Source organism: Nocardia sp. NPDC049707, from assembly GCF_040674855.1.
Lineage (GTDB): Bacteria > Actinomycetota > Actinomycetes > Mycobacteriales > Mycobacteriaceae > Nocardia.
The window spans coordinates 396,309-489,392 of record NZ_JBFANN010000001.1; the positions used below are offsets into that span (position 1 = coordinate 396,309).

83 protein-coding genes and 2 pseudogenes are annotated in these 93,084 nt (G+C 65.4%); 56 read left to right on the forward strand and 29 right to left on the reverse strand.

From position 1 onward, the window contains the following. Positions 1–322: 322 nt before the first annotated feature. Positions 323–1,753: a carboxylesterase family protein gene (locus tag AB0J29_RS02010; RefSeq protein ID WP_364777603.1), complete on the reverse strand. Its 1,431-nt coding sequence runs from the start codon at positions 1,751–1,753 to the stop codon at positions 323–325. A 115-nt stretch (positions 1,754–1,868) separates the two neighbouring features. Here AB0J29_RS02010 and AB0J29_RS02015 point away from each other — a divergent pair, with 115 nt between their 5' ends. Beyond that, a complete protein-coding gene (locus AB0J29_RS02015) occupies positions 1,869–2,837 on the forward strand; it encodes an Lrp/AsnC family transcriptional regulator (protein WP_364777606.1) in 969 nt (322 codons plus the stop codon). Between the two features lie 24 nt (positions 2,838–2,861). On the opposite strand, the gene AB0J29_RS02020 is transcribed toward AB0J29_RS02015, so the two are convergent. After that, positions 2,862–3,305, reverse strand: coding sequence for an Lrp/AsnC family transcriptional regulator (locus tag AB0J29_RS02020; protein ID WP_364777609.1), 444 nt, complete (start codon positions 3,303–3,305; stop codon positions 2,862–2,864). Between the two features lie 155 nt (positions 3,306–3,460). On the opposite strand from AB0J29_RS02020, the gene AB0J29_RS02025 reads away from it, so the two are divergent. The 5 genes from AB0J29_RS02025 (at position 3,461) to AB0J29_RS02045 (ending at position 9,614) form a co-directional block, all read left to right on the forward strand. After that, the gene (locus AB0J29_RS02025; protein WP_364777613.1) at positions 3,461–4,642 is read left to right on the forward strand and encodes a PLP-dependent aspartate aminotransferase family protein; all 1,182 of its coding nucleotides are present in this window, start codon (positions 3,461–3,463) and stop codon (positions 4,640–4,642) included. Between the two features lie 84 nt (positions 4,643–4,726). After that, positions 4,727–6,025, forward strand: coding sequence for an amidohydrolase family protein (locus tag AB0J29_RS02030; protein WP_364777616.1), 1,299 nt, complete (start codon positions 4,727–4,729; stop codon positions 6,023–6,025). 209 nt (positions 6,026–6,234) lie between these two features. Next, the gene (locus tag AB0J29_RS02035; RefSeq protein WP_364777619.1) at positions 6,235–7,203 is read left to right on the forward strand and encodes a helix-turn-helix domain-containing protein; all 969 of its coding nucleotides are present in this window, start codon (positions 6,235–6,237) and stop codon (positions 7,201–7,203) included. Positions 7,204–7,323: 120 nt separating this feature from the next. Next, complete coding sequence (locus AB0J29_RS02040) at positions 7,324–8,007, forward strand: alpha/beta hydrolase (protein ID WP_364777622.1); 684 nt, start codon at positions 7,324–7,326, stop codon at positions 8,005–8,007. A gap of 320 nt (positions 8,008–8,327) precedes the next feature. After that, on the forward strand, positions 8,328–9,614 hold the full coding sequence (locus tag AB0J29_RS02045) for an SMI1/KNR4 family protein (protein ID WP_364777625.1): 1,287 nt from the start codon (positions 8,328–8,330) through the stop codon (positions 9,612–9,614). A 403-nt stretch (positions 9,615–10,017) separates the two neighbouring features. On the opposite strand, the gene AB0J29_RS02050 is transcribed toward AB0J29_RS02045, so the two are convergent. Continuing rightward, a complete protein-coding gene (locus AB0J29_RS02050; RefSeq protein WP_364777628.1) occupies positions 10,018–10,557 on the reverse strand; it encodes a nitroreductase/quinone reductase family protein in 540 nt (179 codons plus the stop codon). Between the two features lie 86 nt (positions 10,558–10,643). On the opposite strand from AB0J29_RS02050, the gene AB0J29_RS02055 reads away from it, so the two are divergent. Further along, the gene (locus AB0J29_RS02055) at positions 10,644–11,261 is read left to right on the forward strand and encodes a helix-turn-helix domain-containing protein (RefSeq protein WP_364777631.1); all 618 of its coding nucleotides are present in this window, start codon (positions 10,644–10,646) and stop codon (positions 11,259–11,261) included. A gap of 315 nt (positions 11,262–11,576) precedes the next feature. Here the strand turns inward: AB0J29_RS02055 and AB0J29_RS02060 are convergent, their stop codons facing one another. Further along, positions 11,577–12,239, reverse strand: a complete 663-nt coding sequence (locus AB0J29_RS02060) for a helix-turn-helix domain-containing protein (RefSeq protein WP_364777634.1) — start codon at positions 12,237–12,239, stop codon at positions 11,577–11,579. A gap of 80 nt (positions 12,240–12,319) precedes the next feature. On the opposite strand from AB0J29_RS02060, the gene AB0J29_RS02065 reads away from it, so the two are divergent. Continuing rightward, positions 12,320–13,291 carry a zinc-dependent alcohol dehydrogenase family protein gene (locus AB0J29_RS02065; protein ID WP_364777637.1) on the forward strand — a complete coding sequence of 324 codons (972 nt, stop codon included), beginning with the start codon at positions 12,320–12,322 and terminating at the stop codon, positions 13,289–13,291. A 397-nt stretch (positions 13,292–13,688) separates the two neighbouring features. Here AB0J29_RS02065 and AB0J29_RS02070 read toward each other — a convergent pair whose 3' ends face one another. After that, positions 13,689–13,949, reverse strand: coding sequence for a hypothetical protein (locus AB0J29_RS02070; RefSeq protein WP_364777640.1), 261 nt, complete (start codon positions 13,947–13,949; stop codon positions 13,689–13,691). 102 nt (positions 13,950–14,051) lie between these two features. Beyond that, positions 14,052–15,167 carry a TerD family protein gene (locus tag AB0J29_RS02075; RefSeq protein WP_364777643.1) on the reverse strand — a complete coding sequence of 372 codons (1,116 nt, stop codon included), beginning with the start codon at positions 15,165–15,167 and terminating at the stop codon, positions 14,052–14,054. 186 nt (positions 15,168–15,353) lie between these two features. On the opposite strand from AB0J29_RS02075, the gene AB0J29_RS02080 reads away from it, so the two are divergent. The 3 genes from AB0J29_RS02080 to AB0J29_RS02090 all read left to right on the forward strand — a co-directional run bounded on the left by AB0J29_RS02080 (position 15,354) and on the right by AB0J29_RS02090 (position 20,298). Continuing rightward, the gene (locus tag AB0J29_RS02080; RefSeq protein ID WP_364777646.1) at positions 15,354–16,721 is read left to right on the forward strand and encodes a TerD family protein; all 1,368 of its coding nucleotides are present in this window, start codon (positions 15,354–15,356) and stop codon (positions 16,719–16,721) included. A gap of 470 nt (positions 16,722–17,191) precedes the next feature. Beyond that, complete coding sequence (locus AB0J29_RS02085) at positions 17,192–19,288, forward strand: acyltransferase family protein (protein ID WP_364777919.1); 2,097 nt, start codon at positions 17,192–17,194, stop codon at positions 19,286–19,288. 89 nt (positions 19,289–19,377) lie between these two features. Continuing rightward, positions 19,378–20,298 carry an alpha/beta fold hydrolase gene (locus AB0J29_RS02090; protein ID WP_364777649.1) on the forward strand — a complete coding sequence of 307 codons (921 nt, stop codon included), beginning with the start codon at positions 19,378–19,380 and terminating at the stop codon, positions 20,296–20,298. A gap of 138 nt (positions 20,299–20,436) precedes the next feature. Here the strand turns inward: AB0J29_RS02090 and AB0J29_RS02095 are convergent, their stop codons facing one another. Then, entirely contained in the window at positions 20,437–20,826 is a 390-nt protein-coding gene (locus AB0J29_RS02095; RefSeq protein WP_364777652.1) for a DUF6223 family protein, read from the reverse strand. A 221-nt stretch (positions 20,827–21,047) separates the two neighbouring features. Between AB0J29_RS02095 and AB0J29_RS02100 the strand changes: the two genes are divergently transcribed. Beyond that, entirely contained in the window at positions 21,048–22,289 is a 1,242-nt protein-coding gene (locus tag AB0J29_RS02100) for a sensor histidine kinase (RefSeq protein ID WP_364777655.1), read from the forward strand. Continuing rightward, complete coding sequence (locus AB0J29_RS02105; protein WP_364777659.1) at positions 22,286–22,978, forward strand: response regulator transcription factor; 693 nt, start codon at positions 22,286–22,288, stop codon at positions 22,976–22,978. The genes AB0J29_RS02100 and AB0J29_RS02105 overlap by 4 nt, the downstream gene beginning before the upstream one ends. Positions 22,979–23,009: 31 nt before the next feature. On the opposite strand, the gene AB0J29_RS02110 is transcribed toward AB0J29_RS02105, so the two are convergent. The 5 genes from AB0J29_RS02110 to AB0J29_RS02130 all read right to left on the reverse strand — a co-directional run bounded on the left by AB0J29_RS02110 (position 23,010) and on the right by AB0J29_RS02130 (position 27,880). Further along, positions 23,010–24,302 carry an ArsB/NhaD family transporter gene (locus tag AB0J29_RS02110; protein WP_364777662.1) on the reverse strand — a complete coding sequence of 431 codons (1,293 nt, stop codon included), beginning with the start codon at positions 24,300–24,302 and terminating at the stop codon, positions 23,010–23,012. 31 nt (positions 24,303–24,333) lie between these two features. Then, entirely contained in the window at positions 24,334–24,777 is a 444-nt protein-coding gene (locus AB0J29_RS02115; protein WP_364777665.1) for a CBS domain-containing protein, read from the reverse strand. A gap of 457 nt (positions 24,778–25,234) precedes the next feature. After that, on the reverse strand, positions 25,235–25,801 hold the full coding sequence (locus AB0J29_RS02120) for a TerD family protein (protein WP_364777668.1): 567 nt from the start codon (positions 25,799–25,801) through the stop codon (positions 25,235–25,237). Positions 25,802–26,174: 373 nt separating this feature from the next. Next, positions 26,175–27,125 carry a hypothetical protein gene (locus AB0J29_RS02125; protein ID WP_364777671.1) on the reverse strand — a complete coding sequence of 317 codons (951 nt, stop codon included), beginning with the start codon at positions 27,123–27,125 and terminating at the stop codon, positions 26,175–26,177. 158 nt (positions 27,126–27,283) lie between these two features. Next, positions 27,284–27,880 carry a DUF4232 domain-containing protein gene (locus AB0J29_RS02130; RefSeq protein ID WP_364777674.1) on the reverse strand — a complete coding sequence of 199 codons (597 nt, stop codon included), beginning with the start codon at positions 27,878–27,880 and terminating at the stop codon, positions 27,284–27,286. Between the two features lie 1,237 nt (positions 27,881–29,117). Between AB0J29_RS02130 and AB0J29_RS02135 the strand changes: the two genes are divergently transcribed. Continuing rightward, positions 29,118–29,849 (forward strand): peroxiredoxin, encoded by a 732-nt coding sequence (locus AB0J29_RS02135; RefSeq protein ID WP_364777677.1) that lies wholly within the window; start codon positions 29,118–29,120, stop codon positions 29,847–29,849. A gap of 285 nt (positions 29,850–30,134) precedes the next feature. Here the strand turns inward: AB0J29_RS02135 and AB0J29_RS02140 are convergent, their stop codons facing one another. From AB0J29_RS02140 to AB0J29_RS02165, 6 genes are all read right to left on the reverse strand, one after another. Then, positions 30,135–30,482 carry a zinc ribbon domain-containing protein YjdM gene (locus tag AB0J29_RS02140; RefSeq protein WP_364777680.1) on the reverse strand — a complete coding sequence of 116 codons (348 nt, stop codon included), beginning with the start codon at positions 30,480–30,482 and terminating at the stop codon, positions 30,135–30,137. A 52-nt stretch (positions 30,483–30,534) separates the two neighbouring features. Next, positions 30,535–31,350 carry an alpha/beta hydrolase gene (locus AB0J29_RS02145; RefSeq protein WP_364777683.1) on the reverse strand — a complete coding sequence of 272 codons (816 nt, stop codon included), beginning with the start codon at positions 31,348–31,350 and terminating at the stop codon, positions 30,535–30,537. A gap of 883 nt (positions 31,351–32,233) precedes the next feature. Further along, positions 32,234–32,689 (reverse strand): YbaK/EbsC family protein, encoded by a 456-nt coding sequence (locus AB0J29_RS02150; RefSeq protein ID WP_364777686.1) that lies wholly within the window; start codon positions 32,687–32,689, stop codon positions 32,234–32,236. Between the two features lie 546 nt (positions 32,690–33,235). Continuing rightward, positions 33,236–34,879, reverse strand: a complete 1,644-nt coding sequence (locus AB0J29_RS02155; RefSeq protein ID WP_364777689.1) for an amidase — start codon at positions 34,877–34,879, stop codon at positions 33,236–33,238. A 154-nt stretch (positions 34,880–35,033) separates the two neighbouring features. Beyond that, entirely contained in the window at positions 35,034–35,879 is an 846-nt protein-coding gene (locus AB0J29_RS02160) for a PaaX family transcriptional regulator C-terminal domain-containing protein (RefSeq protein ID WP_364777922.1), read from the reverse strand. 87 nt (positions 35,880–35,966) lie between these two features. Further along, positions 35,967–37,100 carry a CaiB/BaiF CoA-transferase family protein gene (locus AB0J29_RS02165; protein WP_364777692.1) on the reverse strand — a complete coding sequence of 378 codons (1,134 nt, stop codon included), beginning with the start codon at positions 37,098–37,100 and terminating at the stop codon, positions 35,967–35,969. A 136-nt stretch (positions 37,101–37,236) separates the two neighbouring features. Between AB0J29_RS02165 and AB0J29_RS02170 the strand changes: the two genes are divergently transcribed. From AB0J29_RS02170 to AB0J29_RS02215, 10 genes are all read left to right on the forward strand, one after another. Next, positions 37,237–38,409, forward strand: a complete 1,173-nt coding sequence (locus AB0J29_RS02170) for a 2-hydroxyacyl-CoA dehydratase family protein (RefSeq protein ID WP_364777695.1) — start codon at positions 37,237–37,239, stop codon at positions 38,407–38,409. Between the two features lie 28 nt (positions 38,410–38,437). After that, entirely contained in the window at positions 38,438–39,784 is a 1,347-nt protein-coding gene (locus AB0J29_RS02175; RefSeq protein ID WP_364777698.1) for a 2-hydroxyacyl-CoA dehydratase family protein, read from the forward strand. A 16-nt stretch (positions 39,785–39,800) separates the two neighbouring features. Next, positions 39,801–40,751 (forward strand): acyl-CoA dehydratase activase, encoded by a 951-nt coding sequence (locus AB0J29_RS02180; RefSeq protein ID WP_364777701.1) that lies wholly within the window; start codon positions 39,801–39,803, stop codon positions 40,749–40,751. Beyond that, positions 40,751–41,551 carry an SDR family oxidoreductase gene (locus tag AB0J29_RS02185; protein WP_364777704.1) on the forward strand — a complete coding sequence of 267 codons (801 nt, stop codon included), beginning with the start codon at positions 40,751–40,753 and terminating at the stop codon, positions 41,549–41,551. The genes AB0J29_RS02180 and AB0J29_RS02185 overlap by 1 nt, the downstream gene beginning before the upstream one ends. A gap of 235 nt (positions 41,552–41,786) precedes the next feature. After that, on the forward strand, positions 41,787–43,436 hold the full coding sequence (locus tag AB0J29_RS02190) for an AMP-binding protein (protein ID WP_364777707.1): 1,650 nt from the start codon (positions 41,787–41,789) through the stop codon (positions 43,434–43,436). A 186-nt stretch (positions 43,437–43,622) separates the two neighbouring features. After that, positions 43,623–44,075 (forward strand): MaoC family dehydratase, encoded by a 453-nt coding sequence (locus AB0J29_RS02195; protein ID WP_364777710.1) that lies wholly within the window; start codon positions 43,623–43,625, stop codon positions 44,073–44,075. Then, the gene (locus tag AB0J29_RS02200) at positions 44,072–44,962 is read left to right on the forward strand and encodes a CoA ester lyase (protein ID WP_364777713.1); all 891 of its coding nucleotides are present in this window, start codon (positions 44,072–44,074) and stop codon (positions 44,960–44,962) included. The genes AB0J29_RS02195 and AB0J29_RS02200 overlap by 4 nt, the downstream gene beginning before the upstream one ends. 589 nt (positions 44,963–45,551) lie before the next feature. Further along, the gene (locus tag AB0J29_RS02205; protein ID WP_364777716.1) at positions 45,552–47,246 is read left to right on the forward strand and encodes an AMP-binding protein; all 1,695 of its coding nucleotides are present in this window, start codon (positions 45,552–45,554) and stop codon (positions 47,244–47,246) included. Positions 47,247–47,248: 2 nt separating this feature from the next. After that, a complete protein-coding gene (locus AB0J29_RS02210) occupies positions 47,249–48,046 on the forward strand; it encodes a hotdog domain-containing protein (protein WP_364777719.1) in 798 nt (265 codons plus the stop codon). Next, the gene (locus AB0J29_RS02215; protein ID WP_364777722.1) at positions 48,043–49,020 is read left to right on the forward strand and encodes a zinc-binding dehydrogenase; all 978 of its coding nucleotides are present in this window, start codon (positions 48,043–48,045) and stop codon (positions 49,018–49,020) included. Before AB0J29_RS02210 ends, AB0J29_RS02215 begins: the two co-directional genes overlap by 4 nt. Positions 49,021–49,142: 122 nt before the next feature. Here AB0J29_RS02215 and AB0J29_RS02220 read toward each other — a convergent pair whose 3' ends face one another. Together AB0J29_RS02220 and AB0J29_RS02225 are read right to left on the reverse strand one after the other, a co-directional pair. Then, positions 49,143–49,559: a MaoC/PaaZ C-terminal domain-containing protein gene (locus AB0J29_RS02220; protein ID WP_364777925.1), complete on the reverse strand. Its 417-nt coding sequence runs from the start codon at positions 49,557–49,559 to the stop codon at positions 49,143–49,145. Further along, positions 49,559–50,020, reverse strand: coding sequence for a MaoC family dehydratase N-terminal domain-containing protein (locus tag AB0J29_RS02225; protein ID WP_364777725.1), 462 nt, complete (start codon positions 50,018–50,020; stop codon positions 49,559–49,561). The genes AB0J29_RS02220 and AB0J29_RS02225 overlap by 1 nt, the downstream gene beginning before the upstream one ends. 67 nt (positions 50,021–50,087) lie before the next feature. Here AB0J29_RS02225 and AB0J29_RS02230 point away from each other — a divergent pair, with 67 nt between their 5' ends. The 10 genes from AB0J29_RS02230 (at position 50,088) to AB0J29_RS02275 (ending at position 61,497) form a co-directional block, all read left to right on the forward strand. Then, positions 50,088–51,275, forward strand: coding sequence for an acyl-CoA dehydrogenase family protein (locus AB0J29_RS02230; protein WP_364777728.1), 1,188 nt, complete (start codon positions 50,088–50,090; stop codon positions 51,273–51,275). Positions 51,276–51,288: 13 nt separating this feature from the next. After that, positions 51,289–53,241 carry an AMP-binding protein gene (locus AB0J29_RS02235; protein WP_364777731.1) on the forward strand — a complete coding sequence of 651 codons (1,953 nt, stop codon included), beginning with the start codon at positions 51,289–51,291 and terminating at the stop codon, positions 53,239–53,241. 9 nt (positions 53,242–53,250) lie between these two features. Continuing rightward, complete coding sequence (locus AB0J29_RS02240; RefSeq protein WP_364777734.1) at positions 53,251–54,318, forward strand: acyl-CoA dehydrogenase family protein; 1,068 nt, start codon at positions 53,251–53,253, stop codon at positions 54,316–54,318. A gap of 63 nt (positions 54,319–54,381) precedes the next feature. Then, complete coding sequence (locus AB0J29_RS02245) at positions 54,382–55,548, forward strand: acyl-CoA dehydrogenase family protein (protein ID WP_364777737.1); 1,167 nt, start codon at positions 54,382–54,384, stop codon at positions 55,546–55,548. Then, entirely contained in the window at positions 55,548–56,348 is an 801-nt protein-coding gene (locus AB0J29_RS02250; protein ID WP_364777740.1) for an SDR family NAD(P)-dependent oxidoreductase, read from the forward strand. The genes AB0J29_RS02245 and AB0J29_RS02250 overlap by 1 nt, the downstream gene beginning before the upstream one ends. 1 nt (position 56,349) lies before the next feature. Next, positions 56,350–57,549 carry a thiolase family protein gene (locus AB0J29_RS02255; protein WP_364777743.1) on the forward strand — a complete coding sequence of 400 codons (1,200 nt, stop codon included), beginning with the start codon at positions 56,350–56,352 and terminating at the stop codon, positions 57,547–57,549. After that, positions 57,549–58,778 (forward strand): acetyl-CoA hydrolase/transferase C-terminal domain-containing protein, encoded by a 1,230-nt coding sequence (locus tag AB0J29_RS02260; protein WP_364777746.1) that lies wholly within the window; start codon positions 57,549–57,551, stop codon positions 58,776–58,778. The genes AB0J29_RS02255 and AB0J29_RS02260 overlap by 1 nt, the downstream gene beginning before the upstream one ends. Before the next feature lie 38 nt (positions 58,779–58,816). Continuing rightward, the gene (locus tag AB0J29_RS02265) at positions 58,817–59,575 is read left to right on the forward strand and encodes a 3-oxoacyl-ACP reductase family protein (protein ID WP_364777749.1); all 759 of its coding nucleotides are present in this window, start codon (positions 58,817–58,819) and stop codon (positions 59,573–59,575) included. Positions 59,576–59,583: 8 nt separating this feature from the next. After that, positions 59,584–60,426 (forward strand): 1,4-dihydroxy-2-naphthoyl-CoA synthase, encoded by an 843-nt coding sequence (menB, locus tag AB0J29_RS02270; RefSeq protein ID WP_364777752.1) that lies wholly within the window; start codon positions 59,584–59,586, stop codon positions 60,424–60,426. Positions 60,427–60,447: 21 nt separating this feature from the next. Then, positions 60,448–61,497: an LLM class flavin-dependent oxidoreductase gene (locus AB0J29_RS02275; protein ID WP_364777755.1), complete on the forward strand. Its 1,050-nt coding sequence runs from the start codon at positions 60,448–60,450 to the stop codon at positions 61,495–61,497. Positions 61,498–61,508: 11 nt separating this feature from the next. Here AB0J29_RS02275 and AB0J29_RS02280 read toward each other — a convergent pair whose 3' ends face one another. Next, complete coding sequence (locus AB0J29_RS02280) at positions 61,509–62,225, reverse strand: FadR/GntR family transcriptional regulator (RefSeq protein WP_364777758.1); 717 nt, start codon at positions 62,223–62,225, stop codon at positions 61,509–61,511. Between the two features lie 256 nt (positions 62,226–62,481). Here AB0J29_RS02280 and AB0J29_RS02285 point away from each other — a divergent pair, with 256 nt between their 5' ends. The 5 genes and pseudogenes from AB0J29_RS02285 to AB0J29_RS02305 all read left to right on the forward strand — a co-directional run. Beyond that, positions 62,482–63,264 carry an enoyl-CoA hydratase-related protein gene (locus AB0J29_RS02285; RefSeq protein ID WP_364777761.1) on the forward strand — a complete coding sequence of 261 codons (783 nt, stop codon included), beginning with the start codon at positions 62,482–62,484 and terminating at the stop codon, positions 63,262–63,264. 47 nt (positions 63,265–63,311) lie between these two features. Beyond that, entirely contained in the window at positions 63,312–64,121 is an 810-nt protein-coding gene (locus tag AB0J29_RS02290; RefSeq protein WP_364777764.1) for an enoyl-CoA hydratase-related protein, read from the forward strand. Positions 64,122–64,154: 33 nt separating this feature from the next. Further along, entirely contained in the window at positions 64,155–64,967 is an 813-nt protein-coding gene (locus tag AB0J29_RS02295; RefSeq protein ID WP_364777767.1) for an enoyl-CoA hydratase-related protein, read from the forward strand. A gap of 7 nt (positions 64,968–64,974) precedes the next feature. Then, positions 64,975–65,166, forward strand: a pseudogene (locus AB0J29_RS02300) (phosphotransferase family protein); the annotation flags it as partial. Further along, positions 65,166–65,369, forward strand: a pseudogene (locus AB0J29_RS02305) (hypothetical protein); the annotation flags it as partial. The pseudogenes AB0J29_RS02300 and AB0J29_RS02305, both read left to right, overlap by 1 nt. A 117-nt stretch (positions 65,370–65,486) precedes the next feature. Here the strand turns inward: AB0J29_RS02305 and AB0J29_RS02310 are convergent. Genes AB0J29_RS02310 through AB0J29_RS02320 form a run of 3 tightly spaced genes read right to left on the reverse strand, consistent with a single transcriptional unit; the run spans position 65,487 to position 68,350 of the window. Next, a complete protein-coding gene (locus AB0J29_RS02310; RefSeq protein WP_364777770.1) occupies positions 65,487–66,383 on the reverse strand; it encodes an SDR family oxidoreductase in 897 nt (298 codons plus the stop codon). Between the two features lie 34 nt (positions 66,384–66,417). Then, on the reverse strand, positions 66,418–67,554 hold the full coding sequence (locus tag AB0J29_RS02315; protein WP_364777773.1) for an acyl-CoA dehydrogenase family protein: 1,137 nt from the start codon (positions 67,552–67,554) through the stop codon (positions 66,418–66,420). A gap of 1 nt (position 67,555) precedes the next feature. Then, positions 67,556–68,350: an enoyl-CoA hydratase-related protein gene (locus tag AB0J29_RS02320; protein ID WP_364777776.1), complete on the reverse strand. Its 795-nt coding sequence runs from the start codon at positions 68,348–68,350 to the stop codon at positions 67,556–67,558. Between the two features lie 612 nt (positions 68,351–68,962). Between AB0J29_RS02320 and AB0J29_RS02325 the strand changes: the two genes are divergently transcribed. The 13 genes from AB0J29_RS02325 to AB0J29_RS02385 all read left to right on the forward strand — a co-directional run bounded on the left by AB0J29_RS02325 (position 68,963) and on the right by AB0J29_RS02385 (position 84,036). Beyond that, positions 68,963–71,197 (forward strand): SulP family inorganic anion transporter, encoded by a 2,235-nt coding sequence (locus tag AB0J29_RS02325; RefSeq protein WP_364777779.1) that lies wholly within the window; start codon positions 68,963–68,965, stop codon positions 71,195–71,197. 279 nt (positions 71,198–71,476) lie between these two features. After that, positions 71,477–73,732: a bifunctional SulP family inorganic anion transporter/carbonic anhydrase gene (locus tag AB0J29_RS02330; protein ID WP_364777782.1), complete on the forward strand. Its 2,256-nt coding sequence runs from the start codon at positions 71,477–71,479 to the stop codon at positions 73,730–73,732. 76 nt (positions 73,733–73,808) lie between these two features. Beyond that, positions 73,809–74,240, forward strand: a complete 432-nt coding sequence (locus AB0J29_RS02335; RefSeq protein WP_364777785.1) for a TIGR02611 family protein — start codon at positions 73,809–73,811, stop codon at positions 74,238–74,240. Further along, complete coding sequence (locus AB0J29_RS02340; protein WP_364777788.1) at positions 74,207–74,887, forward strand: (2Fe-2S)-binding protein; 681 nt, start codon at positions 74,207–74,209, stop codon at positions 74,885–74,887. The genes AB0J29_RS02335 and AB0J29_RS02340 overlap by 34 nt, the downstream gene beginning before the upstream one ends. A gap of 315 nt (positions 74,888–75,202) precedes the next feature. After that, on the forward strand, positions 75,203–77,254 hold the full coding sequence (gene thrS, locus AB0J29_RS02345) for a threonine--tRNA ligase (RefSeq protein ID WP_364777791.1): 2,052 nt from the start codon (positions 75,203–75,205) through the stop codon (positions 77,252–77,254). A gap of 71 nt (positions 77,255–77,325) precedes the next feature. Continuing rightward, positions 77,326–77,916, forward strand: coding sequence for an HIT domain-containing protein (locus AB0J29_RS02350; protein WP_364777794.1), 591 nt, complete (start codon positions 77,326–77,328; stop codon positions 77,914–77,916). 1 nt (position 77,917) lies between these two features. Further along, positions 77,918–78,601 carry a phosphatidylinositol phosphate synthase gene (gene pgsA / locus AB0J29_RS02355; protein ID WP_364777797.1) on the forward strand — a complete coding sequence of 228 codons (684 nt, stop codon included), beginning with the start codon at positions 77,918–77,920 and terminating at the stop codon, positions 78,599–78,601. Beyond that, the gene (locus AB0J29_RS02360) at positions 78,598–79,596 is read left to right on the forward strand and encodes a phosphatidylinositol mannoside acyltransferase (RefSeq protein WP_364777800.1); all 999 of its coding nucleotides are present in this window, start codon (positions 78,598–78,600) and stop codon (positions 79,594–79,596) included. Before pgsA ends, AB0J29_RS02360 begins: the two co-directional genes overlap by 4 nt. Next, positions 79,593–80,717 carry a glycosyltransferase family 4 protein gene (locus AB0J29_RS02365; RefSeq protein ID WP_364777803.1) on the forward strand — a complete coding sequence of 375 codons (1,125 nt, stop codon included), beginning with the start codon at positions 79,593–79,595 and terminating at the stop codon, positions 80,715–80,717. The genes AB0J29_RS02360 and AB0J29_RS02365 overlap by 4 nt, the downstream gene beginning before the upstream one ends. Positions 80,718–80,784: 67 nt before the next feature. Beyond that, on the forward strand, positions 80,785–81,828 hold the full coding sequence (locus tag AB0J29_RS02370) for an NUDIX domain-containing protein (RefSeq protein WP_364777928.1): 1,044 nt from the start codon (positions 80,785–80,787) through the stop codon (positions 81,826–81,828). Between the two features lie 218 nt (positions 81,829–82,046). Next, entirely contained in the window at positions 82,047–82,175 is a 129-nt protein-coding gene (locus AB0J29_RS02375; protein WP_364777806.1) for a hypothetical protein, read from the forward strand. A 217-nt stretch (positions 82,176–82,392) separates the two neighbouring features. Continuing rightward, positions 82,393–83,295, forward strand: coding sequence for a pyridoxal 5'-phosphate synthase lyase subunit PdxS (pdxS, locus tag AB0J29_RS02380; protein WP_364500313.1), 903 nt, complete (start codon positions 82,393–82,395; stop codon positions 83,293–83,295). A gap of 246 nt (positions 83,296–83,541) precedes the next feature. Next, positions 83,542–84,036, forward strand: coding sequence for a hypothetical protein (locus AB0J29_RS02385; RefSeq protein WP_364777809.1), 495 nt, complete (start codon positions 83,542–83,544; stop codon positions 84,034–84,036). Between the two features lie 305 nt (positions 84,037–84,341). On the opposite strand, the gene AB0J29_RS02390 is transcribed toward AB0J29_RS02385, so the two are convergent. Then, positions 84,342–84,968 (reverse strand): hypothetical protein, encoded by a 627-nt coding sequence (locus tag AB0J29_RS02390; RefSeq protein ID WP_364777812.1) that lies wholly within the window; start codon positions 84,966–84,968, stop codon positions 84,342–84,344. Between the two features lie 109 nt (positions 84,969–85,077). Here AB0J29_RS02390 and AB0J29_RS02395 point away from each other — a divergent pair, with 109 nt between their 5' ends. Beyond that, complete coding sequence (locus AB0J29_RS02395; RefSeq protein WP_364777815.1) at positions 85,078–85,899, forward strand: acyl-CoA thioesterase II; 822 nt, start codon at positions 85,078–85,080, stop codon at positions 85,897–85,899. A gap of 216 nt (positions 85,900–86,115) precedes the next feature. Here AB0J29_RS02395 and AB0J29_RS02400 read toward each other — a convergent pair whose 3' ends face one another. Continuing rightward, the gene (locus tag AB0J29_RS02400; protein ID WP_364777931.1) at positions 86,116–87,807 is read right to left on the reverse strand and encodes an APC family permease; all 1,692 of its coding nucleotides are present in this window, start codon (positions 87,805–87,807) and stop codon (positions 86,116–86,118) included. Between the two features lie 221 nt (positions 87,808–88,028). Between AB0J29_RS02400 and pdxT the strand changes: the two genes are divergently transcribed. Continuing rightward, on the forward strand, positions 88,029–88,676 hold the full coding sequence (gene pdxT / locus AB0J29_RS02405; protein WP_364777818.1) for a pyridoxal 5'-phosphate synthase glutaminase subunit PdxT: 648 nt from the start codon (positions 88,029–88,031) through the stop codon (positions 88,674–88,676). A 116-nt stretch (positions 88,677–88,792) separates the two neighbouring features. Beyond that, positions 88,793–89,548, forward strand: coding sequence for a YebC/PmpR family DNA-binding transcriptional regulator (locus AB0J29_RS02410; RefSeq protein ID WP_364777821.1), 756 nt, complete (start codon positions 88,793–88,795; stop codon positions 89,546–89,548). Between the two features lie 177 nt (positions 89,549–89,725). On the opposite strand, the gene AB0J29_RS02415 is transcribed toward AB0J29_RS02410, so the two are convergent. Then, on the reverse strand, positions 89,726–89,932 hold the full coding sequence (locus tag AB0J29_RS02415; protein WP_364500327.1) for a DUF5988 family protein: 207 nt from the start codon (positions 89,930–89,932) through the stop codon (positions 89,726–89,728). 157 nt (positions 89,933–90,089) lie between these two features. On the opposite strand from AB0J29_RS02415, the gene AB0J29_RS02420 reads away from it, so the two are divergent. Further along, positions 90,090–91,085, forward strand: a complete 996-nt coding sequence (locus AB0J29_RS02420) for a helix-turn-helix domain-containing protein (protein WP_364777826.1) — start codon at positions 90,090–90,092, stop codon at positions 91,083–91,085. A 34-nt stretch (positions 91,086–91,119) separates the two neighbouring features. Here the strand turns inward: AB0J29_RS02420 and AB0J29_RS02425 are convergent, their stop codons facing one another. Continuing rightward, positions 91,120–92,589 (reverse strand): alpha/beta hydrolase-fold protein, encoded by a 1,470-nt coding sequence (locus AB0J29_RS02425; protein ID WP_364777829.1) that lies wholly within the window; start codon positions 92,587–92,589, stop codon positions 91,120–91,122. 249 nt (positions 92,590–92,838) lie between these two features. Further along, a partial coding sequence (locus tag AB0J29_RS02430; RefSeq protein ID WP_364777832.1) for a transposase occupies positions 92,839–93,084 on the reverse strand: 246 nt, incomplete at its 5' end.

A 93,084-nucleotide genomic window follows, 5' to 3' on the forward strand; every position in this document is an offset into this window, starting at 1 on the left:
AACTCGCCGGTGTTGTCGCGGTGATGCAGAGTCCACACCATCGCCGACGGCGAAGAGGTCTTCCCTGGCGTGCGCGCCCTTGCCACCTCCGGACACAGCCTCGGCCACCTCGCCTTCGACATCACCTCGCCCGGCCACCGGTTGATCGTGTTCGGCGACGCCATGCAAACCCCGCTCCAGATCACACACCTCGAACTGAGCGCCGCCGTCGATGACAACCCTGTCGAATCCACGATGCCGGTTCTCGCCCTCGAGCCTGCGCGCGCTCTCGGGTGTGTCGCGGTGTCGAGGGTGTGGTTATCGACCTTGGACAGTGTGCGATTCAGGCGAAGTAGCGGATACGGGTGGGTGTGGCTGGAGCGTAGGGCAGCCAATCGGGGATTTGGTCCGCCGTGACGAACATAGTGATGGCGGTGGCGAAGGTTTTGCTGAGGGTGTGTTGGGTGTCGCCGACTTTGCCGAGCATCGGGCTGTCCGTGTAGGCGTCGAAGGTGCCGAAGAGGAAGGGGAGTTCGCTGCAGTGGGTGGCGCCGAGGGCGTGTTCGTCGGTGGGCGGGTGGTAGTCGAATTGGTAGACGAAGGTGGGGTTTCCGCCGGCCGAGTGATGGTCGGCGATCTGCAGTGTCCCGTTGCGGAACAGTTCGTCGGTCTCGATCTCGGTGACGATCCGAGCCGGGGTCGCGTCCGGATGCTGGGCCGCATATCGCTGGTATGTCTGCTGCGCCTGCGAGCCGGCGACGACGTCGAGTGCGCCCTCGGCCGTGATGTTCTGGATGCGGGGGTCGAATCCGAAGAAGGCGGTCGCCTCGTTCTGTGTGGTGCCGATCAGCAGGGCCTTGCCTTCGAGGTCGCCGTCCATGAGCGAGTCATGCCAAGCGCGAGGTACGCCCGGTGCGCCGAGGACCGGATACATCGGTGGAGCAACATTCCCCAGGCGGGCATGCTGTTGAGCGAGTTGTCCGTAGGCCACCAGTAGCTGTTCGACAGGCAAGGCGCGCAATGCTTTTCCACTCGCGACCCCGGCCGGGACATCGAGCAGGCACAGATACTCTTCGGCGATCGCGGCCGCCTGCTGGGGATCCTGTGGTGTCAAACCCCAGGGCCCGCTTTGCAGGAGCGCACCGGTGATCAATCCGGAGGTCTGCGGGTCGAGCGCCAGCGACAGCGCGGAGTATGCCCCGGCGGATTGCCCGCCGACGGTGACGTGGCCCGGGTCGCCGCCGAACGAGCCGATATTGTCTCGGACCCAATGCAACACGGCGGCCTGGTCCTGCGCGCCGAGGTTCTCGGCGCCGATCTCGGGCAGGTACAGGTAGCCCAGGGCTCCCAGGCGGTAGTTCGCGGTCACGACCACCATGTCCCCGAGCGCTGCCAGGTGGGTGCCGTCGTACCAGTCCCAGCCGCCGGAGCCGCTGGTGAACCCGCCGCCATGGAACCAGACCAGGACCGGGCGCGACGACTCGTCGTCGAGTGCGGTCTGCGGAGTGTAGACGTTGAGAGTCAGGCAGCCGTCCTCGTTCCAGTCGGGGGTGCGGTGGCCCATGACCAATTCCAGGCGCGAAGCCGCCTGCGGTACCGCCGGTCCGGCCTGCGTCGTTTCCCGGATCCCTTGCCATCCCGGGTGCGGGCGTGGCGGCGCGAATCGCAAGTCATCGATGGGCGATGCGGCATAAGGGATTCCGCGGAAGGCGACTACCTCACCGTCTGCGGTACCCCGCACGGTGCCTCGGCTCGTGGCTGCGGTTGTCTTCATGGTCGGTCCCTCCCTCGATGTATCGAGACCATTGCATCGGCGTTGCCGCATTCTGGCCAGAAGTACCGTTCCGAAACGCGAATGAACGACACAGACATCGGTGAGAATCGGGAATGTGCGCCATCAGCTCGACGAAACAGATCGTCGTATCGCCGCCGCCTTGTTGGCGGCCCCACGCGCCTCGTGGCGCACGGTCGGACAGGCACTCGAGATCTCCGAACGCACCGTGGTGCGCCGTGCGGGACCGCTGTTCCATGACGGCACCCTGCGCGCGACCGCGGTGCGCAACCCGGCATGCTTCCCGGACCTGATCCCGCTTGCACTACGAATCCGATGCCGTCCCAACAAAATCAAGGAAATCGCCGCCACCCTCGCGCGTCGTCCGGACACCGTCTGGGTCGACGTCCTCGGCGGCGGAGACGAGATCTGCACCGTTCTACATCTGGACGGGACGCGAGCACGAAATACGTTGCTGCTGCGCGATCTTCCCGCCACTCCCGCAGTCCTGTCCTGGACCTCGCACGTGCTGTTGCGCGTCTTTCCGGCCGGGTTCGACTGGAGTGGCGGTCTGCTGTCGGGAGAAGAGTTGGCCGGACTGCGATCAGCGGCGCGCACGCCGCCCACCGGGTCCGCCCGCCAGCTCATCGACGATCAGATCATCCATGCCCTGGTCGAGAACGGACGAGCCTCCTATGCCGAACTGGCGCATCGGGCCGATACCACCGCTCTGACCGCCAGACGCCGCCTGGATGCACTGATCGTGGGGCAAGTCCTCAGAGTCGCTACCGAAGTCGATCTGGCCCGGTTGGGTATCCGCGCGGAGGCGCTGTTGTGGATCACGACTGCTCCCGGCGGCCTCGAGGAGACCGCGCAGCAGCTGAGTCGCCATGCACAGGTCCGATTCACCGCGGCCACCACGGGCTCGTCCAACCTGCTGGTCGCCGTCGCCGCCGCCGACCTCGATGCCCTCTACGACTTCCTGAGTGACATCGTCGGTGCACTCGATCACATCTCCGCGCTCGAGGTCGCGCCCATTCTGAGCGGCGTCAAACGAACCGGTCTCGTCCGCCCCGGCAGCCTCTGAGAGCTCCCGCGCGAAGGCTCGGCCTCATTCGGTAGCGGTGGGCAGCGTCTTCATCGTGACGTAGCTGGTCACCGCAGCCACGCTGGGCAGGGTGGCCAACTGGTTGGCGTGGAAGTCCTCATAGGCGGGTAGGTCAGCCACTTCGACCTGGAGGAGGTAGTCATAGTTGCCGGTGACGTGATGGGTGTACACCACTTCCGGGAGCTGGATGATCGCGCGTTCGAACGCCACCACATCGGCCCGGGAATGGCGGGTGAGCCGAATGCCGGCGAAAACCCTCAGGCTGCGACCAACGGCGGCCGGATCGATCAGCGCCTGATAGCCGCGGATCACCCTGGTCTCCTCCAGTCGCCGCACGCGCCGCAAGCACGGTGAAGGTGACAGGCCGACCCGCTCGGCGAGTTCGGCGTTGCTGATCCGGCCGTGCTTTTCGAGTACGGCCAGTATCGACCGATCCACGTCGTCCACAGTGGCAGATTATTGCTCAGATTCAGTGGCTAGCACATCATTCAGCCCAGTTCTGGGCGCTATTTGCTGCCGAAGTTGCTGTCTGAGGTTCCTTGTCGGCATGCCGGTCGACCACGCTGGTGGGGTCCGATCAGGCGGCCCGAAGAAGGGAAATCATGTCCGGCGACAGCACGATGGCGATCCACGCCGACCGGGAGATCCATGCCAGTCGCGCGGTAGCTCCGCCGATCTACCAGACCGCGACATTCTGGGCAGAAGACGCCGAGGATTTCGCCGAGGCTGCGGTCGCTGTCCGCGGCCATGGTTTCTACACACGCTTCGGCAACCCGAACCACTCCCAGGTCTGCGCGGTCATCGCGCAGCTGGAAGGCACCGAGGCGGCGATGGTGACCGCCTCGGGGATGGCCGCGCTCACCACGTCCGTCCTGGCCCTGGCGTCTGCCGGTGACCATGTGATCGGTCAACACTCCACCTACGGCGGAACGGGCTCGGTGTTGCTGAATCTGCTACCGCGGCTGGGGATTTCGACCACGCTGGTCGACCAGACCGATCCGGAGGCGTTCGAGCGGGCGCTGACTCCGCGCACTCGCCTGATTTTGGTCGAATCGCCGAGTAATCCGCTGTTGCAGTTGACCGACCTGCGCGCGGTCGCGGATCTGGGCCGAGCGCACAACGTGCTGACCTTGGCGGACAACACCTTCGCCACTCCGGTGAATCAGCGGCCGACCGAGGTGGGCATCGATCTGGTGTGGCACAGCGCCACCAAGTATCTCAACGGCCATTCCGACGTGTCTGCCGGGGTGCTGGCCGGACCAGCGGAGATCCTGGATCGGATCCACGATGTTGCGCTGCTCACCGGCGCGGTCCTGGGGCCGTTCGATGCCTGGCTACTGCTGCGCGGCCTGCGCACGCTCCCGCTGCGGATGGCCCGTCACAACGCCAACGGTCAGGCGCTCGCCGAGGCGTTGGCGGGCCACCCGTCCGTGAGCGCAGTGCACTATCCCGGCCTTGCGACACACCCTCAGCACGCCTTGGCCCGCGCCAGTATGAGTGGTTTCGGCGGTGTGCTCGGCATCGAGTTCGCCGGCGGTTTCGAGGCCGCCGACGCGTTTCTGGGACGCCTGCGCTACGCCCGCCGATCGGCCAGTCTCGGTGGTGTCGAGTCGCTGGCCGTGCATCCGGCGTCCATGTGGCGCGGGATGCTCAGCGCCGAACAGATCGAGGCGTCCGGGGTACCAGCGGGTCTCGTCCGGCTGGCCGCAGGCACCGAGGACACGGCCGACCTGATAGCCGACGTGCACGCCGCAGCCGATGCGGTGTCGAGCCCGCACGCCTGACCACGCACCGAAACCCGTTCTCCTACATCGCGATCGCACACGCACCCGCGGTCGGGGTGCACATCATCCGAGAGGAAGCTCATCATGAAGACCTTGCTCACCGCCGGCACGGTGATCAGCTTGGACCCCACCATCGGTGATCTCGACCGCGGCGACGTTCTGATCGAGAACGGCGTGATCACCGACGTCGCGCACCGTATCGACTCGACTGACGCAGAGGTGATCGATGCGACCGGGCGGATCGTCATGCCCGGATTCGTCGACAACCACCGCCACACCTGGCAGACCGCGTTCCGCGGGCTCGGCGCGGACTGGACATTCCCGGAATGGGCTGCGGCGCTGCACCACACACTCAAACCGCACTATCAGCCCGAGGACGTCTATCTGGGCACACTGATCGGCAGGCTGGAGGCGCTGCACTCCGGCGTCACCACGATGCTGGACTGGTTCCATTGCGCGTCCGGTCCCGCGCACGCCGACGCCGCCGTCGCCGCACTGCGCGACGCGCCCGGCCGATCGATCTTCTGCTACGGCGCGGGCTGGGGGACCTCCGATCGGATCGACACCGAAGCCCGTCGCGTCCGATCCGCGCTGCCCGCAGACGAACTCGTCACCATGGCGCTGGGGCTGCGTGGGGCCGAGGACACCAGCATCGACACGGTCGCCGAGGAACTGAAGCTGGCGGCCGAACTGGGCGTGCGGACCAGCGTGCACATCGCCTCGGACGGGACCAACCGCCCGATCGCCGACCTGTATGAGCATGGGCTACTGCGGGACACCACAACATTCGTGCACGCCAACGGAATCGGTGACGACGAATTGCGAATGCTGGCCGACGCGGGCAGCTCCATCTCGATCAGCCCGGACGTCGAGCTGAAGATGGGATTCGGCTGGCCGATGACCGGGCGCGCCCTCGCGGCCGGGCTACGGCCGACGCTGTCCATCGATGACACCCCGTCGGTCGGCGGCGACATGTTCTCCACCATGCGCACCGCCTACGCGGTGCAGCGCGGCCTCGACGGCACCCTGAACTCCCACGACTTGCTGGAATTCGCCACCCTCGACGCTGCCCGGTCCTGCGGACTCGACGCTCGCACCGGCAGTATCACTCCCGGCAAAGGCGCCGACCTGATCCTGCTGCGCGCCGACGACCCGACTATGTTCCCGGTGAATCACCCGGCGGGCACGATCGTCAGTGCGGGCCATCCCGGCCTGGTCGACACGGTGCTCGTCGCTGGTCGCGTCGTCAAACGAGACGGTGTGCTCACTGGCGTGGACCTGACAGCGCTGCGCCACCGACTGCTCGAATCCCGCGACCGGATCGCGGCGGCTGCGGGCGTTCGACTCGACGGCTCTTGGCGGCCACAACCGCAACCGCACTGACGATTACGCCGCCTACATGACCTCGGGCACATGAAATCTCACGCGTGCCCGACTGTGCCGAGTGCCGGACGTCCGACAATGCGCTGGCGAATGGAGCTTCACAGCTGGTTCTATAACCGCGGTGGTGGTAGCGGGCCATAGCGGACGTCACGGATCCGTCACTTCGAATCCCCTCGGCATCGCCGCAACGGCGAGGAAGATGGGGAGCTGTGCCAGATATCGCTGCATCGACCGATGAGGTCGAACCTCCTGAGCGGGAGGACTATTGGCACCATGTGCTGGGCGACACCTTCGCGCCGGTGAACCTGGAAGGTTGGGATCGTTCCCCCCAGCCGGTGGCGCGGCTGGAAGGAACGATCCGCGGGCGATTGCTGTTCGCCGAGCTGACCGCGAGCCCGCACATCCATCGACGGACCCCGCGTTGCATCCAGCAGTCGGATGCGGCCTTCTTTCAGATCGCAGTCCTCACCGGTGGCGCGGCATCACTGGAACAAGACGGGCGGATCGCCGAACTCACACCGGGCGATTTCGTCGTCTACGAGAACTCGCGGCCGTTCACCTGGACATTCCACCAGCCATGGTCGGCATCGGTGCTCTCGGTACCCTCGGACGCGGTGCCGCTCAGCGACCGAGAACGCCGCGCCGCGAGCGGGCGCGTGCTGTCGGGACAGCACGGACTGTCCGGAGTCGTCGGCAGATTCGTAATCGACCTGATCCGTCATGGCGCGGACGTGGCGGAGCCTCAGTCCGAGGAGATACTCGCTCGCACCACCGACCTGGCAGTGTGCCTGCTCGCCGAACCCGACAGGGCCGGGTATGCCGATGCCGCGCAACGGAGCCTGATGACGCGCATCAAAACCTACATCGAACAGCACCTGCGAGATCCGGCGCTGGCTCCGACTGAAATCGCTGCGGCAGTGAATATTTCGACCCGCTATCTCCACAAGCTGTTCCAAGCGGAGAACGAGTCGGTCGCGCTCTACATCCGCCGCCGTCGTTTGGCAGGTGTCCGCGAGGGACTGCTCGATCGCCGGCTCGCCCATCTGAGCATCACAACTCTGGCTCACCGCAGCGGATTCGGAGACATCAGCGGTTTCAACCGAGCCTTCCGTGCAAGCTACGGAGTCAGCCCCGGCGAGATGCGGCGAGGCCACCCCGAGCAGCCGACAAGCCAGTGATGCGCTCCTGTCCGCATCCTGTGCACCTTCGTCCGCGCCCGCGCGATCCGTGGTCACCGACGATGTGACCGGCAGTTCCGGGTGCGCGATCCCGCCACCCTGCCAATACGGGAGGTTGCCATGAGCAAACCGACAATCGTGCTGGTCCACGGTGGATTCGTCGACGGAGCCGGATGGCACAACGTCTACGACGAACTCACCCGCGACGGCTTTACCGTGCGCGTGGTCCAGAACGCGACCAAATCCCTCGCCGACGACGCCGCGGCCACTCGCCAGATCCTCGACGGCGTCGACGGCGACGCAGTCCTGGTGGGGCACTCCTACGGCGGCGCGGTCATCACCGAGGCAGGCACTCACGACAAGGTGACCGCCCTGGTCTACATCACCGCATTCGCCCCCGACAAAGACGAATCGGTGAACAGCCTCATCGCCTCTTTCCCGCAGGACGGCCCGCAGCCGCCGATCCTGCCCCCGGTCGATGGCTACCTGTTCCTGGACCGTGCCAAGTTCCACGATTCCTTCGCCGGTGACCTCCCCGAGCAGGACGCCGCATTCCTGGCCGACTCCCAGGTCCCCTGGGGGCTCGACGCTCTCGGCGGAGCCATCAGCGAACCCGCCTGGCGCAGCAAGCCCAGCTGGTACCTGCACGTCACCGAAGACAAGATGATCCCGCCGACCGCTCAGCTCTCGATGGCCGAACGCATCGGTGCCACCGTCGCCAACACCCCCGGCAGCCACGCCATTTACGTCTCCCGGCCGGAGGTCGTCGCGAACCTCATCCGCACCGCCGCATACGCGGTCTAGCCGAACACCGCGCAGGTTGTCTGCCCACATCGGCAGAGAGCAGGCAACCTACCGATTCAGCAGAAGGGTTGCAGGTCCGCAGGTTCGGAATGCAACACCCTCAAATACCGCTTATCGCACGTCTTCTAGTGGTCACAATCGGTGTAGGCCGTGCTGGGCGTTCGAACACCCAGCGCGGCCTACACCCGGTCATGACCAGCAAAACCGCGAGATAAGCGGCATTTGCGGACATGTCGAAGCAGGGCCAGTAACTACTCTCACCACGATCTCGGCCTGCACGCATGCCGAACTTGTCGGCGGCTACTCGTAGCGTTCATGGAATGAACTGGAGACCGTGGTTGGAGCTGTGGAGCGAGGAATGGATCACCGGCAGTGATCCTGCCGAGCTGGATCCCGAGGTGGTGCGGGAGCGCTGGCTCGGGTACGCCCCGGCCGCCGAGGCCGACGTCGCGGCGGTCGAGGAGCGACTCGGTCTGAGGTTGCCGCCCTCGTATCGCGACTTCCTGCTGACCACCGATGGATGGCGGAATGCCGGGGTGTCCGTCTGGCAGATGCGTGACACCACCAACCTGGGGTGGTTGCGTGACCTCGACCCATCCTGGGAGTCGTGGGCCGACCTGGTCACCGAGGCTCCGGTCGGCGCGCCGGGTAACCCGTTCAGTCGCGGGCTACTGATCTCGCTTCACGCCGACGTCGGGGTTCTGTTCCTCGACCCGGCCGACCGTGACGAGAACGGCGAGTGGGCGGCCTACAGCGTGTTTTCCTGGGCTGAATTTCCGCGGCGATATCCGTCGTTCATCGCGCTCATGGAATCGCGGTACCAAGGCTTTCATCAGATCCGCCAGCCGGCGGGCAAGACCCGTGACGACTGGGATCTGGCGGTGGAACAGGCTCGGGGCGAGGCTCTTTCGGGAGACATCGACACAGCCATGGTGGCCCTGGAAAAAGCCCAACAGTTCGGCCGGCCACGCGCCACCGTCCTACGAGTCCAGCTCCAGATGTTCCTCGCCACCTCCTCCCCGTACGAGGCCTCCCGGCTTCTTTCGCGTCTGTTGCCTCCGGCGTCCGTCCCGGATGGATTCTTCACGGGTTCACTGTTCACCGAAGAGTTCCTGCCGTGCATGTTCCTGCAACACGCAAATAAAGAGCCCTGGTACGGCTCCGCACTAGAAATTGCCCAGCAGCGCGCGGACGGCGCGCTCGCCGGACAACGCGTAGCCCTCGAACTCGCCCAGCAACACACAAACAACGGGTCCTCCCAGTACTCCGCGCTCGAAGTCGCCAAGATCCTCGAAGTCGCCCAGAACGACACAGGGTTGGAGATTGGACCTGCTATCGACGAGCACCGAGTACGGGTGCAGCAGCCCGGCTACCGGCTCACCTACGGAAACCAGGCCTTCGACACCGCGGTGCGAAACGCGCTCGTTGAACACCACGCGGACCCAGCGGCACTGTGGCATGCGCTCGAGTCCGCGATGACGCACTGGCAGCCCCGCACTCCAGATCACATCGCCCCGATCGCGCTGCTCGCCGACCCTGTGCTGGCGTACAGCCTCACCCCGGATCGCGGCCGCGCGCTGCTGAGTAAGCCGCGGAGTGGCCGCTGACCCCCGCGAGCAACCGCCCCGACATTCCGCAGCATCGGAAACGGCAGCCGATGGTGTCGGCATCCCGAGCAGACTGAATCGGTTCTGTCACTGGTTGCGCACCACCCGGCGACAACTCAGTCGTCACCGCACACCCGCACCGGCCCCAGATCACCTGCGACCACGCTGGATAGCACGCTCATCGCCATTACCGAGCGCTCTCCGGCGCTCTCGCCAGCGTGGCATCAACCATGTGAACAGACAGATCCTGCCAAGATCTTGACGTAAGACAATCGTCGACGGCGACGCCCTGGACATCAGACCGCACCAGGCGCTCGACGACCGAGTGCCCAGCGCGGCCTTCATCGGCTGCGACCAGCGGAGAAGCGCTCGATAAGCGGCAATACCGGACATTCTGTGGTGTTCATGGTTGGGCTACGGGGGTGACGTGTCGATGGACACGCTCCAGCACGACGACCGGGATCTGTCTGCCGGCGGCCGCCTCGAACTCGGCGAACTTCGGGACGAGGGCTATCTCCTTCGCCCAGATCCGCTCGCGCTCCGCGCCTTCCGCGAGCCGAGCTACGACCGGCACCCTTTCCGCGCCCACCTCGACTGCAGCCTGTGGGTTCGCCATGAGATTGCGGTACCAGGCCGGATGGTGCGGACTGCCGCCGTGCGTAGCGAAGACGGCCCAGTTGTCGCCGACGGGTTGGTAGAACAAAGGGCTGATCCGCTCGCGCCCGGTCTTGGCCCCGGTGTGGCACACCAAGATGAGCGGCATGCCCTGCTCGTCGAATGCGGCCATCCGGGGCGGAACGGGGCGCCCTGCGGCGAACTCGTCGTCACTGCTCCACGCCGCGTACCCGGCATTCGCCCGGACCTCGGCGATGATCCGAGCGTTCCAGCTGTTGATGTCAGGGGCTTGGGCCCCGTAGGCGGTGGTGGTGGACGGGTCGGACATAACATCCCCTTGCTATCCGGAGCACGTGCTCCTCAAAGTAGCACAAGGCGGAGCAGTTGCTCCGGATGGGGCGTATGCTCGGCCACGTGGCAGTGACCGAATCGAATAGCACCACCCGGCAGCGTGCGCCGCGTGCGGACGCGATCCGCAACCGGGAAGCGATCATCGAGACCGCCGCCGAGGTATTGGCCGAACAGGGCACCGCCGTCGACGTACGCGAGATCGCCCGCCGCAGCAAGGTCGGCATGGGAACCCTCTACCGGCATTTCCCGAAGAAGGAAGATCTCGTCCACGCAGTCCTGCGCCGGGACTTCTCGAGGTGGGCGGAATCCGCGCGCCGAGCGGCGATCGACACCGAGGACCCATGGGTAGCTCTCACCGACTTCTACCAGCAGGCCCTGACCGGCTACGCACGCCACCGCGCGATCGTGGAGAACTTTGCGCTGACCTGGTCGGAACCCGACTCGGCGGGTATCGAGCAGCTTCGCATGGTCATCGAGGAACTCTGCCTCCGCGCCACCGACCTGCTTCGCCCCGGCGTGACCACCGACGACCTCCTGCTCTTGTTGGTTTCCTTGGGCCACGCCGTCCAGCTCACGGACGAATGCCGCCCGCAAATGTGGAACAGGCTGCTACGCATCTCCCTCGACGGCCTGCGCGCCGACCACCAGGAACCACTTCCTGTCGACGCGTCGCCCCAGTGAGTCCCCCAGTTGCCCGGCACCACTATGCCGAGACGACCGACTACAACATCACATAAACATGGAGCGCCTGGAGGAAACCCGCCAGAGTGTCGGCCGCGTGGGCGCCGCGGCTGATCGAGCCGTGGTCAAGCGGCTCGCCGGGGGCTGAGCGGCATGCTTTGTACAGCTTCTGGATGGGCTCGTGGCTGTCAGCTCGCTGTCGATGATGATGTCGGCACCGGTGCAGAAGGGTGCTGGTGCACCTGCGTCGTCGCGCACTGGCAATATCTGGAACGCGTGAGCGCTCATGCCGATGACAGGGTGGCTATCCCCTGGTTACCGAATGTTTGGCCGGTTGGATTTGTGTCGAGGTACCGGCGCTGCGGGGGGCATCAATCGTGGTAACGGCGGCAGCGGCGTGGGCTCGGGGGAAGCCCGGAACGCTTGGATCATGAGTGCGGCGAAGCGTCGGGCGGCCGCGAGGCGTGCTGCCGGCGTGCTCGCGTGGATGCCGTTGTTGGCCATGATCATGAGGATGAGGTCGTCGAGCGTTATGTCGGGGCGCAGGTGTCCGGTGTCCTTGGCGCGGCGGATCAGTTCGGCGGCGGCGGTCAGCGAGGATGTGCGGATCGCGGCGAAATCCAGCGCGTGTGGGTAGGTGGACATGAAGGCTTCGGTGAAGCCGTGGTCGCGCGCTTGCAGCTCGCAGAACTTCTCGATCGTGAGGCAGAAGCCGTGCCAGGGATCCGGGTCGGCGAGCCCCTCGTCCACGAGGGACCGGCAGGCCAGCATCTGATCGGTGAACGCCTCCGCGACCAGCATCTCCTTGGTCGGGAAATGGCGGTAGAGGGTCGCGGGCCCGACCCCGGCGCGCCGGGCGATCTCCCGCATCGGCACGTCCAGGCCGGCGCTGACGAATACCGTGCGAGCCGCCTCGAGGAGGCGTTCGCGATTGTCACGCGCGTCCGAACGCAGTGCGTGAGGCAAATGAGCATTCACCGCTCTCACTTTAGCTAAACGGACGGGGGCGTCCGTTACGGTCCGATGGTTGGTTCCGATCGAAGAACAGGGAGAAACCGGTGAAAGCAGTGATGGTCCAGGCATTCGGAGGTCCCGAGGTACTCGCGGTCGCCGACCTCCCCGACTTGCATCCGGGCACCGGGCAGGTGTTGATCGCGACCGAGGCGATCGGCGTCGGCGGCATCGACGTCCTGATCCGAAGCGGTGCGTTGGCCGCGTACGGTGCCGCACCGGGTCGCATCCTCGGCAGCGAGGTCGCGGGCACCGTGACCGAGGTCGGCGAGGGCGTCGACACCGCCTGGGTCGGCCGGCGCGTGTGGGCGCTCACCGGTGAGAGCGGCGGCTATGCCGAACAGGCTCTCGCACCGGCCGAGGCGCTCGTCCCCCTCCCTGCCGACCTGTCGGCCGTCGCCGCGGTGACGCTCGGCAGCTCGGCCATGGTGGCCCACTTCGCCCTGCGCCATGCCCACTTCGCGCGCGGTGAGTCGGTGCTGGTGCGCGGCGCGGCCGGCGGCATCGGGGTCATGGCGGTCCAGCTCGCGGCCCGTGGCGGTGCCGGTGTAGTGGCGGTCACGACATCCTCGGCCGAGCGTGGTGATCGCCTGCGCGAGCTGGGCGCGACGCATGTGCTGGACCGGCGCGGCCGGGGTGCACCGGATGCTCCCGCGGGCTACGACGTCATCCTCGATATCGTCGCCGGTGCGGAGCTGCCTTCCTTCTTCGCCATGCTCGAGCCGAACGGTCGCATGGTGGCCGTCGGCGCGATGGCAGGCATGCCACCGGCGGACTTCGGCATGGAGATGGTCGCGGCGTTCCGGAGGTCGATGTCGTTCGCCACCTTCAGCGCCGACACCGTCCCCGCACCCGACCGATGCGCCGCGACCGCCGAGCTGTTCACTGCCGCCAATCGTGGCGAGCTAAAAGCTGTTGTGCACGAAACACTTCCCTTGGAACGGGCGGTTTTGGCCCACCAGAAAATGGAAGCAGGCGAGGTGTTCGGCAGGATCGCGCTCACACCGTCGCGGAGCTAGACGACGAAGAGGAAATCCCGCGTATCGAATCGTGATGGTGGAGCGAGAGGCGCTGGGGGGTAGGACTTCCCAGGCACCGCACCTGAATATCCTTACGGGCCAGTACTTTCGAGTCATGGTCACACACAACGACCAGATGTTTGCGGTCGGCCAGATCGATCCCCACGATCGCGTTGGCTACTGCACCAACGCCCGCAGCCGGGTCAGCCGCGCGTTGCGGTTGCGATCACCCCGAGACACACCACTACCGTTACCCATGGAACGTCATCCTGCTCCTGCGATGGGACGCCAAGCCCGACAAGCGCATCAGGAGGACGTTCTCACGTCCAGGAAATCGGTTTGATGCGCAGCTGGGCCCCTTCGGCCGTGGGATGGTTCGGATTGATCAGCGTTGGACTCACAGGGAATCGGCAGGTGTACGTATATTTTTGCGTTGCCGGACAATGGAATTGATGCGGTCGGCTCCGATGAGTACATCGGCGGTAGCGTTGTCGCCGTCGGTAAAGTGAACGACGATCCGGCCGTTCTCATCGGTGTCGTAGCCGGTGATCGGCTTCCTGAACACGACCGCGTCCCCGATTCCGAACAGCAACATCACACCGGATGCGTTGAGTCGCGTCTGGCGTCCTACCCGATCGAACAGCAGGACCTGCGACACTGCCGACCGTGGCGGCGACCGGCGAGGGCGCGGGGGATCGACCGGAGACGCCTGCCCAGTGTGCCCGCGCCGGGATCGTGACCGGCCCGGTACCGCGGACGGTTAAAGGTAGGGGCTGATTTGGTTGATGGCCTCGAGCGGGTGGCCGGCTTGAATGGGTTGGCCGAGGGCTTGCAGCTTCCAGGTGTGGTGTTCGCGGTGGAGTTTGGCGACGAGCATGCCGGTGTGCGGGCCGCCGCTGCGGAGGTTGACGCGGGTGAGTTCAGTGTTGGTGGTGCCGTCGACAAGGCGCCAGAAGGCATTGCGAACCCGTTCGAAGGTGTGCCCGGCATAAGAGGTGATGACGAACACCACGGCGGTCACGTGGACGGGCAGCCGGGTCAGGTCGACGGCGATGGTCTCGTCGTCGCCGTCACCGTCGCCGGTCAGGTTGTCCCCGGAGTGCCGGATGGCGCCGTCGCGGGTGCTGAGCTGACCGTGGTAAGAGGCGTCGACGAGATCACGGTCCGCGAATACCAGCGCCGAAGCGTCCAGGTCGATCTCGATGGCACGGCTGCCCCATCGGCCGTGGACCCGGACCGGGTCCCACCCCAGTGCCATTTTCACGTACGTCAATTCGGTGCCGCCGTGTTTGACCAGCGCCACATCCTGACCGTCCGCCAGCGTCGGTCCCATAGGCGGTGCGGACGGACTCGGCATCGACGGTGGCGGCTGTTGTTGAGGGCTGATGCCGACGGTAACGCCGTGGGCGGATAACAGCGCGGCGAACCCGCTGCCGTAGCCGTGGCCAACGGCGCGGACTTGCCAACCTGCCACGGTGCGATCCGCGTCCAGTGCGATCACTGTCGTTTCGGTGGTCAACCCTTCGATCGTATACTCGCACAACGGGTATGCGTGGGAATCGGTGACGGTGACGTGCGGCGGTGGATACCGGTCGAAGCGGGTGGTTCGGTCGTCGAGGGTGATGACGATGCGGATGTGGACGACATCCGACGAGACCGCGCGCAGGTCGATGGCCAGTGCGGCTTGCCCGGGGATCAACCGCACGCCGGGGGCCGCGGGCTGGTTGTAGAAGACCAGGTCGGTGTCGGCGTGCACCCGGCCCTGGATGTCCAATAGCAGCGCGGCCAGATCGATGCGGGCGCTGTGATGCACCGACACGGTAATGTCGTCGGCGCCGACTACACCGGTCTGTCCCTGCATCAGCAGTGTGGCCATCCGTACCACTCTACGGTGATGATCATCACATCGTCGAAAACTCAGCCGTCGACCCGCTTTCAGAGCCCACACCTCACGCTCGCACAGCGTTGCCACTTTCCGCCTTGCCGGAATGAGCCGTCGAAGCCGATGGAGTTGTTCTCGTAGAGTGGAATTCGACAGCACCCGACAAGCGAGGGGGCGAGGTTGTCCGCGACACTGGTGAAGGGCCAGAACGGTCCCTTAGGAGTTCCCGATGTAGTGATCTGCGTGCAGGTCGCCGCGCCCGCGGATCTGTCCGCGCTGCTGGTCACTGAACGGGGCAAGGTCCGCTCCGACGCCGACTTCGTGTTCTTCAACCAGCCCACCGGCCCCGGAGTCGAGCTGCGGCCCGGCCGGCTCGGACAACCCGCCGCGCTGGCGGTAGCGCTGAATGCGGTACCCGCCGATATCGATCAGATTCGGGCGGTGATCACCCTCGACGACTCGCGCAGCACCTTCGGAGGTATACCCGCGCCGACCGCCATGGTGGCCGACACCGCGGGTAATCGGTTGTACGAGTACCGAATCGAGGGTCTGGCCACCGAGTCCGTCGTCATCGCACTGGAACTGTACCGGCGCCACAACACCTGGAAGGTGCGTGCGGTCGGGCAAGGCTACGCCGGAGGGTTCGCCGCCCTGGTCGCCGACCACGGCGTGACCGTCGACGAAGCACCACAACCAGTCGCCGCGCGAACCCCACCGCCTGCCGCACCGGCCCCGCCCACCCAACCGGTCTCGAACTATCCGCCATCCACCACCCCTGTCTACCCGGCCCAGCAATACCCGCCGGCCGCGACACCCCCGCCGGGGCCGGGCTACCCGCCGCCGGGCGGCCATCCCGCGGCTCCGGGCCACGGCTACCCGCCGCCCGGTCGAGGCTCGCTTCGCCCGCCCGGCCCGCGAGCCGCCTCGCCGCAACCGTCTGGTGAGGTCAGTCTGTCCAAGGACCGTCCGGTTAGCCTGGACAAGGGCCAGCGTGTCACGCTCCGCAAAGAGGGCGGGGTCGCACTGACCCGCATCACGATGGGGCTGGGCTGGGATCCGGTGAAGAAGAAAGGCGGTCTATTCGCAAGCCGCACAATAGAGATCGACCTCGACGCGTGGGTTGCGATGTTCGCCGACGCACAATTGGTCGATGTCGCCTACTACGGGCAACTTACCTCCAAAGACGGCTCTATCCGCCACCAAGGCGACAATCTCACTGGAGAAGGCGAAGGCGACGACGAAGTCATCCTCGTCGACCTCACTCGGGTCCCGGCGCACATCACCACCCTGCTGTTCATCGTCACCTCCTACCAGGGCCACACCTTCGAACAGGTCAGGAACGCCTTCTGCCGCCTCATCGACGCCACCACCAACGCCGAGTTGGCCCGCTACACCCTGGCCGGTGGCATGCCGTTCACCGCCATGATCATGGCCAAGGTGTACCGCGTGGGTAGGGACTGGAAACTGCAGGCACTCGGCGAAGGATTCCACGCCAGACACCCCGGCGAAGCCGTGCCCCAACTCGGACGGTTCATCACCGCACGCTGAACGAACCGGCGGCAATCTATACCGGCCGGCTGGCGTCCTCGCGGGTCGATGGACTCGGGCTCGGCACCGGATGGGTGAGCCACGGCACCACAGTTGTCATCGTCGTCCAGGTGTGGCAATCAATTTCCGCACCTGCCATGTCCAATTTCCGCGCCTGCCGGTCCGCATCAAGTCCCGAGCCCGACAGCAGCGGAAAACTGATACGAGACAACCGCGCCGACCCGACAGTCGCCGTTCGCGCCCGGTGTGCGGTACCGCGGTCGAGTCGAGATGGGGGGCTGGTAGCCGAAGCCGGGGGTGGGGCCAATATCTTGGTAGGGAGGAAGTGGACGCATTTTCGTTACCCATGGTAAGAGAATTGTTGTGTCACGGTCATCCCTCGTTTACCTCGTATCGTGTGGTCGTCGTCCGGTGACGGCGGTTCGGTTGTACCCATTTCAGTGATGATCGGAGGACAGCGCCGCATGGCAATGGGCACGAACGCGCGCAGCAGTGAGGCTGTCGCGTCCAATCGGCGCGTGGGCGCCGGGTATCGGGCGGATCTGGACGGGCTGCGGGGGCTGGCGATCGCGCTGGTGGTGGTGTTCCACGTCTGGTTCGGCCGGGTCTCCGGCGGTGTGGACGTGTTCTTGGTGCTGTCGGGGTTCTTCTTCACCGGCTTGCTGATGCGCCGCGCCGAGGCATCCGGGACGGTTGATGTGGTGTTCACGCTGCGGCGTACCGCGCGCCGATTGCTCCCGGCCATGGTGGCGGTGCTCGCGGCGGTGGTGGCCGCGACGGCCTTGTTCCGCCCGTACACCCAGTGGTCGAATATCGCCGCCCAAACGCTGGCGTCGCTGGGTTACTACCAGAATTGGCAGCTGGCGTGGACGTGGTCGGATTATCTGGCCGCGGATCCGTCGGTGAGTCCACTACAGCACCTGTGGTCGATGTCGGTGCAGGGCCAGTTCTACCTCGTTGCCCTGCTGGTGGTCGCGGTAGTGGCCCAGGTGTGTGTCCGGTTCGGACGGGCCGAGGCGCTGCGGGCGGTGTTGGCGGTGATCGTCGCAGTCGCGGCGGTGGCATCGTTTCTGTGGGCCATGCGTGGTGCGGCCACCCATCAGGGGTGGAATTACTACGACAGCTTTGCCCGGGGCTGGGAGCTGCTGGCCGGGGCCGGGTTGGCGATCGCGGCGCGATATCTGTCGCCTGCCCGAATCGTGCGGGTCGTGCTGGCTGGGCTCGGCGTGCTCGGTGTCGTGGGTTGCGGGTGGTTGATCCTCGACGGCGCCAACCGGTTTCCGGGACCTGCGGCGCTGCTGCCGGTGGCCGCCGCCGCGGCGGTGATCGTCTCCGGTAACAACCTCGATGACGCGGCCCTGCCGTGGCCGAACCGCATGCTCTCGACGCGGTTCGCACGATGGCTCGGTGATATCGCCTATCCGCTGTATCTGTGGCATTGGCCGATTCTGATCTTCTACCTCGCCGAAACCGGCCGACCCCACGCCGGTCTGGTCGCTGGCGCCGGTGTCATCGCTGTGTCGGTGGTGCTTGCGGTGGTGACGCATCGGTGGATCGAGGAACCATTGCGGCTGCGTTCCACGCCGGTGATTTCGGTAAGCGGTGTGTCGGTGCTGTACCGGCGCGCGGCCGGTGTAGTGGTGGCGGTGCTGGCCGCCGCCGTGGTCGGTGTGACCGGTGTCTGGCAGGTCGCGGTGGTGCAAGTGCATCCGCCGCAAGCGGCGGACGGACTCGACCCGTTGCTGTACCCGGGTGCTGAGGCACTGGCCTCGGGCGCACCCACCCCGCAGGCACGGATGCGGCCGACGGTGTTCGAAGCCCCTGCCGAAGTTCCGCCCCCGACCCTCGACGGTTGTATCGCCGACTGGGATACCCGTGAGGTGATCACCTGTACCTACGGTGATCAGAACGCCGACCGTACACTGGCGCTGGTCGGCAGTTCCCATGTCGAGCACTGGATCCCTGCTCTGCAGGTGCTGGCAGAGGAACACTCGTTCCGTATCCAGGTGTATCTGAAGATGGGCTGCCCGCTCACTCTGGACGACGATGTGACCTACAAGGGTGAACCGATTCCGGACTGCCGGGACTGGTCGCGCGAGGTCATCGACCGCCTCGGCACCGATCGCCCGGACTGGGTGTTCACCACCGGCACTCGCCCCCGTGACGACGGCGGCGACGAGACTCCGGACGACTATCTCAACGTTTGGTCGGCGCTGTCCGATCGCAGCCTGAACGTGATCACCATCCGCGACACGCCCTGGCTGCGGCGTGATGGCGTCCGCTACAAGGCCGCCGATTGCCTGGCCAAGGGCGGTGACCGGATCAGCTGTGGCATGCGCCGCGAGGACGCCCTCGATCCGATCGATCCGCAGCTCGAACCGGCCTCCCGATTCCCGAGCGTATTCCCGATCGATCTCACCGATGGCGTGTGCGAGGCGGACGTGTGCCCGGTTGTCGAGGGCAACATCCTCATCTACCACGACGAACATCATCTGACCGCCAGCTACTCGCGCTCACTGGCCGGAACGCTCGGTCGCCGACTGCAGCCGGTGCTGCAATGGTGGTAGCCGCCCAGGTACCGGATAGACCTGACGAACGCTGACCACAGCGGGGTACCGTCGTCGTCGAGTCGAGAAGTGACGCGGAGGATCTGAGCGTGGTAACCGATCAACGCGGCCGGTGGAGAAGTCTTGTCGTCGCGGTGGTGCTCGCGGTATCGACCATGTACGCAGTTGTGGAACGGGCCGCACCGCCCGTGATCGCCACCGACCCGGCTCCCACCGCCGCCGGCACACCGCTGCGGATCAGCTACGGTGACACCCCGGACAATGTCGGTGACCTGTATCTGCCCGCCGATGGCTCCGACGGCCCCTATCCGGTCGTGGTGCTGATCCACGGCGGTGGGTGGTCGCAGAACCGGACCATGACCCAGTTCGCGCCGATGTCGAAGTCGCTGGCCGAACACGGTGTCGCGGTATGGAATATCGAGTACCGGCGCATCAATGGAAGCGGTGGCTGGCCGGGTACCCTCACCGATGTCGGTGACGCCGTCAACGCCCTGGCCACCGTGGTCCAACAGCACTGTGGCGGGCGACTGGATCTGCGCCGCGTCCATGTGGCCGGACATTCGGCTGGCGGACAGCTCGCCGCATGGGTGGCCGGCCAACACACCCTCGTGTCGAACGTGCCCGCCGCACACCCGATGCCGCGCATTCTCAGCGCTACCCTCATGGCCGCGGTATTGGATCTGGAACTTGCCGCCACCAGCGGGCGCGACGCGTTCGTGCGGAACCTGCTCGGCGGCCTGCCCGACGAGGTACCCGACCGATACCAGATGGCTTCTCCCATTGCCCACCTCCCCGTCGGCGTGCACATCACTGCGCTCCACGGCGACAAGGACCGCGTCGTCGCCCCCGAACAGAGCCGCCGCTACATCGCCGCCGCCACCCGCGCCGGTATCCCCGCGAACCTGCGAATCCTGCCGGGAACCGGTCACGCCGAGTTCACCGACATCGCCTCACCCGCATGGGCCGCCGCCCAACAGACCATCCTCGACAATGTCGTGAACCTGCACTGAGCGATTTCTCGGCTCCCCCGGGGCACGGGCAGTCCGGCGAGTGGAATGGGAACGACTGCTCGCGCAGGCGAGCACGAGATCCAGACCCAGCCCAGCCGAGCTACGTAAGGCTTGTCGAATCAGTTCTGGCGCCGGCATTCAGGAGGCGGGCATCGACCCGGCACCACGGTCGGTCCAACGGGATCGCGCCAGCGCCAGCGCACCGAGGATCGTGCCGATCAGCCCGAGTACCACCGCGAAGACGGCGCCGGCGAGCCCGTTGCCGGTGCCGAGGCCGCCAGCGGCGTTGGCACCGTGGAGTCCACCCACGATCGCGCTGATCGGTCCGAGCACCAGGGCCCCGATGATCCGGACTCGCCCGGTGCCGGGGCGGCGGGATCGGACCAGCGCAAGCCCACCGGCGATGACGCTGATCAGCCCGAGCACGGCTGCCACGCTGGGCACGGTTCGCCCGACGCCGAGTTCGTAACCCCCGGCGACAACAGAGATGTGCGTAGCCGATGCGGCAGACAGATCGAGCACGGACATTGCGGATCCTTTCGGTCGAACGGGGGGGCCTTCCTGCGGTCTCCGTCGTTGAATGGACGCAACCGATCGTCGCGTCTCGAGGCCCGAGCGTCGTCGGTCGACAGACGGCAGCGGATACGACGTTCGACGTAGGCAGCTGGCGCGGATACGCGCTCCTCGACGTAGACGGCCGCGCAGTTGATCGAAAGTGTTCGGCCGGTCGGGAACCCTATGATCGCACCATGCAGGATCGCGTCACGTTGTTCCGCTTGCCTGCCTTGGCGCAAGACGTGCTGCTGGCGGTATTCATCACCGTGATGCAGGTCCAGGGCACCGTCGTCCGCAACAGCGGGCAGCCCGAAGCAGTGCTGCGCCCACTGTCGGACCTCGGATATCTCGGCTACATCCTGTTGATTGCCCCGGGCGCGGTCCTGGTCGTGCGCCGACCCTGGCCAGTCGCGGTGTTCACCGTGACAGCGCTCGCCAGTGCGGCCTATTACGCCCTTGATTTCCCTGACGGGCCCGGATGGCTCGGCCTGTTCGTGGCCATCTACACCCTCACCGCCCGCGGCGACGGGCATCGCTCGCTGGTGCTGGCCGGTGTGGGGATCGCCGCCCTGACCACGGTCTGGCTGATCGCCGCCACCGACATCGAACCACGCGCCGCCATCGGCTGGGTGTATTTCCGGATCGGTGCGTCGGGCATGAGTGCCGCCCTCGGTGAGAGTGTCCGCTCGCGGAAATTCATTGCGGCACAGGCGCTGGAGCGCGCCGAGTCGGCTGAACGAACTCGTGAGGAAGTAGCTCGCGCCCGGGTCGACGCCGAACGGCTCAGGATCGCGCGCGAAGTCCACGACACCGTCGCACACGCGATCGCCGTCATCAACGTCCAATCCGGCGTCACCGCGCACGTGCTCGACAAACGACCGGAACGAGCAGGCCAGACCCTGAAGGCCATCGAGCAGACCAGCTCTCGGGCACTGGCGGAGATGCGGGCCATCCTCGGCGTTCTCCGCGACGACCACGACGGTCGCGTCCCGCACCCCGGTCTCGCGCAGCTCGATGAACTCTCCGCCACGGCGCGCGAGGCCGGGCTCGACGTGGACCTCGAGACGACCGCCCCGCCCACACCGATACCCAGCGTGGTCGGCAATGCCATGTATCGAATCGTGCAGGAATCGATCACCAATGTGATTCGCCACGTCGGACCGACCCGGGTCACGGTCGCGCTGAATTATGGCACCGAAACGGTGGAAGTCCGGGTGACCGACGCGGGCCGGCAGCCGGGTTCGAAAACCGATGGGGCAGTTCACCACACGGACGAGGGCCGCACGCACCCGGGCACAGATGGCCGCGGCATCCTCGGGATGCGCGAGCGCTGTCAGCTCTTGGGCGGAGACCTCGACGCGGGTCCGCTCCCGTGCGGAGGCTTCGCGGTCACCGCCCGGCTGCCCTTGGCCCCGACCGGACCGGCGAAGGTATGAACGCAACAACACCCGCATCGAACGGCGATACTCCGATCAAGGTCCTGCTCGTCGACGACGAACAGCTGGTGCGGTCCGGTTTTCGGCTCCTGCTGGATATCGAGGACGACATCGTGGTGGTCGGAGAAGCCGCCACCGGCGCCGAAGCCGTGGACAAAGCCCGTGCGCTGCGCCCGGATGTCGTACTCATGGATATCCGCATGCCGAAGATGGACGGCATCCAGGCCACCCGGGAGATCGCCACCACGAACGGGTTGCGCACCGTTCGCATCCTCATCCTGACCACCTACGACACCGATGCCTACGTCTTCGAAGGCCTGCAAGCCGGCGCCAGTGGCTTCCTGCTCAAAGACTGCGGCCCGGCCGAACTCCTGCACGGTATCCGTGTGATCGCCGCGGGCGAATCCCTGCTCGCACCGCGCATCACGCGCCGCCTCATCGCCCAGTTCACCGCACAACGCACAGCGAACACGGCCGCCGAACATCGGCTCGCGGTCCTCACCGAACGCGAACGTGAGGTCCTGGCGCTGGTGGGTCAGGGGATGAGCAACGACGAGATCGGCGCCGAACTCTTCCTCAGCCCGGCTACCGCCCGCACCCATGTCAGCCACGCCATGGTCAAGCTCGGTGCCCGCGACCGCGCGCAACTGGTCGTCATCGCCTACCGAACCGGGCTCGTCACCCCATAGGCAAGCGTTGGTCTCGTTATCGCGTTGTGCCTCAGCTGAATGCGAAGTAGCGCAGCCAGAGATAGGGCGCGGCGACGGCGATGGTGATGGCGGTGACGATGCTGCCCTTTTTGGTGAATTCCCAGAAGGAGATCGGGTTGTCGGCGCGGCGGGCGATGCCGAGCATGACGACGTTGGCGCTGGCGCCGACGGCGGTGAGGTTTCCGCCGAAGTCGGCGCCCAGGGTCAGCGCCCACCACAGGGCGCCGGATTCGGTTGCGGGGTGGTCGATTCCGGCGGCGAGGTCGGCGACGAGCGGGCTCATGGTGGCAACATAGGGGATGTTGTCGATAACACCGGACAGCAGGGTGGACACCACGAGGATGAGCATGACGGCGGTGAGGGCATTGCCGCCGGTCGCGTCGGCGGCGAGTTCGGCCAGGCGCTCGATGACCCCGGTGTGTACCAGCGCGCCGACCATCACGAACAGCCCGGCGAAGAACAGCAGCGTCTCCCACTCCACGGCGGAGAGGTAATCGCGTTGCGACAGACCGGAAATCATCACCAGCACGCCCGCGCCGAGCAAGGCGACGATGGACGGTTCGATGTGGAAGAGCGAATGACCGACGAATGCGGTGAACACCGCCGCCAGCACCAGCCCGGATTTCAATAGCAGGCTCGGGTCGCGGATGGCTTCGCGTTCGTCGAGGGCCATGACATCGGCGACGCGTTCGGGCTCGACGTCGAATGATCCGCGAAACAGTCGCGGCAGGATCAGCGTGAAGACCAACAGTTCGATCGCGACGATGGGCGTCATATGGACGACGAAGTCGTTGAACGACAGGCCTGCTCGGCTGCCGATGATGATGTTCGGCGGGTCACCGATCAAGGTGGCCGCACCGCCGATATTGGATGCCAGCACTTCGGCGATGAGGAACGGCACCGCTTCGATGCCGAGCCGGTCGCACACCAGCAGCGTGACCGGGGCGATGAGCAGCACGGTGGTGACATTGTCCAGGAAGGCCGACGCGATCGCGGTGATCAGGACCAGCAGGATCATGACCCGGAGTGCGGATCCCTTGGCGCGCTTGGCCGCCCAGATGGCGGTGTATTCGAAGACGCCGGTCTGGCGCAGGACGCCGACGATGATCATCATGCCCAGCAACAGGAAGATGACATCCCAGTCGATGCCGGTCTCGTGGGAGTAGAACGCTTCCTCCGAGCCGAGTACGCCCAGCCCGAGCACGATGGCGCCGCCGCCGAGCGCGGCGGCGGTCTTGTGGATGCGTTCGGTGGCGATGAGGAGGTAGGCAGCCACGAACACGACGACCGCGACGACGGTCACCGGCTCCACCTGGTGACCCGCAGGGTGCGGCTCAGTTCCGCAGCGCCGCCGCGAGCAGTTGGGACGCGGTGATCACTCCGACCAGTTCGCGCGCTTTCATGACGGCGATGAGTGGGCTGCGTAGCCGCGCCATCATCGCGGCCACTTCGACGATGGTGTCGTCGGACTTCGCGGCGGGCACTTTGGCGAGGTGTTCGGGCACGACGTCGCGGACCTTCTTGCCGCGCAATTTCTCTGCGATCCGATCGGCCATCCGCTCGTCCAGCACGCCCGCCAGCGACGGATCGTCCTGCACATATTTGGGCACGATGAACCGCACCACCTGCGAGGCCGGCAGGACCGCTTCCGGGCACCCGTCGGTTCCGGTGACCAATATCCCGGGTAGGCGATGTTCGGCCAGCAGTCGGGCGGCTTCCAGCGCATCGGTGTCCATGCTGACCACTGGATATTCCTCGGCGATCTGATCCGCGCGCATAGCTGCAGGATACGACGCGGAACCGGGCTGGTGTGTCGGGTGCATCGACGATGACCGGGGAGGCGAGTGTCACGAGAAACTCCAGGGTCTAGTCCGGCACGATCCGGGGATCCGGACCGTGTGTGCCGACCAGACTTCCCGGCGCTCCACAAGTAAAGATGCCGTAAGGACCAACCCCAAGCAAGCTCAACCGATCGCCGCGGCCGAATGCCCTGGGTACCAGCGGCATGCTCGGATTGCGGGCGGCCCACGTCGAAGGTGTGGCCGGGCGCTGGAGGCGTGTGCAGGGGCTCTATTTTTACGGAATGCCTACACCCTGTCGCAGGTCTGGTCTGTAGGCGAATCGGTGCTGCCTCCGCGTATTTCGCCGCGGATGTGCCCGACCGGTGACAGATCCTGCGCCTTCGACGAGCGCAGCTGCCAGGGCCGCTGGTCACCGTGACATCGGCATCGGTGATCAGCTCCTTCCGTTGTGATGGGTATAGGCGCTCAACTGATGCACAGCTTCGACCGGATGCCGTGCCTGTATGCCATCGCCGATCGTCTCGAAGTGCCACCCGCCGTCGGTGCGGAACACTTTGCCCATCACCAACCCGGTATGCGACCTGCTGCCGGTGAGTTCGTATCGGGCGATCTCGGTGCCGGAGGCGCTGTCGACCAAGCGGCAGAACGCATTCCGGATCTCATCGAAGGTTTGACCGGTGTAGGAGGTCACAATGAAAAAGATCGTCGTGACCTGTGACGGCAGCCGTGTGAGGTCGACAACGATCACCTCGTTGTCGCCATCGCCCTCACCGGTCACACTGTCACCGAGGTGCCGCACCGAACCATCCTGGGAGGTGAGCTGTGCGTGGTAGACGACGTCTACGATGTTCGCACCGGCGAACAACAGCGCGGCCGCATTCAGATCAATGTCGGTGACCCGTGTGGAGAACCAGCGGCGCGGACGCGCCGGATCCCATCCGAGCCCCATACTCACATGCTCGAGCGCCGCCTCGGTGTCGTCGCGTAGCGAAAAGAGCACGAACTTCCCTTCGACCAGGGCGACCCCGCGGCAGCACATCCGCCGACTCGCCGAGCTATCACTGTGGCCACCCTATGTCTTGACGTTTTCCTAACGCCGCAGACGGGGCAATTCGCCGTCATGGTCAGCAGCAGCGTGGTCTCGGCTTGTGGCCTTTCCCGGTCGGCTCGGTGGGCTGTGCTAGGTGGCCTGGATGGCCACCTTTCGGAGCATGTACCGGTGGCGATCATCGCAGCGCGACAACGGAAAATCTGTGCCGTTGCTCGATACTCGTTGCGTCGCAACGATTCCGGCTCGGATGGAGGTTGCGATGAGGGAGTTTACAGAGCGGGTGGGCGTTTGCGCGGACCGCCTGCGAATCCTCCGTTGGGGGCTATCGGGTGGGTGGCTGGAAGCCGGCGATATCGAGCTTCTGTCCGATTGCTGCGATGGCGTCGACGAGGGACCAGCCGCCGAGTTGTGGCCAGCCGTTGCCTTGTTCACCCAGCAGCTGGATCCACTCGTCGCGGATGCGGCCGTCGGGGTCACGGGGCAGCGGTACCTGGGTCGGCCCTGGCGGTGGTGCGAACCCGGGCAGGCCGAGGGTCTGCCCGACGGTGGCGACACCATCGACGAGGGTATGACCGGCCAGCTGGGGCCAGCCGTTGCCGCCGATACCCATGAATTGAATCCACATATCGGTCACCGGATCCGGCGCGACGACTCCGACACCGACCTGGTTGGCGAAGTCCTCCGGCGAGAATCCGTCCGCGGAGTTCATATCGCAGTTGCCGAAGGGTGGGGCGCCCTCGGGCAGGCCACCACCGTATCCCTGGCCGTTGGTGTACTGGTGTGCGATCTGGCCGGGCAGGTTGGGGTTGCTGCCATAGCCGGCGCCGATCATGTTGAGCCCATCCGGGCGCACCGGCCACATGCTGTCGAAATCGGGTCGGTTGGCGTAGCCGATGACCCGGCGGGTGGAGCCCAGCCAGTCGGCCAGCCGCCAATAGGCGCGGTTGATACCGTCCGACTGGTCCCCGCCGGGATTGCCGCCCGATTCCACGTCGATCATGGAGATCATCTTCGGATGCGGGCCGCCCGCCCGGCCGACCATACTTCGGTGGGTGTCGACGGTATCGAGCCAGTTCGGCCGCCAATAGAAGTAGACGATGAAGCAGGATATTCTGCCGGCGTCGGCGGCTCGAGCAGCCCAGGCATAGTTCGAGTAGAAGTTGTTGTCCTGGTAGGTCCCGTCATTGGAGCGGAACGAAAAGATCTGATACGGGTAGGAGTCATCGACCGGAACTTGGAACTCGGACACATCGGCGAAAAGGGAATCAACCATAATCCCCTCCAAGAGGTCGACCGGCCCTCGAGCTGACCGGATCTCGGGTGGTGGCTCTCCAATTCTCCAGGGCCGCAGCCCGTCACGTCATCATTAGTCCACTTCTCGTGACCGCCTCGTAACCGCTGACGCCCCAACCGAACCCGTCGCCGTTCGCGCTACCCGCTACCGGCGCCGGCCACGACGGCGCGGACCCTCAGCTGGGTCGCAGTCAGCTGCCCGTTACCGCACGCTGTCGCGGCGCGCTCGAGATACAGCGATGCGGTGTTGTCGGGCGGGTAGATCCGCAGCCCCGGCACCGCCACCGGCTGACACTGCTCGGGCGGAATGTTGTGCACATTGACCGCGAACACAAGCGCCGACGCCTGGTCGCCGGGAGCCAACTGGACCGGACCGGACGAGGTGCCCTCGCGGGCGGCGGGCGCACCGACGGGCGCGCTGTCGGGTCCGGTGGCATAGGAGATACCCGGGAAACCTTCGAGTGCACACGGACCGGATCCGTTGTTGGTGAACACGATCGGGAAGGCGACAGTTCCGGCAGCCACGGTTTCCGTTCCCAGACCGGCCGCCAGATCGGATGTCCGACATTGCGGTGCAACAGCATTCGAATCGCGCGCGGCCGGCGTCACCGACGGTCCCGAAACCACGTGCAGTGCCGGGCCCGCGCGGTAGCTCGTCGTATCCGGCGCCGACTGTTCGGAACCGCAACCACTGACGGTCGCGGCGGTAGCCGCAGCGAGCAGCCACCACGCCATCCGCCATCTCCTCACAACAACTCACCGTACTCCGCGAGCGGGCGCATGTGCAGCGCAAACGCAATCACCACAACCGGATACGCCACGAAGGATCGGGCACCGTCGGCGGTGCGAACAGCCCAATATCCCGGCCCAATCACATGCCCTCTCCGCGCGACTCCACTACTGACCCCACATAGGTCCGGGCAGGTCGTGGCGTGTTCGGGGATAAGTGGCGAAGTTCAGGTGTCGTTGGCGAGTGAGTGGCGAAGCTCGGGGTAAGTGGCGAGGTGCAGTGAACGTGCCCGTATCTGGGCGGTCTCGATTGCAAGATGCTGTCCTGCGCCACCGGACCGTCCTCGAGCTGGGTGCTCTGGTCTGCAGGGAGCAATCTCGAGTGGCTAACTGGACTTGGTCAAAGCTGTTGTGGGACAGTGGATCTGGGTACTTTGGCAGTGGGTCGAGCGCGCACAGCGCGTCGGCGGGCTGCTGGTCGGAAGTCATGGTAGTAGCAGACGGAGTCATCGATCGCCGGACCCGCGCACCGACATGGAAGCCCGGTTCCCACATGCCGGAGCATTGTTCACCCGGCGGCTGAATCCGGGATCTGGCACTCTTTGCGTTTTAGGTCGGATTTGGCGCGGCCGGACCGATGCACAGCGCGACCGCACGGAAACAATGCTTTCGCAGGAAAGCGATCTGGTCGCCGACCATGGCCTCAACCCGTCCCCGATATAGGCATCGAAGTGGCCGAACGGGTAGATGCGCAGTTCGCCACGTAGCGCCCGACGGTGCTATCCGAATCGCCAGCATGGTCGATCCGCTGGTGTCGCGCTCTGCCACCTCCGGCGCACCGAATCCCTCGCGACTCGGATACCGCGTCCACACGGTCCATCACGCATTGCTTTCTCGCCACCTCGATTCGAAACTAGGCCGAAGCCCTTCAGGTGGACGAGGGGAGGAGGTCACCAAATGATGTGGTCGGCTGCGGTGTGTGGGTGGGCGAACGGCTCAACCATGTGAATCTCACGAGTCAACGCGAGCACTACCGATCCCGGCCATTATGAGGACCATTGCCCGCTTACGGAGGTCTGTGTGCTCCTGCGCGGTTGGAGCCCCAAGCATACCGTCGGACCCGAGTTTTCGGCGTCGTGGCCGGTAACAGCCGATATCGTCGCTCGGGCTTCGGCCGCGCGGAGTCGGTTCGGTCGCGGGCCGGTGGACCGTGTTCGATTCGATCGTCCCCTGGAGGTGCCTGATGACCAATGCCCAAAGCCTCGACCAGACACCGGTCACCATGCCGCACATCGGTGATCCGGCTCCACAATTCACTGCCTCAACAACCCAAGGGTCAATCGACTTTCCGGCCGACTACGCTGGTAAGTGGGTGATCTTCTTCTCGCATCCGGCGGACTTCACACCTGTTTGCACCAGCGAATTCATCATGTTCGCTTCGATGCAGCAGCGGTTCCATGAGTACCGCACCGAACTGGTCGGCCTTTCGGTCGACGGCCTGTACAGTCACATCGCCTGGCTGCGCACGATCCAGGAAAAGATCAGCTTCAACGGCCACGACCATGTCGAGGTCACCTTTCCCCTCGTCGACGACGTCACCATGGACGTCGCGCGGCGCTACGGCATGATCATGCCGGGCGAGGACTCCACGAAGGCTGTGCGTGCGGTATTCGTCATCGACCCGCGTGGCGTCATCCGTGCCGTCATCTACTACCCGTTGAACACCGGACGCAATTTCGATGAACTGCTGCGGCTGATACAAGCACTGCAGACTGCGGATGCCGTCGGCGTCGCCACCCCGGCGGACTGGCGCCCCGGTGATCGGGTGATCGTTCCGGCCGCGGGATCGTGCGGGGTTGCGGCGGACCGAATGGCCGGTCATGAGGCCGGAGTCGAGTGCCAGGACTGGTTCTTCTGCACTCGTGCTCTGGACGCCACCGAGGTCGAGGACGCCATACGCGCCGACCGGACATAAGACGCGAGAAGTCCAGCGCCGAACGCGTGACCCAGCGACTGTAGGTGGACCCGGCCCCGGGAATGAAGGCCGTCCCATAGGCGCCGCTTTCGATGCCCGTGGGGGTATGTTGAGCGGATAGTCGAGTCTGCGGGTCCGAAGGTACAGCGGCCCGCGTTCAGACGCTCGTGCCGGGTGTGGCACTCGTGCCCGTCAGGATCGCTGCGGCGAAGGAATCGCAGTCGGCTATGGGAATCGGCTGTCCGGTCGGAATTCGGCCAGGTTGTCGGCGGTTGTCGGCCGATATCAGATCTTCTTGACGACGCTGGATTTGAGTTGCATGGCGCCGATGCCGTCGACCTTGCAGTCGATGTCGTGGTCGCCGATGCCGTTGACGAGGCGGATGTTGCGTACCTTGGTTCCGGCTTTGATGCCGGTGGTGCTGCCCTTGACTTTGAGGGTTTTGATCACGGTGACGGTATCTCCATCGGCGAGGACGTTGCCGACGGAATCGGTGATCACCTTCTCGTAGTTGTGGTCCGAGCCGGTTGTGGATGTCCATTCGTGGGCGCATTCCGGGCAGACCAGCAGTGTACCCATCTGGTAGGTGTATTCGCTGGAGCAGGCGGGACATGGCGGCAAGGTCTGGTTCATCGGAGTCGTCCTATCGAGGGGTCGGTTCGCCGAAGTATGGCTGGTGTGGGCTTTATCTGGTTGGGGCAGTGAGGAAGTCGATGATGACGCGGTTGACCTCGTCGGGGCGTTCGAGGTATCCGTAATGCCCGCAGCGTTCGATTTCCACATAGCGCGCGCCGGGGATGGCGGCCGCGACTTCCCGGCCGAACACCGCGGGGGCCAGCTGGTCGTCAGCGAATCCGACGACCAGGCTGGGTGTGGTGATGCGGGCGTAGTCTGCGAGTCGGTTGCGGGAGCGGTCCATCCCGAGTTGGGCGCGAACGCCGGGTGCGGGTTTCGCTGTGGCGGAGAATTCGAAGATGTCGAGCCATTGCTGGGCCTGGGTGGGGTCTTCGAGGGTGTAGGGCGAGAGGTTCAGCATGGCCTTGATCGCCGCCGCGTACTGCGGTGGCAGTTGCACACTTTCATCGTGGAGAGCTTGCTCGCCGAGGTTGAGGGCGCGGGAGAGAGGATGTGGTCGGCCCGCTGTTGCCAGCATGACCGCCTTCGCGACGAGCTCTGGTCGGGCCAGAACCAGTTCCTGGACGACTCGGGCCCCCATCGAGGTGCCGACCACGTGTGCAGGGGCACCGTTTAGATGGTTGATCAGCGCGGCGGTGTCGGCGACCAGGTCGTCGATAGTCATGCCGTGCACGCTTTCGTGTGAGGGTGCGATCCCGCGGTTGTCCATGGTGGCGACCCGGAAGCCGGCCTTGACCAGGGCCGGTGTCTGATAAGTGCGCCAGACCCGCCCGGGGCTGCCGCTGCCCATGACCATGACGACCAGCGGACCTGTGCCGGTGACGTCGTAGCTGAGTTGGATCCCGTTGAGGATGGCAATGGGCATGGTCCTTCTTCCGTACAGTAGCGGGTTTTGTTCCGTCCGCGGAGACGCGCGCGGCTCGGCGGATGCCACGCCAACCTGTATCGGGTGCAGGCAACGCCGAGCTTCTGCCAGGTGGCGAGCGGTCGTGGAGCGGCCAGCTTCAGCGATGACCGATGGTGTGCAACGGTTTTCCGGTGGTGGCGTACACCAATGCGTGGGTTCCGCACCGTGGGCGGGATGTGGCATCTGCTGCCAGTGCCGTCGGCATAGCAGCGAGCAGTCCGTGCATCATAGGATCTGCCTTCGCTGTCGGCCAAGCGGTGTCACCACATCCCGTTCACCTCCATGATTGGTTGCTAACTTTAGCAAGTATCCAGAAGGGGAGTGTGGACTCCTTGGTGTCAGGCGCGTCCGTGGCGACGTTCGTAGTCGAGAACGGGCGAAAGAGCAACCGCCGACTGAAATCCCGATGCGCGGCAGCTCCGCCTGTACTGCCCGCACCACGTAGGGACGACGGGTTCAGGCCAGCCCCATGCCAAGGTCGAGGCATGCGCTTCGACCGCGATCACGACGAGTTCGCGGCCCGGCATGCCGGGTTCGCGCAGCGCGTCCGTCCAGCACCACGGCGAGGTCGGATCCGGCCCACACGTCGAGCAGCCGAAAGTTCTCCATCAAGGGCCCCACGCCCGGCAGCTCGGCCACCGCGCGCATCGCGGCTCACTCCGACTCGTGCTGACCGGCAACCTCGGCATAGATCCGCATCGCCCGCTCACGCAGCTCGGCCGGATACTTCTTCCTCGACGACACCGACTCCATCCTTCACAGAAGATGGAATCCCCGCATTCACTGGGGGATTCAACACGGCGTGCGGCCGATGCATGATCACGACAGAACTCTGCGTGCGCTAGGAGAAGTGTCCCTTTTCTGCCTGTTCCATCAAGCGCATGAACTGTTCGGTACGCATGTGGATGAGCGTCTCGTGGTCGCCGGCCTCGAAGTAGATGTCGGGTTGTGTGCTCAGGCTTTCGTCGATCAGTGTTTTCATGCCGTAGGCGGTGCAGAGGGGCGGGATGGCTCCGAGTTCACAGTCTTTGAAGACTTCGCGGATGTCCGACTCGTTGGCCAGCGATAGACGCCGTCCGGTTTGGTCCCACAGCTTTGGCAACCGCAGGTGATGACTGGATGGCAGCACGGCACCGACGTACCCTTGCTCGTCTTCGAGGAGGATCGTCTTGGCGAGTCGGTCGCTGGGGATAGCCGCCGTTACGGCTGTCTCGGTGCTGCTATGGCTGTGCGGATGTCGCACGACTTCATATTCGACGCCTGCATCGCGTAGGCACATGTGCACGGTAGGTGACATGGGCATGGCGGAACCTCCACTGGCTGGTTGGCACCACTTCTGAACCCGGCGGCCCTAGTCCTTCATCATAGCCCTGACACGCCTCGGCGAGGCAGGTGTCAGCCCTGCTCGAACTCATAGCCGAGTCCGGCCACGCAAACCCGACAACCTGCGCGGGCGGTCGCGGACGCCGCTGTATCGCGTGTGGAGCGGGCCGGCTGGGATGACGACAGGACGCCGATTGTCGTGGCGATGGCCAAATCTTGTGCGGGCCATGCGCCTTCGACGGTCGTTCGGAACACGCCCCAGATTCACGGCGCGATCGGTACTACCTTCGAGCACGATCTGCATCGGTACATCAAGCCCGTCCTGGCGCGGCGGTCGGAATTCGGATCGGTCGGCCGATGGGACCGGCTACTGACGAATGCGGTCGTGGATGCGGGCCGGAACGGCGCCTGGCGTCTGGTCACCGCAGGGGGCCACACCGAATGTGATGGACGCGATCCGGTCGCCGCTGTCCGATCCGACGCACCTGCGGAACGCGTGACCGGATCGCACAACATCACATCATTGGGACATCGATGGTGCCCAAGCGCGAAAAACGGTGGCCGGATCCGCATACCGCGTATCAGCCAGCGTATGGACGATGTCGCAATTGCGGCGGACCAGCGGCAAGGTGGCGGCCAGGCCGGCGAGTTCGCGCGCTGGTACGTTGTAGCCGCTTCTCCGCAAGGTCTCGTGGATGAAGCCCTGCGTCTCGTCCGTCGGGACGCCCTGCACCACGCTGTCTTCCCAGTCCCGGTTGGTCACTCCTTCCCGCAGTTGCGGCGTTGCAAGGTGCCAATCGGTATGGCGTTGATACGAATCTGCCACGCGTAGGACTGCTGCCTCATCGAAGGGGCGGCCGATCAGTTGGGCCGCCAAGGGCAGCCCGTCGGAGCCGAAGCCGATCGGCATCGACAGCGCCGGATTTCCGAGCGCGTTCCAATATGCGGTGTGATACGAAAAGGACTCTCCCGCAAACAGTGTCGCGGTGTAGTCGCCACTGGCCTCGACCCGAGGTGCCGGTCGGGTGACGGTGGGAGTGAGGACGAGGTCGACAGTATCGAACAGTCGTGCTACCGCTTGCTGACCTACGGACCGGACACGTTGCGCCTGAACGTAATCCGGGCCGCTGGTGAAGGCTCCGAGCGCCAGGCCGAGTCTGGTGAATTCGAAGTACTCATCCCACCGGGTCTTGATGTCGGGCGCGTGGTACGCGGCGGCTTCGGCGAGAATGCTGACGACAGCGGCGGCGGTCACTTCCTGGTAGTGGGGCAACGTCACATCCACCACCGTCGCGCCGGCCGTTTCGAGGGTGGAGACCGCGTCGGCGAACAACCGTTTCAGTGCTGGATCGGCGTCGCCCGAGAACGTCTCGAGCATGTCGACGCCGATCGTGCAGCCGGTCAGATCGCCGGTCAGGGCGTGCGGAAAGTGGGGGACCTCGTCTCGGGCCGTTGTTCGATCCGTTGCGTGTGAGCCGGCCATGACGGCGAGCAGCACACTGCAGTCGTGGGCGCTGCGCGCCATGGGACCGATGCAGTCGAGTGTGTATCCCAGCGGCACGCATCCAGACTTCGGCACCCGCCCGTAAGTCGGCTTTATGCCGGTGATTCCGTTCAGTGCGGATGGCATACGGATGCTCGCGCCGGTATCGGTGCCAACCGCCGCGAGGAACATGCCGGCGGCGCATCCCGATGCCGACCCTGAGCTCGATCCGCCCGCCCAGCGTGTCGGGTCCCACGGGTTGCGGGGGATCGGAAACGGTTTGGTCGGGTCAGGAGAACCGAATGCGAACTCCATGGTGGTGGTCTTTCCTACGATGACAGCTCCGGCGCTGCGCAACCGGGCGACGGAGACGGCGTCTCCCTGTCCCCACTCGCGATCCAGGACAGTGCTCTGGGCCGTCGTGGGGCCATCGTCCGTGGTGATGATGTCCTTCACGGCAATCGGAATACCCAGCAGCGGGCGGCGGTCGCCGCGGCGGCGCAACCGGTCCGCATGCTCGGCGGTCCGAAGTGCCGAATCACGGAATCGAGTCACGAACACGCCGAGGCCGTCGTCATATCGATCTGCCTGCTCGAGGACCTTGCTCGTCAGCTCGACGCTGGTCAGGTCCCCGGCATCCATGGCGGTGGTTGCTTCGGTAATGGTGAGTGGCTGTTCCATGCAGAACTCCTGCTGGCTCTGGGGCGGATCGGGGAGTGGGTGGGCCGATCCGACGGGAACACAGTGGTCCGTGGGTGTGGCGAATCGCCGCCTGGGTTCTCGGCCCATGGCGACTATAGGTCATACCATTGATTGGTAGGTCCGAATTGCGAGATCAATCGAGGCTGGCGATGCGGCGCCAATGCGCGTGCGCGGCCGGCGTCCACTCCGCGCGCAGGTCGCGCAGCCGCTTGGCGGCACGTTGTCCGCGCCAGTCGGGCAGCAGGACCTCCGGCAGGCGAGGGTCCATGTACGTCATGCGCCGGAGTGCGTCGGCGAGTTCCACATGGGCGAAGAGCAACTCGTCACCCGATTCGTCTTGGCGTGCATCGAACCGTTCGAGCAGCGCATCGTAGGCCTTCTCGGCGGCGTCGAGGTCCCAGGAGCGGCGCACCAGCTCTTCTTCGGAAATACCTGCGACAGCGGTTGTTCCGATGAACGACACCGTATTCGCCGTCAGGCCGAGTGAATCGATCGCCTTCGCGGCCTCTGCCGCACGTCCGGTGTGGGGAGTGACCCACACTCCGGGCGTCGGATTCCCGAAGCCCGCCCAGCGCAACGCCGCGTAGAGTTTCTTGCGCGTCGAACGGTGCGATTCGGGGATCGGCACGTTGACGACGAGCCACTGACCGTCCCACTGGGTGATATCGACGTCGGTGGAGAACACCCGCACATCACCCTCGGTGAACAGGCGATGCGCCTTGTCGGTGAGACTCCACAGGGTTTCGCGGCCGTCGCGTCGCGCGGCGATCAACCCCGCCGATCCCGTGCGCGCGACAGCCTGTCTGCCCGCGTGGGCGCCGAAACCCAGCCCGTTCAGTACATAGAGCAACGCCGCGGTCCGGACCGGTTGTCCGTACGGTTCGACGAGTTCACCGAGTACGGTGATGAGCACCGACCGGGCACTGCGGGTCGATGGAGCGTCCTTCGGGGACGACGGCGTCGGGTCGGCGTCGGGCATATCCCCATCGTTGCGCAATGGGCCGGTGCGATGCCACCGCGCCCCGTCCTGCGCGCGTACCACCCACGGTGTTCCTCGGCCACGCTGTCACGCGGTTCGGTCGACAGCGGGGCACGATTCCCGGTCGTCGATACCCCAGTCCCGGAATACGGTGGCGGTATCGGAGCCGGGGGTTCGGGGCGGCCGGTATGTTGCGGCGGGCGTATCGGCGAACCGTGGTGCGGCCGCCGGCTGTCGTTGCCCGAACGCCTCGACCACCGTGCCGCGCGCGACTATCTGCGGGTGGTGCGCGACCTCGGCCAACGAAAGCACCGGTGTCACACAGGCGTCCAACGGCTCGAAGATACGCACCCACCCGTCGCGATCGCGAGTGCGGAAGATTTGGGCGAAACGCTCTCGTACGCAAGGCCATTCACTCGTGTTGTATTGGTCGGGCAGCTCGGCCGCGGCAAGACCCAGTCCCGCCAGCAACCGGGCGTAGAAGATCGGCTCGACGGCGCCGACCGCGATGTACAAGCCGTCCGCGCATTCGTAGGTGTCGTAGAACGGCGCACCGCCGTCGATGACATTTGTGCCCCGCTCGGCCGACCACACATCGTTTTCCGTCAAGGTCCAGAACATCGACATGAGTGCACTGACGCCGTCCAGCATCGCGATATCGAGCACCCGTCCGCTGCCGCTCCTGGTCCGTGCGTGCAGGGCCGCGAGTATGCCCTGTACCGCCAACATCGAGCCGCCACCCAGGTCGGCCACCAGATTGAGCGGCGCGAGCGGTCGTTCCCCCTTGCGCCCGATGGCATTCAGTGCACCGCTGAGCGCCAGATAGTTGATGTCGTGCCCCGCATGGGATGCGAGGGGACCTTCCTGTCCCCAGCCGGTGATCCGGGCATAGATCAGCCCCGGGTTGCGTTCGGCGCAGATATCGGGGCCGATCCCGAGCCGCTCGGCGACACCGGGCCGATAGCTCTCGATCAGAACATCGGCCTTGTCGACCAGCCGCAGCACCTTGGCGAGGTCGGCGGGATCTTTGAGATCGGCGCTGACCGAACGCCGATTGCGCAGTACGGCGTCCTTGTCCACCGGGACCAATTGCGTGACGCCCCCGGGTCTTTCAACGCGCACCACATCGGCGCCGAGATCAGCGAGCAACATCGCGGCGTGTGGTGACGGGCCGATTCCGGCCAGTTCGATCACACGTAGTCCAGCCAGCACAGATTCCATCCGAATCCTCCTCGAACCCTTTTTATATTTGACACTTACGGATACTGTCTATCAAATATCGTCTCATCTACAACAGGTTGCGCCGGCGCCGGGCGAGTGTCCGCGCCGCGACCGTTCACGAAGCCGAGGGCTGGATATGAATGAACTGGATCCGACGGTCATGTCGGCGCTGCGAGCGGTTGCCGACGATCCGGCGACCTACGCGCGGGAATGGAAGGCCGAGCACGGGCGGCGCGCGATCGCGTCGTTCCCGATGAACTTTCCTGCCGAGATCGTGCACGCTGCCGGTGCGCTGCCGGTGATCGTGCAAGACAGCCCCACTCCGATCACCGAGGGCCGCAGCCTGCTGGCCGAGTTCTACTGCGGCTACACCCGCAGTGTCGCCGACCAGGCGGCGCTCGGCCGCCTCGATGTTTTCGATGCCTTTGTCGCCGCGGATCACTGCGTGCAGCTACTCGGAGCGGTCGACGTGATCCGCTGGGTCCGACCGGCCAAGCCGGTGCACTTCGCGCAGTTCACAAGCGCGATGGACGATGCATGGACGAAGCCGCGGGTGGAAGGGCGAATCGAGGAACTGAAATCGGAGATCGAAACGGTTCTCGGCGTTACGGTGACCACGGCGGCGCTGGCCGCGAGCATCCGGTTGTTCAACGAGAACCGTCGCCTGCTGCGGTTGCTCTACGACCTGCGCCGTTGCGGTCGCGCTCGGATTACCGCCAGCGACATGCAGGTACTGGTCAAGTCCAGCATGGTGATGGATGTCGAAGAGCACACCGCCCTGCTCGGCCGTGTGCTGGCGCAGTTCGATCCGGCCGCGGAACCCCGGGCCGATCTGGTGCGCCTGCATCTGTCGGGACATTTCTGTCACGCCCCACGCGCCGAAATTCTGGATGTGATCGAGGAAGCGGGCGCGATCGTCGTCGACGACGATTTGTACACCGGCTTCCGCTACATCTCGACCGATGTGCCCGAGTCGGGCGATCCACTGCACGCGTTGTCGCAGTGGTACCTCGACCGCAACCGCGCCGCCCCGTGCCCGACTCGGGTGACCACGGACGTCGACTGGGACACCTACCTGATCGATTCACTGGTCCACAGCCGCTGCGACGGTGTCGTCGTGCTCATGGCGAAGTTCTGCGAACCGCACATGCTGTACTACCCCGAATTGCGTAAGGCGCTCGATGCCCGCGGCATCCCGTCACTGCTGCTCGAGACCGAGCACGAGGGCAATCCCGTCGAAAATCTGCGCACGCGGATGGAGACGTTCATCGAACGCATTCGCCGCGAACCGGCAACCATCCGGTCCTGAATCCTCCCGACGCACAAAGGAGTTCGCCATGGCGATCCAGCAAGCGAGTACCGAAAAGGCAAATCGGTTGACCAGCACCCGGGTCGGTGGCCGCATGGTGGCCGAATACTGGGACAACATCTTCACGGCCAAACAGCGGGGCAAACACGTCGTCTGGTACAACGGCGCCGCCCTGAACCCGCTGTTCCAAGCCGCAGGGCTGGAATGGTGCCACGGAGAGGCGTTCGCCGCCCGCCTGGCCGCGCAACATCTGGAAGGGCCCGCACAGGCCGCCGGCGCCGAGTACGGCTATATCGGTGAGCTCTGCTCTTATGCGAGAACGCATCTCGGATGTGCGGTCCTCACGCACCAGACCGTCAGCGAGCAGTCGACCGGGGTCGTCGGGATGGTCGACCAGCAGGAGCTCGCCGCCAAATTGCCGGCGCCGGACTTCTTCGTCAACGGCTATGCCGGCTGCAGCACCGGCCAGCAGTGGGACGCGATGACCTACCGAGTCTTCGACCGCAAACTGCCCTTGTTCAATGTGTCGATACCGATGCTGTGGGGCAACAAGCCCGACGCCGGCTATATGCGAGGCGAGGAGTGGAACGAGGTGAGCCGGTATGTGGAAGGGCAATTGCGCGAGCTGATCGGTTTCCTCGAACATCAGACCGGCCGACCATTCGACTGGGATGCGTTGAGCGAGAGCATGTTCTACATCAAGCGTGCCTCCGAACTCCGCCTCGAGGGTATGGCGTTGTGCACCAAGGCCCCGACGCCCGCGACCTACTGGGACTGGGTCGCGAGTATCGCGCCGATCAACTTCCTGCCGGGCAACCAAGCGCTGGTCGACTATTTCGCTGGCATGAAGGCCGAGATCGAGCAGCGAATCGCCGACGGTGTGAGTGCGGTCCGTGACGAACGCTATCGCGTGTACTTCGACGGCATCATGAACTGGAACAAGCTCGGCTTCCTCACTCGGAAATTCGCCGAATACGACGTGGCCGTCGTCGCGGGGCGCTACACACACGAATCCTTCTGGCAGGAACCCCAACTCATCGACGTCGACAATCCCCTGCTCGGTATGGCACAGCACTATCTCCTGTGTCCGCTCAACCACGGATTGAAGAATCTGCAGGAGCTGTTGCTGCGCCGTCTGGATGAATATGCGATCGACGGCATCGCATTCCACTCCACGCGCACCTGCCGAGCGATGACCAACCCGCAGGCAATGTTGGCTCGGACCGCGGAACAGGAGCGCGGCGTGAAGTCCTTCTTCTTCGAAGGCGACGTCGCCGACGCATCGTTCTACAACGACGAGCTTTTCGACAGTCGGCTCGAGGCGATGTTGGAGGCCATCGATGTACAGCGCATGAAATCAGGGGTGCGGGGATGACTGTGGGCAGGCAATCATGAGCGCCGGCTGGTTCGTTATGGGTGTCGATCTCGGTTCGACCACGGCCAAAGCGGTCGTCGTCGATCAGGACGGCGCGCTGTGCGGGACACAGGTCGTGCAGATGGGCGCGGTCAGCCCCGCAGCGGTCGCTCGCGCGATCGACGGTGCCCTGCGCGCCGCCGAGGTTACCGGCGGCGACATCCGCCGGACGATAAGTACGGGTTACGGACGCAAACTGGTTCCGGGCGCCGACCGTAGTTTCACCGAGATCACCTGCCATGCTCGCGGTGCCGCGGCGCTGCGGCCGGGCGTGCGGCTGGTGATCGATATCGGCGGCCAGGACAGCAAGGCGATCATTGTCGACGATGCCGGTCTGGTGGATCGGTTCGCCATGAACGACAGATGTGCCAGCGGGACCGGACGATTCTTCGATGTGCTGGCCCGGGCACTGGAAGTCGATATCTGCGAGGTGGGCGAATTGGCATTGTCGGGCGGCGACGCCCTCGAGGTCAGCAGCATGTGTGCCACTTTCGCCGAGACCGAGGTGATCTCGTTGTTGGCGCAGGGACGTGCGAAAGCCGATATCGCGGCATCGGTACACAGGGCGGTCGCGGCGCGCACCCTCGGATTGGTGGCACAGGTGGGTAAAGCGTCACCGGCGGTGATGACCGGTGGGGTGGCCAAGAACGTCGCCGCCCGGCATTACGTGTCCCGCGCACTGGGCAGGCCGATCGAATTGCTCGAACAACCCCAGATCGCCGGCGCCTATGGGGCGGGGTTGCTCGCGCGTGACGAATACCTGGGAGCGCTCGGATCGCCGGGCGAACGAGATGCCCTGGCTGAAAAGCACGTGGCCGCAACCACTTCGGCCACGAAGCCGCACTGTCTCGAGTGCAACGGCGAACTCGATCACGCAGCGCAGGCGCCCGCCGGCCCGGTGGCACTCGAATTGCGAAGGAATATCTGATGAATGATGAGCAGAACGAAATCCGAGTGCCGACCCTGGCCGAGTCGACGGTATACATCGTGGGCGGCACGAGCGGTGTGGGACTCGAGGTCGCACGCCGATTCGTAGCGGCTGGAACGCAGCGCATAGGTCTGGTCGGCCGCAATACCGAGCGCGGGGAAAAAGCGGCCGAGCATATTCGATCCCTGGCGCCGGGCGTGTGGTGTCTGTTCGTCGCCGCCGATGTGAACGATCCCGCCGAAGCCGGGCGGGCGTCCACCGAACTGCGCGCCGGTCTGGGTGCCGCCGACGTCCTGATCAACAGCACGACAAGCGCGTTCACGCCTCGACTGTTGCACGAAACGCCCCCGGAGGATGTGCCCGCCATTCTGCTCCAGCAGGCGCTCGGGCCGCTGAACATGTGCCGTGCGGTCCTGCCGGATATGCGTTCGCGGCGCAGCGGTGTCATCGTGAATATCGCCTCCGACGCCGCCAAATGGCCGACGCCCGGCGAGTCTGTCATCGGCGCGGCAATGGCGGCCATTGTCACCTTCACCAAGACATTGGCGATGGAGGCCAAGCGCGATGGGGTTCGGGTCAATGCGGTGACGCCGTCGCTGATCCGCGATACCGGGGCCTACGACCGCGTCATGGCCGAGCCCTTCAGCGCCAAACTCTTCGAAAAGGCGGCTCGCGCCGCATCACTCGGCGTCGCCGAGCCGGTGGATGTCGCCGAGCTCATCGTCTTTCTGAGTAGTCCCCAGGCCCGCCGGATCACCGGTCAGGCGGTCAGCCCGAACGGCGGAATTTCCGCGGGATAGCGGGCCGTCGGGCCGAATGATCAGGTCCGGGCGGCTGATCGGCGGGCGACGGTCCGTCCGTGAGCTGCGGCTTTGAAACTGCAAATGGTTTGACAATTTTATAGATATTAGAGACGAATGTGTACTACATTACCTGTGACCGGCGTCATGCTCTGCCAGAGTCGAATGGCCCGTACGGGTGGCGCACGGACTCACCGCATCATTCACAACCGCACATCCGAAGGCGGATCGTACGATGACCCTCACGCAATCCTTCTGGCCGGCCTCGAAAAGTTCGGGCGTTCGCGACATCACTCTCGGCGACCTGCTCAGGCAAGCCGCCGCTGCGCAGCCCGACCGGGTGGCGCTTGTCGACGGCGATCCTGATCCGGCCGAGCGGACCGAATGGACCTACCGTGAACTTCTCGCCGAGGTGGACGCGGTGGCGCGTGCGTTGCTTACACACTTCGCGCCCGGTGAGCGAATCGCGGTATGGGCTCCCAACAGCGCGGAGTGGGTGATTCTGCAGCAGGCGATCGCGATGGCCGGCATGGTGGTGGTCGGCATCAATCCGGCCTACCGTGCGCACGAACTCGACTACATCCTGCGCCAATCCCGCGCCGCGGGCCTGTTCTTCCGCGAACGCTATCGCGGAGTAGATCTCGCGGATGTCCTCGGCGAAATCTCCGGGGCCCTTCCCGACCTTCGCAAGGTGGTGGCGATGGGGGAGTGGCAGTCGTTTGTGGCTACCGGGGATCCGGCAGCACAGTTGCCCGCCGTTTCCCCCACCGATCCGGTGCAGATCCAATACACCTCTGGCACTACCGGATTTCCCAAGGGCGCGATGCTGCACCACAAGGGAATCGTCAACGAGGCGACCTTCGTTTTCGAGCGCGCCGGACAATCCGGCCCCGTGGTGTGCGTCAACGCGATGCCGATGTATCACATCGGCGGCGGAGGCGTGACGGAACTCGGGACCTTCGCGGCGCACGGGACCTATGTGGTGCTGCCCGGATTCGATGCCGCACTCATGCTCGAAATGCTCGAAACTTACCGGGGCACACACTCGTTGATGGTCCCGACGATGCTCATCGCCCTGCTCGAGCATCCGGATTTCGATACCCGTGACCTGTCCAGTGTCTACACCATCATGTCCGGCGCAGCCGCGGTGCCGCAGGCGCTGGTCGAGCGGGTCATCGCGCGGCTCGGCTGCCGATTCACCATCCTGTTCGGGCAGAGCGAGATGCACGGGGTGATCAGTCAGACCCGCATCACCGATGACCCGGTCGACCAGGCGACGACGGTGGGGCAGCCGCTGCCCGAACTCGAGGTGAAGGTCATCGATCCGGTCTCCGGCGATATCGTCCCGATCGGTGAGCCGGGTGAAATCTGTTGTCGCGGTTACCAGAACATGCTCGGATACTCGGATATGCCGGACGATACGGCGGCGACCGTCGATGCCGAGGGCTGGTTGCACATGGGTGATCTCGCAACCATGGACGCCCGCGGCTTCCTGCGCATCACCGGCCGTCTCAAGGACATGATCATCCGGGGCGGCCTGAACATCTACCCGCGTGAAATCGAGGAATTGCTCTTCCAGCACCCGGCGGTTGCCGAGGTGGTCGTCGTCGGCGTGCCCGACGAGAAATGGGGCGAGCAAATCGGCGTGGTGCTGCGCGCCGAGGATCCCGACAGCCCACCCGACGTGGCAGCCCTGAAGGCTTGGTGCCGCGAACGAATCGCCGCCCACAAGACACCGTCGCTGTGGTATTTCACGACGGAACTGCCGATGACGCCCTCGGGAAAGATCCAGAAATTCCGTGTCCAGGACGATATCGCGGCGGGGCGGCTGATTCCGATATCGTCGCCGGAGAAGTCGCCGAGCGAACGCCCTCGAACCGCGTAGCATCCGCCCGCTCGATCCTGGTGACGGACTTCCGCACTGGTGACGCTGGGGATTTGCTCATGGTCCCGCACCGGATCGGCGCGGCCCGCATCGCGCGCCTCGTCGCGGTGTTTGGCACACTGATTGACCGTACCGAACGTTTGGTCGTACCATATAACCGTTACTGTCGAGTTGGAGGTAGGCAACGTGGCTGGTGTGTGGTTCGACGAGTTGTCGGTGGGGCAGAGGTTCGAGCATGCGATTCGGCGTACGGTCACCGAGACGGATAACGTCCTGTTCACCGCGATGACGCATAATCCGGCGCTGCTGCACCTCGACGAGGAGTACATGAAGGGGACGCAGTTCGGTTCGCGGATTGTGAACAGCGCGTTCACGCTGGGGCTGATGGTCGGGATCTCGGTCGGCGACACCACGCTGGGGACCGCGGTCGCGAACCTCGGCTGGGACGAGGTGCGCTTTCCCAAACCGGTATTCCATGGCGACACCCTGCACGTCGAGACGGAAGTCCTCGAGCTGCGCGACTCCAGGTCGCGACCGGACCAGGGGATCGTGGTGTTCCTGCATCAAGCGTTCAATCAGCACGACGAACTGGTCGCGTCGTGCAAGCGTACGGGTCTGCAGCGGAGGAGGCCGCAATGAGTGCGCCGATTCGCTCTTTTCTGTTCGTACCGGGCGACAGCGAGAAGAAGATCGGCAAGATTGCCGGCACGTCGGCTGATGCGGTGATCTTGGATCTCGAAGACGCGGTCAGTGCCGGTCGGAAACCGGTGGCGCGCCAGCTGGTATCGGAGTTCATCGCAGCCGAACCCAGTGCTGCGGTTGGTCCGCAGCTGTGGGTGCGCATGAATCCGCTCGGCACCGAACATGCGCTCTCGGATCTGGCCGCCGTTGTCGCATCACGACCCGCCGGCATCATGATCCCCAAGATCGATGGCCCTTCGGACGTGTTGCGCGTGCATCACTACCTCGAGGCGCTGGAATCCGCGAACGGACTCCCTTCGGGACTGATCCGCCTGCTACCTGTCGCCACCGAAACGCCACTGGCTCCGTTTCGGCTGGGCGATTTCGCCGCTGCGGGTATCTCTCGGTTGTACGGACTGACGTGGGGCGCAGAGGATCTGAGCGCGGCCCTGGGTGCGTCGACGAACATCGGGCCGGGTGGTGCGTGGGCCACCACTTACCAACTGGTCCGATCACTGACGTTGCTCGGCGCGCGTGCCGCGGACGCGGAGGCCGTCGAGACGTTGTATGTGGATATCCGCGACGACCACGGTCTCGCGGAGTCCTCTCGTCGGGCCCGCGCCGAGGGTTTCAGCGGCCGAATCGCTATTCACCCCGCTCAGGTCGAGATCATCAACGCCGCGTTCACCCCGTCGTCCGACGAGGTGGAGTTCGCCGAGCGAGTTGTCGAAGCATTCGCGGCAGACGTGGGAACCGTTGCGCTGGACGGGAAGATGCTCGATCTTCCCCACCTGAAGCAGGCTGAGCGGGTTCTCGCGCTGGCGGGCCGGCCGCGATCCTCGTAGCTGATCCGTTTCGTTATCCCGCCGGCTGTGGGTACACGGTGCGCAGATGCTGGAAGGTGTGCAAGCCTTCGGGGCCGAGTTCGTGGGATGGCCTGCCGCCTCCGTGGTGAGTCGGGCGCCCTCGCTCTTCCGCTTCGCGATCCGTTGTTCAACATCGTCACCCCGAACAGGACTCGAGGACCCCGCGGCGACCGCAGCGTCGATATCCGCGACGTCGCCGGGAATATCGACGATCACCCGGGGGAGTGCACCGTAATGGCGTTACCGGTCGTCAGGCTGTGCCATCCCGTCGAGGCAGAACTCGCGGCAGTCGATGGTTGTCGTCTCGCTCCTCTAGTCGGTTCACGCGCCCGGTTTCGGCGCTATTGTGAACGGCATCACTCGACTGACTGGAGCAAAAGGGCGGGCATTGCAATGGTCTGCCCGTTTGTCGAGTCCGGCAACGTCGCATGGATCTACTCCGCTGCACGTCAAAGGCCCTTCCCTGCTGTCGGAGAGTGATGTACATCGCCGGCAACGCTTGCCTATTCGGTCTAACCATTCTAATCTTTGGACGAAGCTTGTGATTCACCGATAGAGGACGGGCACTATGACCAGCGAGCGGAACCTCGGCAGATACACCCCGGCGCAAATCGACGAGTTCTATGCGAGCGGGCAGTGGGCCGATGTCAACTTCACCGAGTTGCTGCGCTCCCGTGCCGAGGCCTATCCGAACAAGGTGTTCGTCACCGACGGCACCCACGCCATGACGTTCGCCGAGCTCTACGACACTTCCCAGCGGCTTGCGCTCGGCTTGCACCGACAGGGCTTGCGAGCCGGTGATCGCGTGGCCGTACAGCTGCCCAACTGGGCCGCCTTCGTGGTGGTCGCGGCGGCGTTGTCGCGGATCGGCGTGGTGACGGTGCCGGTCATGCCGATCTATCGCAAGGACGAGTTGTCCCATGTGGTGTCGGACGCCTCGATCCGGATGGCTATCGCACCGGCGGAATTCAAGGGCTTCGACTACTTGTCGATGTTCGAGGAGATCCGCCGGGATTCGAACACCCTCGAGGCGATCGTCGCGGTGCGTGCGACCGCGGATGCACGTGATTCGCTGACCGGTCGCGGGATCCTGATGCTGGAGGATCTGATGGTCGCCGACGTGGATTCCGAGCTGGTCGATGCGGCGCTGGATGTGCGAGTCCATCCGGATGATCCGTTCGTCATCGTCTATACGTCCGGTACGACTTCACGTCCGAAGGGATGCGTGCACACCTTCAACACCTGTGCCTCCGGCGCTCGCGCGCTGCGGGTGGCGTTCGGGCACACCGAGGACGACGTCCAGTTCGGCCCTTCGCCGATCACGCATACGACCGGCCTCGTGACCAGTGTGCTGATACCGTTGCTCGCCGGCGCGGCGACGCACCTGATGGCCGACTGGAATCCGGTGCGGGGACTGGCCGAAATCGAGAAGTTCGGCTGCACTGCCGCGGTCACCGCTACCACCTTCCTCCAAACTCTGATCGCAGCCGCCGAAGACCATCCCGAGGCCGACTTGTCTTCGCTTCGGGTGTGGATCTGTGCCGGGTCGCCGATTCCGGCCGCGGTGGTCCAGAACGCCAAGGCCAAGCTGCCGACAACCACTGTGCTGTCGCTGTACGGCCGCAGTGAAAACCTCGCGACGACCACGTGCCGCATCAACGGGGATCAACAGCGCGCCATCACATCCGACGGCGCCGCGTTGCCCGGCGCGGAGGTGAAGATCGTCGGTCCGGACGGTAGCGAGCTGCCTCGCGGTGCCGAGGGTGATATCGCCTACCAGGGCCCGTCGCACTTGGTCGAGTATCTGAATCGCCCGGAGGACACGGCCGAACTGTTCACGCCGGACGGGTTCTCGCGTTCCGGTGATCTGGGCGTGATGGACGAAACCGGATTCGTCCGAGTAACCGGTCGTACCAAGGACATCGTCATCCGCGGCGGCATGAACATCAGCGTCCGCGAGGTCGAGGACAAACTGGCCGATCACCCGGATCTGGTCGCACTCGCGGTCGTGGGCATGCCCGATGAAACGCTGGGCGAGAAAGTGTGTTGCTATGTGGTGACCAAGGAGGGGCACACCGCACCGACGGTCGAAGAGTTGCGGACCTATCTCACCGGCCGTGGTGTCGCGATTCAGAAGACGCCGGAGCGGGTGATTGCGATCGATCAGCTGCCGATGACCGCGACGGGAAAGATCCAGAAGCACATTCTGCGTATGCAGATCGCTGGCGAACTGAACCGGCCGCCCGCGGCGGGTGCCCTTTGAGCGTGACGCCGGCGTCGGTTCCGGAATTTCTGATCAGCGGCGCCGAGGCGCTGGTTCGGGTCAGTCCGCTCAGCCTGTCACCGGAACGGGCGGAACTGACCGTCGAATCGGGGCCGTGGCTGCGGGACCCGGTGGCCGGATTCAGCCGAGGTGCGCTGGCGGTGCCGCTCGACGATGTCACCGGTTACATCATCGCGGTCGGGTCACGGCGGGACCGGTGGCCGGTCAGCCTCGGTATCAGGCTCGACTTTCTCGCGGACCCGCCGACGGACGGATCGCCGCTCGCGGTCACGGGTGAGTTGATCACTCGTGATGATCGAGGTGGTGCGACGCGCGGCACGGTGACCGACGCGAGCGGGGCGGCAATCGCGCTGATCACCCAACGATCGCACCTCGTGTCGTTGGACGGACCGCCGACCGGTCCCGTGGCGCCGTTCGTCGAGCCCTCGGGTGCTACCTCCATCCGCGATGCGCTGGGCATTCGTGAACGCGCCCGCGGCGTCGTCGATATGCCGGCTACGGCATTGGCGGCCAACGGAATGGGCAACATACACGGGGGAGTTCTCATCTGTGGAGTCGAGTTCGCCGCCATGTCGGCGCTCGAGGCGGACGGTCATCTTCGTAGTACGAGTATCGATATCGTCTTCGTCCGCCCCGGCAATGCCGCCGACACCACGACCTTCTGTGCGGAAGTCATGCACCGAGGTCGATCTCTCGCGGTGGTGCGCGTGGTCGGCGCGAACTCATCGGGCAAGGCCTGCGCCGTCGCGACCGTGACCGTGCAGCGGGTGAGCCCATGAGGGCCGTCGTGATGTCGGACTACGGGGGACCGGAACAGCTGGTGTCGCGCCGGGTCGACGAGCCGATCGCTCGAACCGGTTGGGTAACCGTCGAATTGCGGGCGAGCGCATTGAACTGGCACGACGTGCTGGTGCGCCGCGGCCGATACCGGTCGCCACTGCCGCACATACCCGGTGCGGACGGGGCCGGCGTCCGCACCGACACTGGCGAGCAGGTGGTGATCCTGCCGTCGCTGTTCTGGGGTGACCGCCACGACGCCCCGGCATCGGATTTCGAGATCTTGGGTGATCGGGTGCCGGGGACCTATGCCGAACGTGTCACTGTGCCGGAGGAATGCCTGGCGCCCAAGCCGGTCGGCTATTCGTGGGAGGAGTCGGCGGCGCTGCCGCTCGTGGGTGTGACGTCCTATCGTGCGCTGGTGTCCCGGGCTGGGCTGGGCGCGGGCGAATCGCTGCTCATCATCGGTGCCGGGGGCGGTGTCTCCACAATGGCGTTGTCGTTGGCGACAGCGCTCGGCGCGCAGGCTTTCGTGACGGCATCGTCGGAGGAGAAGCTGGCCGCAGCGCGTAACAGCGGTGCTGCCGGTGGGGTGCTGCATTCCGGCGACAGCTGGCCGATACCGGCGAAGGCGCTATCCCCGAACGGAAATGGGTTCGACGTGATCCTCGATCCGGTCGGGCTGTGGGACCGATCGGTCGAGGCGCTGCGGCCCGGTGGACGGTTGGTGGTCCTCGGTGCCAATGTCGCCGAACAGGTGACCATGGACGTCCGACGGTTCTTTTTCGGTCAGTACAGCTTGCTGGGAACGACGATGGGCGGGCCGGATGATTTCCGCGGGTTGCTGAATCTCGTCGGGACCGGCGCGGTCGCCCCGCCCACTATCGCGGGTACCTATTCGCTCGATGACGCCGCGGAGGCACATCGTCGCCTGGAGGCGGGCGGCGCGTTCGGCAAGATCGTGCTCGTTCCCTAGTCGGACGACTCCGAGTTGGCCGAGGCCGACTCAACGAGCGGGCGAGGCGTCCCGCATGGATACGCGGCACGCCTCGCTTCTGGGCGGTCGCCTCTTCCACGGCAACCGCATTGAGCAGACCGCTACTGTCGCAACGAGATTCGCACGCGAGCCGTTCCGGCGATCACCACTCGATCAGCGGACTTCGCTTGTAGTGACAGCGTCGCGGTGGCGGTGGCCGGATCCACCGATTCGACTCGACCGCTCAGCTCGAGTGTCTCCCCGATGCACAGCGGCGAAGCGAATCGCACCGAGTACGACATCAGATTTTCCACATGCACCAGGTCCGACACCCACGCGGCGAGCATGCCCGCCTGCATCTGTCCCATCGAGATGACACCGGGCAGTCCGGCTCGAATCGCGTACTCGGGGTCGTGGTGCAAGGGGTTGAAATCTCCACCCGCGCCGGCGAATCGGACGATATCGGTCTGGGTTATCGGCCCGATCCGCCGGGGCGCGAGCTGCTGGCCGCAGGTCAGTGCGACGGGGGCTCGGGTCATCATGCGCCTCTTTCGATCAGGACTTCGCGTTGGGTGACGACCGTGTCGCCGGAGCTGTCGGCCCAATCGGTTTCCAGGGTGACCAGTCGCATCGTGCCGCCGCGTTTGCCCTCCTTCGTGGTGTCGTCCACGACGCGTCGGGTTCCGGTGAGTCGGTCGCCGACGACGGGCGCGCGGGTGTACTGCCATTCCACCGAGCCCACCACCACCCGCTCGATCGCGAGTCCGAGCGCACGCACGAACTGTTGTTGATTTCGATGATGTCCGGCTACGACCACATGTGTCGGAGTCGCCGGCGGGTTCGCGAATCCGGCTGCGGCTGCGGCCTCCCCGTCGGTGTGGACCGGGTCGAGCGCGTGTGTGGCCGTGGCGAATTCCCTGATCTTCCCGGCCTCTACCTCGAACGACACCACGTCGAGGACGCTGCCGACGGATAGCTCCCGAGCCGAGGGGCTCGTCATGGGTACCTCCCTGGATTTTTTGGTCTGACCTATTGTAACGTTGGTCCGTAAACATGTGGAGGTTCAGATGGATCTGAGCGATTCGCCGGACGAGGCGCGATTCCGAACGCGCATTCGTGACTGGCTGACCGAAACCCTGCCGACTTTGCCGTGGCCGGAACCGGCGCGGCTCGAGGACAAGCGCGCCTTCTGGTCGGTCTGGCAGCGCAAGCTCTTCGAGGCCGGCTTCGCCGGTTTGTCGTGGCCGGCCGAGTTCGGCGGCGCCGGTGCCGACGCCAAGATCAAGGCCATCTTCAACGAGGAGATGGATCGCGCGGGTGCACCGGAGCGGCTGAACATCATCGGGGAGGACTTCGCGGGCCCCACCATCGTCGCCTTCGGGAACGACGAACAGAAACACCGGTATCTGGAGCCCATCCTGAACGGCGAACAGATCTGGTGCCAGCTGTTCTCCGAACCCGAATCCGGATCCGACCTCGCGTCGCTGCGTACCAAGGCGACCAAGGTCGACGGAGGCTGGAAGATCCAGGGACAGAAGATCTGGACCTCCCGCGCGCAGATCGCCGACAACGCGATCCTGTTGGCGCGCACCGGTGGTGGAGATCGTCACAAGGGCATCACCTACTTCCTGCTCCCGATGTCGTCGCATGGTGTGACGGTGCGCCCGCTCGCGCACATGCTCGGCGAGGCGGAGTTCAACGAGGTGTTCCTCGACGATGTCTTTCTGCCCGACGGTGCGGTGGTCGGCGAGGTCGACGGCGGCTGGAAGGTCGCTATGGGAACGCTGGCCTTCGAGCGCGTCGGTATCGCGACCGGGCGGGTGAACACCACCCGTGCGGTCAACGATCTGATCGAACAGGTCAAACGGAAGACCGACGACGAGGGTAATCCCTTGAGTGGCAAGCCTGAGATCCGCGACCGCATCGCCGACCTCTATGGCCGCGCCCTGACGCACTACCTGATCGGGCAGCGAGTCATCACCGGCGCCGCATCCGGGCAACCACCGGGGCCGGTCACCTCGATCGGGAAACTGTATTTCTGCCCGCTGGTCGAAGACATCGCGGACTTCGGTCTCGAAGTGACCGAATTCGGTGGGCAGTTCGGTCTGGCCGAGGATGCCGACAACGCGGACGCGGACCAGCAGCGCTGGTTGCGGCTCGCCTACCAGGCGCGCGGAACCGCTATCGCCGGCGGATCGACCTTCATCCAACGCAACATCGCTGCCGAGCGTGTGCTCGGAATGCCCCGCAATTGAGAAAGGCGGCGTGATGAGCACCTATGTGTGGAATCCGACACCGGACTACATCGAGCACGCGAACGTCATGCGATTGGCGCGGGCCCACGGCATCGATTCGATCGACGAGCTACGGCGGCGGTCGACGGCGGATGTGTCCTGGTACTGGGACGCGGCGGTGACCGACCTGGGCATCCCCTTCGCGACACCGTACGAATCGGTTCTCGACCTGTCGAACGGTGTCGAATTTCCGGATTGGTTCGTCGGCGGCACCTTCAATGCGGTCGATGCCTGCATAACCCGCTGGCTTCGTGACAACGCCCATCGGCCGGCGATCGTCCACGAGGCGGAGGATCAGTCGGTCCACACCGTCACCTATGGCGAACTCGCCGATCAGGTCGGCCGGGTCGCGACCGGCCTGATCGACATGGGAGTCGGCGAGGGCGACGCGGTGGCCATCTACCTGCCGATGATTCCCGAGGCGGTTGTCGCGTGCTATGCCGCGGCGGGGATCGGCGCGATAATCGTGCCGCTGTTCTCCGGCTTCGCCGCTCCCGCCATCGCCTCGCGCCTCAATGACGCGAAGGTCAAGGCGGTCGTTGTCGCAGACGGAACGATTCGCCGCGGCCGGCAGGTCGCCATGGCGGACGAGCTCGTCAAGGCGCTCGCTCGGACGCCCTCGGTGCGGTCGGTCATCACGGTCGAAAATATCGGCGGCACAGTCGATTTCGCTGGCCGGGATGTCGCTGTGACGGCATGGGACTCGCTGGTCGACCCGGAGGTCGCAGCACACGAGTTCCGTCCGTTCCCGGCCATGCAGACGCTGATGCTCGGCTACACCTCGGGAACCACTGGCAAGCCCAAGGGCGCGGTACACACCCACACCGGATTCACGATCAAGGTCGCGACCGAGGTGGCCTACTCCTTCGATATCAACGAAGGCGACACCTTCTGCTGGATCACCGATATGGGCTGGGTCATGGGTCCGCTGGCGGCGTTCGGCACCCATGCCAACGGCGCCACCCTGCTGCTCTACGAAGGGTCTCCCGATGTGCCGGACACCTGCCGGTTGTGGGATCTGGTGCAGCGGCACGAGATCACGATGCTCGGCGTCTCGCCGACACTGGTTCGCGCGCTCAAGTCGACGCCGCTCGCCGACATCGTCACACGCGAGCTGAGTTCGGTGCACGTCCTCGGATCCACCGGGGAGCCTTGGGATCCCGATTCCTACGACTGGCTCGCCGAGATGGTTTTCGGTGGCCGGGTTCCGGTGATCAACTTTTCCGGCGGCACCGAGGTCGGTGGTTCGTTCCTGGCCCCCTATCCAGTGGAGGCGATTCCGAGTTGCTCACTCGGAGGTCCCTCGCTGGGTATGGATGTCGATGTCGTCGACGATCGCGGACAGTCCCTGCGCGGCAGCATCGGCGAGCTCGTCTGCCGGCAACCGTGGCCGGCCATGACCCGCGGGGTGTGGCGCGACCGGGAACGCTACCTCGAGTCCTACTGGTCCACATTCCCCGGAATCTGGTGTCACGGTGACTATGCCCGCGCGGACGACGATGGGCAGTGGTACATCCTCGGGCGGTCCGACGACGTCATGAATGTCGCGGGCAAGCGGCTGGCACCCGCCGAGGTGGAGTCCGTGCTGACGACTCATCCCGCCGTCGCGGAGGCAGCGGCCGTCGGCATTCCGGATCCCAAGAAGGGTGAATGCGTGTGGGCGTTCTGGGTTCCGCGAGCGGGCGCCGCGACCGAGGGGGTCTCCGATGAGCTGCGCCGGTTGGTGGCCGAAGGTGTCGGGAAGCCGTTCGCGCCGGCGCAGGTGTGGACGGTCGAAGCCCTGCCGAAGACCCGGTCCGCCAAGATTCTGCGGCGCGCCGTGCGCGCCGCCGCCATCGGAACCGATCCCGGCGATCTGTCGAGCGCCGAGAATCCGGAAGCCGTGGCCGCCATCCGAGATGTCGTGCATCGCACGCGTACGAGCTGAGGAGAAGCGATGCATTGGGAACTGTCCGAGGAACAGGAACTGTTCGCCGCGTCCCTGCGCGAGTGGATCACCGCGAAATTCCCGACGGAGGCCGTTCGAAAGCTGCAGGCTTCAGGCGATACCGATCGGTTCACGGGAGCGCTGATCAGCGATGGTTGGTGGGGTGTCGGCTATCCGGAGGACGCCGCTGGACAGGGCGGCGGTGTTCTCGAGTTGGCGTTGGCCGCGCGGGAATTCGGCCGGTCCGCCGTGCCCGACTCGCGGTGGCTGGCCGCCGCTCTGGTCGCGCCGTTGCTTGCCGAGCGGGAACTGGCCGGCCAGCTCGCCGGTGAGCGGCGGTTCGCTGCGGCGATCCGTGCCGACCGGCCCCCGACCTGGGATCCGCTGGTCGCGCATGACGGCCGGCTCACCGGAACTGTTCGCCATGTGATCGGGGCTGGCGAGGCAGACGTTTTCGTTGTGCCGGTGAATGGGCCCGAAGGCACCGGCCTGGCACGGGTGTCGGCATCGGATGTCGTCATCGAACCGGACCGTCTGCTCGACCGTTCGCGCGGTGCGGGGACCGTCGAGTTCACCTCCGCGCCGATCATCGAAGTCATCCCGGCGGACGAGTCGTCGCTTTCGCGGACTGCGACGCTGGCGGGGGTGCTGGTGGCCGCCGATGCGCTGGGCAGTGCCGAGCGAATGCTCGAACTCGCCGTCGAATACAGCAAGCAGCGCAAGCAATTCGGGCAGTTCATCGGCTCGTTCCAGGCGGTCAAGCACGCAGCGGCGCAGATGCTGGTCACGGTGGAGGCCGCGTATTCGACGGCGCTGTATGCCGCGGCCGCGGTCGACGCCGGTATCGACGATGCGCCGACCGTCGCGGCGGTCGCCAAGGCTCAGGTGACCGAGACGGTGGCCGATCTCGCCGAATCCGCACTCACCGTGCACGGTGCGATCGGTTACACGTGGGAGCACGATCTGCACCTGTTCTACAAGCGCGCCAAACTCGACCGCACTCTTTTCGGCTCGCCGTCGGTCTGGAACGAGCGAATTGCAGCCGCACTGCTCGACGAACCGGTACGGCAGGGGTGACCACTTGGATTTTTTGGTCAGTCCATTGTTATAGTTATCTGAGTTGATGGATGGAGTACGGGCGTGGATTTCCAACTGACAGAGGACCAGCTCACGATTCGTGACGCGGTCGCCGAGCTGGCGGCCAAGTTCGACGATCAGTACTGGCAGGACAAGGACGAGAAGCACGAATTCCCGACGGAGTTCTACAACGCGTTCGCCGAGGGGGGCTGGCTGGGCATCACCACGCCCGAGCAGTACGGCGGACATGGCTACGGGATCACCGAGGCCTCGATCCTTCTCGAACAGGTGGCCGCGTCCGGTGCCGGGATGAACGGCGCCAGCTCGATGCACCTGTCGATCTTCGGCATGCATCCGGTCATCGTGCACGGTAGCGAGGAGCTCAAGCAGCGGACTCTGCCGCGCATCGTCAGCGGCGACCTGCATGTGTGCTTCGGCGTGACCGAGCCGGGCGCCGGTCTGGACACCACGAAGATCACCACGTTCGCTCGACGCGAGGGCGATAAATACATCGTCAACGGACGCAAGGTCTGGATTTCCAAGGCGGTGGAGTCGGAGAAGATCCTGCTGCTCACCCGCACCCAGAAATTCGAGGACTCGCCTCGCAAAACGGACGGCATGACGCTGTTCCTCACCGATCTCGATCGGGACAAGGTCGAGATCCGGCCCATCAAGAAGATGGGCCGGAATGCGGTGACCTCCAACGAGCTCTTCATCGATAATCTGGAGATCCCCGTCGAGGACCGGGTCGGCGAGGAGGGCAAAGGGTTCACCTACATCCTCGACGGCCTCAATCCCGAACGGATGTTGGTGGCGGCCGAAGCGCTCGGCATCGGCCGCGCCGCCCTGCGCGCCGGCGTGCGATACGGCAACGACCGTGAAGTCTTCGGCCGACCGATCGGCAAGAACCAGGGAATACAATTCCCCCTCGCGGATTCGCTGGCTCGGCTCGACGCCGCCGAATTGATGCTGCGCAAAGCCACCTGGCTCTACGACAACGGCAAACCGTGCGGTCGCGAGGCGAACACGGCCAAATACCTCTGCGCCGACGCGGGTTTCGAGGCGGCCGACCGCGCGCTGCAGACTCACGGTGGCATGGGCTACTCCGAGGAGTACAACGTCTCCCGTTACTTCCGTGAAGCGCGTCTGACCCGCATCGCGCCCATCAGCCAGGAAATGATCCTGAACTATCTCGGCGCGCACGTACTCGGCCTCCCGAGGAGCTACTGATGACCGACAAGACAGTCGAGGTCCACAACACCATCCCTTCCGGCATTCGCGCATTCGCTCTCGACGGCCGTACCGCACTGGTGACCGGTGCGGGCGGGGGCGTCGGAGCTGCCGTAGCGGAGGCTTTCGCCGCGGCAGGAGCCGCGGTCCTGGTGACCGATGTCAACAAGGATGCGGCCGCCGCGGTGAGCGAGCGGATCACCGCGGCCGGCGGTGTCGCGCAACCGTTCACCCTCGATGTGTGCGATGCCGACAACGCGCGCGACGCGGTTGCCGCCGCGGCCCGCCTCGGCAACGGAACGCTCAACATCCTGGTGAACAACGCCGGTGTGATCGCGCCGGCGATGTTCCCCAAGATGGACGAGGCGAAATTCCGCAAGGTTCTCGATACCCACCTCATGGGCACGTATCACTGCAGTCACGCCGCGCTCGACCATCTGGCCGCGGACGGTACCGGTCGCATCATCAACGTGACTTCCGCTGCGGGACTGACCGGAACGATCGGACAGGCGAATTACGGTGCCGCCAAGGCCGCCATCATCGGACTGACCAAGTCGCTCGCGCGTGAGTTGGCGAAGCAGTCGGTCACCGTGAACGCGGTGGCGCCGCTCGCAGCGACCGCGATGACCGAGAACATCCGCAACAACGAGAAACTCGCCGCGCAGACATTGGCGCGAATCCCGTTGGGGCGCTGGGCGTATCCCGACGAGATCGCACCCACCTTCGTCTTCCTGGCCTCGGGCGCCGCCGGGTATATCACCGGCCAGGTGCTGCCGGTCGACGGCGGGACGGTGATCTGAGATGAGTACACGAGTATCGGGTCCGTTCGCGACCTCCGGCCGCGAGGTTGTCATCGCCGAAGCGGTGCGCACACCGATCGGCAAATCCCATCCCGAGAAGGGATGGTTCCGTGCTATCCATCCCAATGCGATGCTGGCGTCCTGCTACCAGGATCTGATCGGGCGCGCGGGTATCGACCCAGCGGTGGTGGAGGATCTCATCATCGGGTGCACGGCACCATTCGGTGAGCAATCCCGCAATATCGGCCGCAACGCTTGGCTGCAGGCAGGCTACCCGGCGGAGGTGCCGGCGACAACGCTGGATCGTCGCTGCGGATCTGCGCAGACCGCCGTGAATTTCGCTGCGGCGCTGGTGTCTTCGGGTGTGCACGACGTCGTCATCGCCGGTGGTGTCGAGCATATGGGGCATGTGCCGATGAATTCGCCGGCCGAGATCAGCGAACTCTACGGTGATCCGTGGCCCGCCGCGCTGCGGGAACGCTACGACTTCGTCACTCAGGGTGAGAGCGCGGAACTGATCGCCGAACGCTGGGATATCTCGCGAACGGAGATGGACGAATTCGCGGTGCGGTCCCATGCCCTCGCCACCGAGGCCATCGCCGCCGGTCGTTTCGCCGACGAGATGGTGCAGCTGGAGCTCGACGGGGAGATCCGCACCGGCGACCAGACGGTCCGGCCGGGGACCTCGCTCGAGACTCTGGGCAAGCTTTCGCCGGTTTTCCGCCGCGAGAACGGCCGGATCACCGCTGGCACCTCGAGCCCCATCTGCGACAGCGCCGCGGCGGTGCTGCTGTGCACGCGGGAAGCGGCCGAGCGTCACGGTTTGCGTATCCGCGCGCGGATCGTGGATCAGACCACCGTGGGTGTCGACCCGATCATCATGCTCACCGGACCGATCCCCGCGACCCACAAGCTGCTGGACCGAAACGGTCTGACGGTCGCGGACATCGATCTGTTCGAAGTGAACGAGGCATTCTCCTCCGTCGTGCTCGCGTGGCAGCGTGAGTTGAAGCCCGATATGGACCGGGTGAACGTGAACGGTGGAGCGATCGCACTGGGACATGCGGTGGGCGCCACCGGCTCCCGGCTGATTGCGACGATTCTCGCCGAGATGGAGCGGCGTGACAGCCGGCTCGGCCTGGTGACCATGTGCTGCGGAGGCGGTCTCGGCACGGGCACGCTCATCGAGCGGGAGAACTGATGCTCGACTTCGGCGGGCTGCTACGGCCGGGCATGGGAGTCTGGTGGAGCCAGGCCGCCGCCGAGCCACGCCCGATCGTCGACCTATTGCTCGCACAGGCACCGGAACTCGGGCCGCTGCGCCTGTTCACCGGACTGAGTTGGAACGACCAACTGGCGCAATCGATGTCGCCGACCGACACGATGGTGTCCTACGGTGGCCTCGGCGCGCTCCGTGAGCTCGGCGCCACCGACCGGCTCGAGGTCGTGCCGTGTCATTACTCGGCGCTGCCGCGGATGTTCGCCGAACACCGGCTGCCGTGCGACGCCGGACTGTTGCAGGTGTCGCCGCCGGACCGAGACGGCATGTGTTCGCTGGGAATCGGCGTTGACTATATGGCCGACGCCATCGGCCACACGCCATTGCTGTTCGCGGAGATCAACGAGCAGATGCCCGCCGTACCCGGCTCACCGCGAATCCCGTTGAGCCGCTTCGCGGCCACCATGGTGTCCGACCGCCCGCTGCAGCAGGAGGCGCGTCGGCCAGCCAGCGATGTCGATCGCGTCATCGCCGGCCATATCGCCGAATTGGTCGACGATGGCGACACGTTGCAGGTCGGCATCGGTTCCATAGGGGCTGCGGTCTTCGAGGCGCTGGTCGGCCATCGCGACCTCGGCGTACATACCGGCATGATCACCGACGGCGTGCTCACACTCATCGACAAGGAAGTGATCACCGGCGGTCGAAAGCAGATCGACGCCGGATTCTCCGTAGCCGGAACCGCATTGGGCTCGGCCGACATGTACTCCCGGATCGCCGAACTGCCCGTGCTGTTCCGGCCGACCAGCTATACCCATGCGCCGCAAGTGCTCTCGAAGCTGGACTCACTCGTCGCGGTCAACTTCGCGATCGAGGTGGACCTCACGGGGCAGGTCGGTGCGGAGATGAGCCGGGGAACCTATCTCGGTGCGGTGGGTGGCCAGGTGGATTTCGCCCGCGCCGCCGCGCTGACCGGCAAACGATCGATCATCGCGCTCCGGTCGACCATGCGCGGACGTTCGTCGATCAAGTTCAGCCTCGACGAGGGCGTGGTCACCACAGCACGCGCCGATGTCGACTGTGTCGTCACCGAACACGGCGTCGCGCATCTGCGAGGGCAACCGCTGGCCGAGCGCCGTCGCCGTTTGATCGGTATCGCGGCCCCGGAGTTCCGTGACGAACTCGCGAGTGCGGCTCGCCTCGCATCCTGACGTAATCGAACAATTGTCATCGAAAGGAACTGACACTCATGAGCAATCGTGTCGCGCTCGTCACCGGAGGCGCTCAGGGAATCGGCGAGGGCATCTCGCGCAAACTCGCAGCGGTCGGCTTCCGCGTCGCCGTGGCCGACCTGAATCACGAAGTGGCACAGCAGACTGCGAAGGAGATCGTGGCTGCCGGGGGGCAGGCGATCGCCGTTCCGATCGATGTCACCGACACCGCGTCCGTGCAGGCTGCCGTCGCGCAGGTTACCGAAAGTTTCGGACCCGTCGAAGTGGCCGTGAACAACGCCGGCTGGGACGACTTCATGAAGTTTCTCGACACCGACGAAGCGTTCTGGGACAAGATTCTCGACATCAACTTCAAGGGTGCGCTGCGCGTCAACCACACCGTGGTCCCGGGCATGATCGAGCGAGGCTTCGGTCGGGTCATCAACATCGGCTCGGATGCTGGCCGAGTCGGATCCTCGCTCGAGGCCGTGTACTCCGGAGCCAAGGGCGGCATCATCGCCTTCACCAAGACCCTCGCCCGTGAGGTCGCCACCAAGGGGGTCACCGTCAACACCGTATGCCCCGGCCCCACCGACACCCCGGCGCTGCGCAAGTTCGCCGACAACTCCGGCCAGGACGCCGACAAGGTACTGGGTGGCATGACCCGGGCGGTACCGATGAAGCGACTGGCGCTGCCGTCCGACATCGCCGCCGCCGTCGCGTTCTTCGCTTCCGACGAAACGGGCTATATCACGGGCCAGACACTGTCGGTCAGTGGCGGCCTGACCATGGCGTGAGGCCGGCGATGGGCGACAACACAGGGGAGTGGTCAACCGTCCGGAGGTATGAGGACGTCGACTATTCACGAACAGCGGACGGCATCGCCAAGATCACCATCTGCAGACCAGAGGTGCACAACGCCTTTCGGCCACAGACACTGATCGAGATCTCGGACGCGCTCACACAGGCCCGCGAGGATCCGTCGATCGGCGTCATCGTGCTGACCGGGGAGGGTGACAAGGCGTTCTGCTCGGGTGGCGACCAACGTGTCCGCGGTGACACGGGCTATCTCTCCGATCCGGAGAACCCAGCCGCAGTAGGCCGCTTTCACGTGACGGACCTGCAGGTGCAGATCCGCCGCCTGCCCAAGCCGGTCGTCGCCATGGTCGCGGGATATGCCGTCGGCGGCGGGCACGTCCTACAGATCGTTTGCGACCTCACCATCGCCGCCGACAACGCGCGCCTCGGTCAGGTCGGACCGAAGGTCGGCTCGTTCGACGGCGGATTCGGCGCCGGGCTGCTGGCCGACATGGTCGGCGTGCGCAAGGCCAAAGAGATCTGGTTCCTCTGCCGCCAGTACGACGCCGCCGAGGCATTGGAGATGGGGCTGGTCAACACCGTCGTCCCGCTCGCCGACCTCGAGTCGCAGACGCTCGCGTGGTGTCGGCGAATGATGGAACTATCACCCATGGCGCTTCGGCTGATGAAGGCCAGTTTCCACGCTGCCGAGGACGGCCTGGCCGGAATTCAGCAACTCGCACACGACACGAATCTGCTGTTCTACGCGACCGAAGAGGCCAGAGAAGGTCGGGAGGCCTTCAAAGCCAAGCGGCGACCCGAGTTCGAGCGGTTTCCGCGTCGGGCCTGACATACCGAGAGGATCACCGAGATGACGACATTCGGGGTCAACGCCTTCGGCGTCGGCCGTGGACCGCAGCGGTTCGCGACGATGACCGAACTAGCGCGCGAGGCAGAGGAAATCGGCTGTGCCGCGGTGTGGACGAGCGAGCTGTACAGCCGCTCGGCCACCGTGCCGATGGCAGCGCTCGCAGCCGGCACCAGCACGATCCGCATCGGCTCCAATATCGCTTACGGAGTGGGCCGCAGCCCGTTGATGTGGGCAGCCGAAGCGCGTGACCTCGACGAGTTGTCCGGTGGCCGAATCATTCTCGGCATCGGTAACGGTACGCCGAAGATGATGGAGGCCTGGCACGGTGTGTCCGGCGAAGCACCAGCTGCCCGGATGGCCGAACTGCTCACCGTGCTGAAAGCGCTGTGGCGGCTGCACGAGGGGCCGGTCCACCACGACGGGCGCTTCTACACGGTGCACATCTCACCGACATCGGATGTGCCGGAACCGATCCGGCCCGAGATCCCGATCTGGATAGCCGGGGTGAACAAGCTGATGCTTCGCACGGCCGGCGAACTCGCCGACGGACTGGTCGGCCATCCGATGTACACCGCCGACTACGTCCGCGGGCCGGTTGCGGACGAAATCGCGGCCGGGGCGGCGATTTCCGGCCGCGATCCGGCCGAGGTGACCATTATGGGCATCCGGATGTGCGCGATCAACGAAGACGTTGACCTGGCTCGGCGCCAGGCGGCATTCGCGATCGGCCAATACGCCGCGTCTCGGGTCTACGATCGGTTGTTCGCACTGCATGGCTGGAGTGCGGCGCAGGAGAAGATCCGCCAGGCGGCTCGTGACCGCGATGACGAGGCTCTGATCGGCGCGGTAACCGACGAGATGATCGACGCCATCGCGATCGCGTGCCGTCCGGCCGAGTTCCCGGCGGCGCTGGCAGCGATCCCAGAGGGCTTCGATCATCTCGATCTGATCGCTCCGCCCTGGGGACTCAGCGATCGCGAGACTCGCGCGATCAATGCCGAGATCCTGGCCGGCCTGCGGATTCATCTCGCGAGCACCGTAGCCGCGTGACTCGTGAGTTCTCAGGTCTCGCGTAGCTCGATCTCGGTACGTTCCTCGACCTGGACAACAGCCTCGGCGTAACCGTGGACATGTTTGGTCATGCGTCGCGTCGCGGCGCTCGGGTCGCCGGCGCGGATGGCGTCGGTGATCGTCTTGTGTGCCCGATAGGTGGTTTTGCGCACCTCGTCATCGACGAAGGCGGTGTTCTCGGTCGAGTTGTAGATGGCGTTCGAGAGTGCGGTCATGAAGCCGGTCAGGAGTTCGTTGTGGCTAGCTGCGGCAACCGCGAGATGCCAGTCGACGTTGGCCTGCAGGAACTCATCCAGCGGGATTTCCAGATCGCCGAGCGTGGTGTTGGCGGCGTCGAGGGCAGCGATGTCGTCGTCGGTTCGGTACTTCGCCGCCAGGCCGGCGCATGCCGGCTCGATAGCCTCGCGAGTTTCCAACAAGTCGGTCAGCCGCAGCTGCTGTCCGCGGATGAGGAGACTCACTGTCGAGGCCATCGAGTCGCCGTCGGGCTGCTGGACGAACGCGCCGCCGGATCGCCCGGTCTTGATGGCAACGAGACCTTGCACTTCGAGGATTCGGAGGGCCTCACGGACCGTGGTCCGGCTCATTTGCGTCTGGGTGACCAATTCCCGCTCTGGTGGTAACGCGGTCCCGGAGGGAAACTCGCCACGCAGGATGCGCTCGCGAAGATCGTTCGCAAGGACATCTGATGCTTTGGGTACCTGCATCGGCTGTAGCCGGACCGGGTGTCGCGCAACCGTGCTCGACGAGGGCGACTCGGGCATCGTTACCTGCTTTCTGCGTATTTGGTCGTACCTAATCTATCAGTTAAGAGTCCTGCCATGCGAGTTTGCAGCGGGCGACCATCTGAGGTATTTTGGTCATACCAAAATAATGGTTGACTTGAGACTGTGACCTGGATAGCTTCCAAGGCGAGGAAGTCGGCAGCAGCGGTGTCGACGAGTTGTTGAATGCGAGGACGACGTGGCAGAGCGGGCGCAGGATGTGGTCACCTGGGAGACGGTCGAACCCGGGATTACGGCGGTGACCCTGCAGCGGCCACCCGCCAATGCATTGGGTATCCCGCTCCTGGATGGGATCCATCTCGCCATGGACGCCGCCGAGCAGGCCGGCGACGTCAAGGTCATGGTCATCGGATCCGCATTGCCGGGGTTCTTCGCGGCGGGCGCGGACATCAAACACCTCTCGACGATCGACGCCGAGACGTTCACCGCCTACGGCGATCGGATGCGTGCGGTCAACGATCGGCTCGCCTCGGCGCAGTGGCTTTCCATCGCCGCGATCGACGGGGTCGCGCTGGGCGGCGGGCTCGAGCTCGCGGTGGCGTGCACACTGCGAGTCGCCGGACCCGGCGGCCGGTTCGGACTTCCGGAGGTCAAACTCGGATTGATTCCGGGTGCCGGTGGTACGCAACGACTTTCGAGGCTGGTAGGGAGGGGACGAGCACTGGACATCATGTTGACCGCGCGCCAGGTGGCCGCCGGCGAGGCATACCGAATCGGTCTGGTGGACCGGCTGACCGACGGCGACGCCACCGAAGCAGCGCTGGCATTAGCGCACGACCTGCTCGGTCCCTCGCTGCCGGCTCAGCTGTCGGTGGTTCGCACGGTGGATGCGGCGTTCGACCTGCCGCTCGAAGTGGGCGCCCGCTATGAGGTCGATCAGATCCAAGCGCTGTTCGAGGGTGGGGAGGCGGCCGAGGGCATCAGCGCCTTCGTCGAGAAGCGCAAGCCGCGGTTCCGCTAGTCCCGTCTCACCGATCCCACCCGGCCCGCCGCACTTACGGAGTCCCGATGAAGATCCTGGAACAACATTTCGAAACCTTCCTCGCCGAGGAGGTGCAGCCGGGAATCGTCGTGGTCACGTTGAATCGGCCCGAGCGCTATAACGCGATGACCAACACCATGTTCGTCGAACTCGAGCAACTCGCCTGGGGTCTCGAGACCGAAGATGACTGCCGCGTCGTCATTCTCACCGGCGCGGGCAAGGCATTCTGCTCGGGATACGACCTGGCCGACGCCGACGACCTTCCGAATCTCGGAGCTCTGGGCATGCTGGACCAGCAGGAACGCGCCGCGCGAGCACTGACCGCGATTCGTTCGCTGCGCGTTCCGGTCATCGCCGCGGTGAACGGACCCGCCGCCGGCGGTGGTCTGGCATTGGCGCTCGCCGCCGATATCCGCCTGGCCGGCCCCGCGGCCACGTTCAACGCGGCATTCGTTCGAATCGGGTTGTCCGCCGGTGATCTGGGGACGTCGTGGCTACTCACCCGCTTGATCGGACCGGCGAAGACCAGTGAAATCTGTTTCACCGGAAGGGGCGTCGACGCGACCGAGGCAGCCGATCTGGGCATCGTGAATTCGGTCAGCGCGGGCGACGTGGTAGCCGACTCCGTCGCGCTCGCCGAGCAGATCGTCGCGAACTCGCCGGGCGGTGTACAGCTGTCCAAGCGAGCCCTGCAAGCCAACCTCGAGGTCGGCTCCTACGCCGCGGCGATCGAACTCGAGAACCGCGGGCAGGCGCTGCTCACTCGCAGTCCGGACATGTCGGAGGCACTCAACGCCTTCAAGGAAAAGCGGACGCCCGTCTTCGAGGGCACATAGGACAGCTGGACAACACGAGGCGAGGCACCGGACATGACCATTGTTCTTCCCGATCTGCAGACGCTGACCTTCGAAGAGGTCGAGCCCGGAATCGGCATCCTGCGGATCAATCGGCCCGAGCGAATGAACTCGCAGACCGTGACGATGTTCCACGAACACCTGGCGGTGGGTCGCGCGCTTCGCGACAGCGGGTTGCGTGCGCTCATCGTCACCGGTGCGGGCGAGCGCGCCTTCTGCGCCGGATTCGATCTCGACGAGATCCACGTGATCACCGAGATGGGTGTCCGGGAATTCCTGAAGTTCCAGGAGACCGCCACGGGGGGAATTCAATCCATCAGGCATCTGCCGTTTCCCGTGATCGCCGCCATCCACGGGCCCGCGACCGGAGGTGGTCTGGCGCTGGCGCTCGCCGCCGACATCCGCTTGGCCGCACCGACTCTCAAGATGAGTGCGGCGTTCGTGAAGGTCGGCCTGTCGATCGGTGAACTCGGCACTTCCGTCAATCTCGCGCGCCTGGTCGGCCCGGCGCGGGCGGCGGAGATCGGCTACACCGGACGCATCGTCGAGGCGGACGAAGCACTGCGCATCGGATTGGTGAACCACGTGATCCCGTCGGAGCGACTGCTCGACGAGGCGCTCGCCATGGCGCGCTCGATCGCGCAGAACTCCCCCGGCGGGGTGCGGATGTCCAAGCGAGCCATCCAGCGCAACGCCGAAATCGGTTCCTACGAGGCAGCTCTCGAGCTCGAGAACCGTGGTCAAGCTCTGCTCACCAGAACCGACGACATGCCCGAAGCGCTGGCGGCCTTCAAGGAGAAGCGCACACCACAGTTCTCCGGTCGGTGAGGCCGAGATGGTATGGGACTGGAGCCCCGAAACGCGAAATGCGTTGGGGGAGTTCGTGGCAAGTCGTGGCATCCTTTCGGGATCGATAACCACCAAGGCCATCGGCGATGGGCACTCGAACCTGACCTTCCTGGTCAGCGATGGCACCACCAGCGTGGTCGTGCCTCGGCCGCCGCCACCGCCGATTCCCCCCGGCGCGGTGGGCGCCACGGTATTTCGTCCGGAGCCGATCACGTCGATTCGGACCGTTACCCCCTCGATGGATCGGTGACCCCGCGCTCTCTGGACTCGGCACTCACCGACCGGCTGTGCACCTTCACTCTCGGAGACGTCCGGGGCTCGGGGATCTTCGAATTCGCGCTGACTCGCAGCAGCAAGTATCGGTACCGCCCATCGCTCTGAACGGTGCGGGTCCTGAACGAACGAGGATCGAATCCTGGCACGGCCGCCGTCTACAAAATAGCGAGGGTGCGCATCTTGTGGATGCGTACCCTCGCTGTGTGGTGAGCTCGGATGGACTCACACGGTTCGTTGAGCCTTGCTGGACTCCGACGCCGCCTTACTGGTTTCCTTGATTTGCCGCCAGTCGGCGTCGGTAAGGGTGGTCAGGCCGGCGAAGGTGCCGGGTCCGGCCAGCATCTGCCCGCCGTCCATGGCTATGGTCTGCCCGGTGAGGTAGTCACACGCGTCCGACAGCAGGAACATCGTGAGGTTTGCCAGCTCTTCGATCGTTCCGGTTCGCCCGACCGGAATCTGGTCGGCCTGTGTGGCGCCGACCGACGACTTGTCGGTCGGATTCAGCATTTCCCAGGCGTAGTCGGTCGGAATGGGCCCGGGAGCAAGCGCATTCACCCGAATGCCGTACTTGGCCCACTCCACCGCCAGTGACATGGTCATCGAATGGACCGCGGCCTTCGCCATCGCCGACGGGACGACGAACGCGGACCCGGTCCACACCCAGGTGGTCAATGTGGACAGCACACTGCCGGGCAGCCCGTCGGCGATCCACCGCTTGCCCGCTGCGTGCGTGGTGTGGAACGAGCCGTTCATCACCGTGCTAGTGATCGCTTGGAATGCACGAGGACTCAGATCCTTGGTCTGTGCGATGAAGTTGGCGGCCGCGTTGTTGATCACTCCCGTCAGCGGGCCGTGCTCGGTCCAGATCCGATCCATCGTCGCATCCACGTTCTCGTAGTCGCGGACATCGACCGTCTGGTAGTGCGCGCCCCCAGGGCGGGAGGCGGACGCCTCCGCGGCGGCCTCGGCCAGGACCGCCGCACGCCGTCCCCACAGGTGTACCTCGGCGCCGTGCTCGACCAAATGGCGTGCTACGCCGCGGCCGAGCCCGGTCCCACCACCGGTGATCAGGATTCGCTTCCCGGACAACAGTGTCGGTGCGAAGGTCGTGTCGGTCATCAATGCAACTCGCTGGTTCGTGCCGGCGGCCTGCTCACAAGCCGATATGTTTGGCGATGATCTCGCGCTGGATTTCGTTGGTGCCGCCGTAGATCGGCGGTGCGAGGGCACGACGTACCTGACCCTCCATGCCGTATTCGCGGGCATACCCGTAGCCGCCCATCAGCTGCATCGCTTCCAGGGTCGCGTGCTTGGCGACCTCGGTGCATCGCATCTTCGCCATCGCGCTCTCGCGAGCGAGATCGTCCTCGAGTCCGGCGTCGATTCTCGTCGCGACGTCGTATACGAACGTGCGTGCCAGCTCGATGTCGGTGGCGAGGTCCGCGAGGCGATGCCGAAGGGCTTGGAACGTGGCGATAGGCCGACCGAACTGCTCACGTTCCCTCGCGTATGCGACGGCATCGTCGAGTGCGCGTCGCGCACCGCCGATGCTCATCGCGGCGATGATCAGACGTTCGATACTCAGCCCACGCATGAGCTGCTTCCACGCGTTGCGAGGTTCGCCCACGACCGCCGAGGCGGGCACTTCGACATCGCTGAAAAAGACGTCGTTGCAGGTGTGCGCTTCCATGGTCTCGATACCGCGGATGGTGAGGCCGGGTGCGTCGGTCGGCACCATCAGCAGAGTCATGCCCTGGTGTTTGCTGCCCGAGCTGTCCTCACGGGCCAGGACCAGGATGTGTTCTGCCACGTGTGCAGCGGAGATCCACGTCTTCTGGCCGTTGATCAGGTAGCGGTCGCCGTCGCGGCGCGCGTTGACTCGCAGGCCGGCGAGATCGGATCCCGCGCCGGGCTCACTGAGTGCGATGGCCTCGAGGCGGCCGGCGGTGAGGTTGGCGACGATGGTCTTCTTCTGTTCGTCGGTGCCCCACCGCAGATAGGTCTGCGCTGCGGTGAGGCCGGTCGAGTATCCGGTGATCGGGGCAAGACCCCGGGCCGATTCCTCGAGGAAAATACATTCGTCGACGAAACCGGCACCGCCGCCGCCGAATTCAGCGGGCAGCGACACGCCCAGCCATCCGCTGCGGGCCATGTCGGCCAGCACCTGGGGGCTGTTGGAGAGAGTCCCACCCTCGGTGACCGCATCACGTTGTGCGACTGTCGCGAGCTGGCGACGGCAGTATTCGGCGACCGCCGCCGCGAACTCACGCTGTTCCGTTGAGAACTGCAACTCACTTACCTCGGTACGGCGTGAAGTCGGGCTTGCGCTTCTCGTTGAATGCGGTGATACCTTCGCGGGCTTCCGGGGTCTCACCGAACATCGCCAGCGTGGAGTAGGCCATGGCGCCGATGCTGACGAAGTGTTCGGTATCGGTGTTCATCGACTGCTTGAGGACCTTCAGCGCCGTCGGCGAGAAGTCGAGCATCTGGTCCGCCCACGCGCGTACCTCCGCCTTGAGATCGGCGGCCGGCACGACCTTGTTCACCAGACCCCAATCCAGCGCCTCCTGTGCCGACAGCCGGCGCAACATGAACCAGATCTCGCGTGCCCGCTTCTCGCCGACGACGCGGGCCAGATAGCCCGAGCCGAGGCCGGCGTCGAAGGAACCGACGCGCGGACCGTTCTGTCCGAACTGTGCGGTGTCGGCGGCGATCGTCAGATCACACAGCACGTGCAGCACATGCCCACCGCCGATCGCGAGGCCGTTGACCGCGGCGATAACCGGTTTCGGCGTGTCGCGAATGACGCGGTGCAGGGCATCCACCTCGAACAGGCCGCTCGCCGACGGGCCGTAGTCGCCGGTCTCCATGCGCTGCTTCTGGTCACCCCCGGCGCAGAACGCCTTGTCGCCGGCGCCGGTCAGCGCGACGACCCCGACCTCGCTGCTGGCCCAGGCGTGTTTGAAGGCCATGACCAGTTCGTCGACCGTCTGCGCGCGGAAGGCGTTGTAGCGCTCCGGCCGGTTGATGGTGATCCATGCCAGTCCGTTGTCGACCTCATAGGTGATGTCGGTGAATTCGGCCATCAGACTTCGATGTCCTTCCGTGTTGTGAGCTGCCCAAATTTGTGGTCATTAGGACTGACCATTTGCACAACAGTAGCTTTAACCGAGCTGGGCATGCAAGAGCATGTGGCGCATCAGCTGCCGATTCGTTGGCGGGCGCGCATCCGGTGCGCGCTTCCGTCGGCGACGGTCGGTATGGCCTGTCCGCCGTTCGCTTCTGGTCGGTGCTCTCGAATGTGTTGTGCTGCAGGGGGCGGCGCGGTCCTGTCGATCGGCACCCGCGCGCCACCATCGTGGGGCGACCATTACTTCAACTAGGGTTGCGCAAGGAATCTGGGTGGGGTGTGGAGCGCTCCTGCCCTGCTGATCCGCTTCGCTATGTTGTGACTTGGGTCACATTTTGATAATAGTTGACCACATTTGCATCAAAAACTTTCCATGCACTTTGCTAACTCTTTACTATTACGCCTGGCCTCCGCATCATGGGGGTCGGGTTCCGCGAAGCCGCTTCACGCAGAGCGCACCTAGCACCGCGTTCTCGACAAAGCTTCACCCCGCCGCTCGCTTTCGATGCCAGTTACTTGTTCGACCGATGAACCGATCGGCTCCACGCCGTTTCGGCGAAGGGGAATAATGTCCAACGACACCGATCTCGCGCCACGGACTCTCGCCGCAATCGTCCGCCATGACCTACCCGCCTCGGTCGTGGTTTTCCTTGTGGCACTACCACTTTCGCTCTGCATCGCGGTCGCCTCCGGCGCACCGGTCGCCGCCGGCCTCATCGCCGCCGTCGTCGGCGGTGTCGTCGCCGGCCTATTGGGGGGCTCGGCCGTGCAGGTCAGCGGTCCGACGGCGAGCCTCACCGTCGTCGTCGCCGAGAGCGTGCACCAATTTGGTTGGGCCGCTACCTGTTTCATCACCATCGGGGCGGGCCTATTGCAGATTCTGTTCGGGCTCGGTCGCGTTGCGCGCGGCGCGCTCGCCATCGCACCGGTGGTGGTCCATGCGATGCTCGCCGGTATCGGCGTCATCATCGCGCTGCAACAGGTCCATATTCTGCTCGGCGGCAACTCGCTGATTTCGTCATACGCCAGCCTCACCCAGTTGCCCCATCAGTTGATGTCAGTGCATCGCGGCGATCTGTTCGTCGGTCTGGTGGTGATCGTTATTCTGATCGGCTGGAGGTTCCTGCCGCGCTCGATTCGTGTCCTGCCCGGACCACTGGTCGCGGTGGTGGTCGCCACGATCCTGTCGCTGGTACTGCCGACTCATGTCGAGCGTGTCGTGCTGAACGGGTCGCTGCTCGATTCCATCGGTTTGCCCGCGATCCCGTCCGGCAGTTGGTTCGCGGTGGCGATGGCGATGGTGACGGTCGCGCTGATCGCCAGCGTGGAGAGCCTGCTTTCCGCTGCCGCGGTGGACAAGTCGCGGCCCGACCATCGAACCGATTTCGATCGCGAGCTGATCGGGCAGGGCTCGGCCAATGTGGTGTCGGGTCTGCTCGGTGGTTTGCCGATCGCGGCCGTGATCGTTCGCAGCATCACCAATGCTCATGCGGGGGCGCGGACCAGGGTCGCGACCGTGTTGCACGGCGTGTGGTTCCTGCTGTTCGCGGTCGCGCTGGCCGGGCTGGTGCAGCAGATTCCCAAGGCGGCGCTCGCCGGCTTGCTCATCATCATCGGCGTGCAACTGGTGCAGCTGGCCCATATCCGGTTGGCCCGGCGCACCGGCGACCTGTTCGTCTATGTGGTCACGGCGTTGGGTGTGGTGTTCCTGAACCTGTTGCAAGGCATGATGATCGGTCTCGGACTCGCTTTCGGCCTGCTGCTCTGGCGGGTGGTCCGGGTGACCATCCACGCCGAACCGGTAGCCGCCGCCCGCCGCTGGCTGGTCACCATCGACGGCACCTGCACCTTCATTGCGCTGCCCAAGCTGACCGCGGAACTGGCGAAGGTTCCCGCCGACGTGGATGTGACCATCGAGATGACGGTCGACTTCCTCGACCACGCCTTCTGTGAGCTGATCACCGACTGGGCCGGTATGCGTGAGGCCGCCGGTGGCACAGCCGATTTCGTCGAGATCGGCAGCGCGCGGATGGCGACCGCGGTGGCGGGCCCGCCGGAGCGCGGGCGCTCGCGTCAGGTCATCGATGAGGTCATCGGGCCGTGGCGGCGGACGGGTAATCGGGCGGATCCGATCGCCGCGGGTATCGCCGCCTATCACCGCGGCCACGCGCATCTGATGCGTCCCCATCTCCATGGATTGCGCAACCGGCCCGATGCCGACACGTTCTTCCTGACCTGCGCCGATGCCCGCATCGTGCCGAACGTTATCACCAATAGCGGGCCGGGAGATCTGTTCACCGTCCGCAACGTGGGCAATCTGGTTCCGGTCGGCGGTAGCGATGTCTCGGTGGAGGCCGCGCTGGTCTACGCGCTGGACAAGCTTGACGTGCGTGCTGTGGTGGTCTGCGGGCACTCCGGTTGCGGAGCGATGGAAGCACTGCATCGGGAGGTGCGCGCCGGGCCGGGGCTGGGCGACTGGCTCGCCTACGCGCGGCCCAGCCTGGACCGGCTCCGGCTCGGACATCCGGTGGCCGATGCCGCGGCATGCGCCGGATTCGGCCCGGTCGACCAGCTCGCCATGGTGAATGTGGCACTGCAACTGGAACGGCTGCATGCCCACCCCGTGGTCCGGCGTGGAAGGGAGGAGCGTGGCGTGGCGGTATCCGGACTGTTCTTCGATCTCACGACCGCCCGGGTCATCGAGGTCGCCATGGACGGCATTGCCGAGTTCGACGACGAGCTGACGGTCGAAGCATTCGATGAATCGGCCGAGGTGCGCGGCGTCACCGCCGAGCCCGTCTAGTCGCGGGCTGTCGGGCCGAATGATTCGGCCCGACAGGCGAACTCGGCTCCGGCGTGTTGCATTTCACATCGATGGGGAGGTATGGATTCGGCACCTCTGGGCAACTCCTCAGGCTTTGCTAAGCCTTTACTAATAGCCTTAACATGCTTTACATCTCGGCCCATCGCTGTGTCGAGAACTGCTTCACCGCGAGATGCCGGTTCGCGTTCTATGCCCTGCTGGACATTTTGATCGTCAACCGACCTCGGCGTTCGCGCCGAGTCGGCGAAGGAGACGCCAATGGCTATTGATAGCGCTCTAGCCGCACCCCCGATACCGCCCGTTGAACAGGGCAAGGGTCAGCGCAGTTCCGAACCTCTGTCCGATCGGCTGTCATCGATCCTGCGCCACGATCTGCCGTCCTCTATCGTTGTTTTTCTGGTCGCGTTGCCGCTGTCCCTCGGCATCGCCGTCGCCTCCGGCGCGCCCGTCGCCGCCGGACTCATCGCCGCCGTCATCGGTGGCATCGTCGCGGGCACGCTCGGCGGTTCACCGCTGCAGGTCAGCGGGCCCGCGGCGGGTCTGACCGTCGTCGTCGCTGAATCCATCAACCAATTCGGTTGGCGTACAACAACTTTCATCGTCGTCGCGGCCGGTGTGCTGCAAATTCTGTTCGGGCTGAGCCGGATTGCGCGGGCTGCGTTGGCCGTCGCGCCGGTGGTGGTGCACGCGATGCTCGCCGGCATCGGTATAACCATTGCGCTGCAACAGGTTCACGTCCTGCTGGGTGGGTCCTCGCGCAGCTCGGCCTGGAACAACATCACCCTGTTGCCGTCGCAGTTGTTGTCGCTGCACGGCGATGACGCGATCATCGGCGCGGTTGTCATCGTGATCATGCTCGGCTGGCGCCGGGTGCCCGCCAAGGTGCGGGTGGTGCCGGGTCCGCTGGTCGCGGTCCTGGTCGGCACGGTGTTGTCACTTGTGCCGCCGTTCGAGGCCGAGCGAATCGTGTTGAACGGCTCGCTGTTCGACGCGATCGGACTGCCGCAGATCCCCAGTGGCAACTGGTCCGCCGTAGCACTGATGATCCTGACCGTCGCGCTCATCGCCAGTGTCGAGAGCCTGCTGTCGGCGGTGGCCGTGGACAAGATGCACACCGGTCAGCGCACCAATTTCGACCGCGAGCTGATCGGGCAGGGCTCGGCCAATGTGCTCTCCGGTCTACTGGGTGGTCTGCCGGTCACCGGCGTGATCGTGCGCAGTGCGACCAATGTGCAGGCGGGTGCGCGCAGCCGCGCCTCGGCGGTGCTGCACGGCTGCTGGATTCTGGTGTTCTCGGTCGCGCTGGTCGGGGTGGTACAGCAGATTCCGAAGTCCGCGCTCGCGGGTCTGTTGATCGTCATCGGCATCCAGTTGGTCAAGCTGGCGCACATCAAGATGGCCTGGCACACCGGAGATCTGATCATCTACGCCGTCACCGTCGTCGGCGTGGTCTTCCTGAATCTGCTGGAAGGTGTAATCATCGGTCTGGGACTGGCGTTCGGGCTGCTGCTGTGGCGTGTCGTGCGAGTTGCCGTGGCGGCCGAGCAGGTTCCCGGTTCGCAGCGCTGGTTGCTGACCATCGACGGTTCCTGCACGTTCCTCGCGCTGCCGAAGCTGTCCGCGGAATTCGCGAAAGTGCCGGCGGGCGTGGACGTTACCATCGAGATGACGGTCGACTTCCTCGATCATGCCGCTTTCGAAGCTATCGAGGACTGGGTGCGTCAGCAGGAAAGTGGCGGCGGCACAGTGGATTTCGTGGAAATCGGCAGTGTGCGAATGGCGCACGCCACCGCGGGCCCGCCGGCCCGCGGGTTCGGCCGCACGATGCTCGACGAGATCCTGGGCCCGTGGCGGGGCGACGACGAGAATGCCGACCGGGTGACCTCGGGTGTCGCCGCTTACCACCGCAGCCACGCCCACGTCGTGCGGCCGCATCTGGACGAACTGCGTGACCGTCAGGATCCCGACACCTTCTTCCTGACCTGCGTGGACTCCCGACTGGTTCCGAACATCATCACCAACAGCGGTCCCGGCGACATGTTCACGGTGCGCAATGTCGGCAATCTGGTGCCCGACAGCGGCGACGCGTCGGTGGAGGCCGCGCTGGTCTTCGCGCTCAACGAATTGAATGTGCGGTCCATCGTGGTGTGCGGGCATTCGTCCTGTGGTGCGATGCAGGCGCTGTATTCCGGCACCGATGGCGGACCGGGGATCGGGCCGTGGCTCAGGCATGCGCAGCCGAGCCTGGATCGATTCCAGGTCGGGCACCCGGTGGCGCAAGCGGCCGCGGCCGCCGGATTCGGTGCGGCCGACCAGCTGAGCATGGTCAATGTGGCCGTGCAGTTGGAAACGCTGCACCGGCATCCCGTCGTGCGTGCGGCGATGGCCGAGCGTGGTGTGACGGTATCGGGGCTGTTCTTCGATATCGCCAGCGCGCGCGTGATCGAGGTGACCGTGGGCGGGCTTGCCCATATCGACGACACCGGTGCGCGCACTGCGTCCGAACTCGTCTGAGCCGAATGACACCGGATCCGCCCGACCTCCCTCGGGCGGGTCCGTTCCGGTCGATCGCGCTCGTAGGCTGGTGGAGATGAGTGTCGAGTTGGAGTCCGAACCCGCGCCGACGCGCACCGGTTGGCGCGCTGTCCGCGCCCGACTGGTCGCGCGGCCTACGCTCAACCTCGCTTACCGGATCGGGGTCGCGGTGGTCGGGGTCGCGGTGTTGATGATCGGAATCCTGTCGATTCCCTATCCCGGACCCGGCTGGGCGATCGTATTCGCCGGACTCGGCATTCTCGCCACCGAATTCGCCTGGGCGCGCCGGACGCTCTACTGGCTGCGTGACAAGTATCGGCGGGGTATGGCGTGGTACTCCGCACGAGGCCCGGCCATGCGGGTGTCCGCGGCGGTGGCTACCTTCGCACTGGTTCTCGCGACACTATGGATATTGGGAACAATCGGGTTGGTCGGCGGCTGGATCGGAGTCGAATGGCAGTGGTTGCGCAGTCCCCTGAAGTGGTGAATACGGTCCCTGGCCGTACCTTGACCGAATCGGACTGGCTGTCGGCGCGCATCGCGGAAATGGGCCGCTCCTGGGGCACCACCGAACCCCGTGTCTCCGGCACGCTCTGGTGGTGCATGGTCGCGTCCGCACTGGTCGAACAGCTGGCGTGCGCCTACGCGAACGACGAACCCGCGCCGGAGCCGTACCTGGACCGCCTCGATTGTGCGGTCCGTCCGGACGGCGGCATAGAACGAGTCCACATCCACCCCGAAGGGCACGGTCTCGACGCCGCGCCGGGTGAGTCCGACGCCGCGCTCGGCAACGCCTGCGCGAAAGCACTGCGGGAGACCCTGGCCGCCGTGATCGGTCCCGTGGCGGCGGTCTCCGGTGCGAGCGTGCCGTCGCTCTGGGCGATTGCCGCCGACGCCATCGGGAACCGGGCCCTCGATGTCGGAAGTCCCGAGGCTGGGGCGCGGCTCGCGACCGAGGTCGGCGGAAGGCTGCCGGTACCGCGGTTCGTGGACGTCGATGGGCGGACCTTTGTCCGCCGGATTTCGTGCTGCCTGGTCTTCGAGGTGCCCGGCTGCGAAATGTGCACCAGTTGCCCGAAGCGGCCGGCCGCCGAACGCACGAAACTCCTGGCTCGGCTCGCGGCCGAAAGCTGATCGCCCGCAAGGTCATTCGGCGTTCACGCCGGGCGCTCCACTGTTCGCGCCGGGTCTGCGCGTGCACTTTCGCGGGAATGTGGCAAAAATGCGGTCGCATGACCGAACCGATTGCTTGGGATGTCACGTTCGGGTCACGTCCGTAGGCGCCGGCCGACCCACGACGCGGCGATCCGAGTCCATCGACGCGGGGCCGCCAGGGTGCCGATAGCATGGTCGCGCCGGAGCAAATTCGCCTCCGACAATGACCTGTGGGCAGCCGCCCGCACCAGCGCGGGAACACGCCCGCCAGCGAACGCCAAGGAGTCTCTCGCCGTGACCACCTCAGCACCTATCAGCCCTGTCGCCCTCGTTCGGGTGCCGGCCGGGACGACGGCGGGTGCCGCGGTGCGCGAGGCGGGGCTGCCGACCAAGGGGCCGGACACCATCGTTGTCGTGCGCGATGCCGAGGGGCTCAAGGATCTGTCCTGGACCCCGGACACCGATGTCGAGGTCGAGCCGGTCGCCGCCAATACCGAGGACGGCCGCAGCGTGATCCGGCATTCGGCCGCGCATGTGCTGGCCCAGGCCGTGCAGCAGGAGTTCCCGGAGGCCAAGCTCGGCATCGGCCCGCCCATCAAGGACGGCTTCTACTACGACTTCCGGGTCGACCGGCCGTTCACCCCTGAGGATCTGGCCAAGCTGGAATCCCGGATGAAGAAGATCGTCAAAGGCGCGCAGCGGTTTTCGCGCCGGGTGGTCGAGGTCGAGGACGCCCGGGTCGAACTGGCCAAGGAGCCGTTCAAACTCGAGCTGATCAGCGATAAGTCCGGTATCGACGATCCGGAGGTCATGGAGGTCGGCGGTAAGGAGCTGACCATCTATGACAACCTGGACCCGCGCACCGGCGAAAAGGTCTGGGGCGATCTGTGCCGCGGCCCGCACATTCCGACCACCAAGTTCATCCCCGCCTTCAAGCTGACCCGCAGCTCCGCCGCCTACTGGCGCGGCGACCAGAACCGCGAGGATCTGCAGCGCATCTACGGCACCGCCTGGGAATCGCAGGAGGCCCTCGACGAGCATGTGCACCTGCTCGAAGAAGCCGAGCGCCGCGATCACCGCAAACTCGGTTTGGAACTGGATCTGTTCAGCTTCCCGGACGAACTCGGCTCCGGTCTGCCGGTGTTCCACCCCAAGGGCGGCATCATCCGCAAGGAGCTCGAGGAGTACTCGCGCCGCCGCCACGTCGCCGCGGGCTATGAGTTCGTCAATACGCCGCACATCACCAAGGGGCACCTGTTCGAGGTCTCCGGTCACCTGGACTGGTACCGGGACGGCATGTTCCCGGCCATGCACCTCGACGCCGAGTTGAACGAGGACGGCACCGTTCGCAAGCCCGGCCAGGACTACTACGTCAAGCCGATGAACTGCCCGATGCACAACCTGATCTTCCGCTCGCGCGGCCGGTCCTATCGGGAACTGCCGCTGCGGATGTTCGAATTCGGCTCGGTCTACCGCTACGAGAAGTCCGGTGTCGTGCACGGCCTGACCCGGGTGCGCGGTATGACCCAGGACGATGCGCACATCTACTGCACCAAGGAGCAGATGCACGCCGAGTTGACCAGCACGCTGCAATTCGTGCTCGGCCTGCTTGCCGATTACGGCCTCGACGACTTCTACCTCGAGCTGTCCACCAAGGATCCGAAGAAGTTCGTCGGCTCCGAGGAGACCTGGGATGAGGCCACCGAAACCCTCGCCAAGGTGGCCGAGGCCTCCGGACTGGAGCTGGTCCCGGATCCGGGCGGCGCCGCCTTCTACGGCCCGAAGATCTCCGTGCAGGCCAAGGATGCGCTGGGTCGCACCTGGCAGATGTCGACCATCCAACTCGACTTCAACCTGCCCGAGCGCTTCAATCTGGAATACACCGCCTCCGACGGCACCAAGCAGCGGCCGGTCATGATCCACCGCGCTCTGTTCGGATCCATCGAACGCTTCTTCGGCGTGCTCACCGAGCATTACGCGGGCGCCTTCCCGGCCTGGCTGTCGCCGGTCCAGGTCGTCGGCATCCCGGTCGCGGAAACCTTTGCGCCGCATCTGGATTCGGTCATCGAACAGCTGCAGGACGCGGGCATTCGCGCGCAGGTCGACCGCAGCGACGACCGGATGCAGAAGAAGATCTTCAACAACACCGCACAGAAGATCCCGTTCATGCTGCTGGCCGGCGAGCGCGATGTGAACGCGGGCGCGGTCAGCTTCCGCTTCCGCGACGGCACTCAGGTCAATGGTGTGCCGGTCGCCGCCGCGGTGGCCACGATCGTGGAATGGATCGCCAACCGGGAGAACGCCTCGCCGACCGCCGAGGGTTTTGTGGTGAAGGGCACGGTATGACCGGTCAGGGCCCGGAGGAGGAAGCTTGCGTAACCACGGAGGGGCCCCGCTCATACCAGAATGGACAGAGCATGAGTGAGTGGACCGCGCCCGGGTTCGCGGATGTGAACGCGGACTCGGACGAGCAGGGGAGCATTGTGGATACCGGGGCCGGTGAGCCGGATCGGTTGCAGCGGTTGTGGACTCCGTACCGGATGTCCTATATCGCCGAGGCCGCCAGTCCGAAAGATGCGACGGGCCATCCGTTCACCGATATCCCGAAGATGTCGGACGAGGACGGTCTGGTCATCGCGCGCGGTGAGCACGTCTACGCCGTGCTCAATCTCTATCCGTACAACCCCGGACACATGATGGTGGTGCCCTACCGCAAGGTGGCCAACCTCGAGGATCTCACGCTGGAGGAAAGCGCCGAGCTGATGGCTTTCACCCAGCAGGCGATCCGGGTGATGAAACGGGTCTCGCGGCCGCACGGATTCAATGTCGGTCTGAATCTCGGTGGAGTGGCCGGTGGTTCACTCGCCGACCACCTGCATCAGCACATCGTGCCGCGCTGGGGCGGGGATGCCAACTTCATCACCGTCGTCGGCGGTGTGAAGGTCATGCCGCAATTGTTGCGGGAAACTCGGGCGCTGCTTTCGGCGGCGTGGAAGGAAGTCGAGTAGGGTGCTCAGCTTCTTCGGCCGCGAGACGTTCTCCAAAGCGACTGCGCCGCTGGGCAGAGCGCTTGTCAGTACCGGACTCACCCCCGATGTGATGACGGTGATCGGCACCGTCGCCTCGATCGCGGCCGCGGTCACCCTGTTCCCGACCGGACATCTGTTCTGGGGAACCATGGTGATCTGGCTGTTCGTCATGTTCGACATGCTCGACGGCGCTATGGCACGGGCGCGCGGCGGCGGCACGAAATACGGTGCGGTACTGGATGCCACCTGTGACCGCCTCGCCGACGGCGCTATTTTCGCGGGGTTGGCCTGGTGGGCGGTGTATCACGAGAACAGTAAGCCGCTGTTCTCGGCGACGCTGGTGGTTCTGGTTACCTCCCAGGTGATTTCGTATGCGAAGGCGCGCGCCGAGGCGAGTGGCCTGTCCGCGGACGGTGGACTCATCGAGCGGCCGGATCGGCTGATCATCGTGTTGGTCGGTGCCGGACTCACCGGTATCGGCGGGTATTGGGGGATCGAATGGCTGACCTGGGCCGTGCACGTGGCGATGTGGATTCTGGCGGTGTTGAGCATTATCACGGTGTTCCAGCGGGTGTTGGCGGTCCGGAACTCGCCGGGGGCGCGGGATGTGATTCCGCCCGCGCCGCCGCAGAATCCGGCGGATGCGACGGAGTTGCCCTCGTGAGTTCCCAGTCCGAAAGCGTCGGTTCGCGGATCAAGTCCGGACTGACGGATTGGGCCTTTGCGGCGGGTTGGCGGTTGGTGCGCGCGCTGCCGGAGGCGACGGCGCGGCGGGCATTCGATTGGGGCGGCAATCGGATCGCGGACAAGGCGAATCGCGTCTTCCGGGCCGGTGGTGAACCGAATCAGTTGCGGCGCAATCTCGCTCGCGTACTCGGCGTGACTCCGACAGAGGTGCCCGACGAACTGATCCGCGCGAGCATGCGGTCCTATGCCCGTTATTGGCGCGAAGCGTTCCGACTACCGACGATGGATCACTCGGCACTGACCGGTTCACCCCTGGCCGGCGTGGAGCATCTGGATGCCGCACTGGCGCGGGGTCGTGGTGTGGTGCTCGCGCTGCCGCACTCCGGAAACTGGGATGCGGCCGGGGTCTGGCTGGTCAACCACAATGGCACCCTCACGACCGTCGCGGAACGGCTGAAGCCGGAGTCGCTGTTCGAGCGATTCGTCGCCTACCGTACGAGCCTGGGTTTCGAGGTATTCCCGCTGACCGGTGGTGAGCAGCCGCCGTTCACCGCGCTGGCCGCCCGCCTGCGTGCAAACAATGTCGTATGCCTGATGGGCGAGCGGGATCTGACCGGTAAGGGTGTCCCGGTGACCATGTACGGCGAGCGCACCTGGCTGCCCGCTGGCGCGGCGAAACTGGCCATCGAGACCGGCGCCGCGCTGATCCCGGTGCACATCTGGTTCACCGTCGATGCCGATGGTCGAGAAGGGTGGGGGATGAAGACCGAAGCGCCACTGGATGTTTCGGGCGGTGTCGCGGCAACCACCCAGGCGCTGGCCGACCGGTTCGCGGCCAATATCGCCGAGCATCCGGCCGATTGGCATATGTTGCAGCCACAATGGGAGCAGGACCTTTCGGCGCAGCGGCGCGCCAGGATCGCCGCCGCGCAGGCCGGGATGGAAAGCGCCAAAGGGGAGAAGACGCCATGAAAATCGGCATGGTCTGCCCCTATTCGTTCGATGTCCCCGGCGGTGTGCAGGCCCATGTCGTGGAATTGGCGCGGGTATTCATCGAACGCGGCCACAAGGTGAGCGTGCTCGCGCCCGCATCGGAGGACACTCCGCTGCCGGACTTCGTGGTGTCGGCCGGTCGCGCGGTGGCGATTCCGTACAACGGTTCGGTGGCCCGATTGTCCTTCGGCCCCATGGCCTACACCAGGATCCGGCGCTGGATCGACGGCAACGACTTCGATGTGCTGCACATCCACGAGCCGAACGCGCCGAGTCTGTCCATGCTCGCGCTCAAGATCGCCGAGGGGCCGATCGTGGCCACCTTTCACACCTCGACCACGAAATCGTTGGTGCTGAGCACCTTTCAGGGTGTGCTGCGGCCCTATCACGAGAAGATCAGTGGGCGAATCGCGGTCTCCGAGCTGGCGCGACGCTGGCAGGTGGAGGCGCTCGGCTCGGATGCGGTGGAGATCCCCAACGGTGTCGATGTGGCCGCCTTCGCGCGGGCCCCGATGCTGCCCGGCTATCCGCGTGCGGGTGGGACGGTGCTGTTCCTCGGTCGCTACGACGAACCGCGCAAGGGGATGGAGGTCCTGCTCGGCGCGCTGCCCGAATTGGTGCGCCGGCATCCGGATGTCGAGATCCTCATTGTCGGGCGGGGTGACGAGGATCGACTGCGCCGCGAGGCCGGGTCGCTCGCCCGGCATCTGCGCTTCCTCGGCCAGGTGTCGGACGCGGAGAAGGCCTCGGCGATGCGCAGCGCGGATGTATATGTCGCACCGAATCTCGGTGGTGAGAGTTTCGGCATCATTCTGATCGAGGCGATGGCGGCCGGGACCGCAGTGGTGGCAAGCGAATTGGACGCCTTCCGTCGGGTATTGCGCGATGGCACGGCGGGAATGCTCGTTCCGGTGGGGGATTCGGTTCGACTCGCCGCCGCGTTGGACACTCTGCTGACCGATGATGTTCGCCGCGAAGCCCAGATCCACACCGCCGATCAGGTGGTCGGCGAGTACGACTGGCCGGTGGTCGCCGAACAGATCCTGCGGGTCTACGAAACCGTCACGGTGGGGGAGACGCGCGTGCGGGCCGCCGGATGATCAAGGGCTGGGTGACGCGTGGAACGCGTCACGATATCGGCAATAGCATGGTGCAGGCTGCTGGATGATTACCTTCTCCGCCACAACGGTTCTCGTACTCGCGCTCATCGCGGCGGTGGTCGTCGCGATCGGTCTATGGGCGGCCTCGACGGCGAACCGGCTCGACCGGCTGCATGTGCGGTCAGATCAGTCCTGGCAGGCCCTGGACGGTGCCTTGGCGCGAAGGGCGGTGGTGGCCAGGTCGATCGCCGTGGCCATGGCGGGCCCCACCGCCGATTCCGCGCTGGTGGAGCAGGCCAAACGGCTGACCACACTCGCCGACCGTGCCGAGCGGGCGGGCCGAGCCGACCGTGAAACCATCGAAAATCAGCTCTCCGCAGCGCTTTCCACGATCGATATCGCCCAGTTGCGTCCACAGCAGGTCGCCGAACTCGCCGATGCCGAAGCCCGGGTGCTGATCGCGCGCCGCTTCCACAACGACGCGGTGCGCGATACCCTCGCCCTGCGCACCCGCCGCCCGGTCCGCATCCTGCACCTGGGTGGTACCGCACCGTTGCCGACGTATTTCGAAATCAGTGAACGCGCTACCCCCGCCGCCTCGACCGGTCTGGTCGTCGACACGGTCCGCACCTCGGCGCGCGTGGTGCTGCTCGACGAACAGGACCGCGTACTGCTCATGCGCGGCAACGATCCCAAGACTCCCGATGTCTCCTTCTGGTTCACCATCGGCGGCGGCGTGGAACCGGGGGAGACTCTGCGCAGTGCCGCGGTGCGGGAGCTGTGGGAGGAGACGGGATACACCGCGGATCCGGCCGACCTGCGCGGTCCGATCTGGCGGCGGGTCGCGGTATTCCCGTTCGACGGTGAACTCATCCGCGCCGAGGAACTGTTCTTCGCACTGCGCGTCCCGGCCTTCGACCCCGAGCCGGCCGATCTGACCGCGGTCGAGCGCCGCAGCATCACCGACAACAGGTGGTGCACCGGCTCGGATATCGTCGCGTTCGACCACACCGGCGAGACTGTCTACCCCTACCACCTGGACCAGTTGCTTCCGGAAGCCGCAGCGGCCGCGTCGGGCGATTCCGATCCTGAGGTGCGGTCCATTCGGTAGGCGGAATTGCCCGAACGCGCACTTCATTCTCGATTGCGCAGGCTTCCGCCGAATCGACGCTCAGGCCGAGCATCCCCCGATCAGCATGCGCGCCTGGATCTCTCGACTGTGATGTGTTTCACGATCGTGATAGCGTCGCGACTGGATTGCCGCCGCCTGGGTAGTGCTGGTGGGGGAGCGCTGCCGGGGAGTTCTGGTGGTACTTCCACTACAGAGTGATGGTCCGTTGGCGTGTGGAAGGTAAGAAGCAGTACATGTCCTACCTGTTGTTCGATTTCCTGTTGCCGTTATTGGGTCCCGACGCCGCGCAGTACTGGGCTCAGTTGCTGGTAGTCGGCCCGCTGTAGTTCCCGACCGGGTGTTCGTCGGGGCGGCGCCGGACTCGCGCTGGCCCGACGATCCGCCTCGTGACCGGTCCAGTGGTTGCGGACCGGACGCAGACCCGCTGGTCGGGGCAAGGCCAGTGCTGTCCAACTGGCTATCAAGTGGCTCGAGCGGCCCGCTTAGAATCGGTGACGTTAGTTTCAAGCGACCCGATTGGCGCACATGACTCAGGAGTTTGCCGTGACCACGCCCGAGACCACCAACACCATCGGCACCGCCCGCGTGAAGCGCGGGATGGCCGAGATGCTCAAGGGCGGGGTGATCATGGATGTCGTCACCCCCGAGCAGGCCAAGATCGCCGAGGACGCCGGTGCGGTCGCTGTGATGGCGCTGGAACGGGTGCCGGCCGATATCCGCGCACAGGGCGGCGTCTCCCGGATGAGCGACCCGGACATGATCGACGGCATCATTTCCGCCGTCTCGATCCCGGTCATGGCCAAGGCGCGCATCGGCCACTTTGTCGAGGCGCAGATCCTGCAGAGCCTCGGCGTCGACTACATCGACGAATCCGAGGTGCTGACCCCCGCCGACTACGCCAACCACATCGACAAGTGGAACTTCACCGTGCCGTTCGTCTGTGGCGCGACCAATCTCGGTGAGGCGCTGCGTCGGATCACCGAGGGGGCGGCCATGATCCGCTCCAAGGGTGAGGCGGGCACCGGTGACGTCTCCAATGCCACCACACACATGCGCAAGATCCGCGCCGAGATCCGCAAGCTGTCCGCACTGCCCGAGGACGAACTGTTCGTCGCGGCCAAGGAATTGCAGGCACCGTACGACCTGGTGCGTGAGGTCGCGCAGACCGGCAAGCTGCCCGTCGTGCTGTTCACCGCGGGCGGTATCGCCACCCCCGCCGATGCGGCGATGATGATGCAGCTCGGCGCCGAGGGTGTGTTCGTCGGCTCGGGCATCTTCAAGTCCGGCAATCCGGCCGAGCGCGCCGCCGCTATCGTCAAGGCGACCACCTTCCACGACGACCCGGATGTGCTCGCCAAGGTTTCGCGCGGTCTGGGCGAGGCCATGGTCGGCATCAATGTCGAGGAACTGCCGGTCGATCATCGGCTGGCCGAGCGCGGTTGGTGATTCTGCGTCAGCGCCGAACCGAAACGACGTCCGCGGCACCGGGATTGTGTGATCCACCGCCGCGGGCGTTGCTCGTCTTGGGCGATGGTGGGTAGGGCAGAAACTATCGCGGCCCTCACTGTTGTCTTATGCCCGCCACAGAGTCGGTGGCTAGCTTCGGAATTCAGTGCATGTCGGCGGCCGTGCGCGCGGTTGGTGCGGCACCGTCGGGGTTACGGACCTGTCCGAACAGCAAAGGATGATCAGTTGAAGCTTCGTAAGACCGGACGCATCGCGATCGCGGGTCTGGCCGCCTTGGCCGCGCTCAGCCTATCGGCGTGTGGCAGCGATGACTCGACAACCGCGTCCACGCCGACCAAGACCTCGACCAGCGTGACGAAGTCGAATGCGAACCTCCCGCCGACCCCGAGCGTTGCCGACCTCAACGCCCAGTTGCTCCGTGCGCTGGACCCGTCGGTGCCGAATTCGGAGAAGCTGGATCTGGTGCAGGGTACGCAGGCGGATCCGGAACTGCCGAACCGCCTGGCACAGGCCTACCAGCAGGCGGGCGCCAAGGCCGAGGTCACCGCGGTCAATGCCTTCGGTGACGCACTCAATGCCAAGGCGAACTTCACCATCAACGGCCAGGAGAACGTCGTCGATGTGCCGTTCGTCGCCGAGGACGGCAAGTGGAAGGTCGAAAAGAGCTGGGCCTGCACCATGTTGACCACCCTCGGTCAGCAGTCGACGGCCTGCGGCTAGTCCTGATCCGGCCACAGTCGGTTCGGCCGGGGGAGTTGGTGATTCGAGGCGGCGAGCACTGTGCTCGCCGCCTCATTGCGTTTACCATCGCGAATATCTGCACGCTGCTCAGGGGTTCGCATCCGTTGGGGGCTTCCGCAGCGGATTCCGAGAAGGGCTTCTGGTGGTCCAGAAAGAAACACATGTCGATACTGAGATATGCGCATTAAAAGATGCATGCCGGTCGAGGGTGTGGAGATGTCTGTCTCCCGAAAAGATTGCAGAGGAGGGGAGGAGTCGACGTTCTCGGATGAAGATGAAGATGTCTACCGACGAGCGGTGTCGTCTATTCGGAGTGCCGGACGATCGGGGTGGTCCCAGCGGATGAAAAAGGTTGGGGCGCTGGGGTTGTCGCGGTCGTGGTGGAGGAGGGCGGGGATGGTCCACCGGTCGTCGGGTGGGGTGCGGCGGTGCAGCGCGGGTTCGGACATGTCGAGGTGGACGGTCAGATCGAAGTCGAGACCTCGACCCAAAAGCATGGGACCCGCGACGAGCAGGACAGTGCCAGGGACGGCGGTACGGATGGGGGACCGTGCCGAGCGGTCGCGATCCTCGTCCCAGAGCGCGCAGAGCCAGCGGGCGTCGTCACGCAGCGCCCGGATGACTTCGCGGTCCAGTGCCGCATAGTCGAACCAGGCGGTGCGATAAGACATTTCGTCGGTGCGGCCGAATTCCATGCGGAGCGAGGCGGGGCGGATGTAGTCATGCAGCGAGACGACCTCGGCGGCGCGGCCGGTGTCGCGCAGTGCGGTGCTGATATGGTCCGCGATAGCCACGGGTTCGGCCGCGTCGGCTCCGTCGATGGCGATCAGCGCCCGCCCGTCGAGTTCGCGGATGTGATCGGTGATGAGTTCGACGAGCCCGTCCCGGGTGATCGGAGCGAAATGCGGCACCGATCCATTCCATCAAACGATGCTGTCGAACCCGTTCTGGGCGGTGGATGCCGCTATTGCCGAGAGGTCACCGACAGGCCGCGTTGGCGCTCGGGATAATCTCGCCGTCATGGCGACAATCGAAGAGGCGCTGGAGATCGAGCGGCTCGAGCGGGACATCTTCCGTGGCGCGTCCACCAAGACCCAGCTCGAGCGCACGTTCGGCGGACAGGTTGCCGGCCAGGCGCTGGTGTCGGCGGTGCGGACGGTGGAGCCGCGGTTCCAGGTGCATTCACTGCACGGGTACTTCCTGCGGCCCGGAAATCCGGCAGAGCGGACGGTGTACCTCGTCGAGCGGATCCGCGACGGTCGGTCCTTCTGTACTCGGCGGGTCACCGGCGTACAGGACGGCGCCGCGATCTTCACCATGTCGGCGTCGTTCCATGTCGGCGACTCGGGGCCGGAACATCAGGACGAAATGCCGTCGGTGCAGGATCCGGATGAGCTGCCCGATGCCAGTATCACCCTGAGCCCCGAGCGACTGTGGGCAATGCGTGAATGGGAGCACTGGGATATCCGCACCGTGCCGCAGGATGTAGTGACTCGCCGCGACGGCGTGGTCTCCCCGCAGCAGGTGTGGTTCCGCTACCGGCATCCGCTGCCCGACGCGCCGGTGGTGCACGTCTGCACCCTCGCCTACATGAGCGATATGACCCTGCTCGGTTCCTCGAAGGTGACCCACCCCGACGAGCCGACCCAGAATGCCTCACTCGATCACGCCATGTGGTTCCTGCGCCCGTTCCGTGCCGACGACTGGCTGCTCTACGACCAGTCCTCCCCGTCCGCGGGCTTCGGTCGCGCACTGACCGGCGGCAAGATCTTCAACCGCGCGGGTGAGTTGGTCGCGGCGGTTGTGCAGGAGGGCTTGATTCGCACGCCGCGCGGGGAGTAGCGGGCAACCGCATACTGTTCCCAGTGGTGGGAAACTTTGTGGGGCCGGTATTCGTTCGGGTGGCTCGTAGACTGCCGCGCAGTCGCCGACCAGGAACGACGGTTTCAAGGCGTCAAGAATGAGGAAGCCGCACATTCACAACCTGACCCGGGCTCGACCGCGGTGGCGTGAGTGTGGCCGACGCACACCACCGCGGCCGGTTGAGCCTCGTCGGGCTCAGACCACCTGCACGCGCAGGTGGCAGACCACCGTGTCGGTTATCCGACGGAGTTCGCGTTCGAGTTCATCGCTGCGGTGGCTGGGCAGCACTCGGTCCCAGCCGCTCGGCGGATCGATCTCAGCGATGACGACGACCTTGCGCCGTCCGGGGAAGTTCTCGCGGACATAGCGGGCGACGGGGCCGCCGACGGTGGCATCGCTGTCCTCCAGCAGGACCAGCCGGACCTCGGGATGCCAGGCCTCCCAGGCCTTGGTGAATGCCCGCACCGATTCGCCGGGTAGGCAAACATGCACGGCGACAATGTCTTTGCCGATGGACATAGCGGCCGAGAGCGCCTCGCGGCTGAGTTCGGAGACCTCGGAGATCGGCACCACGATCTCCGTGCCGGTGGCCCGTGGCTGGCCCGGGATCGCACCGTTGCCGCGCCAGCCGCCGATTCTGGTGTAGGCGCCACGAATTCGCTCCATGCCGAGCACCAGTGCGGGCAGCACCAGCACGATCAACCACGCGCCATCGGTGAATTTCATTGCGGTGGTGACGATCGCGGCGACGCAGGTGAGCAGCGCGCCGAAGCCGTTGAGTGCGATCCGCCAGTGCCAGCCCGCGGTCCTGGTCTGCCGCCAGTGCCGGACCATACCGGTCTGCGCGATGGTGAATCCGACGAAGACGCCGATCGCGAACAAGGGAACGAGCGCGTTCATATTGCCGCCCGCCGCGATCAACAGCACTCCGGCAGTCACGCCGAGGGTGAGCACGCCGTAGCGGTACACCTGACGTGGCGAGGTAACCGAGAATCGGTGCGGCAGGCAGTTGTCGTCGGCGAGGATTCGGGTGAGCGTCGGCAATCCGCCATAGGAAGTGTTGGCGGCCAGCGCCAGCAGCACGACCGTCGCGAATTGCACAATGTAGTAGCCGATTCCGTGCCCGAGCGCCGCCTCGGTGACCTGGGAGAGTACGGTCGTTCCCTCGATCGGGCGCAACGCGAATTTCTGGATGAGCACCGCGAGCCCGATCAACATGATGCCGAGCAGTGCACCGAGCGCGACCTCCGCACGCTGTGCGCGTTTCACCTTCGGCGCGGCGAAGCTCGGCACCGCATTGGCGATCGCCTCGACACCGGTCAGCGCCGCGCACCCGCTGGAGAATGCCTTGAGCAGCAACAACACTCCGATGGTGTGGATATCGCCGACTGCCGCGGTCCCGGTGGTGATCGCGGCCGGTTCGGAGCGCATCAGCCCGCCGATAATGACGGCGAAGATGCCGACGACGAAGACGATCGTCGGCAGCATGAAGGCGCGCGCGCTTTCTCGGATGCCGAGCAGATTGAGCGCGGTGACACCGGTCAGTATGGCGAGGCAGATCCACACCTTATACCCGTGCAGCGCCGGGAATGCCGAGGTCAGGGCGGCAACACCGGCCGCGATCGAGACCGCGACATTGAGGATGTAGTCGACGATCAACGAGGCAGCGGCGACCAGGCTGGCACGGTGGCCGAGATGCCGTTTCGCCACCGCGTACGCGCCACCGCCGTCGGGGAAGGCCGCGATCACCTGCCGGTAGGACGCGACCAGTACGGCGAGCAGGGCGGCGATCGCGAGGGTCACCGGCAGTGTCATGCCGAGTCCGACGCCGCCCGCGGTGGCCAGCACCAGCACGATGGCTTCCGGACCGTAGGAGACCGATGCCATGGCATCGAGGGATAGCCCCGCCAAGCCGGTCGAAACGGTCAACCCCTGGTGCGTGGTCGAGACAGCATTCGCTTCCGCACGTGGCGCGGGCGCCTTGTGTGGCAAAACGGTAATCACATGTGTGAGTGTCGACCGCTTTCGGACAGATGAACCCGGTCTTGACACAACGTTGACGACTACCGTGAGCAGGGCCACGACATCGCGCCTCGTAAGCTCATGGCGTGAATGCATCGGTCGCCGCGCCCGCAACGGGCGCGCAGCAGAGTCCCGACCAGCCCACCATCGGCGTGCTGGCGCTGCAGGGTGATGTGCGCGAACACGTCGCGGCACTCGCGGAATGCGGTGCGCAACCGGTGCTGGTGCGTCGCGCGTCCGAGCTCGCGGCGGTGGATGCGCTGGTGCTGCCGGGCGGTGAATCGACCACGATCAGCAAGCTGCTGGAGGTCTTCGAACTCCTCGAACCGGTGCGCGCGCGGCTGCGGGAAGGTATGCCCGCCTTCGGATCCTGCGCCGGGATGATCCTGCTCGCCGCCGAGGTACTCGACACCCGCCCCGATGCCCAACATCTGTCCGGTATCGATATGACGGTGCGGCGCAACGCTTTCGGCCGTCAGGTCGACTCGTTCGAGACCGATCTGGAGTTCGCCGGCCTGACCGATGGCCCGGTGCGCGCGGTATTCATCCGGGCGCCGTGGGTGGAGCGGGTCGGCGCGGGTGTCGAGGTGCTGGCAACGGTCCCGAGTGGACCGGCTGCCGGACGCATTGTCGCGGTGCGGCAGGGCCGGGTGGTCGCGACGTCATTCCATCCGGAGGTCACCGGCGATCTGCGGGTGCACCGGATGTTCGTCGATCTGGTTCGCGACGCCTAGTAGTCGCCCTGGGAAACTCGCCATAACCGGACGAGTAGGCTGGCAGAGCTGTCTACCCGGCCGGTGCGGGTATCGTGCGCACGATCAGAAGTGCTGTCGACTGGAGGAAGTAGGGAATGAGCGGCCACTCCAAATGGGCCACCACCAAGCACAAGAAGGCGGGGATCGACGCGAAGCGCGGCAAGCTCTTCGCCAAGTTGATCAAGAACATCGAGGTGGCGGCCCGCACTGGTGGCAGTGACCCGACGGGCAATCCGACGCTGTACGACGCCATCCAGAAGGCGAAGAAGTCGTCGGTTCCGAACGACAACATCGAGCGTGCCCGCAAGCGTGGCGGCGGTGAAGAGGCCGGCGGCGCCGACTGGCAGACCATCATGTACGAGGGCTACGGCCCCAATGGTGTCGCGGTGCTGATCGAATGCCTCACCGACAACCGTAACCGCGCCGCCGGTGAAGTACGCGTGGCGATGACCCGCAATGGCGGCAATATGGCCGACCCGGGCTCGGTTTCCTACCTGTTCCATCGCAAGGGCGTCGTGACCCTGGAGAAGAACGGGCTGTCCGAGGACGATGTGCTGCTGGCCGTGCTCGACGCGGGCGCGGAGGAGGTCAACGACCTCGGTGATTCCTTCGAGGTCATCAGCGAACCGTCTGATCTGATCCCGGTGCGCAAGGCGCTGCAGGACGCCGGAATCGATTACGACTCCGCCGAATCCGGATTCCAGCCGTCGGTATCGGTGGCCGTGGACGTCGACGGCGCGCGCAAGGTGGTCAAGTTGGTCGACGCGCTCGAGGACAGCGACGACGTACAGAACGTCTACACCAACGTCGACATCTCCGACGAGGTCGGTGCCCAGCTCGAACAGGACTGACGCGGGATATCGATCCATCGGACTGGATGACGTGCAGAACGTCACTGCGTCCAATGGTCGACATCTCCGACGAGGTTGGTGCCAAGGACTGACACGGCACATCATCGTTGTTCGCCTCGGGGCGGTTCGCGGACATGCGGACCGCCCCGAGTGCGTTTCGGGCTGGATGCGAGCTGGTTACTCCGCGATGCGTGTCCGATCGGACCACTCGTAGACCCGCAGCCGCCCCTCGGGCGTATCGGCCTCCCGGTTGGTGACCTTGAAGTGCTCATATCCGCCGCGGAATTCGACCTTGAGCTCGACGCCGGGCGGGGTGATCGGAACGATGCGTGCGGGCAAGTCTTTCGGCCCACCTTCTAGGACAGCCTTCGCAACATTGCTCATGCTTCGGATGGTAGGTCTCGAATGTGATGCACGCCATAAACACGGCCGAAAACTTGTGCTGCCCTACGCCGGGATTCCGGCGCGGCGGGCCAGGGCGATAGCCGAGATGTCCGACAGCGGAGATGGCACGATTGCCAATATTCAATATGATCGTGCCATGGTCGCTACCTCGGATGGACAGTCGGCGCGACATCGGGTGGTCGTGCTCGCATTGGACGGGGTGTATCCCTTCGAGCTCGGCATTCCGAGTCGGGTCTTCGGCACCGCCGCGGAGCTGTACGAGGTGAGCACCTGCTCGATCGATGGCGCACCGGTGCCGAGCCGGTCCGATTTCGCCATAGCCGTCCAGCACGACAGCCGTGCGTTGGCGACCGCCGATACCGTGGTCATTCCGGCCTGCGATATCGATATGACGCTCGGTGGCACGCTGCCGCCCCCGCTGGCCGCGGCATTCGCGCGCATCCGACCGGGCACCCGCATCGTGTCGATCTGTACCGGCGCATTCGTCACCGCCGCCGCCGGATTGCTCGATGGTCGTCCCGCCACGACGCACTGGAATGTGGCGGAGCTGTTCCGGCGCACCTTTCCGCGGGTGCGACTGAATACCGATGTCCTCTATGTCGACGACGATGATGTGCTCACCTCGGCGGGCGCTGCGGCAGGCATAGATCTGTGCCTGCACCTGGTGCGCCGCGACCACGGCAGCGCGGTCGCCAATACGGTGGCGCGCCGCTGCGTCGTACCGCCGTGGCGTGATGGCGGCCAGGCCCAATACATCGAACAGCCGGTGCCGCCCTCGACCTCGGCGGGCACCGCGGCCGCCAGGCACTGGGCTGTCGAGAATCTCCAATTGCCTTTGACCATGGATGATCTCGCCGCCCGAGCCCGAATGAGCAAGCGCACCTTCGCCCGTCGCTTCCGTGACGAGGTCGGCACGAGCCCGGGGCGCTGGCTCATCCAACAGCGCGTCTTGCGCGCCCGCCAACTCCTCGAATCGACCGATATGACCGTGGACCGCATCGCTGGCGAGGTCGGCTTCGCGACCGGCAGCTCACTACGCCAACACCTGCACGATTCCATCGGCGTTGCGCCGCTGGCCTATCGCCGAACCTTCCGTGTGGAGTCGGTCGTACCGGCCGAAGCGTCGGACTGAGCCGAAGCTCGATTCATCGACCCCGCAATCGGGTTCAGGTCGCGTCGGGCACCGGTAGACCGACACGGGCGACGATCCAGGGGAACGACGAGGTGAACGCGGCCGAGGCGAATTGCCAGGTGTGGCCGCCCTGGGTGGTGTGGATGGTGCAATCTATGCCGACCTCGTGGCCTGCGTCGCAGAGCTTTTCGGCGGCGCCGACCTCACCGGTGTCGAAAACTCCGTCGTAGCCGCCCATGCCGACGGTGTCGTCATCGGCGGCTACGGCCTGCTGATGTGCGCCATGGGATCCCGGACCGGATTTGGGTGGGGTGAGATCATCGAACAGACCCGCCATGCCGGTGTAAGGGCCGTGTTCGGCCATGACGGTGAGCGGATCGAAGGCGGCCCAGCGGTCGGCGTCGCCGCCGAAAAGCCTTCGGATCGTTTGTTCCTTATTGCCCGAGGCCGGGCCCAGATCGCCCGCGATATCGACGAAGGTGTGCACCAATTCGGGGTGCATCACCGCTAGATCGACCGCGCAGGTGCCGCCCATGGACCAGCCGACCACCGCCCAGTCCGCCGGATCGGCCGAGGCGCCGAACCGAGATCGGAGGTAGGCGGGCACATCTCGGGTCAGATGGTCGGCGGCGTCGCCGCGCGGACCGTTCACACACTCGGTGTCATTGTTGAAGCTGCCGCTGGAATCGACGAACACGAGGATCGGCGCGCGGCCGGCGTTGGCGGAGGTGAACTTGTCCACCTCGGGCATGATCTGGCCGCTGCGTATCCAGTCGGCGGGGGTATTGAATTCGCCGCCGATCATCATGACGACCGGCAGCGTCGGCGGCGTCGGACCGGCGAACCAGGCCGGCGGCAGGTACACGTATTCGGTTCGATGCGGAAAACCGCTGCCTGCGTCCGGAATTCGCACCGGCACGATCTTGCCCGCGCTGATATCGGTATTGCGCAGACCCGGCAGCGCATCGATATCGGTCTGATTCGGCAGTGGACCCGCGGTGAGCGCATTCCACGCGGACTGCACGGTGGGGTAGTAGCCGACCCACTGATTGAGCACTATGCCGGTGCCCAACAGTGCCAGCGGTATGGCAAGTACCGAGACACCGCGTCGCCACCACCTGGCACTGCGCCAGCCGAGCGCAGCGACCGCGATCGCCGCTACCGCGATGCCGACGCAGGCCCATAATTCGACCGGCGCTGGATCCGAGGCCAGTCCCTGATCGTTGACATATGCCCACGCGGCCACCGCACCCGCCGCGCCGAGCACCACGCTGACCGGCAGCAGCACCAGCCGCCAGCGTCGGGTCCGCCAGCCGATCGCCAGGATGAATGCCGCCACCGCGACCAATTCCACGGTGACCGGGAGCCAGCCGTGCAGCAGCGATACGCCGTGATGAAAGCCGTTCTGGTAGTTCGGATTCAGATTCGCCGAAGGCAGCTTCGGTGGTGGCGGCGGTGTCACGGGGGGCGCTGGCGCGGCGAGCGGGGCGCGGACTACGGGCACCTACGGCATTGTCGGTACCGTTCCTCGAGAAAGCCTGTGAATTCGCTCCAGTAAACCTGGGTGGGGCAAACCGGTGTGGCCGCGGGTGCTCGGCGGCGTCTTCCTGGCGATCGTGCGCACCGTCGGCGGCTGCGTCGCGGTCTGCGGATCCATCGCCTACGGATCGACAAGGAATCGAAATCTCGATCACCTACGCGGTCACCGGCTCCAGCGCCGCCGACATCTCTTAGTGAGCGTCTGAGAACTGGGTCAGGTGCGGGCGAGGCGGCGTGACATGACGGCGATCATGGCGATATAGACGATGGCTTCGTGGTGGTCGGGTCGGGTCTCGTAGTCGCGGACGCATCGGCGGTGTTTGCTGATCCAGGCGTAGGTCCGCTCGACCACCCAGCGGCGGGGCAGAACAGTGAATCCGGCAGCGTCGTCGCTGCGTTTGACGATCTGAACTGTCAGCGCCAGAACACTTTTCGCCCATTTCACGAACCGTCCGGAGTA

Coding starts and splice junctions, on each gene's coding strand:
- AB0J29_RS02010 (WP_364777603.1), bottom strand. CDS start 1,753: ATGAAGACAACCGCAGCCACGAGCCGAGGCACCGTGCGGGGTACCGCA.
- AB0J29_RS02025 (WP_364777613.1), top strand. CDS start 3,461: ATGTCCGGCGACAGCACGATGGCGATCCACGCCGACCGGGAGATCCAT.
- AB0J29_RS02030 (WP_364777616.1), top strand. CDS start 4,727: ATGAAGACCTTGCTCACCGCCGGCACGGTGATCAGCTTGGACCCCACC.
- AB0J29_RS02040 (WP_364777622.1), top strand. CDS start 7,324: ATGAGCAAACCGACAATCGTGCTGGTCCACGGTGGATTCGTCGACGGA.
- AB0J29_RS02045 (WP_364777625.1), top strand. CDS start 8,328: ATGAACTGGAGACCGTGGTTGGAGCTGTGGAGCGAGGAATGGATCACC.
- AB0J29_RS02050 (WP_364777628.1), bottom strand. CDS start 10,557: ATGTCCGACCCGTCCACCACCACCGCCTACGGGGCCCAAGCCCCTGAC.
- AB0J29_RS02075 (WP_364777643.1), bottom strand. CDS start 15,167: ATGGCCACACTGCTGATGCAGGGACAGACCGGTGTAGTCGGCGCCGAC.
- AB0J29_RS02085 (WP_364777919.1), top strand. CDS start 17,192: ATGGGCACGAACGCGCGCAGCAGTGAGGCTGTCGCGTCCAATCGGCGC.
- AB0J29_RS02095 (WP_364777652.1), bottom strand. CDS start 20,826: ATGTCCGTGCTCGATCTGTCTGCCGCATCGGCTACGCACATCTCTGTT.
- AB0J29_RS02100 (WP_364777655.1), top strand. CDS start 21,048: ATGCAGGATCGCGTCACGTTGTTCCGCTTGCCTGCCTTGGCGCAAGAC.
- AB0J29_RS02105 (WP_364777659.1), top strand. CDS start 22,286: ATGAACGCAACAACACCCGCATCGAACGGCGATACTCCGATCAAGGTC.
- AB0J29_RS02115 (WP_364777665.1), bottom strand. CDS start 24,777: ATGCGCGCGGATCAGATCGCCGAGGAATATCCAGTGGTCAGCATGGAC.
- AB0J29_RS02125 (WP_364777671.1), bottom strand. CDS start 27,125: ATGGTTGATTCCCTTTTCGCCGATGTGTCCGAGTTCCAAGTTCCGGTC.
- AB0J29_RS02130 (WP_364777674.1), bottom strand. CDS start 27,880: ATGGCGTGGTGGCTGCTCGCTGCGGCTACCGCCGCGACCGTCAGTGGT.
- AB0J29_RS02135 (WP_364777677.1), top strand. CDS start 29,118: ATGACCAATGCCCAAAGCCTCGACCAGACACCGGTCACCATGCCGCAC.
- AB0J29_RS02140 (WP_364777680.1), bottom strand. CDS start 30,482: ATGAACCAGACCTTGCCGCCATGTCCCGCCTGCTCCAGCGAATACACC.
- AB0J29_RS02145 (WP_364777683.1), bottom strand. CDS start 31,350: ATGCCCATTGCCATCCTCAACGGGATCCAACTCAGCTACGACGTCACC.
- AB0J29_RS02150 (WP_364777686.1), bottom strand. CDS start 32,689: ATGTCACCTACCGTGCACATGTGCCTACGCGATGCAGGCGTCGAATAT.
- AB0J29_RS02155 (WP_364777689.1), bottom strand. CDS start 34,879: ATGGAACAGCCACTCACCATTACCGAAGCAACCACCGCCATGGATGCC.
- AB0J29_RS02160 (WP_364777922.1), bottom strand. CDS start 35,879: ATGCCCGACGCCGACCCGACGCCGTCGTCCCCGAAGGACGCTCCATCG.
- AB0J29_RS02165 (WP_364777692.1), bottom strand. CDS start 37,100: ATGGAATCTGTGCTGGCTGGACTACGTGTGATCGAACTGGCCGGAATC.
- AB0J29_RS02170 (WP_364777695.1), top strand. CDS start 37,237: ATGAATGAACTGGATCCGACGGTCATGTCGGCGCTGCGAGCGGTTGCC.
- AB0J29_RS02175 (WP_364777698.1), top strand. CDS start 38,438: ATGGCGATCCAGCAAGCGAGTACCGAAAAGGCAAATCGGTTGACCAGC.
- AB0J29_RS02180 (WP_364777701.1), top strand. CDS start 39,801: ATGAGCGCCGGCTGGTTCGTTATGGGTGTCGATCTCGGTTCGACCACG.
- AB0J29_RS02185 (WP_364777704.1), top strand. CDS start 40,751: ATGAATGATGAGCAGAACGAAATCCGAGTGCCGACCCTGGCCGAGTCG.
- AB0J29_RS02190 (WP_364777707.1), top strand. CDS start 41,787: ATGACCCTCACGCAATCCTTCTGGCCGGCCTCGAAAAGTTCGGGCGTT.
- AB0J29_RS02200 (WP_364777713.1), top strand. CDS start 44,072: ATGAGTGCGCCGATTCGCTCTTTTCTGTTCGTACCGGGCGACAGCGAG.
- AB0J29_RS02205 (WP_364777716.1), top strand. CDS start 45,552: ATGACCAGCGAGCGGAACCTCGGCAGATACACCCCGGCGCAAATCGAC.
- AB0J29_RS02215 (WP_364777722.1), top strand. CDS start 48,043: ATGAGGGCCGTCGTGATGTCGGACTACGGGGGACCGGAACAGCTGGTG.
- AB0J29_RS02220 (WP_364777925.1), bottom strand. CDS start 49,559: ATGACCCGAGCCCCCGTCGCACTGACCTGCGGCCAGCAGCTCGCGCCC.
- AB0J29_RS02225 (WP_364777725.1), bottom strand. CDS start 50,020: ATGACGAGCCCCTCGGCTCGGGAGCTATCCGTCGGCAGCGTCCTCGAC.
- AB0J29_RS02230 (WP_364777728.1), top strand. CDS start 50,088: ATGGATCTGAGCGATTCGCCGGACGAGGCGCGATTCCGAACGCGCATT.
- AB0J29_RS02235 (WP_364777731.1), top strand. CDS start 51,289: ATGAGCACCTATGTGTGGAATCCGACACCGGACTACATCGAGCACGCG.
- AB0J29_RS02240 (WP_364777734.1), top strand. CDS start 53,251: ATGCATTGGGAACTGTCCGAGGAACAGGAACTGTTCGCCGCGTCCCTG.
- AB0J29_RS02250 (WP_364777740.1), top strand. CDS start 55,548: ATGACCGACAAGACAGTCGAGGTCCACAACACCATCCCTTCCGGCATT.
- AB0J29_RS02255 (WP_364777743.1), top strand. CDS start 56,350: ATGAGTACACGAGTATCGGGTCCGTTCGCGACCTCCGGCCGCGAGGTT.
- AB0J29_RS02260 (WP_364777746.1), top strand. CDS start 57,549: ATGCTCGACTTCGGCGGGCTGCTACGGCCGGGCATGGGAGTCTGGTGG.
- AB0J29_RS02265 (WP_364777749.1), top strand. CDS start 58,817: ATGAGCAATCGTGTCGCGCTCGTCACCGGAGGCGCTCAGGGAATCGGC.
- menB (WP_364777752.1), top strand. CDS start 59,584: ATGGGCGACAACACAGGGGAGTGGTCAACCGTCCGGAGGTATGAGGAC.
- AB0J29_RS02275 (WP_364777755.1), top strand. CDS start 60,448: ATGACGACATTCGGGGTCAACGCCTTCGGCGTCGGCCGTGGACCGCAG.
- AB0J29_RS02280 (WP_364777758.1), bottom strand. CDS start 62,225: ATGCAGGTACCCAAAGCATCAGATGTCCTTGCGAACGATCTTCGCGAG.
- AB0J29_RS02290 (WP_364777764.1), top strand. CDS start 63,312: ATGAAGATCCTGGAACAACATTTCGAAACCTTCCTCGCCGAGGAGGTG.
- AB0J29_RS02295 (WP_364777767.1), top strand. CDS start 64,155: ATGACCATTGTTCTTCCCGATCTGCAGACGCTGACCTTCGAAGAGGTC.
- AB0J29_RS02310 (WP_364777770.1), bottom strand. CDS start 66,383: ATGACCGACACGACCTTCGCACCGACACTGTTGTCCGGGAAGCGAATC.
- AB0J29_RS02320 (WP_364777776.1), bottom strand. CDS start 68,350: ATGGCCGAATTCACCGACATCACCTATGAGGTCGACAACGGACTGGCA.
- AB0J29_RS02325 (WP_364777779.1), top strand. CDS start 68,963: ATGTCCAACGACACCGATCTCGCGCCACGGACTCTCGCCGCAATCGTC.
- AB0J29_RS02330 (WP_364777782.1), top strand. CDS start 71,477: ATGGCTATTGATAGCGCTCTAGCCGCACCCCCGATACCGCCCGTTGAA.
- AB0J29_RS02335 (WP_364777785.1), top strand. CDS start 73,809: ATGAGTGTCGAGTTGGAGTCCGAACCCGCGCCGACGCGCACCGGTTGG.
- AB0J29_RS02340 (WP_364777788.1), top strand. CDS start 74,207: ATGGCAGTGGTTGCGCAGTCCCCTGAAGTGGTGAATACGGTCCCTGGC.
- AB0J29_RS02350 (WP_364777794.1), top strand. CDS start 77,326: ATGAGTGAGTGGACCGCGCCCGGGTTCGCGGATGTGAACGCGGACTCG.
- AB0J29_RS02365 (WP_364777803.1), top strand. CDS start 79,593: ATGAAAATCGGCATGGTCTGCCCCTATTCGTTCGATGTCCCCGGCGGT.
- AB0J29_RS02375 (WP_364777806.1), top strand. CDS start 82,047: ATGGTCCGTTGGCGTGTGGAAGGTAAGAAGCAGTACATGTCCTACCTG.
- AB0J29_RS02395 (WP_364777815.1), top strand. CDS start 85,078: ATGGCGACAATCGAAGAGGCGCTGGAGATCGAGCGGCTCGAGCGGGAC.
- AB0J29_RS02400 (WP_364777931.1), bottom strand. CDS start 87,807: ATGGCATCGGTCTCCTACGGTCCGGAAGCCATCGTGCTGGTGCTGGCC.
- AB0J29_RS02410 (WP_364777821.1), top strand. CDS start 88,793: ATGAGCGGCCACTCCAAATGGGCCACCACCAAGCACAAGAAGGCGGGG.
- AB0J29_RS02415 (WP_364500327.1), bottom strand. CDS start 89,932: ATGAGCAATGTTGCGAAGGCTGTCCTAGAAGGTGGGCCGAAAGACTTG.
- AB0J29_RS02420 (WP_364777826.1), top strand. CDS start 90,090: ATGGTCGCTACCTCGGATGGACAGTCGGCGCGACATCGGGTGGTCGTG.